We start from the raw sequence: 111,740 nt of genomic DNA on the forward strand, positions 1-111,740 counted from the left end.
CTTGGCGATGAAGAGCGACACGGCCGCGGTGGCCGAGGGGGATCGGATGTCGACCCGCGACCTGCTGCTGACCGCGGCCAGCGAGCTGATGCGCAAGCGCGACACGCTCAACGTGCCGATCAGCGAGATCGCGGCCGAGGCGGGCGTGAACTCGGCCCTGGTGAAGTATTACTTCGGCAACAAGAACGGGCTGATGCTCGCCCTGCTGGAGCGGGACCTGGGCGCCTCGATCACCCAGCTCTCGGCGCTGGTCAACATGGACATGAGCCCGTCCAAGAAGATGCGCTACCATCTCTCGGGCCTGGTGCGCATGTATTTCCGCTGCCCCTACCTGCAGCGGCTGCTGATCAAGACGATGCGCGACGAAAGCGCCGAGATCGCGCGCGACATCGCCGAGAAATACCTGGCCCCGATTTCCCACGCCTACCACGCGATGATCTCCGAGGGCGTGGCGGCCGGCGAATTCAAGCCGATCGACTCGCGTCTGTTCTACTTCATCGCCATCGGCGCGGCGGACCAGATCTTCTCGGCGCGATTCGTGCTCAAGTACGTGCACGGCATCGACGAGATCGACGACGAGCTGCGCCGCGCCTATGTCGACACCACCATCACCCTGATCATGGACGGTCTGCTGGCCAAGTCCTGACCGCCGCGCAACGCAGCGTCCGCCGGGCCCCGCAGGGGCGCCCGAGGGGCTTCCGCGCGCGTCGCTTTGCGCCACGCAAGCCGCTTGTCCGGCCCCTGTTAATTGGTTAGTTAATGGCCGCAAGGTCGATTGAACGCCACCGGGAGGATCGTATGCTCGACGCCATGGACCGCCACGTCTACGAGGAGGAGCACGGCCTGTTCCGCGACGCCGTGCGCAAGGTCTTCGACCGCCACCTCGCGCCGCGCCTCGACGAGTTCGAGCAGACCGGCGTCGTCGACCGCTCGGTCTGGCTCGCCGCGGGAGAGGCCGGGCTGCTGTGCCCCACCGTGCCCGAAGCCTACGGCGGCATGGGCCTCGACTACCGCTACAACGCCGTGGTGGCCGAGGAGCTCGCCTACCTCGGCTCGTCGGCCGGCTTCACCCTGCAGTCCGACATCGTCGCCGACTACCTGGTCGAATACGGCTCGGAAGAGCAGAAGAAGAAGTGGCTGCCGAAGATGGTCTCGGGCGAGGCGATCTCGGCCATCGCGATGACCGAGCCGGGCACCGGCTCCGACCTGCAGGGCGTGAAGACCACCGCCAGGAAGGACGGCAACCACTACGTGGTGAACGGTCAGAAGACCTACATCACCAACGGCCAGAACGCCGACTTCATCGTGGTGGTGGCCAAGACCGATCCCAGCCTCGGCGCCAAGGGCATCAGCCTGATCCTGGTCGAGGCGGACCGCGAGGGCTTCCAGCGGGGCCGCAACCTCGACAAGATCGGCCAGCATTCCGCCGACACCTCGGAGCTGTTCTTCCAGGACGTGCGGGTGCCGATCACCAACTGCCTCGGCGAGGAGGGCAAGGGCTTCGTCTACCTGATGAGCCAGCTTCCCCAGGAGCGTCTGTCGATCGCGCTCGCCGCCCAGGCCGGCGCCCAGCGGGCCTTCGACGAGGCGGTGAAGTTCACCAAGGGCCGCACCGCCTTCAAGCAGCCGATCTTCGATTTCCAGAACACCCGTTTCACGCTGGCGAGCCTGAAGTCCAAGCTCCAGGTCGGCTGGGCGCATGTCGACTGGGCCCTGAAGCGGCATATCGACGGCAAGCTCGACGCCTACGAGGCCTCGGCCGCCAAGCTCTGGCACACCGAGATGCAGTGGGAGATGGTGGACGCCTGCCTCCAGCTCCATGGCGGCGCCGGCTACATGAACGAGTATCCGATCGCCCGCCTGTGGCGCGACGCCCGCGTGCAGCGCATCTACGGCGGCACCTCGGAGATCATGAAAGAACTGGTGTCCCGCTCGATCTGACGGCGGGACCGCCCGGGCGGCCCAGACCCGCCCGGGCGACAGGATTGGGGCGCGAGCGGCCGGGACAGGCCGCGCGCCCGCTCAGGGAGGAGACCACGGAATGATCGACCCCGCCGCGCTGAAGACGATGGGCACGCTCGCCCGGTCGAACGCCAAGCGCCGCCCCGACGTGATGGTCCACGAGTTCGAGGGCCGGATCACCACCTTCGCCCAGTTCGACCGGTTCACCGACCAGGTGGCGAACGGGCTGCAGGCGCTGGGCGCCAAGAACGTCGCCTACTGGGGCAAGAACTCGGACGTCGCCTTCGAGCTGTTCATCGGCACGTGCAAGGCCGGCGGCTTCTTCGGGCCCCTGAACTGGCGCCTCGCGCCGGCCGAGATCGGCCAGATCCTCGAGCGCTTCGTTCCCGACGTGCTCGCCGTCGGCCCCGAGTTCCTCGACGCGGTCGAGCAGATCCGCGGCCAGCTCCCCGAGGGCGTGACCATCATCGCGGCCGAGGGCGGGTCGGAGAAGCACCCCTCCTATTTCGACTGGCGCGACGGCCAGCCGGCGGAGTTCACGGGCGACCTCGGCGAGCCTGACGACGTCTGCCTGGTGCTGTTCACCTCCGGCACCACCGGCCTGCCCAAGGGCGTGATGCTGAGCCACGCGAACCTGCTGGGCCAGCGCACGCTGATGTCCGAAGCCGGCATGAACTACGACACCATGGACGACGACGCGGTCATGCTGGTGTGCATGCCCTTCGCCCATATCGGCGGCATCGGCGTGTGGTGCCTGAGTTTCGCCAACTGCGCCAAGGCGATCATCACGCGGGAGTTCAACCCGCTCGAGGCCCTCGACCTGTTCATCAACCGCGGCGTCTCCCACGCCTTCCTGGTGCCCGCGGCGCTGCAGTTCATCGTGCGCACCCCCCAGGCGCAGGCGGCCGACTTCTCCCACGTCAAGAATATCGCCTACGGCGCGGCGCCGATGCCCGTGCCCCTGCTGGAGGAGTGCCTGACCGTCTTCGGCTGCGACTTCTGCCAGTGCTACGGCATGACCGAGACCACCGGCACGATCAGCCTCCTGCCGCCCGAGGATCACCGCGCCCGGGATCCCAGGCGGCTGAGCTCGGCGGGCAAGGCGCTGCCCGGTTCCAAGATCAAGATCATCGATGCGGACGGCAATGAACTCCCCATCGGCGAGATCGGCGAGATCGCGATCCTGTCGGGCAACAACATGGCCGGCTACTACAACAACCCCGAGGCGACCGCGAAGACCAAGGACGCCGAGGGCTGGGTCCGTTCCGGCGACGCGGGCTACATGGACGCGGACGGCTATCTCTACATCCACGACCGCATCAAGGACATGATCGTCTCGGGCGGCGAGAACGTCTACCCCGCCGAGGTCGAGAGCGCCCTCTACGCCCACCCCGCCATCTCCGAGGCCGCCGTGATCGGCGTGCCCGACGACAAGTGGGGCGAGGCGGTGAAGGCCGTGGTCACGGTGAAGGAGGGCCACACGCTGGACCCCGTCGACGTCATCAACTTCGTGCGCACCCGGCTCGCCCACTTCAAGTGCCCCAAGACGGTCGACGTGATCGAGGCGATGCCCCGCAACGCCTCCGGCAAGCTCCTGAAACGAGAGCTCCGCGCCCCCTACTGGGAAGGCCAGTCGCGGCAGGTGAACTGAGCCGATGCGCGTCGTGGAGGAGAGATCGGTGCCCTTCGACCAGTTCGAGACGGTTTCGTTCCACGACGCCGAGATACGGCGGATGGAGTTCGGCGACCGGGAGGTGCGGATCGTCTTCGAACACACCGGCTTCAAGCCCGCCTCCGAGGGAGGGTTCGCCGAGGGGTTCGAGGGCGCCGAGTTCGACGTCCGCCTGCGGGACGTCCGGTTCTTCGGCGCAGGCCTCTACGGCCCCTTCCCCATCGACCGGCTGACGGTCACCCGCCTCGGCGACGAGACGCCCGAAACGCTGGCCCGCCTGAGGTACGCGGTGACGGACGGCGCCCATGCCGCGCGGTCCTGGGAGGAGGCGCGCCAGGGGATCTGGGGCGACGTCAAGGGCGAGGCGGCGCTGATCGCCGCTTGCCCGGACCACCGGCTGCTGTCCTTCGACGCCCATGTCGGCATGGGCGTCGTGGCCATCGCCGGCGACGGAGAGATCGAGGTCAGGCGGCCCGCCGCCTGACCCGGCCCGCGCAGACGGGCGCATAACGACACGGAGGAGACGCCCCCATGGTGGAGCGCAAGGACTACTCGACGATCTTCACGACCCTGGACGAGGGGATCTTCACGATCCACCTCAACCGTCCGGACAAGCTCAACGCCTTCACCCGCGACATGATGAACGAGATGATCGCGGCCTTCGACGTCTCGGACGCCGACGACCGCGTGCGCGTGGTCATCGTCACCGGCGAGGGGCGCGGCTTCTGCGCCGGCGCGGATCTCGAGCGCGGCAAGGGCGACGGCGCAAAGGTCTTCACCACCGGCGACTTCATCAAGAAGGGCCCGGACGGCAAGAACGACTACTCGGCCGAGGAGCTGCGCGACGGCGGCGGCCGCGTGACCCTGCGCATCTTCGACAGCCTCAAGCCCGTGATCGGCGCGATCAACGGTCCGGCCGTCGGCATCGGCGCCACCATGCAGCTGCCGATGGACGTGCGAATGGTCTCGACCAAGGCCCGCGTCGGCTTCGTCTTCCCCAAGCGCGGCATCGTCCCCGAGGCCTGCTCGTCGTGGTTCCTGCCGCGGGTCGTCGGCATCTCGCGAGCCGTCGAGTGGGTGACGACGGGGCGGATCTTCGACGCCGAGGAGGCGATCGCCACCGGCTTCGCCCGCTCGGTGCACGAGCCTGACGACCTGCTCCCCGCCGCCCGGGCGCTGGCCAGGGAGATGTCGGAGAACACCTCCCCCGTCGCCGTGGCGCTGGCGCGCAACATGATGTGGAAGATGCTGGGCGAGCCGCATCCGATGATGGCCCACCGCGTCGACAGCCGCGGCATCGCCAGCCGCGGGATGTCGGCCGACGTGAAGGAGGGCGTGCAGAGCTTCCTCGAGAAGCGCGCGCCGAACTTCCCGGACAAGGTCTCGACGGACATGCCCGACTACTTCCCGTTCTGGGAAACGCCCGAGTACCGCTGACCCGGCCCGCGCGGGGACCGCGCAATCGAGATGCGGCGCGGGCCCTCGCGGCCCGCGCGCCCTGACCGACCGGAGACTTCCATGTCCGACAAGCTGCTGGTGGAGAAGGACGGCGACGTCGCCGTCATCCGCCTCAACGATCCCAAGACGATGAACGCCATCACCTCGGACCTCGCGACCGAGCTGAAGGAGGCGATCGAGGCCGCCGGCCGGTCCTCGCGCGCGATCCTCCTGGCCTCGGGCGAGCGGGCGTTCTGCTCGGGCGCCAACCTCTCCGGCGGCACCGTGCAGCCGGGCGACCCGAACGCAGACGCGGGCGCCGCGCTGGAGAACCATTTCAACCCGCTGATGATGGCGATCCGCGACAGCGCCGTGCCCATCGTCTCGGCGGTGCGCGGGGCGGCGGCGGGCGTCGGCTCGTCGATCTCGCTGGCGGCCGACATGATCGTGGCCGGCAAGTCGGCCTATTTCATGCTCGCCTTCGCGCGCATCGGCCTGGTGCCCGACGGCGGCGCCACCTGGCTGCTGACCCGCGCCGCGGGCCGCGCGCGGGCCATGGAGATGATGCTGCTCGCCGAGAAGATCCCCGCCCAGCAGGCGATGGACTGGGGCCTGGTGAACCGGGTGGTCGAGGACGACCAGATCGACGCCACCGCCATGGAGCTCGCCCAGCGGCTGGCGAAGGGCCCGCAGCCCTCGCTGCGCCTGATCCGCAGGCAGGCCTGGCTCGCCGCCGACAGCTCCTTCGCCGAGGTGCTGCAGGCCGAGCGCGAGCACCAGCGCGACGCCGGCCGCTCGAAGGACTTCGCCGAGGGCGTCTCGGCGTTCCTCGAGAAGCGCGCCGCCAAGTTCGGCGGCTGACGCCGCCGGGGGAATATTCGGCGGCTGACGCCGCCATGACCGAACGACAAAGACTCAGGAGGACACCATGGCCGAAGCCTATATCTGCGCCGCCGTGCGCACCGCCGGGGGCCGCCGCGGCGGCAAGGTCGCCGACTGGCACCCCGTCGACCTCGCCGCTCATGCGCTGAACGCGGTCGTCGACCGCTCCGGCGTCGACCCCGCCGCCATCGAGGACGTCATCATGGGCTGCGTCGGCATGGTCGGCGAGCAGGGCCTGCACATCGGCCGCAACGCCGTGCTGGCCTCGAAGTTGCCCGAGCACGTGCCCGCCGTCTCCATCGACCGCCAGTGCGGCTCCTCCCAGCAGGCGATCCAGTTCGCCGCGCAGGCGGTCATGTCCGGCACGATGGACCTGGTGATCGCGGCGGGCGTCGAGTCGATGACCCGCGTGCCCATGGGCTCCTCCGGCCGCTTCACCCGCTCGTTCGAGCCGGGCTCGGCCAAGTCGCCGGGCCTCGACAAGAAGTATCCCGACATCGCCTTCACCCAGTTCGCGGGGGCCGAGATGATCGCGCAGAAGCACGGCTTCTCCCGCGAGCAGCTCGATGAGTTCTCCCTCGAGTCCCACCGCCGCGCGAAGGCCGCCATCGAGGCCGGCGCCTTCGACAAGGAGATCGTGCCCCTCGAGATCGAGGGCGGGATGCACACCCAGGACGAGGGCGTGCGCATGGACGCCTCGATGGAGGCGCTGGGCGGGCTGAAGACCCTGGTCGAGGGCGGCGTGATCACCGCCGGCAACGCCTCGCAGATCTGCGACGGCTCGTCGGGCGTGCTGGTCGCCTCGGCCGAGGCGGTCAAGCAGCACGGGCTGACGCCGCTGGCGCGGATCCACAACCTGACCGTGACCGCGGGCGATCCGGTGATCATGCTCGAGGAGCCGCTCTACGCCACCGACCGCGCCCTGAAGCGGGCGGGGATGAAGATCGACGACATCGACCTCTACGAGGTCAACGAGGCCTTCGCGCCGGTTCCCATGGCCTGGCTGAAGCATGTCGGCGCCGACCACGCGAAGCTGAACGTCAACGGCGGCGCCATCGCGCTGGGCCATCCGCTGGGCGCCTCGGGCACCAAGCTGATGGCGACCCTGGTCCACGCGCTGCACGCGCGCGGCAAGAAGTGGGGTCTGCAGACCATGTGCGAAGGCGGCGGCGTCGCCAATGTGACCATCATCGAGGCTGTGTAAGATCATGGATGTCAAAGGACTTTCCGCCGTCGTCACCGGCGGCGCATCGGGCCTGGGCGCCGCGACCGCCCGGCGGCTGGCCGCGGCCGGCGCCAAGGTCGCGCTGTTCGATCTTAACGCCGAGAAGGGCGAGGCGCTGGCCGAGGAGCTGGGCGGCGTCTTCGTCCAGGTCGACGTGACCTCGGACTCGTCGGTCGACGACGGCTTCGCCAAGGCCCGCTCGGCCATCGGGCAGGAGCGGATCCTGATCAACTGCGCCGGCATCGGCAACGCCATCAAGACCGTCGGCCGGGATCGGAAGACGGGTGAAATCAAGAAATTCCCGATCGACGCCTACAAGAAGATCATCGAGGTCAACCAGATCGGCACCTTCCGCTGCATCGTCGGCTCCGCCGCGGGCATGCTGGAGCTGGACAAGCTCGACTGCGGCGACCGCGGCGCGATGGTGATGACGGCCTCGGTGGCCGCCGAGGACGGGCAGATGGGCCAGGTCGCCTACTCCGCCTCCAAGGGCGCGATCGTGGCGATGACCCTGCCGATCGCGCGCGACTTCGCCTCGGAGGGGATCCGGATCAACACGATCCTGCCGGGCATCTTCAACACGCCGCTCCTGCAGGGCGCGCCCGACAACGTGAAGGCGGCGCTCTCGGCCTCGGTCCCCCATCCGCCGCGGCTGGGCGACCCGGACGAGTATGCCAAGCTCGCCATGTGCATGGTCGAGACCGGCTACTTCAACGCCGAGGACGTGCGCCTCGACGGCGCCATCCGCATGGCGCCGCGCTGATGCGACGTCAGGGGTTCCGCGCGCGCTTGACCTGCGCGTAACCTCCCGGGGAGGAGCACGGAAGGGCCGGGGGGGCACGCCCCCGGCCCGACCTGCAAAGGGCGCCCGGCAGAGGCGCGGAGGAGGACGACATGAAGACCCGTTTCACCGAGCTGTTCGGCGTCGAGCATCCCATCGCCCAGGGCGGCATGCAGTGGGTGGGCACGGCCGAGCTGGTCTCCGCCGTGGCCAACGCCGGCGGCCTGGGGTTCCTGACCGCGCTGACCCAGCCGACCCCCGAGGCGCTGGCCAAGGAAATCGCGCGCTGCCGGGAGATGACCGACAAGCCCTTCGGCGTGAACCTGACGATCCTGCCGACCCTGACGCCCCCGCCCTATGCGGAGTATCGCGACGCGATCATCCAGGGCGGCATCAAGGCGGTCGAGACCGCCGGCTACAAGCCCCAGGAGCATGTCGACGCCTTCAAGGCCGCAGGCGTGAAGGTGATCCACAAGTGCACCGCCGTCCGCCATGCGCTGTCCGCCGAGCGCATGGGCGTCGACGCGATCTCCATCGACGGCTTCGAATGCGCCGGCCACCCGGGCGAGGACGACATCCCCGGCCTGATCCTGATCCCGGCCGCGGCCGACAAGATCAAGATCCCGATGATCGCCTCGGGCGGCTTCGGCGACGGCCGCGGCCTGGTCGCGGCGCTCGCGCTGGGCGCCGAGGGCATCAACATGGGCACCCGCTTCTGCGCGACGAAGGAGGCGCCGATCCACGACGCCTTCAAGCAGGCGATGGTCGAGCAGGACGAGCGGTCCACCGACCTGATCTTCCGCAGCTACCGCAACACCGCGCGGGTGGCGAAGAACGAGATCAGCCAGGCCGTGGTCGAGGCCGAGAAGGCCGGCAAGCCCTTCGAGGAGGTCGCCCACCTGGTCAAGGGCGTGCGCGGGCGCGAGGGCCTGACCTCGGGCGACACCAACCACGGCGTGTGGTCGGCGGGCATGATCCAGGGCCTGATCCACGACGTGCCGACGGTCAAGGAGCTGATCGACCGGATCATGTCCGAGGCGCACGAGATCATCGCCTCGCGCCTCGCCCGCTTCGACGCCGGCGCCTCGGCCGTCGCCGCCGAGTAAGCGTGGGTCGACGGCTGTCGACGACGGGGGCCTCAGGGCCCCCGTTTTCGTCCCGGGCGCGCCCTCAGCCGGGCAGGGCGATCCCCTCCTCCTGCGCCTTGATCTGCAGGGCGAGATAGCGCGAGTAGATCCGGCACTGCGCGAGGCTGCCGGCGATGAACCACAGGCCGGGCTCCGGGGTGGGGACGAACATGTTGCGCAGTTCGAGACCGTCTCCGAACCCCCAGACGGGGCCCACGCGCGCGGCCACCGCCTCGCCGAAGAGGCGGGCGACCAGCGCCTCCTGTCCCTTGTAGCCGGTGGCCAGCACCACGAGGTCTAGCGGGAGCCGGCGGCCGTCGGCGAGGATCGCCGCGTCCGCCTCGAAGCCCGCGAGGTCCGAGGCCTGGACCAGCCCGATCTCGCCCTCCGCGATCAGGTCCGAGCAGCCGACGTTGAAATAATAGCCGCCGCCGCGGGCGAGGTACTTGAACTGCCAGCCGGTCCCGTCCTCGCCGAAGTCGAGCCGGAAGCCTTTCGCGCGCAGGCCGTCGAGGAGGGCTGCGTCCATCTCCTGCGCGCGGGCGGTATAGCCGCGGTGGGCGCGCCTGAGCAGCGGGACCGGCATCGAGACCGCGATCAGGTCGCAGATCTCGGTCGAGGGACCGTCGGAATAGAAGGCGTAGGGGAGCTGGGCGCTGGGCTCGATGTTGACGACCGAGGTGGGGCTGCGCTGGACCAGCGTCGCCTGCGCGCCCGAGGACCACAGGTCCTGCGCGATGTCGTGGCCGCTGTTGCCGGTTCCGATCACCAGGGCGCGCCGGCCGGAGAAATCCTCGCCGTCGCGGTAGTCGGAGGAATGCAGGACGCGGCCCCGGAAGCTCCCGAGGCCGGGGATCTCCGGGCGGTTGGGAATGCCGGAGACGCCGGTGGCGAGGATCACGTGGCGGGGGGAAAGGGTCCGTTCCGCGCCGCCCTCGCGGCGCAGGCGGACCTGCCAGGCGCCGGAGGGGGCGCGCTCGGCGCCCAGGAACTCGGTCCCGGTCCAGGCGTTGATCTCCATCGCCTCGGCGTAGGATTCGAGCCAGCCGGCGAGCTTGTCCTTGGCGATGTAGGTCGGCCAGGTGTCGGGAAAGGGCAGGTAGGGCAGGTGGTTGACCTGCACCTGGTTGTGCAGGGTCAGGGCGTGGTAGCGCCTGCGCCAGGTGTCGCCGACCCGGGCGTGCCGGTCGACGACCAGCGTGTCGACGCCGAGCGCCGTGAGGCGCGCGGCGATGGCGAGGCCGGCCTGGCCGGCGCCGACCACGAGGACGGCGGGGTCGCGGTCCTCGAACGCCTGCGCGGCGCGGCGGCGGTCGAGCCAGTTGGGGCCGCGGAAATCGCGCGACTCGGCCTGGCCGGCGGGGCGGCGGGGGCCGAGGCGCTCCTCGTGGCCCTTCAGCTCGTGCAGGGCGGTGAGCAGGGTCCAGGCGCGGGGCGGCTCGCCGGGGGCTGGCGCGACCAGGCGCAGGACGGCGCGGGCGCGGCCCGGGCGGGTCTCGAAGCGCAGGAAGGCCTCGAGGCAGGTCCGGTCGACCCGCTGCACCCGCGCCGGCGGCGGGGCGTCGGGGTCGAGGACGAAGCCGCCTGCGCCCGCGGCGGCGAGGGCGGGGGCGAGGGCCCCGGCGATCGCCTGCGGGCCGCAGAGCGTGCGCAGCCCGGGGCCGAGGGCCGCGGCGTCGCGCCAGAAGCTCTCGGAATGAAACAGGGGGGCGAGCGCGTCGCGGGCGCGCGCCGCCCGTTCGAGGCGGCCCAGCCAGGTCTCGACCAGAGCCGCGGGATCGCCGTCGGGGCCGTCCAGCATGTCGGTTGCGCCTCCCTCGCGCCGGGGGAGCGTACCCGCTGACCGGGGCGGATGGCGAGGGGCGCTTCGGGGGGACGTTTCGGGGGGACGGCGGGTCGGGCGCTCGCGCTGCGCGCGTCGCCCCGCCCGCCGTCCCCCGGGCCGCCCCGGGAGGGGGCGCCCGGGGGCGCGGTGTCAGGAGGCGCGCAGCGTCTGCGCGAGGGCGCGGGCCTCGGCCGCGATGCGGGCCAGGGTCTCGGCCTGGGGCGCGGGGCGGCCGAGCAGGAAGCCCTGGCCGAAGCCGCAGCCCAGCGCGCGCAGGCGCGCGAGCTGGTCCTCGGTCTCGATGCCCTCGGCGGTGGCCTCGACGCCCAGGCCGAGCGCGAGGCCGAGCACCGCGCGCAGGATCTCGTCGCCCTCCCCCCCGTCGCCGGCGCGGGCGATGAAGCCGCGGTCGATCTTGATGCCGTCGAAGCGCAGCCGGGTGATCTGGGCGAGGCTGGAATAGCCCGCCCCGAAGTCGTCGAGCGCCACGCGCACGCCGGCCTCGCGCAGGCCGTCGAGGATCATCGCCCCCATGTCGGGGTTGCGCATCACCGCGGTCTCGGTGACCTCGATCTGCAGGCGGGCGGGGGGCAGCCCCTCTTCGGCGAGCGTGTCGAGGATGCGCCGGGCGAGGCCCGGGTCGCCCAGCTGGGCCGGCGAGATGTTGAACGACAGGCGCAGCCCCTCCGGCCAGCGGGCGGCGTCGGCGCAGGCCTGGCGCAGGAGCTGCTCGGACAGGCGCATGATCTGGCCGGTCTGCTCGGCGAGCGCCACGAATTCGTCCGGCTGCGCGGCGGGGGCGCCGTCGGGGCCGGTCCAGCGGGCCAGCGCCTCGAACCCCGACAGGCGGCCGGAGGCGAGGTCGACGAGCGGCTGGTAGAGGAGCGAGATCGCCGGCCGCGGCGCGGGCCGCCCGTCGGGGGGCCTCGCCTCCTGCGCGGCCGGCTCGTCGAGCTCTTCGGCCAGGGCGCGGCGCAGGCCGGTCTCGAGCTCCGCGCGGCGGGCGAGGGCGTCGCCCATCTTGGGGCGGTAGGCGACCGCGCGGCCGCGCCCGCCGTCCTTGGCGGCGTAGAGGGCGGCGTCGGCCATGCCCAGCGCCTCGGCCAGGCTGCGGGTGTCCTCGGGCAGGCGGGCGACGCCGACCGAGGCGCCGACCCGCACCGCGATGCCGTCGAGGTCGATCGACTCCGACAGCGCCGCGCAGATCCGCTCGCCCAGCGCCAGCGGGTCCGGGGCGACCAGCCGGTCGACGATCACCACGAACTCGTCCCCGCCCAGGCGCGCGATCACCCCGCCGGGGACCGCGCGGCGCAGGCGCGCCGCGCTCTTGCGCAGAAGGGCGTCGCCGCCGGCGTGGCCGACGAGCGTGTTGACCTGCTTGAACCCGTCGAGGTCCAGCGCCAGCACCGCCCCCTGCTCGAGCGCGGGACCCTCGCCGCGCCGTTCGGCCCCCGTGCTCCAGGGCCGGCCGGGGCCGCGTCGGTCGGCGCCCGCGCGCCGCTCCGCCCCCTGGCGGGCGGTCATCTCGTCGATGAAGCGGCGGTTGAAGAGGCCGGTCAGCGGGTCGTGCTGGGCGAGCCAGGCGACCTCCGCCTCCGCCCGCTCCCGCCCGGCTTCGGTCCGGCGGAGCTGCAGGCCGCGGCGGGCCAGCGCCGCGGTGGCGAGCAGCCCCGCCACGGCCAGCGCCAGGATCAGCTCGTCGAGCTCCCAGTCCTCATGGGCGACCATCGTGGCGATGACCTCGTCCATTACGTCCAGAGCGGTGGCCGCGGCGTAGACCGCGGCCCAGCACAGCAGGAACATTCCTTCGGCGCTGCGCGCGAGCGTCAGCGCGCGCCCTGCGAGGCCCATGGCGCATCCTTTCCATCCCATCCCGGGAGACGGGTGATGCGCCGCGGCCCCCTAAGTCCGCGTTAATGCGGCGCGCGCCTCGCGGGCGCCCGTCGCTGCAATCAAACCGACATGAAACCGTGATCGGCGCGACATGCATCGCCGCTAGGCATCCCCCCGGTCCTCCCGCGGCCCCGACCGGGCGCGCGGGCTCCCGACGTGCAAGAGGGATTCGCATGCTCCGCAAGACGCTGCTCGCCGCCGGCGCGCTGGCCGCCTCGGCCGCCTCCGCCCAGGCCCAGACCGAGATCACCTGGTGGCACGCCATGGGCGGCGCCCTGGGCGAGACGGTCAACGAGATCTCGACCCGCTTCAACGACAGCCAGTCCGACTACAGGATCGTGCCGATCTACAAGGGCGGCTACGAAGAGACCCTGACCAACGTCATCGCCGCCTTCCGCGCCGGCGAGCAGCCCAACATCGTGCAGGTGTTCGATGCGGGCTCGGCCACGATCATCGGCGCCAAGGGCGCGGTGCTCCCCGCCGAGGACCTGCTCAACGAGGCCGGCGCCGGCTTCGACGTCACCGACTACATCGACGGCGTGCGCTACATGTACGCCGACGCCTCGGGCAAGATGATCGGCATGCCGTTCAACTCCTCGACGCCGATCCTCTACTACAACGAGGACGCGCTGAAGGCGGCGGGCGTCGAGGCCCCCAAGACCTGGGAGGAGTTCGAGGAGATTGCGCCGAAGCTGGTCGGGGCCGGCTACGTGCCGCTCGCCCAGAGCCACATGCCCTGGATCTTCGTCGAGAACTTCTTCTCGCGCCACAACCTGCCCTTCGCGACGCAGAACAACGGCTACGACTCCGCCCAGGACGTCGAGCTGCTGCTGTCCTCGACCCCTGAGCTGCAGCATCACTTCACCAAGCTCAAGGAGTGGCAGGACGCCGGCTTCTTCGGCTACTACGGCCCCGGCTGGAACGACAACCAGCAGCCGTTCGAGACCGGCGACGTGGCGATGTGGATCGGCTCCTCGGGCTCCTTCGGCGGGCTGCAGCAGTCGATGAAGCATCCCTTCGCCTCGACCTACCTGCCCTACTGGGGCTCGGTCGAGGGCGCCGGCGGGTCGACCTTCATCGGCGGCGCGGCGCTCTTCGCGCTGACCGGCCATGACGCGGCCGAGAACAAGGCCACCGCCGCGTTCTTCGAGTTCCTGACCTCGCCCGAGATCCAGTACATGTGGCACCGCGAGACCGGCTACGTGCCGATCACCACCGCCGCCTACGAGATGGCCAAGGCCGACGGCTATTACGACGAGAAGCCCTCGGCCGAGACCGGCATCCTGCAGCTGCTGCTGCCTTCGGCTGAGTGGACCAAGGGCTACCGCCTGGGCTTCTACCCGCAGGTGCGCGACGTCATCAACCGCGAGACTGGCAAGATCTTCTCCGGCGAGACCTCGGTCGAGGACGCGCTGAAGACGATCGACGAGGAAGGCGACCAGATCCTGGCCCGCTTCGCCAAGACCTCCGGCTGATCCCGGCCCCATCGTGGACGGGGGCGCCCGCGCGGCGTCCCCGTTCCCTTTCCGGCCCCCGCCCCCTGACTGTCCGCGAGCCCCCCATGAAGAAGGCCCTCTTCGGCCCCTCCCTGACGCCTTACCTGCTGCTTGCGCCGCAGATGGCGATCGTCGCGATCTTCTTCCTGTGGCCCTCGGCCGAGGCGGTGCGCTCGTCCTTCCATATCGAGGACCCGTTCTTCGGCACGGCGACCTTCGTGGGGACCGACAACTACGTCGACGCGGTGACCAGCTCGACCTACGGGCGGGCGGCGCGGTTCACGGCGCTGTTCACGGTGGTGGTGTCGGTGGTCTCGCTCGGGATCGCGCTGGCGCTGGCGGTCTCGGCCGACGCGGTGCTGCGGGGGCGGGCGACCTACAAGACCACGCTGATGTGGGTCTACGCCATCGCCCCCCCGGTGGCGGGGCTGATCGGCTCGATGCTCTTCGACCAGCACATCGGGCCGCTGAAGGAATTCGCCGCCCTGTTCGGCTGGGACATGCGGGTGGGCTTCGACTACGCCGACACGGCGATCGCGATGATGACGGTGGCCGCCTGGAAGCAGATCCCGGTCAACTTCATCTTCTTCCTGTCGGGCCTGCAGGGCATCCCCAACGCGCTGAAGGAGGCGGCGTCGATCGACTGCCGCTCGCCGGTCCGGCGCTTCTGGACGGTGGTGTTCCCGCTGCTGGCGCCGACCAGCTTCTTCCTGCTGATCATCAACATCACCTACGCGCTGTTCGAGACCTTCGGCGTGGTCGACGTGATGCTGAAGGGCGAGCCGGGCAACAACCCGGTGACGCTGGTCTACAAGGTCTTCCTCGACGGCTTCCGCGGGCAGGACCTGGGCGGCAGCTCGGCGCAGTCGGTGATCCTGATGGTCGCCGTGTTCCTCCTGACCGTGATCCAGTTCCGCCTGATCGAGCGGCGCGTCCACTACGCCTGAGGCCAGAGCCATGACCGTCTCCTCCGATCCGGCGCTCGCCGCCTCCTGGTCCCGCGCCACGGCCGCCGCGGGGGCCAACCGCCGCCGGCGCAACCTGCAGGTCTATCACCACGCGGTGCTGATCTTCGGGGTGGCGCTGATGATGGCCCCGCTGCTGGTGGCCTTCGCCTCCTCGACCTACGACCCCATCGTGATCCACTCCGAAGGGCTGCAGCTGGGCTATGGGGGCGAATTCGCCTCGACCTACGGCGCGGTGCTCTTCGACCGGGGCGGCTTCACCGGGGACATCACCGGCGTGCGGATGCTGTGGAACTCGGTGATCCTGGGGCTGGGCTTCGCGGTCGGAAAGATCGTGATCTCGATGCTGGCGGCCTACGCCATCGTCTACTTCCGCTTCCCCTTCGGCACGGTCGCCTTCTGGATCATCTTCTCGACCCTGCTGCTGCCGCTGGAGGTGCGCATCCTGCCCTCCTACGAGGTGGTGCAGTCGATGGGGATGCTGAACAGCTGGACCGGCCTGATCCTGCCGCTGATCGCGTCCGCCACCGCCACCTTCTACTTCCGCCAGTTCTTCAAGTCGGTGCCGGACGAGCTGCTGGAGGCCGCGCGCATCGACGGCGCGGGGCCGGTGCGCTTCTTCCTCGACATCCTGGTTCCGCTGTCGAAGACGATGATGGCGGCGATCTTCATCATCATGTTCGTCGTGGGCTGGAACCAGTATCTGTGGCCCGCGCTGATGACCACGGACGAGAGCCTGTTCACCATCGTCCGCGGCATCCGCCAGATCCTGCAGGTGTGGATCGGCGCCAACATCCCCGAGTACAACAAGGCCCTGGCCATGGCGATCCTGGCCATGGTCCCCCCCGCGCTGATCGTGCTGATCTTCCAGCGCGCCTTCGTGAAGGGCCTGGTGGAGACCGAGAAATGATGACCCTGCTCGAAGCCGCCGCCCGCCACGTGGAGGCGCCCGTGCACACCCCCTCCGACCGCGCCCTGACGCTCGAGATCGACGGCGTCGTCAAGCGCTACCCCAACGGGGCGCTGGCGGTGAAGGGCGTCGACATCCAGGTGGGGCAGGGGGAGCTGGTCGTGTTCGTCGGCCCCTCCGGCTGCGGCAAGTCCACCCTCCTGCGCATGGTCGCGGGGCTGGAGGCGGTCTCGGAGGGCGAGATCCGCATCGACGGGCGCCGCATGAACGAGGCCGACCCCGCCGACCGCGACATCGCCATGGTGTTCCAGAACTACGCGCTCTACCCGCACATGACGGTGAGGAAGAACCTCGCCTACGGGCTGCAGAACCGGAAGACCCCGAAGGACGTGATCGCGGCCAAGGTCGCCGAGGCGGCCGCGATGCTGCAGATCGAGGAGTTCCTCGACCGCAAGCCCTCCCAGCTCTCCGGCGGGCAGCGCCAGCGCGTCGCCATGGGCCGGGCCATCGTGCGCGACCCCAAGGTCTTCCTCTTCGACGAGCCGCTCTCGAACCTCGACGCCCGCCTGCGCAACCAGATGCGGCTGGAGATCCGGAAGCTGCAGCGCCGGCTGGGCGTCTCGGCGATCTACGTGACCCACGACCAGGTCGAGGCGATGACGCTCGCCGACCGCATCGTGGTGCTGAACGGCGGGCTGGTGGAGCAGGTGGGGACGCCCTCCGAGGTCTACGCCCGCCCCGCCACCACCTTCGTCGCCTCCTTCATCGGCGCGCCGGCGATGAACCTGCTCGACGCCGTGGTCGACGGCGGGAGGCTGCGCGTTGGGGAGGCCGCGATCCCCGCCCCCGCCGGCGCCCCGCAGGGCCCGGTCAAGGCCGGCCTGCGCGCGGAGAAGGCGCGCCTCGTCCCCGCGGGCCAGGGCCTGCCCTTTGCGCTGGAGGCGGTGGAGGAGCTCGGCGCCACCCGCCTCCTGCACGGTCTCGCCGCAGGCGCGCCGGTGGTGGTCGCCGCCGACGCCGCCCTGCCGCTGCCCGCGGGCCCGCTGTCGCTGACCGCGGATCCCGCCGACCTGCATCTCTTCGACGCCAGGCAGGGGGGTCGCCTGTGAGACTGACCGACGCGCTCGCCGCCCGCCAGGGCGAGGCCGCCCCGACCTATCTCGGTCTGCGCTTCGACGCACGGGGCGACGCGCTGCCCGACCCCGGCAGCACGATCGTCGCCCATGTGCGCGAGCCCGCGGCGAACGCGGCGCTCGCCACCGTGCGCGCGACGATGGAGGCGGCCGGCCTCGCCCGCTTCTGGGCCTGGCTGCCGCCCTCGTCCTTCCACATGACGATGTTCGACATGGTGCTCCACGGGCGGCGCGGCGCCGCCTGGCCGCGGCATCTGCCCCAGGACCTGCCGGGGCGCGAGGCGGACGCCGCCGTCGTCGAGGCGGTGCGCGGCTTCGCGCTCGACACCGACCCGGTGTTCCGGATGACGCCGCGCAGCCTCACCCTCTCGCCCTCGGGCATGGGGGTGACGCTGACCGGCGAGACGCCCGCCGAGGACGCCCGCCTGCGGGCGCTGCGCGACCGGCTGGCGGCGGCGACCGGCCTCGCCGAGCGGCCGGGCCACGCCGACTACCGCTTCCACATCACGCTCGCCTACCTGATCGACTGGCCGGCGCCCGAGGACGCGCGCGAGGCCGACGCGATGCTCTCGGAGGCCGAATCCGCGCTGCTCGCCGCGCTGCCGACCCTCCGCCTCGGCCCGCCGGAGGTCTGCCTCTTCGACGACATGACCGAGTTCCGGCCGCTCTTCACCCTGTCCTGAGGGCAGGGGGCGCGCTGCGGCGCCGCGGGGGGTTCAGGCGCGCGGCCCCGGTCCGCTAGGGTCCCGCCCGGCACCCAGGCAACCGGAGCGCGCATGTCCCGCATCCTCACCGTCACCCTGAATCCCGCGCTCGACCTGACAACGGGGGTCGCGCGGCTGGAGGAAGGCCGCAAGATGCGCTGCGAGCCGCCGCAGATGGATCCCGGCGGCGGCGGCGCCAACGTCTCGCGCGCGATCCGCAAGCTGGGCGGGGCGTCGGAGGCGTTCATCTGCACCGGCGCCCCCCTCGGCACGACCTACCGCGAGCGCTTCGCGGCCGAGGGCCTGGCCGCGATCTGGCACGACTGCGGCGTCCCCACCCGGCAGAGCATCGCCGTCCACGACCGCGCCACCGGCGGCCAGTACCGCTTCGTGTTCCCGGGCGAGCTCTGGGGGGAGCCGGTCTGGCAGGGCGCGCTCGACGCCCTGACCGCGGCCATGCGGCCGGGCGACCTGGTGGTCCTGTCCGGCTCCCAGCCCCCCGGCGTGCCCGAGGACTTTCCCCGCCGGCTCTGCGCCATGGCGGGGCGGGTCGGGGCGAAGGTGATCGTCGACACTTCCGGCCGCCCGCTGGAGGTCGCGGCCCAGCCCAACACCGGCGCCCACGTCCTGCGCATGGACCACTACGAGGGCATGGAGCTGATGGGCTGGACCGAGTTCGGCCCGCGCGAGGCCGAGACGCTGGCGCGCGAGCTCGTCGACCGCGGCGCCGCCGAGATCGCCATCGTGACCCTCGGCGGCGACGGCGCCTGGGCCGCCACGGCCGAGGAGGCCTGGCATTGCGCCCCGCCCGCGGTCGAGGTCCTGTCCTCCACCGGCGCCGGCGACAGTTTCGTCGCGGCGCTTTCCATCGGCCTCTCGGACGGGCGCCCGTTCGTCGAGGCGATCGCCTTCGCCGTCGCCGCGGCCGCAGACGCGGTGACCACGCCGGGCACCGACCTCTGCACGCTCGACGGCACGCTGGAGAAGCTCGCCCGGGTGACGCGGGCGCGGTTCTGACCGCGGCGTCGGAGGGCGGTCCGCCCGCCGGAGCGCGCTAGAAGGCCGCCACGCACTCGCGCAGATAGGCCCAGGCGGCCGAGGCGGCCCCCGGCGCCGCGTGCACCGCGCGCGAGCAGGCGTGGATGGCGCCCGCCTCGACCGAGTAGGGCGCGGGCGCCAGGCGATAGGTCCGCCCGGCGTGGGGATCGTCCAGCAGGTCCACGAAGAACACCCCCTCGCCGACCAGCGCGCCCTCGTTCTCGAAGTCGAGGAACCCGTCGGCCAGCAGCGCCTCGGCGGCCTCCGACACCGGCAGGCGCACCCGGGGCATGCTGTTGGCGGCCCGCGGCTGGCGGAGGGGGAGCGTGTAATGCGCCGCGCCGGCCGCCGTCTCGCGGTAGAAGGGATGCTCGCCGATCGAGCCGTCCTCGCATTCCGGCGTCTCCTGCAGGGCGACGTCGAGGTAGACGAAGCGGCCGACGTTCGCGTCGAGCGCCCGTTCCCAGCGCGACAGCACCGCCTCGCCGGGATCGCAGGGGCTGCCGGTCAGCGAGACCTCTGGCGCCAGCCGGTCGCTGAACGCCGCCTGCGCGAGGCCCAGCGCGGTCGCCATCGCCCCGACCAGCCCCATGAAGGACAGGAACGAGGATACGATCCGACCGATGGCGCTGGGCTGGCGCATTCGCCTCCTCCGACGTCGACCCGGGGCCGGTCTAGCACCGAACCGCCCCGGAAATCGACCGGCGAGCGCCGCCGCGGCCCCTCTGGCGCGGGCGGCGCCGCCGCCCGGATGCGCGAACCGCCGCCGGGGGGACTGGCGGCGGCGTTCGGGCGCGCGGGCGCCTCAGACGGTCTGCGGCTCCTCCAGCGCGTCGGCGATGAACAGCGCCACCTGGTCCTCGCCCCCCAGCGCCTCGGCCGCGAAGGCGGACATCGAGCCGTAGCGCTGCGCGACGGTGTCGAGCGCGGTCTGCAGGTAGTCCGCCTCCACCCGGCGCAGCGCCTCGCGCGCGAGCTCGGGGACGGCGGAGACGGTGGAGTTCGCCGGCGGCGCCCACAGGTCGTTGGTGGCGAGGTAGTCGGCCATCACCGCCTCCTCCGCCGCGCCCAGCGTGCCCAGGATCATCGCGCCGGCGAAGCCGGTGCGGTCCTTGCCCGCGGCGCAGTGCCAGACGATCGGGCGCCCGCCGCTCTCGTGCGCGAGGCGCAGCAGGTCTTGGAAGACATGCGCGCTCTCCTCGACGTAGTAGCGGTAGGTCTCGCGCATCGCCTCGCGCGCGCTCTCGCGGTCGAGCAGGCCCGCCTCGTGCAGCTCGCGCACGCGGTCGCCGGTCTTGGGCTCGATCGGCATCGCCACCCGGCGGTCCTTGATCGCGTCGGGCAGGACGTAGGCGTTCACGGTCGCCTCCTCGCGCCCGCGCAGGTCGACGATGGCGTAGGGGTCCAGCGCCTCCAGCGCCTCCATCCCCGCCGGGCCGAAGGTGCGCGGCGAGGCGCAGCGGTAGAAGCGCCGCTCGCGCACCCGCCGCCCGTCGGGCAGCGCCATCCCGCAGAAGGAGCGGAAGTTCGGGGCGTCAGGGTGCAGAAGCGTGGCCATGCGTGCGATCCTTTGCTCTTGCCTGCCGCGCGGCAGGGAGACTCCTTGTAGGCCGAAACCGGCCCTCGGCGTCCGGCGACCCGGGGTCGCGGCGTCTCTCGCCCGCAGACATCGCCCCGCGGGCCGCCCGGCGCAAGCCCGCGCGTCGTCGCCCCCATCCTGGCGCCCCGCCACGACGCTTTCGCGACGAGGCCCGCGCGACGCCCTCCCCGCTTGCGCGCCGGGGCGGGAGACCCCTAAGGTTCCCATCAGCTTGCACGAGGCGTTGGGAGGAGACCGGCCGGTGAGCGCCGAAGCCGTGATCCTGTGCGCCGCGCCCTACGCCGCCGATCCGGCGTGGCTCGATCCCGCCTGCGAATCCGTTCTGCGCGCGGAGATCGAGGCGGCGCTGCCGGCCTCGGCCCGCGTCGCCTACGCCTCTCCCGCCGCCGGCCCCGGGCTGCTCTTCGCCGAGGCCGCGCTCGCCCGCGGAGCGGAGCTGCACCTCTTCCTGCCCTGCGCGCCCGAGGATTTCGCCCGTTGGCACGTGGCCCCCGCCGGCCCCGCCCACCTCGCCCGCTTCGAGGCGGTGCGCGCCGCGGCCGCGCGGGTGGAGACCTCCGGAGAGGAGCGCCTGGCGGGCGACGAGATCCAGCTGCGCTTCAACAACCAGGTGCTGCAGGGCCTCGCGCGGCTGCATGCCGACAGCCTCGGCGCCGCCGCGCGCCTGCTGGTGTGCTGGAGCCCGATGGCCCCGCCCGAGCCCGGCTCGCCCGCCGACTTCATGGACCAGTGGCCCGAGATCGAGCGCCTGTCGCTGATCGACCTCGACGAGCCGCGGGGCGAGGGGGCGGCCCCCCTCTCGGACATCGCCCCGGGCCTCGGCGCGCTGTCCTTCGGGGCTAGCCCGCTGGTGGTGCGCGCGATCTTCTTCGCCGACCTCGCCACATACTCGACGCTGCGCGACGAGCAGGTGCCGCTGCTGTGGGATTTCCTCGCCGAGGTGCAGGCCCGGATCGAGACGCGCGCGACCGCGCCGATCCTGATCAACACCTGGGGCGACGCGGTGCATGCGGCGGCCGAGACCGCCACCGACCTCGCCGGCTACGCCGCCGAGCTGACCGCGGGGGTGGCGGAGCTCGAGCTCGACCGCTTCGGCCTCGAGGCGCGTCCGCGCTTCCGCGTGGCGCTCCATGCGGGGCCGGTCTACGTCGGCCTGCACCCGCTGACCGGGCGCTCGATGATCTTCGGGCACCACGTGAACCGGGCGGCGCGGATCGAGGGGGTGGCCGCGCCCGGCGAGATCTACGCCTCCCAGCATTTCGTGGCCCTGCTGCGCGCCGAATCCGACGCCCGCCAGCACGAGGCCCGGCTGACCGGCCAGCCCTGGGCGCCGGCCTTCGCGGTGACCTACCTGGGCGAGAAGGACCTGCCCAAGAACTTCGGGCGGGAGACGGTCTACCGCGTCGAGCCGCTGGACGGGAGGGCCTGCGCATGACCGCCCTCTCCCTGACGCTGGTCAACGATCTCGCCGAGGTCGGCCGCCTCGCCGAGGCGGTCGAGGCCTTCTGCGAGGCGAACGAGCTGCCGATGGGCGCGGCCCACGCGCTGGCCCTGTCGCTGGACGAGCTTTTGACCAATACGATCAGCTACGGCTATGAGGACGGCGCGACGGGGCGGATCGAGGTCTCGATCACGCTCGCGGGCGGCGCGGCGACGGCGGTGGTGCGCGACGACGCCCGCCCCTTCGACCCGACCGGGGCGGCGGCGCCCGACCTCGACGCCGCGCTGGACGACCGCGCGGTGGGGGGCCTGGGCATCCACCTGGTGCAGTCGATGATGGACGAGGTCGGCTACGTCCGCCGCGACGGGGTCAACGAGGTGACCCTGGTCAAGCGGCTGGACGGCTGACGAAGGCAAGAGGGGAGAGCGACCGTGGAGATCGAGACGGAGACGCAGGCCGGCGTGGTGGTGCTGCGCCCGAAGGGCCGGGTGGACAGCAACTCCGCGCGCGAGCTGGAGGAGGCGCTGCTGCCCCGCTTCGACGCCCCGGCGCCGGTGCTGGTGGACTTCTCGGCGCTCTCCTACATCTCGTCGGCGGGCCTGCGGGTGCTGCTGCTCGCCGCCCGCCGCTCGAAGGCCACGGGCACGGCGCTGGGCCTGAGCGGGATGAGCGAGCCGGTGGCCGAGGTCTTCGCGATCAGCGGCTTCGCCAAGCTGTTCCGGATCTGGCCCGACGCCGAGGCGGCCCTCGCGGAACTCGCCGCCGGCTGACGCCGCCGCTCGCCCCGCGCGAGCCCCGCGCGGCGCCCGTGGTTTCGGCGCCGCCCTTGGCCCGGAGCCGGCCAAGCCCGCCCGCAGGGCGCCTCCGTCCCGGGGCGCGGGTCCCGGGTCCGGAGGCGCCCTGCGGGCGGGCCTGGGCCCGAGGGCCGGCGGTCCGCCCGGAGGCCCGTCCGTGGGCCTCGCGGCGGGGGCGTCAGGCGCCGAGATATTCCTTGCGCACCGCCGCGCCGACCTGGGTGAGCAGCACGTTGGGGGCGCAGGCCATGGCCTCGGCCACCGGCTCCACCGGGGCGGCGGCGTCGAGCAGGACCGCGCGGGCGCCGGGGCGGGCCGCGGCCTCGGGCAGGTCGGTGACGTCGAGCATCGTGAGGTTCATCGCCACCCCGCCCACCACCGCAACCCTGCGCCCCTGCACATGGGGCCGCCCCGCCTCGGCGTAGACCTGGGGCAGGCCGTCGGCGTAGCCCGCCGCGATCGTGGCGATCCGCGAGGGGCGCGAGAGCTCTCCGGCCCCGCGATAGCCCAGCCGCCGGCCGGCGGGATGCGCGGCGACCGCGATCACCGGCGCCTCGAGCGAATAGCAGGGCCTGAGCCCGGGCTGGCGGACCACCGAGGTCTGGGTTCCGAACAGCGCGCTGCCCACCCGCGCCAGGCCCTGGCGCCACTCCGGCCCCAGGAACAGGCCGGAGGAGGCCGAGAGGCTCAGGACCGCGCGCGGCAGCCCGCAGGCCAGCCGCTCCAGCAGCGCGAGCTGGGCGGCGTTGCCGGGATCGTCGGGCAGGTTGTAGGCGGCCAGATGCGAGACCAGCGCCGCCAGCTCCAGCCCCGCCAGCCGCTCGGGCTCGGCGGCGAGCCGCGCCGCCTCCGCCTCCGACAGGCCCAGCCGGCCGAGCCCGGTGTCGAGCTGCAGCGCCGCCCGCATCGGCCGGCCGGCGGCCGCGGCCCAGCGCGCGCAGGCCTCGACCTCGGCGAGCGACACCAGCGCGGGGATCGCGCCGAGGGCGGCGAAGGCCGCGGGCGTCGCGTCGGCGAGCCCCATCAGGCAGAACGCCTGCGCGCCCGGCGCCACGGCCAGCAGGCGCTGGGCCTCGTCGAGGTCGTTGACCCAGAACGCGGCGCAGCCCGCCTCGGCCAGCGCCCGGGCGACGGGCGCGAGGCCTAGGCCGTAGGCGTCGGCCTTCAGCACCGCCGACAGCCGCCCCGGCGCGCCCAGCCGGCAGGCCTGCGCCCAGTTCGCCCGGATCGCGTCGAGGTCCACCCGCAGCACCGGCGCCGTCGCCGCGCGGGACGCCGCCATGGCGGGCGCGCGGCCGTCCCGCCCGCTCCCCGCGGCTCCCGGCGGCCCCGACGCCCCGGCCGCCGTCCGGTCGTCCGTCGCGGCCCCGCGCGCAGGCGCGGGCTCGGGCGCCCGGACGACGGTCGGCTCGGTCTCCGCCCCGCCGCCCGTGCGGCGCGGCGCCGGCGCGTCGGCGGGTGCGGCCGGTCCGCGCCCGCCCGTGGGCGGGACCGCAGCGGGGGCGCCCGCGGGCGCGGAGGGGCGGGGCGCGGTCATGGGCGGGCGTACCAGAGGTCCCGGCCCCCGTCCGCGCGCCGTCGCCAGCGCAGGCCGAGCCGCCCCTCGGCGAGGGCGGCGTGCTGGGCGGGCGCGTCCTCGGCGGCGAGCCAGAGGCCGGCGGCGGGGTCGGGCGGCGGCGTCTCGGCCGCCTCGACCGCCGGCAGGGCCGAGCGGCGCCACATGAAATAGCGCAGGTGGCCGCCGTATTTCTCGTGCAGGGCGCGCACCGCGAAGCCGCCGGCCATCAGGTTGGTCCAGCTCCGCGGATTGCCCGGCGCGGCGGTGGCGTAGAGATGCGCGATCTCCAGCCGCCGGGCCTCGGCCACGCGCCAGTCGATGAACAGGTCGTGCAGCCCCGCCCCCCATTCCGCCGGCAGCACCCCGGCGCCGGCGAGCTTGGCGAGGCCCTCGCCCGCGGGAATGCCCAGCCAGGGCCGCGCGTCCTCGGACGGGGGCAGATGCACCTGCAGGACGCCGTAGCCGATCAGCGCCTCGCCGCGGAAGGCGCCCAGCAGGCGGCCCTCGCCGGCCAGCAGCCGCTCGAAGAAGCCGCGGTCCTCGGGCTTGACCAGCCGGGGGTCGCCCACCGCGGCCATGGCGGCGAGATGCACGGCGTAGACCCGCTCGAGATCTCCCGGCGCCAGCACCGCGAGGCGCACCTCCCCCGGGGGCGCGGCCGAAGGCCCGCCCGCGGCGGGGTCGCCGGACCTGGTGTCGTCGCCGGGCGCGGTCATCGCGCGGTCTCCCCCAATGCGCGGCCCCCGCCCCGTGGCGCGGCCGCTCCCCAATGCCCCGCACCGCCGGCGCCGCCGGCCCCTCAGCCGGTCAGCACCTCGGCGTAGTTCAACATCTCGATCGGCGGGTAGAGGTCGAGCTTCTCCGCCACCGGCAGGTTGATGATCAGCGAGAAGCGCTTGAGCGTCTCGATCGGGATCGATCCCGGATCCTCGCCGTCGCGCAGCACCCGCGCCGCCTTCGAGGCCGCGAGCTGGCCGACCGAGTAGTAGCGCGAGATCAGCCCCACCAGCGCCCCGCCGCTGCGGATCGCGAGCTCCGCCGCCCCGAAGGTCGGCAGCCGCTGCTCCAGCGCCGCCGGGACCACCCGGTCGTACTGCGTGCCGAGGAAGGTGTCGGGCAGCAGGTAGAGCCAGTTGGCGCCCGCCGACTTGATCTCGGCGATCAGCTCCTCGATCCCGTCGGCGGTGGGGCGGGCGTCGCCGTCGATGCGGAACTGCCGCTCGACCAGCGCGAAGCCCATGCTCTCGCGCAGGGTGCGCAGCTCGTCGACGATGGCGACCGAGTTCTCCTCGGAGGCGGTGTAGAGCACGCCTAGGCTCTCGATCGGGCGGTAGGAGTGCATGGCGCGGAGCTGCGTCTCGGGCGGCACGATGTGCACGGCGCCGGTGACGTTGCGCGCCGGCGTCTCGACGTCGGCCACAAGGCCCGATTTCTCGGGCGCGGAGACGAGGGCGAAGACCACCGGGATGTCGTGGATATGGGCGGCGGGGTCGGGGTCGTCGTGGCGCCCGGCGATGCCGAGCGTCACCGACGTGCCCCAGGTGACCACCAGGTCAGGCTTCTCGGCGCGGATCTCCTCGACGAAGCCGGGCAGCTTGCCGGGGTCGCGGTCGGCGTCGCGCTCGATGAACTCGGCCGCGATGCCGTTGGCGGCGAGGTAGTCGTCGAAGCCGTCCTCGACCTCGGTGCGGCCGCGGTAGGTGACGCGGTAGATGCGGAACGGCCGGGCCTGGGGCAGGGCGGGGCCCGCGGCGCCGGCGGCGATCAGCCCCGCCGCGCCGCCCAGAAAGGCCCGCCGGCCGAGCGGCGGCGCGCGGCCGGCGGCCGGGGCGGTGGTCCTGCGGTCCTGCATCGCTCAGCCCTCCACGCCTTCGACGTCCAGGTCGGCCGGGCGCAGCGCGGCTGCGGCGAGCCCGAAGACGACGGCGCAGGTCATCACCGCGCCGCCCACGATCATCGCCGCATCGGCGAAGCCGTAAAGCCCCAGCAGCGCCCCCGCGACCGGGGGCCCCAGGGCGTTGCCGGTGCGCTCCACCAGCCGGAAGATGCCGTAGACCGAGGCCTCGGTCACCTCTGCGGCATGGCGGCGCCCGTAGTCCCCCACCAGCCCCGAGAGCGCGGCGATCGACAGCGCCTGGCCCAGCCCCAGGCCCAGCAGCATCAGCGCGATGCGCGCCGGATCGTCCGCGCCTCCGGCCGAGAGGGCGAAGGCCGAGGCGCCGGCGAGCAGCCCGCCGACCGCCACGAAGCCCGCCCGCGCCCGCCAGCGGTCGGCGAGCCGGGCGCAGGCCGGGACCAGCAGCACCATCACGATGGGGTAGATCATCAGCATCCGCCCGGTGGCGGCCTGGGTGGCGCCCAGCGCCTCCATCTGCAGGGGGACGAGGAAGAAGCAGAAGGCGACCAGGATGATCTTGGCCGGCATCGCGCACAGGAAGAACAGCGCGGCGAGCGAGGGCGAGGCGATCACCCGCCCGAATTCCCGCCAGCGGATCGCGGGGCCGGCGGCGCGCACCGGGCCCGCGTCGGGCATCACCAGCCAGGCGAGCAGCAGCGACAGCCCGGCGAAGAGCCCGGCGACGAGGAACGTGCCCTCGACCCCCACCCGGTCGGTGAGGATGCCGCCGATGGGCGGGCCGCAGACCCCCGCCACCAGAATCGCCGAGATGAACACGGCCATGCCGGAGGAGCGCTGCGCGGGCTCGGTCGAATCGATCACGTAGCCCTGGGCGCCCACGAAGACCATCGCGAAGCCGAAGCCGGTCAGCGCGCGCAGGGCCGCGAAGGGCACGAGCCCGTCGGCGAAGGCCGAGGCCGCGTAGCCCACCAGCCCGATCGCCCCGCCGAGGGCCAGCGCCCGGCGCCGGCCCAGCCGCTCGGTCACCCCGCCCAGCAGGGGCTGGCAGGCGGCGACCACGGCGAGGAAGGCCATCATCGGCAGGGCCGCGACGAAGGCGGGGTCGAGGCCCGCCAGCGCGCCCTCGCCCTGGGCCGCCTGCGCCAGCGCGCGGACATGGCCGGGCAGGAACGGGCGGGTCAGCTCCTCGGCCAGCATGAAGACGAAGAGGGGCGCGCGCACCGCCATCACCCGGCCGGCGCCCGCGGTTCCCAGCATCTGGCCCAGGCCGAAGCGGTCCTGCAGCATCTCCAGCGCCTGGCGTGCGGCGCGGTCGCCGCTCTCCATCGCGCGGTCGCGGATCTGGGCGTAGGCGGCGTGGACCTTCTCGATCCGGCCGTCGAGGGCGCGGGCCAGCGCCCCGAACTCGCCCCGCGCCTCCACCGGCTGGTGGCTGCGCAGGTCCCCGCGCTGGATGTTGTGCAGCCGCCGCTCGACGCCTTCGATGGCGGCGTAGAGCCCGTCGCCGAGGCCCACGTAGATCAGCTCCAGCGCCACCACCGCGGTGACGAACATGACGATGGCGAGGTCGATCCACAGGTTCGCCACCACGTCGCGGGCGAAGGCGGGATCGAGCCCGACCGAGATCGCGAGCGGCGGCGCGCCCTCCGCCCGCGGCACGGCGCGCGAGACGACGCCCGAGGTCTGCGTGCGCTCCCCGTCCGGGGCGTAGACGATCTGGATCGGCGCGCCGTCGGGACCCTCGAGCGCGATCCAGGCGACGTCGTCGTTCTCGGCCACCAGCCGCGCGAAATGCGCGTCGAGCCCGTGCAGCCGGTCGGGCGGGATGCCGAGCGCCAGCGCCTTGCCGATCAGGGCGGCGGAACTGTCGGCGAGCGTGGCGGCCTTGCGCTCGATCTCGGGGCCCAGCACGGCGTCGGCGCGGCGGACCGTCTCGAAGGAGATCGACAGCAGCGCCGCCAGCAGCGCGGCGAGCAGGGCGGCGGAGAGGCGGACGCGGAGGCTTCTCATCGGGGCGTCCTCACCGGCGGGCCGAGGGCCGGAAGCCGGCCATCTCGTTCTCGGCCTGGGCGATCATGTCGGCGTGCTCGGCGGCCGAGGCGCGCCGGGCGCGGGCGCGCAGGCGGCTGAGCAGGGCCAGCGCCAGCAGGCAGCCGGCCGCGACCGCGGCGAGGCCGGCGGGAACCGCGCCCAGCAGCACGTCGCGGCGCAGGCCCGCGACGGTCGCGTCCATCGTGGCGCCGTCGAGGCGCACCAGAACCTCGCCGACCGGGGCGCCGAGCGCGCCGATCACGGGCTCGGACTGGCGGAAGGCGGGGTCCTCGCCGGCGGGGGTCTCCAGCGCGCCGATCCGGGCGGGAGCGGAGGAGAACAGGATGCGCCCCTCGGGGCCGGCGACGTCGATGGTCAGGATCAGCGGGTCGGTGGCGGCCTGGCGGGCGAGGAGCTCGCCCAGCGTGCGCTGCTCGGCGAGGCGGATGCCGAAGCCCTGGGCGGCGGAGGCGTCGGCGGCGATGTCGCCGGCGATCATCGCGGCGCGGGAGCGGACGAGGTCGAGGTAGGCGGTGCGCACGCCGGAGAAGTTGAGATAGGCCGCGAGCGCCATGGCGAAGCCGATGATGGCGGCGAAGACGGGAAGGGTGCGGGCTGCGAGCCGAATCATCCGTGAACCGCCGGGAGGTCGGAGTTGCGAAAGGCGCCTGAAGGGCTTGTGAAAACTACCACGCCCCAATCGCAGCGCACAGGCCCGCCCGCCGCGGCTCCGGGACGCCTGCGCCTCTTCCGACGCCCCGCGGCGCCGCCGGCCGACGCGGGCGCCGCGTCGACGGCGTCCCCGGCCGCGCCGTCCCGCCCGCGGCGCGGCCCGGCGCGGCGCCCGGCCGCCGCCGCCGCCCGGGGCCGGCCGGGCGGGGACGCCCCGCGCTGGGCGACGGCGGCCGGAGGCGCGATGCGGGCGTGACCGCCCGCGCGCCGCGGCCGGCGTGGCGCGGGCGGGAGCCGAGCGCCCGCGGCGCGGCTGCGGGCGCGTCGCCGCTCCGGGCCTCCGGCCGGGCGCCCCGGCGCCGCGGCCCGCGCTCCGCCCGCCGTCCGGCGCCGGGCGCGTCGCCTGTCGCGCGCTTCGCCCCGGGCGGCGCTCGCCCCCCGCGCCGTCGCCGGGGCGCGCCGCGGGCGAGGCGCCGGCCCCGGGCGCGCGGGTCGACGCGGCGCCTGCGCCGGCGCCGCCCGCGCGGCATTGGCGGGTGACAGGCCCCGGGCCGCGGGCTAGCGTGGCCCGGTTCCCGCCCGCCCCGCCCTGCGTCCCCCGCCGCCCGAGACCCTCCCGCCGATGGCCCCCAGTTCGCGGATCCTCCTGGCCCTCGCGGGCGTCACGGCCGCGTCGCTCGCCCTCGTCGCCGCGCTGGTCTTCGGCGGGCTGGACCGGCTCGGCCTGCGCTCGGCCGAGGCGAACATGGACTTCCTGCTCTCCCAGCTGCGCGGCTCCATCGAGGCCAACGTCGGCCTCGGCCTGGCGCTGCCCGACGTCCGCGTGGCCCAGGCGCTGGTCGAGCAGGCCAAGGCCGCCGACGACCGGGTGCTGGCGGTCGAGGTGTTCTCGCCCGCCGGCGTCTCGCTGTTCAACACCGACCGCGGCGCCGTCGGCGAGGAGATCCCCGAAGCCTGGCGGCGCGCGCTCGCCTACCGTTCCGTCGGCGACCGCTGGCGGGTGGAGGAACTGGGCGCCATCGTCGTCGGCGAGGCGATGCGCAACGACTTCGACGAGCCGGTGGGCTACGTCGCCGTCACCATCTCGGACGCCGCCCGCGCGAGCCATGCCGACGGGCTCGCCGCGGTGCTGGCCGCCCGCGCCGCCTGGCTCGCGCCGCTGGCGCTGGTCCTGGCGCTGGGGGTGGCGGGATGGGTGCTCGACCGCTCCACCCGCGACCTCAGGCGCCTGGCCGCCGAGCTTTCGGCCGCGCCGCCCGCCGGGGCGGCCCCCTCGCCCGCCCCCGCCCCCGCCCCCGCCCCCGCCGCGACCACGCCCGGCGCCCGCGTGCGCGCCGCCGCCGACCGAGCCGTCGCCGAGCACGAGCGGGCGGCGGCCGACGTCCTCGCCGCGGACGAGGCATGAGCGCCCAGATGCCCCGCGCGCGCCCCGCCCCGCGCCGGCCCGCCCCGCGCCGGCCTGCCCTGCGCGGGCGGCGCCCGTGCAGTCCCTCCCTCGGCCGGGCCGCTTCGCGCCGGCCCTCTCCGCGCCGGGCCGCCCTGTGAGCGCCCCCGCGCTCCTCTCGGGCCGCGAGGCCCGCGCCCGGGTCTGGACGCCCGCGCTGCTGGTGGCGCTGGCGCTGACCCTCGCGGTGGGGCTGGCGGGCCAGCTGATGCTGCGCGCAGGGCTCGGCTACAGCGTGCCGGCGCTGGCTGAGTCGACCCGCGCCGGCGCCGCGGCGGTGGGCCATGCCGTCGCCGGGCAGTTCGCCCGCGCCCGGGCCCTGGGCATCCCGCTCGAGCGCCTGCCCGACGCCGAGGCCTATCTCGCGCGCATCGCCGCCGAGGCGCCGCAGGTGCGCGCCCTCGCCCTGATCGACGCGCAGGGCCGCACCCTCGCCGCCACCGCGCCCGACATCGAGGGCGAGGCGATCCCGATCCGGGGCGCCGAGCCGCCCGCGACGCTGGTGGTGGCCGCCGCCTCGCCGCTCTTCGACGACGCCATGCTGCGGCTGCGCGTGGCGCTGTGGCTGGCGGCGCTGCTGGCCGGCGCGGCGGGGGGCGCGATCACCGCGGGCTTCCTCGGCCTCGCCCAGGAGCCCGCCCGCCGCCGCCTGCGCCGCGCCGTCGAGCGCGCCGCCGAGGGCGATTTCGCCGAGACCCCGCCCCCCGGCGCCCGCGGCCGCTTCGCCGCCGCGGCCGAGGCGCTCGCACGCCAGGTCGAGCGGGTGCAGGCCGCCCGCACCGCGCTGCTGGAGGCCGCGGCCACGATCCGCGCCATCGACTTCGACGGCAGCCTCGGCCGGCGCATCGACCCGGTGCTGGCCCGCGTGCAGGCCCGCTGGACCCTGCCGGAGCGCGAGGACGACGACCTCGGCGATCTCGTCCGCCCGCCCGCCGCGGGCGCCGCCTCCGCCGCGCCGGCGCCTGCGGGCGCGGCGGGCGCGGACGCGGCGGCCTGGCGGCTGGCGGCGGCGCTGGCGATCTGGGCGGGCGCGGCGCCGCTGGTCGCGAACTTCGCCGTCGACCGGGGGGCGTTGTGGGCAACGCCGGCCTGGCAGCCGGTGGTTCCGCTGCTGGTGGAGCTCGCGGCGCTGGCGCTGGGCGCGCTGGTCGGGCGCGGCGCCCCGGGGCGGTCGGCGACGCTGCGGGCGCTGGCCCTGGCGCTGGCGGGGGCCTGCCTCGCCGCGACCTACTGGTGCCGGACGTGGGAGCTGTTCGTCGCCCTGCGGCTCGGCGCAGGCCTCGGCGCGGGCTTCGCCGGGGCGGCGCTGGCGGGCGCTTTCGCGCCCGCCGCCTCGCCCCGCGCGCTGCGCGCGCTGCTGGTCTTCGCGGCCCTCGTCGCCGGACCGCTGATCGGCGGGCTGGCGGGCGAGGCCGTCGGCCGCCGCGCCGCCTTCCTCGCGCTGGGGGTGCTGGCGCTGCTGGCCGCGCCGCTGCTTGCCGCGGCCGGCCCCGGGGCGCGGGCGGGGCCGCGCGCCGGGACCCGGGCGGGCGCCGCGCCGTCCGCGGCCGCCCGGGCGGCGGCGCGGGGGCTCTCGGCCGCGCCGGCGCTGCTCGCGGCCTGCGCCGCCGCGCCGGCGGCGGCCGCGGAGCTGACCTGGCTGCCGCTGGGGCCCGGCTACGACGATTATCTCGCGGGCGGCGGGCTCGCGGCGGGCCTGGGCCTCGCCGCGCTGCTCGCGCCCCGGATGCCGCCGGCGGGCGTGGCGCTGGCCCTGGGCCTCGCCGCCGCCGCGCGCTTCGCGGCCGAGGACTGGGGCCCGGCGCTCGGCGGTCCGCCGCCCGCCCTCGCGCCGCTGCCGGCCTGCCTGCTGCTGGGGCTGGCGCTGGGCGCCGCGGCGCCGGCGCGGGGCGGGCGTGGCGCGCTGCTGGCGCTGGCCGGCGGCGCGGCGGCCGGCCTGCTCGCCGAGGGCCTCGCCCGCCAGCTCTCCGCCCCGCCGGGGGCGGCGACGGCCGCCTTCGCCGCCGCCGCGCTCGTCGCAGCCCTGGCGATGCGCCCGGCCGACCGCGGGAGGGGCTGAGCCATGCTCCTCTCCACCCGCATCGCCATCATCGTCTCCCTCGCCTTCGTCTTCGCCTTCGGCTCGCTCCTCGCCATCGGCCTGCAGCGCGAGGCGCTGGCGGTGCGCCCCCACACCGACGTCGCCATCGCCGGCGAGGCCGCGCTGTGGCGCAAGATCGTCGAGCTCGAGACCCTGCGCCTCGCCGAGCTGCGCGAGGAGATCGCCGCCGAGCCCGCGGTGGTCGAGGCCGCCGGGGCCGGCGACCTCTCCCGCCTGCGCAGGCTGGGGGCGGTGCTGCTCCAGTCCCGGCTGATGGCCGAGGAGGTCTCGGACGTGCAGCTCCTCGACGCGCAGGGGCGGGTGATCTACGCCTCCGCCGCCTCGGCCGAGCCGCCGCCGCTGCTCGACGTGGCGACGGTTGGCGCGGTGCTCGACGGGCCCTCCATCGGCGGCGTGCGGCAGGTGGCGCCGGGGGCGTTCCGGGTGGTCTCTGCGGCGCGCTTCGGGGCCTGGGCGGGGGCGCCCACGGTGATCGCGGTGGGGGTGAACGCCGCCCGCCCGCTGGAGGCCTTCGCCGAGGCGATGCAGTCGGAGGCCTATCTGCTCTCCACCCGCGGCCGGCTGGTCGAGGGCACCGCGCCGCGCCTGTGGCGCGAGCTGGCGATCGAGCTGCCCCAGCGGGTGGGCGTGGTGCGCCAGGCGCCGCTGGACGAGCGGCTGTTCTCGGTGACCGCGATCCCCATCGCCGACATCTCCGCGGGCTCGGCGGGGCTGCTGGTGGCGGTGCAGGACGCGACGCCCAGCCTGAAGGCGCTGCAGCGGCTGACCGCGGCGACCATGGCGGTGATGATCGCGGTGGCGCTGGCGACGGTGGGGGGGCTGTGGCTCTACCTTCGGGTCAGCTTCGCGCCCCTGCAGCGCGCGGTCGGCACCCTCGGCGCGCTGGCCCGCGGGGACATGTCCGCCCGCCTGCCGCCCGGGGGCGACGACGAGATCGGGCAGATCGCCTCCGCCGTCGCCCGCCTGCGCCGCAGCCTGCGCGCGCTCGACGACGCGCGCCGCCAGCGCGAGCTGCAGCGCCGCCGGCAGGAGCGCTTCGTGCGCCGCCAGATGGAGGCCCTGGCCGAGACGCTGGAGCCCGGCGCGCGCGAGGAGGTGCTGGCCGACCTCCGCCGCATCGTCGCGGCCACCCGCGGCGCGGGCGAGGCCGGCTCCGACGCCCCCGCGCCGGCCGCCGCCGAGGCGCCCGCGGCCGAGGCCGCCCCCGGCGACACCGTCGCCCGCCTGATCCGCGAGGACGACCAGCTCGGCCCCATCGCCGCCGTGCTCCAGCAGATGTCGGGCCGGGTGGTCGACCAGCACCGGCGCCTGTCCGAGCTCGTCGCCCGCCTGCGCGAGGCGCTGGTGCGCGAGACGCGGCTCGCCTCCCTCCAGCAGGAGCTCGCCATCGCGCGGGAGCTTCAGCACTCGGTGCTGCCCGCGGACATGGCGGACCGGCCGGGCTATGCGGTGAAGGGGGTGATGGAGTCGGCCCAGGAGGTCGGCGGCGACTTCTACGACTTCTTCGAGCGGCCCGACGGGCGGCTGGTGTTCGTGATCGCCGACGTCTCGGGCAAGGGGGTGCCGGCGGCGTTCTTCATGGCGATCTCGCGCACGCTGCTGAAGGCCATCGCCCTGTTCGAGCCGGATCCCGCGCAATGCATCCGCCAGCTCAACGACCTGCTGGCGGTGGACAACGACCGGATGATGTTCGTGACCCTGCTGTTCGGCATCTTCGACCCCGCCGCCGGCCGGGCCGAGATCGTCAACGCCGGCCACCTGCCCCCCGTCCGCCTCGGCCGCGAGGGCGCGGCGCTGGTGCCCTCGACCGGGGACATGGCGGTGGCGGTGGCCGAGGGGCTGGAGTTCACCACCCTGGCGATCGACCTCGAGCCGGGGGAGAGCCTCGTGCTCTACACCGACGGCGTCACCGAAGCCTTCGACGCGGCGGGCGACCAGTTCGGCGAGCAGCGGATGGTCGACCGCCTCGCCCCCCTCGGCGGCGCCGGGCCGGAGACGGTGGCGGCGGCGATGCTGGAGACGGTGAAGGCCTTCGAGCAGGGGGTGGAGCAGTCGGACGACATCACCCTGCTGATCGTGCGGCGGGCGGGCTAGGCGGGCGGTCTACAGGCGCCCTGCGGGCGGGCTTGGCAGGGGCGCGCCTGCCGCGGGGCCTGCGAGGGGTTGGGGAGGGGGGAGCCTCCGGCGGGCTCCTGACTCACCCAAGAACAAGACGCCCGCGCCCGTCCTCCGGATCCGTCCATCGCGGCCGATGCCTGAGCGACTCGCCCGCCCCGGTCAAGGACAAGCCGCCTTCGGCGGTCGCTTCGCGATCCTTGACCGGGGCGGGCGAGTCGCTCTTGCGGCATCCGCGATGGACGGCTCCGGAGAACAGGCGCTCCCGGGGAGCCTGTGGCACGGGGCGCCGCTGGGCGGGCCGGGGCGCGGGCCGGCAGGAGTGGGGGGCGATGCGGCGGGCGCGGGCGCGCGCCGGGGTCAGGAGGCGGAGGGGTCGAAGGGCTTGTCGCGCTCGCGCACCAGGCCCGCGACGGAGGCGCCGTCGCGGCGGAAACGGGAGAGGTAGGCGCTGCTGGAGCCGGAGGTGAAGGCGAGCGCCTGGATCTCGGTCCCCGCGCGCAGGCCGGCGCGGATCCCCATTGCCTCCATCTGGCGGTGCACGGCGCGCTTGTTGAACTGCTGCACGTCGGGGGGGACCAGGGCCACGCGCTCGGCGAAGGCCAGCGTGGCGTCTTCGAGCGCGTCGAGCGGGAAGGCGCGGGTGGCGTAGCCGTCGGAGACCGCTTCCAGGCCGGTGATCGAGTCGCCGGTCAGATACATCTCCATCGCCCGGCGCATGCCGTGCAGCCAGGGGTGGAACTGCATGTCGGGCGGGGACATCAGGCGGGTCGGCGGGTAGCCGATGGCCGCGTCCTCGGCGACGTAGACCACGTCGCAGGCGGCCGCGAGCTCGGACCCGCCGGCGAGGCAGTGGCCATGCACCTGGGCGATCACCGGCTTGGCCAGGTCCCAGACGCGGAACCAGCCCTCGACCACGTGCCGCGCCCAGTCGTTGCCGCCGCGGGCGGTGTGGTAGGGTCGCCCCTCCTCGTTGTTCGCCGAGAGGTCGTAGCCGGCCGAGAAGCTGGGGCCGGCGCCGCGGATCACGGTGACGTGGATCTCGGGGTCGAGGTCGGCTTTCTCCAGTTCCTCGAAGATCCGGCCGCGCAGCTCGTTCGAGAGCGCGTTGCGCTTCTCGGGGCGGTTCAGGGTCAGGCGGCGCACCCTGGGGCGGGGCGTGTCGACCAGCAGGACGTCGGGGCCGGTGAGGGGCATCGTGGGGCCTTTCGCGATGGGGGCGCCGACCGGCGCAGGGCCGGAGAGGAGCGGGCGTCGGCAGAGGCCCCGGGTCGAGCCCGGGGCGCCCCGTGGGGCGGGCGTCGCGCCCTTGCGGCGGGGCTACTTCGCTTTCGCCTCGCGGCGGATGATCTCGGCGCCCTTGGGGTCGACCAGCATGCCGTGGACGATCTCGTTATGGGCGTGGCCCATCTGGTGGAGGCTCATCGCGGCCGCCTGCACGGTCTGGAAGCCCTGCGCGTCCTGGGCCTGGTTCATCGCCTGCTTCGCCAGCCGCAGGCCGAAGGCGGGGCGCTGGGCGATGCGCTCGGCCAGCGCCAGGGTCTCGGCCGCCAGGTCCGCTCGGGGGACGACGCGATTGACGAAGCCCATGCGCTCGGCCTCCGTCGCGGAGAACGGCGCCCCGGTGAACAGCAGCTCCTTGGCCTTGCGAATTCCAAAATCCCATGGGTGGGAGAACCACTCCACGCCGTTGACGCCGAAGGCGACGGTGGGGTCGGAGAACTGGGCGTCTTCGGAGGCCACCACCAGGTCGCAGACCGCCACCAGCATCAGGCCGCCGGCGATGGCCTTGCCCTGCACCTGGGCGATGGTGGGTTTCGGAAGATCCCGCCAGCGGCGGCAGAAGCCGAGGTAGATTTCTTCTTCACGCGCTTGCCGACCCGACACGCCGGGTTCCTCCGCCGCCGCGCCGCCCCAGGAGGTGACGGGGGTGAAGCGGGTCATGTCGCGGGCGCCGCTGAGGTCGTGGCCCGAGGAGAAATGCGGGTCGTCGCCGGCGAGGATGATGACCTTCACGGCCGGATCATGGGCGGCCCGGTCGAAGGCCGCGTCCAGCTCGTAGAGCAGGTCCTCGTTCTGGGCGTTGCGCATCTCGGGGCGGGCGAGGGTGATCCGGGCGACGCCCGTCGCGGGGGTCTCGTAGCGGATCGTCTCGTAGCTGGGGGCGGTCATGGGGGGCTCCTCCGGGCGCGCGTCGGCGCGGGCCGCCGGAGCGGCCCGCGCGATTGGCTCTGGAAAGGGCCTCAGCCCGCGGCCATGCCGGTGGTCGAGGCCGCCGAGGCGGGGGCCTGCGCGCCCGCCGCGATCAGCCGGCGCAGGTGCCATTCGCCGTCGCCGAACTGGGCCTCGAGGACCGAGAGGCGCTTGTAGAAGTGGCTCGCGCTCAGCTCGTCGGTCATGCCCATGCCGCCGTGGAGCTGCACCGCCTGGCCGCCGATGAAGCGCGAGGCGCGGGCGCATTGCACCTTGGCGCGGGCGACCGCCAGGGCGGCGCCGGGGCGGGCCTCGTCGACCGCCGTGAGGGCGGCGTGCACGGCGGCGCGGGTCTCCTCGCACAGGATGTTCATGTCGACGAGCCGGTGCTGGATCACCTGGAACTCCGACAGCGCGCGGCCGAACTGCTTGCGCTGCTTGAGGTAGTCCAGCGTGGTGGCGGCGGCGGCATGCATGGCGCCCACGGCCTCGGCGCAGGCGGCCAGCGTGCCGCGGTCGAGGAGCGCGTCGATGGCGGCCAGCCGGTCCTCCTCGCCGCCCAGAAGGGCGTCCGCCCCCAGGGACACGCCCGAGAAGGTGGCCGCGGCGCCCTTGCGCCCGTCCATGGCCGGGGAAACGTTCAGCGAGACGCCCTCGGCCTTGCCCGGGACGAGGAACAGGCCGACGGGGCCCGACGCGTCGCCGATCCGGGCCGAGACCACCAGCAGGTCGGCGGCGTGCGCCCCGATGGCGAAGGTCTTGGCGCCGTCGAGCTTGAAGCCGTCGCCGGAGCGGGCGGCGATGGCCTCGACATGGTCGCGCGCGAAGCCGGAGGCGGGCTCGGCGTGCAGGAGGGCCATCAGGCACGCGCCCTCGGCGACCTTGCCGAGGATTTCCTGCTGGGCCGGCGTGCCCAGCTGGGCGACCGCGCCGGCGCCGAGCACCAGGGTGGGGAGCAGGGGCTCCATAGCCAGGTGCTTGCCGGCCGTCGCCAGAAGGATCGAGAGCTCCGTCAGGCCGCCGTCGGAGCCGCCGGCGGCCTCGGGCAGGGCGAGGCCGAGCCAGCCCATCTCGGCGTAGGTCTTCCATTCCTCGCGGCCGAAGCCGTCCTCGGTGTCGCGCGAGAGTTTCTTGGAGTGCTCGGGGCCGTAGCGGTCGGCGAACCAGGCCTCGGCGGACTCGGACAGGAGCTGGCGCTCCTCGGTGGAGAATGCGGTCATGGTCCCCTCCCTCAGAGCCCCAGGGCGCCCTTGGCGATGATGTTGCGCTGGATCTCGGAGCTGCCCCCGTAGATCGTGGCGGCGCGGCGGTGCAGGTGCTCGGCGAGGATGCCGGCCATCTCGGCGGGGCCCATCAGCTCGCCGTTCCAGCCGGCCATAAGCGCGTCGGCCTGGTAGGCGAGGCCGTGGCGGGCGAGCGCGTCGGTCATCGCCTGCAGGATCGCCTGCTGAAGCTCCGAGCCGCGGATCTTCAGCGCCGCCGCGCCGATCAGCGAGGGCTGGTCGGCGGCGGACTGGTGGGCGGCGTGCTGGTCGGCGACCAGCGCCTCGAGGGTGGCGAACTGCACTTCCAGCTCCGCCACGCGGCGCTGGAATTCGGGGGACTCGGAGAGGGGCTTGCCCCCCTCCATGGTCTTCGCCAGCACGCCCTTGAGCTGGTCGAGGTAGCGGACCATCGAGCCGAGCTCGGCCACGCCCACGCGCTCGTTCGCCAGCAGGAACTTGGCGTAATCCCAGCCCTTGTTCTCTTCCCCGATCAGGTTCTCGGCGGGGACGCGGACGTCGTCGAAGAAGACCTCGTTGACGTGGTGGCCCATGTCGAGGGTGATGATCGGGCGCACGGTGATGCCCGGGGACTTCATGTCGATCAGCAGGAAGGAGATGCCCTTCTGCGGCTTCGCCTCGGGGTCGGTGCGCACCAGGCAGAAGCACCAGTCGGCCCAGTGGGCGAGCGTCGTCCAGATCTTCTGGCCGGTGACGCGGTAATGCGCGCCGTCGTCGTCCACGCCCTTCACCGCGCGGGTGCGCAGGGACGCCAGATCCGAGCCCGAGCCGGGCTCGGAATACCCCTGGCACCACCAGGTGGTGTTCTTGAGGATGCCGGGGAGGTGCTGCGCCTTCTGCTCCGGGGTTCCGAAGGTGTAGATGACGGGGCCGACCATGGTGACGCCGAAGGGGACCAGCCAGGGGGCGCCGGCGCGGCCGGTCTCCTCGCGGAAGATGGCGGCTTCCTCGGCGGACCAGCCCTGGCCGCCGGCCTCCCTGGGCCAGTTGCCGCCGAGCCAGCCCTTCTCGCCGAGCGCCTGGAGCCAGCCGTCGTATTCCTCTTTCGTGAGGTGCTGGCCGAGGTCGAGCTTCTTGCGCAGTTCGGGCCCGATCCGGGCGGCGCAGAAATCGCGAACCTCCTGCCGGAAGGACTCCAGCGAGGGGTCGCGGGCGAGGGCGTTGATGAACATGAGCCTCCTCCCGTGGGGCTGTCCCGCCGCGGCCCGGCTTCTGCGTCCGGAGGGGCGGGGCGGCGCGCGCGGGGGATTCGCCCGCGGCGGCCTAGTTGACTAGCCAACCGGTTAAATCGGGACGAGGCCGCAGGCAAGGTTTCCCTCATGCGCACGGCGGGCGCCAAGGCCGCAGAGGAGCGGCCTACAGGCGCCCTGCGGGCGGGCTTGGCTGGGGCGGCGTATGTGGGGAGGGTCGGAGGGAAGGGCTGGCGGGGGAGCCTCCGGCGGGCTCGGGAACTCACCAGGGAACAAGCCCCGCGCCTGTTCCCCGGCGCCGCCCATCGCTTCTGGCCTGCCTGAGCGACCTAGCCCCCACGGGTCAAGGACAAGCCGCGCGGAGCGCGGTCGCTGCGCGATCCTTGACCCGCGGGGGCTAGGTCGCTCCGTTGGCCGCCAGCGACGGACGGCTCCGGGGAACAGGCGCTCGACGAGGGATGTTCGGGGCGGGGCGCCCGGGGGCGGGCGTCAGAGGCCGAGCCGGTCCATGAGCTTGTATTTCTGCACCGTCGCCCAGATGCCCAGGCCCCGGAAGGCGTGGAAGGGGATCGGGCGCAGCGGGGTGACGGGCGCGTCGAGCGCCTCGGGCGGGCGGCCGGCGGCCCAGTCGCCGAGGACGCGGCCGAGCGCCACCGTGATGGCCACGCCGCGGCCGTTGAAGCCGCCGGAGCTGAGCACGTTGGGGGCCAGAAGGTGCAGATGGGGAAAATGGTCGACCGTCATCGCCACCGAGCCGCCCCAGGCGTGGGTCCACTCGAAATCCGCGAGGTCGGGGATCATCCGGCAGGCGATGCGGCGCAGGTCCTCGTGGTCGCCGGGCACGCGGGCGTCGTTGAAGCCGCTGCGCCCGCCGATCACGAAGCGGCCCTCGGGGGACATCCGGAAATAGGTGGTCAGGCGCTGGGTGTCGGAGCCGTGGTGGCCCCGCGGCATCAGCGTGCGGCGCAGGTTCTCGGGCAGGATCTCGGTCGCGACCTGCACCGAGCGCACCGGGACCACCGAGCGGCGAAGGCGGTCGTGCACGCCGTCGCCGTAGCCGTTGAGGCAGACCAGCGCCTTCTTCGCCGTGACGGCGCCGGCGGCGGTGCGGACCGTGACGCGCTCGGCGCCGGGCTCGATGGCGGTGGCGCGGCTGCGGGCGTGGATGCGCACGCCGCGGGCCTCGGCGGCCTCGGCGAGGCCCAGCGCCAGCTTCAGGGGCTGCACCGTGCCGCCGGTCTCGTGCACCGCGCCGCCGACGTAGTGGTCGAAGCCGAGCAGGGAGGCGATCTCGTCGCGGTCGAGCGCGCGGACGGGGCGGCCCAGCGCCTGCCACTGGCGGGCGCGCTCGCGCAGCGGGGGCAGGCCTGCGACGTTGACCGCGGTCTGGACGAAGCCGCCGCGCCGGGGGTCGCAGTCGATGCCGAGCCGCGCGACCAGGTCGAAGAGGTAGTCGGCGTCGTCCATGGCGAGGCGGATGAAGCGGCCGCCCAGGTCCTCGCCGAAGCGGGCGAGGACCGTCTCGGGGTCCTCCTTCAGGCCGGGGTTCACCTGGCCGCCGTTGCGGCCCGAGGCGCCCCAGCCGGGGGTCATGGCCTCCAGGACGACGACCGAAAGGCCCCGCTCGGCCGCGTGCAGGGCGGCGGAGAGGCCGGAGAAGCCTCCGCCGATCACCACCAGGTCCGCCTCGGCCTCGCCCGTGAGGGCGGGGCGGTCGGGCGGCGGAGGGGCCGTGGCGGTCCACAGCGAGTTGGCGATGACGGGGCTTTCGTCGTGGATCATCGGGGGAGCCTTCAGGCGAAGCGGGCGGGGGAGAGGGCGGCGACGACCTCCGGGGCGAGCTCCGGCGCGGCGCCGGTCGCCAGCGCTCCCGCCAGCGCCGAGAGGGCGGGCGAGGTCTGGATGCCGTGGCCGCCCTGGCCGGCGAGCCAGAAGAAGCCGGGGGTCTCGGGGGCGAAGCCGACGACCGGGACCTCGTCCGGGGCGAAGCTGCGCAGGCCGGCCCAGGACCGCTCCACGCGCGTGACCTCGTAGTCCATGGCCTGCGAGAAGCGGTCCAGGCCCTCGGCCAGCACCATGTCGTCGGGCCAGGCGTCCATGGGCGCCACGGGGTCCTCGTCGGCGGGGGAGACCATCAGGGCGCCGGACTGGGGCTTGGCGTACCAGTCGAAGGCGACCGGGTCGATCAGGGGCCAGCGGGAAGACTCCATGCCGGGGGGCAGGGGGAGGATCGCGGCGGAGCGGCGTTTTGGAACGATGCCGAGGGGCCTGGCGCCGGCCATCTCGGCGACCGGATCGGCCCAGGCGCCGGCGGCGTCGACCAGGACGGGCGCCTCGAAGGCGCCGGCGGGGGTCTCGACGCGCCAGGCGTCGCCGCGGCGCTCGATCCTCCCGGCGCGGGCGTTCACGACGATGCGGCCGCCGTCGCGGCGGAGCATCTTCGCAAAACCCTGGAACAGGCGGTCGACGTCGATGTCGGCGGCCTGGGGTTCGTAGCTGGCGGCGGCGATGCGGCCCTTCTTGAGGAGGGGGAACAGCGCCTCGGCCTGGGCGCCCGTCAGGCGCTCCATGCCCTTGGCCTCGGCGAAGGAGGCTTCGAGCGCGGGCAGGTCCGCCTCGGTGGCGATGGTCAGCACGCCTCGCGGGGAGAGGAGGGCGCCCTCGATCGCGCCGCCGGAAAAACCCTCGGGGTCCATGAAGGCGGGGTGGGCGGCGTCGGAGACGGCGCGCAGCACCGGGCCGCCGTAGTTGCGGATGTAGATCGCGGCCGAGCGGCCGGTGGTGTGGTAGGCGGGGGTCGGCTCCGCCTCCAGCACGGCGACGGAGGCGCCGCGGGCGGCGGCCATGGCGCCCGCCCCGACGCCGGCGATGCCGGCGCCGATCACCAGGATGTCGGAGGTCTCGGTCATAAGGTCCTTTCAGGCCGGCAGGCCCGCCTCGGCGGCGAAGCGGGTCAGGGCCGTGGTCAGTTTCTCGATGATCTCGTCGACATGGGCCTCGGTCGAGATCATCGGCGGGCAGACCAGGATGTGGTCGCCCTCGGTTCCCCGCGAGCGGCGGGAATAGACGATCAGCCCCTCGGCATAGGCGAGATCCACCAGCCGCTCGTAGGCGTCGAGGTTTTTGGGCAGCGGCGCCCGGGTCTCGCGGTCCGAGACCATCTCGAAGGCCAGCAGCAGGCCCAGGCCGCGCACGTCCCCGATGAAGGGGAAGCGTTGGGCGAGGGCCTGGAGGCGGGCCTTCAGGACCTCGCCGATGCGGGAGGCGTTGGCCAGCAGGCCGTCCTGCTCGATGACCTCCAGCACCGCCACGCCCGCGGCGCAGGCGAGCGGGTTGCCGGCGTAGGTATGCCCATGCGGGAAGCCGCCCGAGGCGAGCACCGGCTGCACGATGCGGTCATGGGCGGTCACCGCGCCCAGCGGCGCGTAGCCCGCGCCGTAGCCCTTGGAGACGGCGATCAGGTCAGGGGCCGCGTTCCAGTTGTCGCCGCCCCAGAACCTGCCCGTGCGCCCGCCCCCGGACATCACCTCGTCGTGGATCAGCAGGACGCCGTGGCGGGTGCAGATCTCGCGCACCGCCTCCATGTAGCCCGCCGGCGGGACCAGGGCGCCGGTGGAGGCGCCGCCCACCGGCTCCTGGATGAAGGCGAGCACGGTTTCGGGGCCTTCCTCGAGGATCTTCGCCTCCAGCATCGCGGCGTAATGGGCGCCGGTGGCGGGGTCGTCCATCGGCAGGCCGTCGAGCCAGGCGCGCGGCGCGGGGACCTTGGGCATCGGGCGCATCATCGCCTCGAAGGGCTCGGTCAGGGGGCGGTAGCCGGAGAGGGCGAGCGCGCCGAGGGTGGAGCCGTGGTAGGAGGGCGTGCGCGAGATCACCTTCCAGCGCGAGCGCTGCTCGGTCGCCCAGGCCCATTGCCGGGCGAGCTTGATCGCGCCCTCCACGGCCTCGGAGCCGCCGGAGACGAAGAACACCTTCTCGAAGCCCTCGGGCGCCAGGGCGCAGGTCATGTCGGCGAGGCGCTCGGCGGCCTCGGTCTCGAAATGCAGGCGGTAGCCGAAGGTGCCCTGCTCCATCTGCCGGCGCATGGCGTCCAGCACCCGCGGGTCCGAATGGCCGATGTTGGAGACCATCGCCCCCGAGGAACCGTCGAGATAGCGGCGTCCCTGCTGGTCCCAGACGTAGACGCCCTCGGCCTTCGCCATGCGCGGGCGGCGCACGCGGCTCTGGAAGAACAGGCGGGAGGGGGGGAGAGGGGCGGCGTCGGTCATGGGAAGGTCACCGGAGGGCGCAAGGGAGGCGCCAGTCGTCCACGCCGGGGGGCGGCGCGTCAACGGCGACGCCTCGGCGCAGGGCGATGAGGGCGGAACGTGGAGGACCGGACTGCAGGCGCCCTGCGGGCGGGCTTGGCTGGGGGGCGCCTGGGGGGAGGTCTTTCGGGAGGGTCGGAAGGCGGGAGCCTCCGGCGGGCTCCTGACTCACCCAAGAACAAGCCCCGCGCCTGTCCTCCGGAGCCGTCCATCGCGTCTGATGCCTGAGCGACTCGGCGGGGGGGGGCAAGGACAAGCCGCGCAAGCGCGGTCGCTGCGCGATCCTTGACCACCCCCGCCGAGTCGCTCTGATCGGCATCCGCGATGGACGGCTCCGGAGAACAGGCGCTCTGCAAGGAGGCCCCGGCGTTGCGCCGGGGCGCCCGGATGGGGGAGGGCGCGCTTGGGGGGAGCAGAGTTGACAGCTGTCAACTCTGCAACCGGCGGCGCGGAGGCGCCGGGCGGGGAGCGCGGGGGCGCTCCCCGGCGAGGGTCAGGGCTTCGCGGGGATGGTCAGGGCGGCCTGCGAGGCGGGGCGGGCGAGGCAGCGGGCGAGCCAGGCGCCGACATGGGGGAAGTCGTCGAGGGACAGGCGCTCGGACGCCTCGTAGAAGCCGCCCAGCGTGCGCACCCAGGGCCAGGCCGCCATGTCGGCGATCGTGTAGGCCTCGCCCATGATGAAGTCGCGCGACGCGAGCCGGGCGTCGAGCACCGCCAGCAGGCGGCGGCTCTCGTCGGCGTAGCGGGTCTCGGGGTAGGGGTCCGAGACCTTGTCGGCGGCGAACTTGAAGAAATGGCCGAACTGGCCGAACATCGGCCCGACGCCGCCCATCTGGAACATCAGCCACTGCAGCGTCTCGTAGCGCGCGGCGGGCGCGGAGGGCAGGAATTTCCCCGTCTTCTCAGCCAGGTAGACCAGGATCGCGCCCGACTCCCACAGCGCCAGCGGGCCCCCGGGGCCGTCGGGGTCCAGGATCGCGGGGATCTTGTTGTTGGGGTTCAGGGACAGGAACTCGGGCGACATCTGGTCGTTCGATCCGAAGTCGACCAGGTGGGCCTCGTAGGGCAGGCCGGTCTCCTCGAGCATCGCGCCCACCTTGATGCCGTTGGGCGTGGGTAGCGAGTAGAGCTGCAGGACCGTCGGGTCGGCGGCGGGCCACTTGCGGGTGATCGGGAAGGCGGAGAGGTCGGCCATCGGGGCGCCTTTCGCTGGGATCGGGGGGCGGGGCCGCGGCGGCGGCCCGCAGGGGAGGGGCGGCGCGGGCCGCCCTGCCTCACCTGTGCCGGCGGGCGCGAAACGCAATCCCGGCGGCGGAAACGGTTTGTGCGCGCCCGCGCCGAGGCGTAGGCAGGAACGAGACGGGCGGCAAGCAGGGGAGCCTATTCATGCTGAAGGAATTCAAGGCGTTCGCCGTGAAGGGCAACGTGGTGGACATGGGCGTGGGCATCGTCATCGGCGCCGCCTTCACCACCATCGTCAAGAGCTTCGTGGACGACATCGTCAACCCGATCCTGGGGCTGTTCACCGGGGGGATCGACTTCTCGGGCCTCTACGTGAACCTCTCGGGCCAGGAGGTCGCCTCGGCGGTCGAGGCCAAGGAGCAGGGGCTGGCGGTGATCACCTACGGCGTCTTCATCAACGCCTGCATCAGCTTCCTGATCGTGGCGTGGGTGCTGTTCTTCGTGGTCCGCGCCGTGAACCGGCTGAAGCGCGAGCTGGAGCCGCCGACCGAGGACGCCACCCCCCCGGGCGAGCCCGAGCCGCCGGCGGACGTGAAGCTGCTGTCCGAGATCCGCGACCTGCTCAGGGACCGCCCGGTCTCGGGCTGAAGCACTTCGGGCCGTCGTCGCGCAGGCGACCTGCAGGCGGGCAGGGGCGCGCCGCGAGCGGCGCGCCCGAGGATGTCCGGGCGCGCGCCCGAAGGCCCCGCGTCAGACCCGCGAGGCGATGGCCGCGTGCAGGGCCAGCACGTGGCGGGCCTGGCGCAGGTGGGGGATGTCGATCATCTTGCCGTCGAGCCCCACCGTGCCGACGCCGGGATTGGCCTCGAACGCCTCCACCACGCGGCGGGCATGGGCGACCGAGGCCTCGGACGGCGCGAAGGCGCGGTTGATCGGCGCCACCTGCGCGGGGTGGATGGCGAGGCGGCCCAGGAAGCCCTCGGTCGCGGCCTCCTCGGAGGCGGCCAGCAGGCCGGCCTCGTCGCGGAAGTCGGCGTGGAGCGTGTCGATCGGCGCCACCCCCGCCGCCTTCGCCGCCAGCAGCAGGTTCGAGCGCGCCATCCGGTAGGTCAGCGCCCAGCGTCCGTCCGGCGCGCGGTTGGTCGAGGCGCCGAGCGCGGCCGACAGGTCCTCGGCCCCCCAGGTGAGGGCGATGACGCGGGGCAGCTTCACCTCGGTGAAGGTGATCAGGCGCAGGGCGGCCTCGGGCGTCTCGGTCATCACCGGGATGATCCGGGTGGCGCCGATCTCGAGCCCGTTCGCCGCCTCGAACGCATCCAGCCAGCGGCCGAGGTGCACCAGGTCGGCCGCGTCGCGGGCCTTGGGCAGCATGATCCCGTCCGGCGCCGCGGGCATCACCGCGGCGAGGTCCTGCAGGGCGCCCTCGTCGAGCGCGTTGACGCGCACGTAGAGGAGCGGCGCGCGCGAGCCCCGGGGCCGCGCGTCGAGATGGGCGCGGGTCAGGGCGCGGCCCTCGGCCTTGCGCTCGGGGGCGACCGAGTCCTCGAGGTCCAGGATCAGCGCGTCGGCGCCGGTGGCGTCGGCCTTGCCGAGCTTCTTCTCGCTGTCGCCGGGGATGAACAGCCAGCTGCGCGGGGTCATCTCCACGGGCTCAGGCCTCCATCTTCGCCGCGGGGCGCTTGAGCTGCAGGCCGGAGCGCTTGCAGATGCCCACCAGCTCGCCCTTCTGGTTGTAGGCGCGGTGCTCGAAGGTGACGATGCCCTGCGTGGGGCGGGATTTCGATTCCCGCAGCTCCAGCACCTCGGTCTCCACGCGGATGGTGTCGCCGTGGAACAGGGGCTTGGGGAAGCGCACGTCGTCCCAGCCGAGGTTGGCGACCGCCGTCCCCAGCGTGGTGTCGTTGACCGAGATCCCCACCATCAGGCTGAGCGTGAAGCAGGAGTTGACGATCCGCTGGCCGAACTCGGTCTGGGTCCGGCAGTACTCCTCGTCGAGGTGCAGCAGCGCCGGGTTGTGGGTCATCGTCGTGAACAGGACGTTGTCCGTCTCGGTGATCGTGCGGCGGATCGGGTGGTCGAAGACCTGGCCCACCTTGAGCTCGTCGAACCAGACGCCGGGCATGGCGCTCTCCTCCTTGTCGGTTATTCGGGTGCGGGCAGGTCGATCTCCAGTTCCAGCAGCAGGAACGAGAACGATTTTCCGTGGGCGTCGAGGTTCAGGGAGGCGTTGACGCCGCCCTCCAGCCCTCGCTCGATGACGTAGTTCAGGACGTGCAGGTGCGGGATCTCGTAGCGGCGGACGGGGCCGCGGAACAGGCGCGGGAATTCTTTCGTCAGCCGCTCGGGCGGGACCTGGGCGCGGACGGCTTCGAAGACGGCGGCGTCGTCGCAGAAGAGCGCGATGGAGGAGACGTCCCCCTTGTCCCCGGCGCGGGCCGAGGCGACCTCGTGCAGCCGGACCTTCATGCCGTGATCATCCGAACGGTCGGCCGCGCCAGGTCCCGGGGCAGCAGGGCGGATCGGGTGGTCACCGCCGGCGTCACCCGGCCGCGGGCGCCGCCGCCGCCGGCGGGGCCGGAGAGCCAGGCGCCCTCCACCTCCCGCGGCAGCGCCTCGGCGAGGTCGCGCTCGTGGGTGCGCAGCGCCATGCGCAGGCGCACCTCCGAGGGCTCGTAGGGCGGGGGCGCGTCGGGGTCGCGGGCGGAGCCGTGCAGCGAGGCGAGGCCTATGAAGTCGGTGCGGATCGGGCCCTGGTGGCCGTGGACCTCGCGCATCCGGGTCTCGATCACCTCGCCCGCCAGCTTCGCGCGGGCCAGGGCGTTGGGGCCGGCGTAGGAGATTTCTCCCTCGGACAGGAACCCGCCGTCGAAGCCGATGGTGACTTTCAGCGTCTCGGGGCGGGTCCGGCCGGAGCCGCCGGAGACGGAAACCCGGTCCTTCGAGGGCTCCTCGAGCCGCACCTGGGAAAAATCGGCGGTCACGTCGGGGGTCAGGTAGGCGGCGGGGTCGTGCACCTCGTAGAGCATCTGCTCGAGCACCGTGCCGCGGCTGACCAGCCCGCCGGTTCCGTCAAGCTTGCCGATCGTGGCGGAGCCGTCCTCGGCGACCTCGGCGAAGGGGAAGCCGAGGAAGGCGAGGCCCGGCACGTCCTTGCGCCCGGGATCGGCGTAGTAGCCGCCCGTGACCTGGGTCGAGCACTCCAGCAGGTGCCCCACCAGCGTCCCGGCCCCCAGCCGCGCCCAGTCGTCCGGCGCCCAGCCGAAGGCGTGCGCCAGCGGCCCCACGGCGAGCGAGGGGTCGGCGCAGCGGCCGGTGATCACCACCTCGGCGCCCTCCTCCAGCGCCTGGCGGATCGGCTCGTGGCCCAGGTAGGCGTTGGCGCCGGTCATGCGCAGGGGGACGTCGCCGAGGCGGCCCTCGCCGTCCATCAGCTCCAGGTCCGGGGTCATGTGGGCTGCGACGTCGTCGCCCTCGACCACCGCCACCTTGAGGCCCTGGAGGCCCAGCGCGCGGGCCACCTCGGCCACCGCCTCGCCGGCGGCGGCGGGATTGGCGGAGCCCATGTTGGAGATCACCCGCGTGCCCGCCTCGCGGCAGGGGCGCAGCACCGCCTCCATCCGCTTGCGCAGCCAGGGGTCGTAGCCGGCCCGAGGGTCGGCGGCGCGCAGGGCGTGGGCGTTGGCGAGCGTGCGCTCGGCCAGGCATTCGAAGAACAGGAAGTCGAGCGCGCCGCGCTCCGCCAGGTCGCGGGCCGGGTCGATGCGGTCGTTGGAGAAGCCGGCGCCGCAGCCGATGCGCACGCGACGTCCGCCGGAGCGCGCCGGCGGCTGGATCGGATCGGCCATGTCTCCTCCCTGGCTCGTTCCCCCGATCGCTGCCACGGACGCCGGGCCGCTGCAAGGAAAACGCCCGGGCGCGCGGCTTTCGAGACCTCGGTACGGCATGTCGCGCCGTCCCTGACGCGCGCGTCTTCCCCTCCGCCCGCCGATGACATACCCTCGGGAATGTCACGCGCCTCGCAACCGGCGCGGAAGGGAGGAGACCCATGTTCGATCTGGAAGATTTCCGGGCCGAAACGCGCGCCTGGCTGGAGGAGAACTGCCCCGCCTCGATGCGCGAGCCCGTGCGCAGCGAGAAAGACATCTGCTGGGGCGGCCGCAACGCCGAGTTCAAGAACGACGACCAGCGCCTGTGGTTGGAGCGGATGGCCGAGAAGGGCTGGACCGCCCCCACCTGGCCCGAGCAGTACGGCGGCGGCGGCCTGAGCCCCGAGCAGGCCAAGGTCCTGCGCGAGGAGATGGCCCGCATCAACGCCCGCGAGCCGCTGAAGAGCTTCGGCATCTCGATGGTCGGGCCCGCGATCATCAAGTGGGGCTCCGAGGAGCTGAAGCAGCAGCACCTGCCCAAGATCTGCCGCGGCGAGATCCGCTGGTGCCAGGGCTATTCGGAGCCGGGCGCGGGCTCGGACCTCGCCGCTTTGCAGACCAAGGCCGAGGACAAGGGCGATCACTATCTGATCAACGGCCAGAAGATCTGGACCTCGTATGCCCACAAGGCCGACTGGATCTTCTGCCTGGTGCGCACCTCGTGGGAGGGCAAGAAGCAGGAGGGGATCACCCTGATCCTCTTCGACATGGAGACGCCGGGCGTCGAGGCGCGGCCGATCCGCCTGATCTCCGGCGCCTCGGTGTTCTGCGAGACCTTCTTCACCGACGTGAAGGCCGACAAGACCCAAGTGGTGGGCGAGGTCAACAAGGGCTGGACCTACGCCAAGTACATCCTGACCCATGAGCGCGAGATGGTCTCGGCCATCGGCGGCGACGCCTCGGCCGTGGACGCGCTGGGGGTGCAGTCGCTGGATGCGGTGGGGGCGGACGAGCAGGGCCGGCTCGACGACCCGGTCCTGCGCGCCGACATCGCGAGATGGGAGATCGACCAGCTCGGCTTCCGCCTGACGCTCGAGCGCGCCAAGGACGAGGCCAAGGCCGGCGAGGGCGTGGGTCACTACTCGGCCCTGCTGAAATACGCGGGCACCGAGCTCAACAAGCGCCGGCTGGAGCTGAAGGTGGCCGCCGAGGGCATGGGCGGCCTCGCCTGGGAGGGCCAGGCCTGGAAGGGCGGGGCGCTCGCGAAGGAGTGGCTGCGCTCCAAGGCCAACTCGATCGAGGGCGGCACCTCCGAGGTCCAGCTCGGGATCATCGCGAAGAACGTTCTGGGGATGAAGTGATGGCGACGCTGGTTCTCGACGACGAACAGAAGATGCTGCGCGAGGCGGCGATGCGCTTCATGGCCGAGAAGGCCCCGGTCGCGCAGCTCCGCGCCCTGCGGGACGGCGAGGGCGACGCCTTCGACGCCCCCACCTGGGCCGCGATGGCCGAGATGGGCTTTCCGGGGGCCCTGATCCCTGAGGAACACGGCGGCGCCGGCTTCGGCCATGTCGCCATGGGCCAGATCATGGAGGCGGGCGGGCGCACGCTGGCCGCCTCGCCGCTGTTCGCCACCGGCGTGGCGGGCGCCTCCGCCGTGATGCTGGCGGGCTCCGACGCCCAGAAGGCCGAGCTGCTGCCGAAGATCGCCGCCGGGGAGCTGCTCTGCGCGCTGGCGGTGGACGAGAGCGTGCGCCACACCGGCAAGGCCCCGGCCACGACCGCCGCGCCCTCGGGCGACGGCTTCGCGATCACCGGCGCCAAGTCGAACGTGGCCGACGGCTCCATCGCCGGGCTGATCGTGGTCTCGGCCGCGACGCCCGACGGCGCGACCGGCCTGTTCCTGGTCGAGGCCGGCGCCTCGGGGCTGGAGGTCGAGCCGGTGGAGATGGCCGACAGCCGCGCCACCGCGATCCTGCGCTTCGAGGCCACGCCCGCCCGGGCGCTGGGCGAGGTCGGGCAGGGGGCCGAGGCGCTGGCCCGGCTGCTGGACATCTGCAACGCCCATCTCGCGGCCGAGCTGATCGGCGTCGCCGGCAAGGCCTTCGAGGACACGCTCGCCTACGTGCAGGAGCGCAGGCAGTTCGGCGTCACCATCGCCTCCTTCCAGGCGATCCAGCACCGGGCCGCCCACCTGTTCGGGGAGATCGAGCAGGCGCGCTCGCTGGTGCTGGCGGCCCTGTCCGGGCTGGACGAGGGGGTCGAGGGCCTGCCGCGGCTGGTCTCGGCCGCCAAGGCCAAGGCGGCGGCGGTGGCGGACCTGGCGACCAACGAGGGCGTGCAGCTCCACGGCGGCGTGGGCATGACCGACGCCTTCGACATCGGCCTGTTCATGAAGCGCGCCCGGCCGGCGGCCCAGCTGTTCGGCGACGAGCGATTCCACGCGAATCGATTCGCCTCCCTCAGCGGCTACTGATCCGGCCCCACCGCGCCCTCCGGGGCGCCGAAGACGCCCCGCGCCCCGCACGCTCCGCGTGCGGGGCGTTTTGTTTTCGGCGACTTGACGCAGGGGTCACGGGATATTTTCCGCGAAATTACGCACTCTGCGCAATTTGCGCAAAAAGATCTTGAAACCGCGCAAATTGCGTGGAAAAAGGTTTTCGTTCGCTGGGGTCAGCGGAAAACAGCCGCGCGGCGGCGAGAGAGCGGAGGACTGGAACATGGTTCGGATCGGCATCGGGAGCATCGTGGCGACCTGCACGACCCTGGCCGCCCAGGCGGCCTGGTCCTTCGAGGCGAAGTGGGTCAAGGTTGGCGGGGGAGCGCCCAACCTCATGGAAAACTGGGACGTTTCTCCTGGAATGACCATGTTCTTCGCCGCGGTGATCGGAGTGGGCACAGCCTCGATCTGCGCATCGCTCTTCGCCGGCCGCTGACGGCTGAGCGCCGCCGCGGTCCGGGGGTCGGATCGCGGCGGCGCTTGTAAACTCCATGATTTCAGGTAGCATTGCGCAACAGACCACTTCGCGACAGGGCGCGGCCTGCAGGGGATGCGGGTCGCGCCGCATTTGGGGACACGCGGACATGCCGCACCGAGCCTTGAAGGACAGCTCCTTCGACCGGCTGAAGGAAGACCGCACGATCACCGCCGCGGAGGCCACGCGCAATTTCGGGCGCCTGCAGGAAGAGGTGGCCGGCGGACCGATCACCCTGACCCACCACGGCCGCGCCCGGATGATCCTGCTCTCGCCCGAGCAGTACGAGGCGCTGGGCGGCGAGGGCGCGGCCGCCGACCCGCCGCGGGTCGACGGCATCTCCTTCGTGCTCGACGAGATGGAGGAGGGCTTCATCGCCCTCGACCAGGACGACCGCTTCGCCGCGGTCAACCGCGTGGCCGAGTTCTACTTCGGCCGCGCGCGCGAGGATCTGCTGGGCCGCGCCTGGCACGAGGCGCTGCCCAACGTCGGGCGCAGCGGCATGGTCGAGATCATCGAGGGCGTGCGCGCCCAGGGCCGGCCGCGCCGGCTGTCGTGGGATTCGGTGATCCGCGACGGCCGCCGGCTGGAGATGAACATCTTCCCGATCCCCAACGCCCGCGGCTGGATCGGCGTGGTGTTCACCAACATCGGCGAGGTCGAGCAGCTCTCGCGCGAGGCCGCGGTGGCCCAGGGCGTGATCGACATGCTGCTCGCCGCCCTTCCCGGCGCCGCGCTGGCGGTGGTCGACACGGCCGGGCTGGTGATGGACTGGCGCGGCGCCGCCTCCGACCTGCTGGGCTGGAGCCCGGGCGAGATCGTCGGCCAACCGATGGAACGCCTGGCCCCCGAGGACGGCGCCGAGCAGGGCCGCCTGTGGGTCCACATCGCCGAGGCGCGCCGCAAGGGCGTCGCCCATTGCACCGGCCCGCGGCTGGCGCGCGACGGCTCGGTGGTCGAGGTCGACTGCACCACCACCTGGCTGCCCGAGCCCGACGTCTTCGTCTGCGTGATGCGCCGGGCGCAATGAACCGCGTCCCCGCCGCGCCGGCCCGGGCCCCGACGCCGTGAGCGCCGAGATCCACGCGATCCCGGGCCCCGGCCCCGGCGTCCTGTTCATCGGCCCCGCGCCCTCGGGGGGGCGGGGGCTGGCGAGCGAGCTGCGCGCGATGCGCGAGGAGGGCGTGGACCTGCTGGTCTCGATGCTGCCGGCGGAGGAGGCGCTGCGCCTCGGCCTGCAGGACGAGGCGGCGGCCTGCGCGGCCGCCGGGATCGCCTTCCGCAGCTTCCCGATCCGCGACTTCGGCCTGCCGGGGCCGGCGCTGTTCGCAGCCCTCGTCGACGAGCTCGCGGCCGAGATCGCCGCCGGCCGCGGCGTCGCGGTTCACTGCCGGGCGGGCATCGGCCGCTCGGGCATGGCGGCGGCCTGCGTGGCGGCGCGGTTCCTGGGCTCGGCCGAGGCGGCGGTCGCCGCCGTGTCCCGCGCCCGGGGGCTCGAGATCCCCGACACCCCGGCCCAGCGCGTCTTCATCGACGAGGTCGTGGCGCTGGACCGGGGATGAGGCGCGCGGCCCCGGCTCAGTCGGCCTGCGTCGCGCCTTCGGCGAGCTCGATCTTCAGCGTCTGCGCGCCCTTCCACAGGGTCATCGGCCCCAGCTCCTTGAGCTTGTCCAGTCCGCTGACGATGGTCGCGAACGGGTTGCCCGCCAGAGGCCCGGCCTTGGAGGCGAAGCTGCAGGGCCCGTAGGCGAGCAGGATCTCGGTCTCCGAAACCTTGCCCTTGCCGCCCGGGAACAGCAGGAACTGGCCCGGCGCTGGATGGCAGGTCGCGTCCTCGTAGGGCACCCCGAAGTCGAGGTCGCCCAGCGGCGCCCACACCGCCTCCCCCGACCAGCGCACGTGGATCGCCTGGCCGTCGAAGGGCAGCGCCTCGCGGATCTTCGCGCAGGTCAGCGGGCACTGCGCCTCGTTCAGGACGCCCAGGAAGCGGAACGGTCCGGCGGTGATGGCGAGGGTGGTCATGGGGGCTCCTCCGAGCGGCAGGACGACGACGGCCGGGCGCGAGGAGCGCGTGGCCGATCAAGGCTTTGTCCTGTGCGGGCGGAGGGGTCAAGCGGGGGGGAGCCGCGGGGATCGGGGGCGGGGAGGGGGCGGGACGCTCCCGACTCGCCGAAGAACAGGCGCTTCGCGGCGGCCGCCCGGGGGGCGCCAGGGCGCCCGGGTTACGGGCGGTGAAGCGTGGGGAGGGGGCGGGTCACCGTTCGGCGGCCGGCGCGGTAGACGGCGACGGGCGGGGCGAGCTCGGCGACCGCGGCCTCGGGCGTGGGGGCGTCCAGGATCACCACGTCGGCGGCCATGCCGGGGGCGAGGCCGTAGTCGGCGAGGTTCATCAGCGCCGCCGGCTGGTCGGTGACCAGCGACAGGCAGGTGCGGAACGCCTCGGCCGAGCCGAGCTGGGCGGCGTTGGCGTAGAGGTTCGCCATGCGCAGCAACGAGCCGTCGCCGAAGGGCGTGAACGGGTTCAGCACGTTGTTGGTCGCCAGCGAGCAGCGGCAGCCCTGCGCGTGGAAGGCGTGCGCAGGGGCGACGCCCCGGGGCGTCAGGCGGTCGTGCTCGCGGCCCATCAGGAACAGGTCGGTCGAGGGCAGCACCGTCAGCGCCACGCCCGCGTCGGCCATGCGCCGCGCCCAGGCCAGCGCCTCGGCCGGCGGCAGGGCGGAGAGGGCGGAGACGTGGCCGACGGCGACGCGGCCGCCCCAGCGGCGGGCCTCGGTGACCCGGCAGATCTCGCCCAGGTCCATGCGCGCGGGGTCGAGGTGGAAGTCGAGGTGGAAGTCGACGTCGAGGTCGAACTCGGCGGCCAGGTCGAAGATCCGGGCGATCTGGGCGTGGGGGTCGGCGTCGGTGTAGGGGCAGCCGCCGATCACCTCGGCCCCCGTCGCGCAGGCCTCGACCAGCAGCGGGTCCGTGCCGGGATCGTTGGTCAGCCCCTCCTGGGGGAACACGCAGATCTGCAGGTCGATCGCCCAGGCGTACTCGTGCTTCAGCGCCTTGACCGCGTGGAAGCCGCGCAGGCCGATGCGGGGGTCCGCCTCGACATGGGTGCGCATCCGGGTCGTGCCCTGGGCGATGCATTTCTCCAGCGTGCGGGCGCCGCGGGCGAAGACGTCCTCCTCGGTCCAGCCGGACTTGGCGGCCGACACGGCGGCGATGGCCGAGGGCAGGTCGGGCGCGCCGCCCACCCGGTCGAGCAGGCAGGACTTGTCGAGATGCACGTGGCTCTCGACGAAGCCGGGCAGGGCGAGGCGCCCGCCGAAGGATTCGGAGGGCGCCTCGGTCTCGATCTCGGGGGCGATCGCGGCGATGCGGCCGGCGCGCACGGCGACGTCGACCACCCGCTCCGGCGCGTCGGGCAGGCGCAGGCCGCGCAGGACGAGGTCGGGGGTCATGCGGCCGCGCGCCTCCGCATCATTCCTCGGGCGCCTCGCCGTCCCAGACCTTCTTGGCCACCTTGCGGAACTCGGCCGCGGGCAGGCGCGGCTTGTCGCCGGCGGCGGCCTTCACCGCGGCGCGGTCGGCCTCGAACACCGCGCGCAGGCGGTAGCGCCCGTCGAGCATCACCAGCGCCATCGCGTCCCATTCGGCCTTGTCGGGGCCGAGCCGCAGGGGGCCCTTCACGTCGCCCTTGGCGCCGCGCACCTGCAGCTTCAGCCGCCGGCCCGAGGCGTCGGTCGCGTCATGGCCGGCGTTGCGCCTGGCCAGCGTGAGGCCCAGCGCGCGGACGGCCTCGAGGGCGCCGATGCTCTCGGCCGCGCCCAGCGGACGGCCGGTGGTCCGGCGGAAGGCGAGCGCGGCGAGCCGCGCCTGCTTCAACGCCGCCGCCAGCGCCGGCCGGGCCCCGCCGGCCCCGCCCTTGCCGCCCTGACCGCCCTTGCGGCCCTTCGGCCCGCCCGCCTTCGCGCCGCGGCCCTTGCCGCGTCCCTTCCCGGCCGGGGCGTCGCCGCCCTTGTTCTCTCCGAGCGCCATCCGTTACATCGCCTTCCTGTAGAGTTCCGCGAGCGAGCCCGCGTCGACCGGGACCGGGTTCCCTCCGCAGGAGGGATCCTCGGCCGCCTCGGCCGCCAGCGTCTCGATGTCGGGGTTCTCGACGCCCAGCGCAACCAGCGTCGGCGGCACGCCCAGCCGGTCGCGGAAGTCGACGAGCGCCTCCATGAAGCCGTCGAAGCCGCCGGGGATGCCGAGGTAGGCGGCCAGCGCCTCGATCCGGGCCTCCACGGCAGGGCGGTTGAACGCCAGCACCACCGGCAGGAACACCGCGTTGGTCATGCCGTGGTGGGTGTTGAAATGCGCCCCGATCGGGTGGCTCAGCGAATGCACCGCGCCCAGCCCCTTCTGGAAGGCCGTGGCGCCCATGGCGGCCGCGCTCATCATGTGGGCGCGGGCCTCGAGGTTCCGGGGCTCCGCGACGGCGGTCGCCAGGTTCTCCCACACCAGCCGCAGGCCCTCGAGCGCGATGCCCTGGCTCATCGGGTGGTAGTGGGGGGAGCAGTAGGCCTCGAGGCAATGGGCGAAGGCGTCCATGCCGGTGCCGACCGTGATCGCGCGCGGCATGCCGACGGTCAGCTCCGGGTCGCAGATCACCACCGAGGGCAGCAGCCGGGGGTGGAAGATGATCTTCTTGACGTGGGTCTTCGAGTTGGTCAGCACGCCCGCGCGCCCGACCTCCGAGCCGGTGCCGGCGGTGGTGGGGATCGCCACGATGGGGGCGATGGCCGCCGCGTCGGCGCGGGTCCACCAGTCGCCGATGTCCTCGAGGTCCCAGACCGGGATCGCCTGGCGGGCCATCAGCGCGATCAGCTTGCCGAGGTCGAGGCCCGAGCCGCCGCCGAAGGCGATCACCCCGTCGTGGCCGCCCTCGTTGAAGGCGTCGATGCCGGCCTCGAGGTTCTCCTCGTTCGGGTTGGGGTCGACGTCTGAGAAGAGCGCGCGGCCGAGGCCGGCGGCCTCCATCAGGTCGAGCGCCTGGGTGGTGATCGGCAGGGGCGCGAGGCCCCGGTCGGTGACCAGCAGCGGCTTCGAGATGCCGGCGGCGGCGCAGGCCTCGGCCAGTTCGGTGATCCGCCCCGCGCCGAAGCGGATGGCGGTGGGGTAGCTCCAGTTCGCTCTCGGCGCGGCCATGGTCAGCCTTTCTTCAGATGGTAGGATTTCGGCCGGGTCAGGTTGTGGAAGCCGATCTGGGACAGCGCGCCGCCGCGCCCGGTGTCCTTGCAGCCCGTCCAGCACAGCGCCGGGTCGAGGTAGTCGCAGCGGTTCATGAACACCGTCCCCGTCTCGATCCCCGCCCCGATCTGGGCGGCGGCGTCGGCGTCTTTCGTCCACAGCGAGGCGGTCAGCCCGTAGGGGCTGTCGTTCATCAGCCGCAGCGCCTCGGCGTCGTGGCGCACAGGCATGACGCCCACGACCGGGCCGAAGCTCTCCTCGCGCATCACCGACATCGAGTGGTCGACGTTCACCAGGATCTGCGGGGCGAGATAGGCCGCCCCGTCGTCGGGGAAGCCCTTGGGGTTGATCAGCGGCCGGGCGCCGGCGGCGATGGCCTCGGCCGTCTGCTCGCGCACCACTTTCGCGAAGCGCACGTTGGCCATGGGGCCGAGCGTGGTCCCCGTCTCCAGCGGGTTGCCGAGCACGTAGTCGTTGACGATCTCGACCGCCTTCTCGACGAAGGCGTCGAAGAGCTTCTCGTGGACGTAGATCCGCTCGATCCCGCAGCAGCACTGGCCGGAGTTGAACATGGCGCCGTCGATCAGCCCCTCGGCCGCGGCCTCGACGTCGGCGTCGGCGCGCACGTAGCCGGGGTCCTTGCCGCCCAGCTCCAGCCCCATCGGCGTGAAGGTGCCGGCCGCGGCGCGCTCGATGGCGCGCCCGCCTGCGACCGAGCCGGTGAAGTTCACGAAGTCGAAGGCGCGCTCGGACAGCAGCCGTTCGGTGGTGGCGTGGTCGAGGAAGATGTTCTGGAAGAGCTGCGACGGGATCCCGGCCGACACGAACGCCCGCACCATCCGCTCGCCCGCCAGCAGGGTCTGGGTGGCATGCTTCAGCACCACCGCGTTGCCCGCGATCAGAGCGGGGGCGACGGTGTTGATGGCGGTCAGGTAGGGGTAGTTCCAGGGCGCGATCACGAAGACCACGCCGTGGGGCTCGCGCAGGATGCGGCGCTCGAAGGCGGCGGAGTTCTCGGCCACGATCGGCGCCAGCGCCTCGCCCGCCAGCTTCGCCATGCCGCCGGCGCGCTCCTTCACGCCGCCCATCTCGCCGCCGTAGCGGACCGGGCGGCCCATCATGCGGGCGAGTTCCGGGATCATCTCGTCGGACATGGCGTCGAGGGCGGCGACCCCGGCCTCGACCAGCGCGATGCGCTCGATCAGGGGGCGGGCGGCCCAGTCGGCCTGGGCGGCGCGGGCATGGGCGATCGCCTCGAAGGCCGCCTCGTGGGAGGCGACGGGACGCTCGGCGAAGACCGAGCCGTCGATGGGCGACACGCACGTGAGAACCTGGGTCATCGACCTCCCCTCGATGGACGCCCGCGGCGACGGGCGGGGGAACCCTGACGCGGCGGGCGGGATGATTGCAAGGCGATCCTGCCTTGCGTGCGGTGCATGGCGCCGCCTCCGGGCGCCGCGGCCGTCGCAGCCCCCGCCGACGGCGGGGGGGCGCCCGACGGTCGCCGCCGGCGCCGCGACGCCGGCCGCCCGCGAGGTCCGGCAGGGTCCGCTCCCCCCCGCCGACCGCGAGGTCCGGCGGGATCCGCCTCCCCGGCCCGCCGCTCGCGCCGGCCGCCTCCGGCGCCTCCGCCCGCCCCGCCGCGGCGGGCCGACCGCGGGCCCCGGGCGCGCGCGTCGCGCCGCGGCTCCCTCCGCCCGCCGCAGAGGCGCCCTGCCGGCTTACGCGCGCTCGAAGCCGCGCTTGAGCTCCCAGTCGGTGACGCGGCGGTCCATTTCCATCTGCTCGATGTGGGCGGCGTGCAGGTAGTGCTCGACCACCTCGTCCCCGAAAGCGCCGCGCAGGAAGGCCGAGCCGCGCGCCAGCTCCATCGCCTCGCGCAGGGTGGCGGGGATCTCGGGGATCGTCTCGGTCTGGTAGGCGTCGCCGCGGTGCTCGGGGGGCAGCTCCATGCCCTTGTCGATGCCGTCGAGCCCCGCCGCGATCATCGCCGCGATCGCCATGTAGGGGTTGAGGTCGGCGCCGCCGATCCGGCACTCGGCGCGCACGGCCTTCGTGCCCTCGCCCACCACCCGGAAGCCCGCGGTGCGGTTGTCCATCGACCAGCAGATCTTGGTCGGCGCGAAGGTGCCGGCCACGAAGCGCTTGTAGCTGTTGATGTAGGGCGCGAGGAACAGCGTCATCTCGGCCGCATGCGCGAGCTGGCCCGCCAGGAACGCGCGCATCAGGTCCGACATCCCGTAGGGTTTTTCCGGATCGTAGAACAGCGGCTCCCCGTCCGGCCCTGCGAGGGACATGTGGACATGGGAGGAGTTGCCGGCGTGGTCGTAGCTCCATTTCGCCATGAAGCTCACCGACTTGCCCTTGGCCCAGGCGATCTCCTTGATCCCGTTCTTCAGGATCACGTGCCGGTCGGCCATGGTCAGCGCCTCGGCGTAGCGGACGTTGATCTCCTCCTGGCCCGCGTCCGCCTCGCCCTTCGAGTTCTCGATGGGGATGTCGGCCGCGTTCATCTGGGTGCGGATCGCGCGCATCACATCCTCCTCCTTGGTGGTCTGGAAGATGTGGTAGTCCTCGTTGTAGGCGCTGATCGTGGTCATCCCGAGGTGCCGCTTGGCCTGCGCCTCCTCGTAGCTTTCCCGAAACAGGAAGAACTCCAGCTCGGTCGCCGCGTTCGCCGTCCAGCCCCGGTGCGCCAGCCGCTCCACCTGCGCGCGCAGCACGTTGCGCGGCGCGTGCAGGACGGCGTGGTGGTGGTGGTCGAGCAGGTCGCAGACCACCAGCGCCGTCCCCTCCAGCCACGGGATCCGCCGCAGCGTCGAGAGGTCCGGCTTCATGATGTAGTCGCCATACCCCTTCTCCCAGGAGGTCGCGGCGTAGCCCTGCACCGTCTCCATCTCCATGTCGGTCGCCTGGAGGTAGTTGCAGGAGTGGGTCTCCTCGACCGCGCCCTCCAGGAAGAACTCGGCCTGGAAGCGCTTGCCCATCAGGCGGCCCTGCATGTCCGGCTGCACCGCCAGGACGGTGTCGATCTCGCCGGTCTCGACGGCGGCGCGCAGCTCTTCCAGGGTCAGTTTACCGGGCATGGGTCGCCTCTTCAGGGTCGTTCGGGATGCGGGAAGGGGGCCGCGGAACGGCCCCCCTCGTCAATAGGCGCCGGAAGCGTCAGCCGAGGCCGTAGGGCGGGCCCGCCTTCTCGATCACCTCGTTGTACTCGCGCAGGATCGACACGACGCGCGAGGCCCGGTCCGAGATCTGGCTCTTCTCGTCCCAGAAGGTCTTGGCGGCCTCGGTGACCTGCTTCCACTCCTCGGCGGGGATCTCGGTCAGCTCCAGCTTCTCGCCCGAGGCGCGCAGCTTCGCCTCGCCGCCCCAGTACCACTGGGTGCGGTAGAAGTGGCCCATGTCGATGCACGACATCACCAGCTGCTGCAGCTCCGGCGTCAGCTGGCCCCAGCTGTCGGGGTTCACGTAGAACGAGCCGATCCAGGCCCCGCAGATGTTGTTGAGCAGGAAGTAGTCGGTCACGTCCGCCCAGCCGACCGTATAGTCCTCGGTGATCCCGGACCAGGCCATGCCGTCGAGCTCGCCGGTCTGCACCGCGACCTCGGCGTCCTCGTAGGGGATCGAGACCGGCACCACGCCGAACTGGGCCAGGAACTCGCCCGCCGTGGGGAAGGTGTAGAGCTTCAGCCCCGAGAGGTCGGCCAGCGAGGTGATCTTCTTCTTGGTGTTGAAGTGGCACGGGTCCTGGCCGGCGGCGGACAGCCACTTCACGCCGACTTCGTCGTAGGCCTCGGTCCAGATCTCGGCGAGCCCGTACTGCTTGAACAGCACCGGCACGTCCATGATCTGCTTGGTGGCCATCGGGAAATAGCCGCCGAAGACGGAGATATCCACCGGCGCCGCCATCGAGTCGTCGTCCGAGTGGACCCCGTCGATCACTCCGTTCTGCAGCGCGCGGAACAGCTCGCCCGTGGGCACGATCTGGTCGGCGTAGAACAGCTCGATCTCCAGCGCGCCGCCGGCAGCGGCGTTGATCGCGTCGATGATCGGCTTGGTCACATGCTCGCCCAGCGCCGCGCCGGCGTAGGTCTGGAAGCGCCACTTGATCGGGCTCTGCGCCTTGACGATCGAGGGCGCGGCCAGCGCGCCGACGCCCGCGAGGCCCGCGCCCTTCAGGAACTGTCTTCTCTGGTTCATCGGTCTCACCTCTCTGCTGGTTGCTGCGCCCGTTGGCCGGGCGCGTTCTGCTTCGACCTCAGTTGCCGTAGACCAGCCCCGGCAGCCACAGCGCGATCTGGGGGAAGACCATCACCAGGACCAGGGCCAGGATCATCACCCCCACGAAGGGCACGATCGAGCGGTAGATGTCGTGGATGTCGATCCCCGGCGGCGCCATGGCCCGCATCAGGAACAGGTTGTAGCCGAAGGGCGGGGTCATGTAGGCGACCTGGCAGGTGATGGTGTAGAGCACCCCATACCACACCAGGTCGAAGCCCAGCGACGCCACCAGCGGCACGAACAGCGGCGCCACGATCACCAGCATCGCGGTGTCGTCGAGGAACGTGCCCATGATCAGGTAGGTCAGCTGCATCAGGATCAGGATCTCCCACGGACCCAGCCCCAGCTTCTCGGTGAAGAGGGACTCCAGCGCCCGCACCGCGCCCAGCCCGTCGAAGACGGCGCCGAAGCACAGCGCGGCGAGGATGATCCACATGAACATGCAGGAGATGCCGAGCGTCTTGCGCACGGTCGCCTCCAGCACGCGGAAGCTCAGCCGGCGCTTGACCAGGGCGGCCAGCGTCGCGGCCACCGCGCCGACGGCCGAGGACTCGACCAGGCTCGTGTAGCCCATCACGAACAGCCCGGTCATCGAGAAGAAGATCAAGAGCGGCCAGATCCCGGCGCGAAGCGAGCGCAGCTTGTCCGCCCGGGTGATCTTCGCCCGCTCCTCCGCCGGCATCGCCGGGGCCAGCTCCGGCTGCAGCCGGCAGCGGATGACGATGTAGGCGATGAACATGCCCGCCATCATCAGCCCCGGGATCGCCCCCGCCAGCCACAGCTGCCCCACCGGCGCCCGCGCGATCATGCCGTAGAGCACCAGCACCACCGAGGGCGGCACCAGGATCCCCAGCGAGGACCCCGCCTGGATCACCCCCGTCACCATGATCTTGTCGTAGCCGCGCCTGAGCAGCTCGGGCATGGCGATGGTCGCCCCGATGGCCATGCCGGCGACCGACAGCCCGTTCATCGCCGAGATCGCCACCATCAGCCCGATGGTGCCCACGGCAAGTCCGCCGCGAAGGCCGCCCGACCAGACATGGAACATCTCGTAGAGGTCGTCGGCGATGCCGCTCTCCGACATCATGTAGCCCATGTAGATGAAGAGCGGCAGCGTCAGCAGCGGATACCACCGCATCAGCTTCATGGCCGACGAGAAGGCGAGCTCGAACCCGCCGCCCCCCCACAGCAGCACCGCCGAGGCCACGGCCACCGCCCCGATGGCCGCGAACACCCGCTGGCCGGTGAACAGCATCACCATCATCGAGGCGAACATGGTCAGCGCGATGGCTTCATAGCTCATGCCGGGCCCTCGCCGAGATGGTCGCGGACCGGATCGAGGCCGGAGGGCAGGGGCGTTCCGCGAGCCTCGGCGATATTGCGGATGAACTGGGCGACGGCCTGCAGCAGCATCAGCGCGATCGCCACGCACATCACCACCTTGATCGGCCACATGTAGGGCCGCCACAGGGAGCGCGCCCGCTCCCCGAACTCAATGGAATAGGCGGTGGAGCTGATCCCGCCCGCCAGCAGGAAGCCCAGGTAGAAGACCAGGAACAGGACCGTGACCGCGTCCACCGTCGCCCGCGTCCGCGGCGACCAGCGCCCGTAGGCGAGGTCCATGCGCACATGGTCCCCGGTCTGCATCGAGTAGGGGCCGCCCAGCAGGTAATAGGCGACCATCAGGAACTGCGCCGCCTCCAGCGTCCAGATCGAGGGGGTGAAGGCGGCCTTCGAGATCGCCGACCAGAACAGGACCCCGATCAGGGCGAAGATCCCCCACATCGCGGCCCGGCCGACGGCGCGGTTGATCCTGTCGATCCAGCGCACGTAGGCGCGGGCGAATGGCGGCATGATCTCCCCTCGGCGTCGGCCCCCCGGCGTCAGGTGGGCGCATCGGGCGTGGTGCGGCGCACAAGCCTCGACTATGGGAGCGGCCTTTTCATTGGTCCACCCTCAATTTCCGGGCGCGTCGGCGTCGCGGGCGTCCCCGCTCCGCCGTCCGCCGGCGCGGCCCGTCGCGCTTGCATCGGGCGGCCGGCTTTGTTCATATGCCTTAACGGAAGGACCCGGCGTCGACCGGGCGGCGGGGCGTGAGAAGGGGCGTGAGATGCGCGGACTGGCGATGGCGGCGATCCTGGCGACAAGCGCGGCGACGGCGGCCGAGGCGACGACGCTGGACTTCGTGGCGAGCTACGGCCTGGATGCGGCGCTGTCGGCGGGCGGCTCCAACTTCCATCCGCAGGGGCTGGGCTACGACGAGGCGACGGGCGAGCTGCTGTTCGCCCAGCAGGGCGTCGGCACGATCCACGCGACCGACCTGACCGGCGCGATCCAGAGCGCGCGGTCCACCGGATATTCCCACACCACCTCGGTCGCCGCGGACGGCACGCGCTATTTCTTCAGCGACTACACCGCCAACTCCAGCGGCCTCGACGTGCTGGCGATGGACAAAGCCGCCGGGTCGCCCGCCGGCTTCTCGAGCGAGACGGCGGCCTTCGGCGGCTATCCCATCGACGTGCGCGACGGCACGCTCTACCGGACCGAGAGCAGCGGCGGCTACTCCTGGGGCGCGCTGACCCAGATCCGCATCTCGTCGCTCGCCACGCCGGACGTGATCGACCGGGTGGTGACCCTGGACACGAGCCTGGGGCTCGGCGACATCGCCATCGATCTCGACCACAACGCGGTCTGGGCGCTGGACTACGCCGGCAGCGCCTCGATCCGGCGGTTCGACCTGACGACGGGCCTGCAGCTCGCGGCCTTCGACCTGGGCCTCGACGGGCTGGACGCCGGGCTGACCTATGCCGACGGCCGGCTCTATCACTACGACTGGATCGGCGGCTCGGGCAGCACGCTCAGCGTCTACGGCATCGCCGCGACGGCGGTTCCGCTGCCCGCCTCCGGCCTCCTGCTGGCGGCGGGGCTGGGCGTGGCGGGCTGGGTGCGGCGCCGGGGCTGAACGCAGGACCCGCGCCGCTGCGACGCGACGCGGCCCGGGTCTCGGCCCGGGCCGGTCTTCGTCGCGATGCGGGCCGGCGCCCGGCTCAGGCGCCCCCGGTCTGCCGCGCGCGCAGCTCGGCGCGCATCTCGGCCACCTCGGCGCGCAGGGCGCGCAGCTCGGCCAGGGTCTCGGCCGCGGCGCCGTGGGGGTGGGGGGAGGCCGCGTTCTCGGCCGCCGCCTCGTCCTCGGCTTCGTGGTGGGTCTGCATGGCGTCGACCATGATGCCCACGAACAGGTTCAGCACCGCAAACGAGGTGATCAGGATGAAGGGCACGAAGAACGCCCAGGCGTAGGGGAACGCCTCCATCACCGGGCGCACGATGCCCATCGACCAGCTCTCCAGCGTCATCACCTGGAACAGCGTGTAGGCGCTCTCGCCCATGGTCTGGAACCATTCGGGAAAGACGCCGCCGAAGAGCTTCGTGGCCATCACCGCGAAGACGTAGAAGATCAGGCTCATCAGCAGCACGACCGAGCCCATGCCCGGGATCGCGCGCAGCAGGCCCGTGACCACCCGGCGCATCGAGGGCACGGCCGAGACCAGGCGCAGCACCCGCAGGATGCGGAAGGCGCGCAGGATCGACAGCGGCCCGGCGGCAGGGATCAGCGCGACGCCGACCACCACCAGGTCGAAGATCCGCCAGGGATCGCGGAAGAAGGCCAGGCGCCGCACGTAGAAGCGCAGCGCCAGCTCCAGCACGAACACCGCTAGGATCGCCCGGTCGATCGCCACCAGCGCGGGTCCGACGGCCGCCATGGCGGTGGGCGAGGTCTCCAGCCCCAGGATCAGGGCGTTGACCACGATCAGCACGATGATCATGCGCTCGAAGGCGGGGGCCTCGACGAGGGCGCGCAGGCGGTCTCGCAGGGGGGCGGGCGCGGCGGACATGGCGGTCTCCGGGTCGGGTGGCGGCGGCGGCGGACGGGCGTTCCCGATCTAGGGAAGGAAGGCGTCCTTATCCATGTGTCCTCGCGGTCGCAGTTTTGGTTCGATCCAAAGCGAAGCCCCGCGCCGGGGCCGGCGCGGGGCGGGGCGGGGTCGCGGGGAGGGGGCGGGCTCAGGCGGCGGCGCGCGGCCTCGCCCGGCTGCCGGTGGCCCGGGCCACGATCAAGGGCAGGATCGCCAGCGCGACGCCCACGCCGTTCAGCGCCCAGCGGTCGAGGCCGAGCTCGCCGTCCCCGGGCATGGCGAGCGCGAGGCCCGCGAAGAACAGCATCGTGCGCAGCGCCATCCCCTTGAGGTCGGAGCCGAGGTCGCCAAGCAGGCTGACATGCCCCTGCAGGGCCGAGGCGATGAAGATCACCCCGGTCAGCGCGGTTGTGAGCGTCAGCGCCACCTCCCAGGCCGGCGCCTCGCCGACCAGGGCGGGGTTCAGCACGAAGAAGAACGGCGCGAGGTAGATCACGCCCCCCAGCTTCATCGCCTCGAACCCGGTGCGCATCGGCCCGGCGCCCGCCATGGTGGCGGCGGCGAAGGCCCCCAGCGCCACCGGCGGCGTGATGTAGGAGACCATGCCCCAGTAGAGGATGAACAGGTGGACGGCGAGCTCGTTGAGCCCCGCCTGCACCAGCGCCGGCGCCAGCACCACGGCGAGGAAGATGTAGCAGGCCGTCACCGTCATCCCCATGCCGAAGATGAAGGCCGTGACCGCGCCCATCGCCAGCAGGGCCAGCGTCGAGTCGCCGGCCATGAACACCAGCTCGTTGACCAGCGTGCCCGCGAGGCCGGTGGCCGAGAACGCGCCCACGATCAGCCCCACGCCCAGCAGCACCGCCGTCAGCTCGGCCAGCGCCCGGCCGATCCCCACGATCAGGTCGCCGAAGCTCTTGATCGTGAAGCGCTGGCGCTTGAGCAGCTGGTTGATCACCAGCAGCAGGGCGATGGCGTAGAACGGGGCCAGCGTCTCCTGCCGCAGGGCGACCATGAAGAAGATCAGGACCGCGAAGACGGCGATGAAGGGCCAGCCCTCGGCGAAGGTGGCGCGGAGCGTCGGCGCCTCGCCGGGCTCGAGGCCCTTGAGCCCCCGGCGCGCGGCATAGGCGTCGATCTGCATGAACAGGCCGAAATAGAACAGCAGCGACGGGATCGCCGCGGCCAGCGCGATGTCCACGTAAGGCCGCGACAGGAACGAGGCCATGACGAAGGCCGTGGCGCCCATGACGGGGGGCATCAGCACGCCCCCGGTGGAGGCGCAGGCCTCGGTCGCCGCGGCGTAGCGGGCCGAGAAGCCGGTGCGCTTCATCGCCGGGATCGACACCGCCCCCGTGGTCAGCACGTTCGAGATCACCGAGCCGGACATCGAGCCCATGAAGCCACTCGCGAAGATCGCGACCTTGGCCGCGCCGCCGCGGAAGCCCCCGACCAGCGCCAGCGCCAGGTCGTTGAAGAACCGCCCGCCGCCGGTCTGCTGGAGCACCGCGCCGAACACGATGAAGCCGATCACCAGGCTGCCGAAGGCCTTCATCGGGATGCCGAAGGAGCTTTCGGAGGAGATCATGTGGTAGGGCGCCAGCGCCATGAACGGCGAGGCGAAGCCCGACAGCGGGTCGGGCATGATGTCGGCGACCGTGGGATAGAGCGAGAAGGCCGCCACGATCAGGAACAGGACCAGCCCGCCCGCGCGCCGCGTCCCCTCCAGGATCAGGACGTAGAGCACGATCGAGACCCAGGCCGCCTCCTCGGGGGCGGCGTATTCCCAGCCCTGCTCGAGGCTCTGGTCCGCGGTCCAGGCGAAATAGCCCCCCGCAAGCGCGGCCAGCACGGCGGGGATCCAGTCCAGCAGGCCCGGCCCCTTCTCGCGCGAGACCGGGAAGACCAGGAAGGTCATCATCAGGAAGATGGCGCCGAGGATGTAGAGGTAGCGGCCCTCGATCAGCACGATCCCGAAGGCCTGCCAGTTGAACAGCTGGTGCGCCGCGAGCGCGACGGACGCCACCGTGCCGGCGATCACGATCGCACGGGCCAGCGGGGGCAGGGGGGCGGGGGCGGCTCCTTCGAGCTCGCGGCGGTCGGCCTCGTCCATGGGTCTCCGTCCGGGTTCGCGCCCCCGCGGGGGCGCCCTGTCATCGGCGTTGGGGGAGGCGCCGCGCGGGACCGGCCCGCGCGGCGCAGGATCGCTCGGGCGCTCAGAAGACCGGCTTGAAGCCGGCGTCGGCCAGGGCCTTGCGACGGGCCTCGCTCCAGGCCGCGTCCCAGTCGGCGGGCGCCTGCGCCTTCAGCTCGGCCCAGGCGTCCATCAGCACCTTCTGGCGCTCGATCATCCGTTCGTTGTTGGCCTGGGCGGCCTCGGTCCAGGCGCCGACCTCCTCGTAGTAGCGGATCGCGCCCTCGTGGTAGGGGACCACCCACTCCAGCGACTGCTGCTCCAGCGCCCAGCCGTCGATGCCCGGGGCCTTGCCCTGGTAGGCGGGGAAGGTCTCGTACATCGCCTTGGTGAAGTTGTAGACGAGGTCCGCGTCCGTCTCCTCCATCGCGATCATCGCGGGGTAGGGGTAGCCGGCGGTGGGGATGCCGCCCTCGGTGGTCTCGGCCACCGCGCCCTCGGTCGCGGTCATGGTGCGCATGTAGGGGGCCACGTCCTTCATCCGCGCCACGCCCTCGGCGTTCGCGGGATCGACGCGGGGCCAGTGCAGGCCCTCGGGCGAGGCCTCGACCTGGTACATGCCCCCGGCGGTCATCGAGGCGAAGGCCGCGTCCGTCGTGCCGTTGATCATGCCGGTCAGGCTGTCGGCGTAGCCGCCGAACTCCACCTTCTCGACGTCGTCCCAGGTCAGGCCGGCGTAGGCGAGGTAGCTCTCGGTGTTCACGTTCAGCGCCGGCGAGCCCTTGATCCAGGCCACCCGCTTGCCGCGCAGGTCCTCATAGGTCTCGATGCCCGAGGTCTTGGTGACCGCGATCGCCTGGCCGAGCTTGCCGGCGAAGTTGGTCATCAGCATCCGGACCGGCTGCGGACCCCAGTCCTCGCCCGCGAAGTCGAAGACGCCTTCCTGCATCATGTAGTGCCCGACCCCGAAGGCCGAGAACGGAACCCGCCCCTGGCGGAGCGGCGCGGCGCGGGCGATGTCGTTCTTGCCGGGCAGGACGCGCAGGCTGACGCCGGCCTCGTCCTTGAAGGCGCCGCCGATGGCGATCATCTGGTTGAAGCCCGTCGAGCCCGTGTCATAGGCGGTCAGCGCCACGGTCGAGGGCAGGTCGAACTCGGCCGACGCCGGGCCTGCGAAGGGCAGCGTCAGCGCCAGGGCGCCGACGAGCGACAGGGCGGTTTTCCGGAACGGAACGGTGGGGGGCAAGACAGGTCTCCTCCTGTGGTTTCTGATTGTCGGCCGACGCCCGCGCGCCGCGCCTCGTCGGGACGAGGGGGCGGCGAACGGGGAGCGGCGGCGGGACGCGCGCGGATCGCGGGCGCCCCGGTCTTCGGCGGGTCCGGCGTCGGGCCGGGCCTTCGACGGGAAAACGGGCGACGGCGCGGACGGGCGGAGGGGCCTCTCCCCCCGCCCGCCGCGCCGCGCGCGGTCAGAAGACGACCGGCAGGCCCGCGTCCTTCAGCGCCTTGCGGCGCGCCTCGCCCCAGGCGGCTTCCCAGTCGGCGGGCTTCTCGGCCTCGAGCGCGGCCCAGGCGTCCTGCAGGACCTTCTGGCGCGCGATCAGGCCGTCGTTATGGGCCTGCGCGGCCTCGGTCCAGACGCCGGCCTCCTTGTAGTAGCGGATGGCGCCGTCGTGGTAGGGGACCACCCACTCGAAGTTCTGGTACTCCAGCGCCCAGCCGTCGATGCCCGGCGCCTTGCCCGAGTAGGCGTCGAACAGCTCGAACATCGCCTTGGTCTGGTTGTAGACCAGCTCCTCGTCCTGGTCGGCGTAGGCGATCAGCACGGGGTAGGGATAGGCGGCCGAGGGGATGCCCCCCTCGGTGGTCTGGGCGACGGCGCCCTTGGTGGCCACGACCGGCTGGAAGTAGGGCGCGATCGCCAGCATCCGCGCGAGCCCTTCCTTGTTCTCCGGATCGATGTGCGGCCACATCAGCCCGCGGGGCGAGGTCTCCATCTGGAAGGCCGAGCCGGAGGTCATGATCGCGTAGGCCGCGTCCACGTCGCCGTTGACCATGCCGTTCCAGCTGTCGCCGTAGCCGCCGAACTCGACCACCTCGACGTCGTCCCAGGTCAGGCCGCCGTAGGCGAGGTAGGCCTCCATGTTCACGTTCAGCGCGGGCGCGCCCTTCACGTAGGCGACGCGCTTGCCCTTCAGGTCGGCGTAGGTCTCGACGCCCGCGTCGGCGGCCACGCCCACGGCCAGCGCCGCCTCGCCGGAGTTGTTCATCGACACCAGGCGCACCGACTGCGGGCCCCAGCGGTCGGTCCCGAACTCGAACACGCCCTCCTGGAGCATGTAGATGCCCACGCCCATCGCCGAGAACGGCGCCCGGCCCTGGCGGACCGGCTCCATGCGGGCGATGTCGTTCTTGCCGGGCAGCACGCGCAGGTTGGTGCCGGTGGCGTCCTGCATGGCCGCGCCGATGGCCACCGCCTGGGAATAGCCCGAGGAGCCGGTGTCGTAGGCGGTCCAGACGAGCTGGTCGGGCAGCTCGAGGTCGGCGGCGTGCAGGGGGGCGGCCAGCGCAGCGGCCGCGGCGCCCGCGGCGCAGAGCGCGCGAAGATGCTTCATGATTTCCTCCCGGTGGTCGATCCGGCCGCGTTGATCCGGCCTTGGTCGGTTGCTTTTGCGGCGTCAGACTTTCGAGAAACCTGCCGGCAGTCAAGGTGACGGGCGCGGCGCCCGGCGCGGAAACCGGACCCCGGGGCGCCGGATGGGCCGGAAAGCGTGAATCGGGCCTCACGCCCCGGGCGACGTTGCGGCGCCGCAATCCTGAGCGCGATGATCGGGATTGACGAATCCGACTGTTTCGCTCAGAAAATTGGGAGACGCCGACGGAGAGGGGATCGGCCCCGTCGAATCGGCGTCTGACGCGACTTGGAGCGGAGCGGACGCATGCTGCGGACCCTTCTCAGGCGGACCTTCTCGGCGGCGGGCCTTCCCCGACCGACGGCCGAGCGATCCGACGCCTGGACGGCGCTGCTGACCGGCGACCTCGCCCCGCTCGACATCAGTGTTGAACGCTGGCTCGACCGGCTTGAGGAGGCGAGATGAGCTATCTCCGACCGATTTCCGAACCTGGCTCCCCCGCCGCCGAGGCGCAGACCGCCGAGGCCCGCGCCCTTGTGCCGGGCGCCGAGCGCGCCCGCCGCGAGGCGGAGCTCAAATCGCCCCCGATGCACGACGCCCGCGCCCTGACCGGCGGCGGCTCCGAGGCGCGCATCGTCCTCGACGGCTCGGTCTACACCCTGCGGGTGACCCGGCTGAAGAAGCTGATCCTGACGAAATGATCCGCCGGCGCGGCGGGGCCCCCGGGGCCCGCGCCGCGCCCGGAGACCGATCCGAAAAGGGGCGCCGCGCGCCCCTTTTCGCGTTCCCCGCGCCGCGGAGCCGGTGCGGTCAGCGGAACGGGGCGGGCCGGGTCAGCGCCTGGGCCAGCGACATCGGCGGCGTCGGACGCTCGTCGAGGTCGAGGCCCGAGCGCAGGTCGACGATGTGCCCGCGCATGATCTCGGCCGCGGCCTCCCCGTCATGGGCCTCCAGCGCCTCGACGAGGGCGGAGTGGGCGTGGCTCTCGCAGGTCGCATCCGCCCGCCGCCAGTAGAGCGCGATGATCAGCGACGAGCGCGCCACCAGCGCGCGCACCATCCCCGCCAGCACCTGCTGGTCGGCGATGTCGCAGATCCGGACGTGAAAATCCCCCGACAGCGCCAGCGCGCGGCCCTTGTCGTCGGCCGCCACGGTGACGTGCTCGTGCGCGAGATGGGCGCGCAGGGCGGCGCAGTGCTCGGGCGTGGCGACCTCGGCGGCGAGCCGCGCGATGCGCGGCTCGATCAGGGCGCGGGCCTCGAAGACCTCGTTGGCCTCGCGCCGCGTGGGGCGGGCGACGAAGGCGCCGCGGTTGCGCTCGATCGTGGCGAGGCCGGAATGGGCCAGCGCGTGCAGCGCCTGCCGGGCCACGGTGCGCGAGGCGCCGAAGAGCTCGCCGACCTCGTCCTCCGACAGTTTCGCGCCGGGGGAGATGCGATGCTCCAGGATCGCCGAATGCAGGCGCGCGCAGATGTCGAGCGCGCGGCCGGGAGGCAGGGAGAACAGGCGCGCGGCCTCCTCGCCGAAGGCGGGGCCGGGGGCGGCGCCTCCGTCCTCCGCCGCGGCGGCCTCCTCGAGGCCGGGGCTGCTGTCGCCGAGGGTCATCGCCGCTCCTGCAAGCTGTCTCGCCTGATGGTTAGCGCAACCGGGACGGGGAAGCAAAGCCGGGTGATCGGATACGATTCCATGTTCAACGGATACGAACAACCCTGACATCGTGTTCGATATGCCCATGGATGCGGCGCCCCCCTGCACAGGCGCCCGCGCCTTCGGCAGATGGACGCCGATCCCGCCTTGCAGCAGGCTGCGGCGCCGCGCGATCCCGCCGTGGGACGCGCAGGCTTGCCTGTCGCTGCGGCGCGCGCGGGGCCGGGCGGCGAAACTGGCACGCGGCTTGCTGCGTCGTCGGGGTCGCGGACGGGCGACGCGCGGCATGGGAAGGGACGGGCAGGGCATGGTCGACGACAAGACGCTGGAGCTGGTCTCGGTCACCAAGCGCTACGGCACGGCGCTGGCGGTCGAGAGCATCGACCTCAAGATCGCCTCGGGCGCCTACTGCTGCCTGCTCGGCCCCTCGGGCTGCGGCAAGTCCACCACGCTGCGGATGATCGCCGGGCACGAGAGCGTCACCGAGGGCGACATCCTGCTGGGCAACCACCGCATCCACCACCTGCCGCCCGCCAAGCGCGGCACCTCGATGATGTTCCAGAGCTACGCGCTGTTCCCGCACCTGTCGATCGTCGAGAACGTGGCCTTCAGCCTGAAGATGAAGGGGACCGCGAAGGAGGAGCGCGAGCGCAAGGCGCGCGAGATGCTCGACCTCGTGGACATGGGCCAGTTCGGCGAGCGGCTGCCGAGCCAGCTCTCGGGCGGCCAGCAGCAGCGCGTGGCGCTGGCGCGCTCCCTGATCACCCGCCCGCAGGCGCTGCTTCTGGACGAGCCGCTCTCGGCGCTCGACCCGTTCCTGCGCATCCGCATGAGGGGCGAGCTGAAGAAGATCCAGCGCGAGCTGGGGCTGACCTTCGTGCATGTCACCCACTCCCAGGACGAGGCGCTGGCGCTGGCCGACCTGGTGGTGGTGATGAACGCCGGCCGCATCGAGCAGGCCGCGCCGGCGCGCGAGGTGTTCGACGCCCCGCGCACCGAGTTCGTGGCCCGCTTCATCGGCGGGCACAACGTGATCAAGGACGGGCCGGCGAGCCTTGCGGTGCGCGCCGACCGCATCCGGGTCGCGCGCCCCGGCGCGGGCGTCGAGGGCCTTTCGGCGGTGATCCGCGACGTCGAATACCTGGGCGCCTCGGTCTCGGTCTGCGCCGCAACGGGGGCGGCGGGCGAGATCACCGCGGTGATCCCCGACCACGCCTATTACGTCGATCCGGTCCAGGTGGGGGACGCGGTGACGCTGGCCTGGCAGCCGGAGGACGCGCACCGCCTCGCGGCGTGAGCCGCCGCGCGCGCAAGAGGCGCGCGCCGCAGTCATCCGGGGCGGTCCGCCTGGCCGTCCTGCAACAGGGAGAAGGGAACAGGGCATGACCGAGATGAAGAAAGTCACGACGAAGAACGGCGGCTGGAGCCGGCGCGCGGTGCTCAAGGGCGGCGCGGCCGCGGTGGGCGCGGCGGCGGGGTCGGGCGTGCTGGGCGCGCCGATGATCTGGGCGCAGGAGATCAAGGACGTGACGCTGCGCCAGTTCGGCACGGGCGTCTCGAACCTCAACGAGGTGGCGCAGAAGGTGAAGGAGGACCTGGGCTTCACGCTGGAGATGACGGCGCTGGATTCCGACAGCGTCACCCAGCGCGCGGCGACGCAGCCCAACAGCTTCGACATCGCCGACATCGAGTACTGGATCTGCAAGAAGGTCTGGGGCGCGGGCAACCTGCAGGCGATGGACACCTCGAAAATCGCCAACTACGACAAGATCGTGGGCATCTTCAAATCGGGCAAGCTGACGCCTGAGAGCGTCATCGCCCAGGGCACCGCGCCGCATACGGTGGGCTTCACCGAAGGTCCGGGCTCGAAGACCTTCGCCGATACCGAGACCGGCTGGATGACGCTGATCCCCACGATCTACAACGCCGACACGCTGGGCATCCGCCCCGACCTGATCGGGCGGCCGATCAACAACTGGCATGAGCTGCTGAACCCCGAGTTCCAGGGCAAGGCCTCGATCCTCGACATCTCCTCGATCGGGATCATGGACATGGCCATGGTCTGCGAGTCGATGGGCGAGATCCAGTACGGCGACAAGGGCAACATGACGACGGAGGAGATCGACAAGACCATCGCGATCTTCACCGACGCCAAGAAGCGCGGCCAGTTCCGCGCCTTCTGGAAGAGCTTCGACGAGAGCGTGAACTTCATGGCCTCGGGCGAGGTGGTGATCCAGTCGATGTGGTCGCCCGCGATCACCGCGGTGAAGTCGAAGGGCATCCCCTGCGTCTACCAGCCGCTGGAAGAGGGCTACCGGAGCTGGGGCGGCGGTCTGGGCCTGTCGGCGGCGCTGTCGGGGATCGAGCTCGAAGCGGCCTACGAGTACATCAACTGGTATCTCTCGGGCTGGGTCGGCGGCTTCCTGATGCGCCAGGGCTACTACTCGGCGGTGCCCGAGACCTCCAAGGAGTTCATGACCGAGAACGAGTGGGGCTACTGGTTCGAGGGCAAGGAGGCCGTGGAGCCGATCGCCAACCCGTTCGGCGACGTGATGGCCCAGGCCGGCGAAGTCCGCGACGGCGGCTCGTTCTACGAGCGCATGGGCTCGGTCGCCTGCTGGAACGCGGTGATGGACGAGAACAAGTACCTCGTGCGCAAGTGGAACGAGTTCATCGCCGCCTGACGGCGCGGTCGGCGGGACGGCTCTGTTTCGCGCCTGCGGCGCGAAAGGCGCCCGCCCGCCGACCCCCTCGCACGCATCCGGCCTCCGCCTGCGCGGCGGGGGCCGGGGTCCGCAACGCCCGACATGCAGGGACGCCGAGATGACCGACATGCCGCTCGACGCCGCGCCGCCGGCGGAGACGTCCCAGGCCTCAGAGGTGCGCACGCTGCCCGGCTGGCTGGCCTCCTGGCTGCTGGTGAGCCCGCTGGCCCTGGTGCTGGCGGTGTTCCTGCTGATCCCCATCGCGGTGATCGTCACCGTCAGCTTCTGGGGCTACAACGAGTGGGACTTCTTCCCCGACTTCACCTTCGAGAACTACGAGTATCTGCTGTCCTCGTCGGTGACCTGGGCGACCTATCTCAACACGCTGAAATACGTGGCGCTGTCGTGGCTGTTCACCGCTTCGATCGGCTTCACGGCGGCCTATTTCCTGGCCTTCCACATCCGCTCGACCGTGTGGCAGGTGGCGCTGTTCCTGGTCTGCACGATCCCGTTCTGGACCTCGAACATCATCCGCATGATCTCCTGGGTGCCGTTCCTGGGGCGCAACGGGCTGGCGAACCAGTTCCTGCAGGGCATTGGCGTGATCGACGAACCGCTGGAGTTCCTGCTGTTCTCGGACTTCGCGGTCGTGCTGGCCTTCGTGCACCTCTACACGCTGTTCATGGTGGTGCCGATCTTCAATTCGATGATGCGCATCGACCGGAGCCTGATCGAGGCGGCGCGGGACCAGGGGGCGAGCGGGTTCCAGATCCTCACCAACGTGATCCTGCCGCTGTCGAAGCCGGGGCTGATGATCGGCTCGATCTTCGTGGTGACGCTGGTGATGGGGGATTTCATCACCGTGCGGTTCATGAGCGGGTCTCAGTCGGCCTCGGTGGGGCGGATCATCCAGAACGAGATCGCGCTCCTGCAGTATCCGGCCGCCGCGGCCTCGGCGGTGGTGCTGCTGATCACGGTGCTGATCATGATCGCCGTGATGCTGCGGCTGGTCGACATCCGCAAGGAGCTCTGAGCCATGTCCGAGAAACGCGGCGCGGCCTTCTACGTCCTCGCGATCTTCTTCGCCCTGTTCGTGGCCTTTCTCTACGGGCCGATCGTGACCATCGGGATCCTGAGCTTCCAGGGGCCCTCGGGGGGGCTGACCTTTCCGATGAACGGGGTCTCGACCCACTGGTTCTTCGACCTGTTCGAGCAGCAGGCGGTGGGGGACTTCTGGGGGTCCTTCTCGCGCAGCTTCATGCTGGGGCTGATGGTGATGGCGGTGACCGTGGTGGTCTCGGTGATGGCGGGGCTGGCGTTCCGGCGGCGCTTCGTCGGCGCGACCTGGCTGTTCTACCTCGCCGTGACCTCGCTGATCATCCCCTCGATCCTGGTCTCGCTGGGGGTGGGGCTGATGTTCGACATCGCAGGCATCACGCCGAACTGGTTCAGCTCGGCCTTCGGGGCGCAGCTGACCTGGACGCTGCCCTTCGGCCTGCTGATCATGTTCGCGGTGTTCAACCGCTTCGACAAGAGCTACGAGGAGGCCGCCCGCGACCTGGGCGCCACGCCCTGGCAGACGGTGCGCCACGTGGTGCTGCCGATCATCGGGCCCTCGCTGATCGGCGTCGCGCTGTTCGGCTTCACGCTGAGCTACGACGAATTCGCGCGCACGCTGATGACCGCGGGGTCGAGGAACACGCTGCCGCTGGAGATCTTCGGCATGACCACCAACGTGACCACGCCGGTGCTCTATGCGCTGGGGACGCTGACCACGGTGTTCAGCTTCCTGATCATCTGCGCGGCGCTGGGCGCGGTGGCGCTGACCCGGCGGCGCAAGGCGCGCGGGCCCTCGGACGCCGGCAAGGGGATGGTGTGAGGGCGATGCGCCTGCTGATCGTGAACCCGAACTCCACCGCCTCGATGACGCGGTCGATCGGGGCGGCCGCGCGGGCCGTGGCCGGGCCGGGGACGGAGATCGCGGCGGTGAACCCCGCGGGCTCTCCCCCCGCCATCCAGGGCGCGGCGGACGGGGAGGCGGCGCTGCCGCACCTGCTGGCGCTGCACGCGGCCGAGACGGCGCGGCTCTCCCCCACGGCGGCGATCGTGGCCTGTTTCGACGACACCGGGGTGTGGGAGCTGAAGGCGAGCGCCCCCCATCCGGTGATCGGCATCGGCGAGGCGGGGATGATGGCGGCGGCCCTGCGCGGGCGACGGTTCTCGGTGGTCACGACCCTCGAGGTCTCGGTGCCGGTGATCGCGGAGAACGCGGTCCGCTACGGGTTCGGGGAACGCTGCACGAAGGTCCGCGCCTCGGGCGTGCCGGTGCTGGCGCTGGAGGAGGACCCCGAGGCCTCGGCCCGCGCGGTGCGCGAGGAGGTGCTGCGCGCGGCGGCCGAGGACGGGATCGAGGCGGTGGTGCTGGGCTGCGCGGGCATGGCTCATCTCGCCGACGGCATGGCCCGCGACGCGGGCTTGCCGGTGATCGACGGGGTGGCCGCGGCGGTGCGCCTCGCCGAGGCGCTGCACGGGCTTCCGGGGATGCGCGCCGCCTGAGCGGGGGCCGGCGGGGCGGCTCTGTCGCGGGCTGCGCCCGCGAGGCGCCCGCCCGCCGACCCCGTCGCCGGCCCGATCGCCGGCCGCCTGCGCGCCGGCGATCGCCTTCGATCCGATGCAGGTTGCGCTTGACAGGCGGGGCGGGGGCGGGGCCTCTCGGGTCCATGCCGAGCTCGCTCTACGTCCCGCCCCCCGGCCTGACCATCCGCCCCGCGACCCGCGAGGAGTTCGCGACCGCCGTCGACTGGGCGGCGGCGGAGGGGTGGAACCCGGGCCTCGACGACCTCGACGCCTTCTTCGCCGCCGACCCGCGGGGCTTCTGGATGGCCTGGAAGGACGGAGCGCCGGTCTCCTGCATCTCGGTGGTGCGGGTCTCGGCCGACTTCGGCTTCCTGGGCTTCTACATCGCGCGGCCCGAGGCGCGCGGCGCCGGACTGGGCCTCGCGATCTGGGAGGCCGGGATGCACTATCTCGGCGAACGGACGGTGGGCCTCGACGGGGTGCCGGCCCAGCAGGAGAACTACCGCAAGTCGGGCTTCGAATGGGTGGGGCGCAACGTGCGCTTCACCGGGACGCCCGCGGCGCTGCCCCCGGCGCCCGCGGGGATCGAGATCCGCGCGGCCGAGCCGGGCGACCTGCCGGCGATCCTGGCGCTGGACCGGGCCTGCTACGGCGCTCCGCGCGACCGGTTCGCGGCGGGCTGGATCCTGCCCGCGCCGGGCGTGCGCCGCCGCTCGCTCGTCGCGATCCGCGACGGGGGGCTGGCGGGCGTGGGCACGATCCGCGACTGCCGCGCGGGCTTCAAGATCGGCCCGCTCTTCGCCCCCGACCCGGAGGCGGCGCGCGGGCTCTTCGCCGCGCTCTGCGCGCTGGCGCCGCCCGGCGCCGCGGTCAGCCTCGACGTGCCGGAGGCCAACGCCCCCGCCGTCGCCATGGCCGAGGCCGCGGGCCTGGTCCCCGCCTTCGAGACCGCGCGCATGTACCGGGGCGAGGCGCCGGACCTGCCCGTCGGCTGGACCTGGGGCGTGACCACCTTCGAACTCGGCTGAGGCGGTCCGATTACCTCGCGGGTCATCGACGCGGCCCCCCTCGCGGCCCTAGCCTCCGGTCCCTGCAGCCGGAGGCCGATCCCATGACCGCATCCCCCCAACCCAGCGTCGGCGACCACCTTCGCGCCTGGCGCAGGCGGCGGCGGATGAGCCAGCTCGCCTGCGCGCTGGAGGCCGAGATCTCCCAGCGCCACCTGTCCTTCGTCGAGTCCGGACGCGCGCGGCCCAGCCGCGAGATGCTGCTGCGCCTGGCCGACTGCCTCGAGGCGCCGCTGCGCGAGCGCAACGCGATCCTGCTCGCCGGCGGCTTCGCCCCGGTCTACCCGGAGCGCCCGCTGGACGCGCCCGAGATGGCCGCGGCCCGCGCGGCGGTGGAGCGGATCCTGAAGGGGCACGAGCCGTTCCCCGCGCTCGCCGTCGACCGGCGCTGGACGATCCTCGCGGCCAACGCGGGCGTCGCGGCGATGCTGGCGCTGGTCGAGGACGCCTCGCTGCTGGAGGGGCCGGTGAACGCCCTGCGCGTCACCCTGCACCCCGGCGGCCTCGCGCCCCGCATCGCCAACCTGGCCGAATGGCGCGCCCATGTGCTGGAGCGGCTGCGCGGCCAGGCGGCGCTGGCGCCGGACCCCGAGCTCGACGCGCTGGTCGAGGAACTGGCGGCCTACCCCGCCCCCCGCCCCGCGCCGCGCCCGCATCCGGACCCGCTGGGCGGCGTCGCCGTGCCGCTGAAGCTGGTGATGGGGGGGCGGGAGCTGTCGTTCCTCTCCACCACCACCGTCTTCGGAACGGCGGCGGAGGTGACGCTGTCGGAACTGGCGCTGGAGTGCTTCTTTCCCGCCGACGAGGCGACGGCGCAGGCGTTGCGCGGGGCCTGACGGCCGCCGGCCCCGCGAGGCCGGCGGCCGGAGGTCTCAGGCCGGCTGCGGGGCGCGGGCGGCGGCGCGGCCCTCGGCCCAGGCGAAGGCGGCGACGAGGGCGGCCTGCGCCAGCACGAAGGCGGCGCCGAGCGCGGAGGGCGAGGTCAGGGCCAGGACCCCGAGGCTCGCCGCCGCCCAGGCCCAGTTGCCGATGACGATCAGCGCCACCAGAGGGCGGGCGGGCCGGCGCATCGCCAGCGCCATCAGCCCCGCGCAGGGGAACAGGGCCAGGCCCGCGCCCAGCAGCAGCGCCGGCGGCAGGCCGAACAGGGCGCCCAGCGGGCCCGCGCCCAGGCTCAGCGCCAGCCCGCAGACCAGGCAGGTCAGCGCGTCGAGCCGCAGCAGCGCGCGCAGGGAAAGGCTCTCGGTCATCTCTCGTCTCCTTCTTGGATCGGGACGGGAGGAGCCTCGCGCAGGCGCGGAGTCGGGTCGATTACGTGGCAGGTCGTCGTCGCGCGGCCGGCGCAGGGCCCGGCGCCGGCCGCCTCAGAACAGGAAGTCGCCGGCGTCGAGCGCCGAGGCCTCCACCCCCTCGAGCAGCAGGCGCGCGTCGCCGTCGCGGATCAGGGCGCCGTCGGGCCGCTCGCGCAGGCGCAGGCCGGCGAAGCCGTCGGCGCCGGAGAGGACCTCGATCCGGTCCTCGCCGGGCGTGAAGTCGGCGACCGCGTCGCGCCGGCCCTCGGCCTCGTCCAGAACGAAGAGGTCGGCGCCTCCGCCCCCGAGCAGCCGGTCCCGGCCGTCGCCCCCGCGCAGCCGGTCGTCGCCTCCGCCGCCCGCGAGCCGGTCGCGTCCCGCCTCGCCGTCGAGCGCGTCGTCCCCGCGCCCGCCCGCCAGCCGGTCGGCGCCCGCGCCCCCCGCGAGCCGGTCGCGCCCCAGGCCGCCCCCCAGGAGGTCCGCGCCGGGCCCGCCGCGCAGGTCGTCGGCGCCCGCGCCGCCCTGCAGCCGGTCGCCGCCGCCCAGCCCCGCCAGCAGGTCGTCCCCGCCGCCGCCCCTGAGCCGGTCCGCGCCCCCGTCGCCGGCCCGCAGGTCGTCGCCCGGTCCGCCCGGATCCGGAGACGGGCCGTAGAGCGCCGCCGCCCGGATCGCGTCGCGCAGCGTGAGGTCGAGCGCCGCCCCCGCGAAGGCGTTCATCAGCGAGCCGGCGCGCGGGTCGTGGCCCAGCCCGAGCGCGTGGCCGATCTCGTGCGCCAGGATCGCGTAGGCGTTCACCTCCTGCGATCCGAGCGGGTCGTGGGCGGGGTCGAGGTTCCAGCGCTCGGCCGCATCGAGGCGGACCGCGGCGCGCAGCTGCTCGCCGCCCCGGCGGCTGGAGAGGGTCTCGGCCAGCGTGCCGCCGGGCCCGTCGAGCGCGCTCCACCCGATCTCGATCAGCGCCGCGTCGTCCCCGGCGAAGGCGAAGCGGACGTCGGCGACGGCCGCCCAGGCGGCGAAGGCGCGGGCGGCCAGCGCCTGCAGGCCGGGGTCGGTCAGGGGGGCTGCGAAGTCGTTGAAGCCGTTGGGCGCGGCGAAGGACCAGGTCACGGTCCCGCCGGGCGTGCCGTGGGGCAGGCCGCTCCACTTGCTGGCATGGACGTCGATGCGGGGCATCGGCTCTCCTGCTCGGCCGGCGGGCCGGGTTGCAATCGGCGGGCGGGCGGGCTTCTCTCGACCGCGTCGCGCCCCGAGCGTTAGCGGGCCCGGGGGCGCGCTTCAAGAACAGGCCGGCGGGGAGGATGCGGGATGACCGAAACGCGGACGATCGTGATCACGGGGGCGGGCTCGGGGATCGGGCGGGCGACGGCGCGGCGGTTCCTGGCCGCCGGCTGGAAGGTCGCGCTGGCGGGCCGCAGGCGGGAGGCGCTGGAGGAGACGGCGGGCGGGGCGCCGGGCGCGCTCTGCGTGGCGACCGACGTGACCGATCCCGCGCAGGTCGCCGCGCTGTTCGACGCGGCCGAGGCCGCCTTCGGGCGCATCGACGTGCTGTTCAACAACGCCGGCATCTTCACCAGGTCGGCCACCATCGACGAGACGCCGCTCGACGACTGGTTCCGGTCGCTGAACGTGAACCTGACGGGCTCGGTGCTCTGCGCGCGGGAGGCCTTCGCGCGGATGCGCCGGCAGGATCCCAAGGGCGGGCGGATCATCAACAACGGCTCGATCTCGGCCCAGTCGCCGCGGCCGGGGTCGTTCCCCTATTCGACCACCAAGCACGCGATGACGGGGCTGACCAAGGCGCTGTCGCTCGACGGGCGGCCCTTCGACATCGCCTGCTGCCAGATCGACATCGGCAACGCCGCCTCCGAGATGACCGAGGCGATGGGCAAGGGCGTGCCGCAGGCCGACGGCTCGGTGCGACCCGAGCCGCTGATGGACGTGGAGCACGTGGCGGACTCGGTCCTGCACATGGCCTCGCTGCCGCTGAGCGCGAACATGCAGTGGCTGACGATCATGGCGACGAAGATGCCGCTGATCGGGCGGGGCTGAGGGGGCTCAGCCGTTCCCGTAGTTCAGGGCGCGGATCATCTCGTGGGTGTCGGCCATCTGGCGGGGCGTCAGCAGGGCCGGGCCGCCGATCTGCAGGGCGAGGTGGTGCTGGCGGGCCAGCGCCTCGAGCTCGACGGCGATCGCCATCGCCTTCTCCAGCGTCGGCCCGCAGGCGAGCAGGCCGTGGTTGGCGAGCAGGCAGGCGTTGCGCCCGGCGAGCGCGGCGAGCGCCGCGTCGCTCAGCGCCTGGGTGCCGAAGGTCGCGTAGTCCGCGCAGCGCACGTCGTCGCCGCCGAAGAGCGCGACCATGTAGTGCGAGGCGGGGATGCCCCGCCGGGTCATCGCCAGCGCCGTGGCGTAGGGGGCGTGGGCGTGGACGACCGCGTTGAACTCCGGCCGCGCGCGAAGGATGTCGCGGTGGAAGCGCCACTCGGAGGAGGGCGCCCTGGGGCCCTCCGCGTCCTCCCGCCCGCCCGAGAGGGGCATGCGGGCGATCATCTCCGGGCTCATCGTCGCGTAGGGGATGCCCGAGGGGGTGATCAGCATCGCCTCCCCCTGGCGGACCGAGAGGTTGCCCGAGGTGCCCTGGTTGAAGCCGGTGGCGTTCATCGCCAGGCAATGGTCGATGATCGACCGGCGCAGGGCCGTGTCCTCGGCCGGGGTCGGGGCCTTCGGGGCGGCCTTCGTCGCCTTGGTCTTGGCGGGCTTGGCGGTCTTGTCGGCGGGCATGGGCAGGGGTCTCCGCTGGGGCGGCGCGAAGATGGACGGGGGGCGGGCGGCTGTCCAGACGGGCGCGGTCCGGGGGCGCCCTGGCGCCCGCTGCGCGGACGCCTCGCCCGCCCGCCGGACCTGCCGCGGGAGCGGAGCCGGGCCGGCGCGCCTGGGCCGCGCGCTCGGGGCCGCGGGCCGCGCGCTCAGGCGGCGAGCGTCTGGGCGGCCATCCAGGCGTCGAGCGCCTTGATCTCCTCCGCGCTGAAGCGCAGGCCGAGGCGGGAGCGGCGGAACAGCACGTCCTCGGCGGTGCGGGCCCATTCGTGCGTCATCAGGAAGCGCACCTCGGCCTCGGTCAGGTCCCAGCCGAAGCGGGCGCCGAGGTCGGTGTCCTGCGTCGCGTCGCCGAGGAGCTTGCGGGCCTCGGTCCCGTACATGCGCGCGAGGCGGGTGGCCCAGCGCGCGGTCAGGAAGGGATGGGCGGCGCGCAGCTCGGCGACCAGCGCCGGGACGCCGTCCCAGGGCATGTCGCCGCCGGGCATCGGCGCGTCATGGGTCCAGGGGCCGGTCATCTGCGGGAAGCTGGGCTTCAGCTTCTCCAGCGCCGCCTCGGCGAGCTTGCGGAAGGTGGTGATCTTGCCGCCGAAGACGTTGAGCAGCGGCGCGCCGCCTTCGTCCTCGAGCTGCAGGACGTAGTCGCGGGTGGCCTGGGTCGCCGACTTGGCGCCATCGTCGTAGAGCGGGCGCACGCCCGAGTAGGTCCAGACCACGTCGTCCTTCTCGATCGGCCTCGCGAGATACTGGGAGGCGACCTCGCGCAGGTAGTCGGCCTCCTCGTCGGTGCAGACGGCTTCCGAGGGGTCGCCCTGGTGGTCGCGGTCGGTGGTGCCGATCAGGGTGAAGTCGTCCTCGTAGGGGATCGCGAAGACGATGCGCCCGTCCGAGGTCTGGAAGATGTAGGCGCGGTCGTGGTCGAAGAGCTTCTTCGTCACGATATGCGAGCCGCGCACCAGGCGGATGTGGGCGGGCGCGTTGCGGCCGAGGCGATGGCGCAGGACCTCGTCGACCCAGGGGCCGGCGGCGTTGACCACGGCACGCGCGCGGATCTCGCGGATCGCGCCGTCGGGGCCTTCGAGGCGCAGGCGCCAGGCCTTGTCCTCGCGCACGCCGCCGACGAGGCGGGTGCGGGTCTCGATCACAGCGCCGCGGGCGGCGGCGTCGCGGGCGTTGAGCACCACCAGGCGGCTGTCCATCACCCAGCCGTCGGAATACTCGAACCCCTTGGTGAACTCGGGCTTCAGGGGCTTGCCGACTTCGGCCTTGCGCAGGTCGAGGGTCTTCGTGGCGGGCAGGATCTTCCGGCCGCCCAGGTGGTCGTAGATGAAGAGGCCGATGCGCAGCAGCCAGGCCGGGCGCAGCCCTGGGTGGTGGGGCAGCACGAAGCGCAGGGGCCAGGAGATGTGGGGCATGGCGCGGATCAGCGTCTCGCGCTCGATCAGCGCCTTCCGCACCAGGCCGAACTCGTAGAACTCAAGGTAGCGCAGGCCGCCGTGGAAGAGTTTCGTCGAGGCCGAGGAGGTGGCTTGGGCGAGGTCGCCCGCCTCGCACAGGTGCACGCTCAGGCCGCGGCCGGCGGCGTCGCGGGCGATGCCGGCGCCGTTGACGCCGCCGCCCACGACGGCGAGGTCGTAGGTCGGGATCGCGTCCGGGGCGTGGGCGGTGTCGGCGTCGGTCAAGGCGGTCTCCTCGCTGGCGGGGCGGCCGTGCGCTGCAGCCAAGCACGGATGTAGGGCGGGGTAAACCGCAGACACGGGCGGACTAGCGCCGCAGGCGGTCGGCGGGACGGCTCTGTCGCGGGCTGCGCCCGCGAGGCGCCCGCCCGCCGACCCCGTCGCCGGCGCTCCCCGGGGGGGCGGGGTCGAACGGCGTGGCGTAGGGCACGGCGCGGGCGAAGGCCTGGGCGAAGTCGAGGCCGCGCAGCGCCATCAGGATCGCCCGGATCGGGCCGGCGTGGCACAGCAGCAGCGCCCCCGGCGGCGCCTCGGCCAGCGCCTGCGCCGTGCGCGCGGCGAGAGCCTGGAAGCTCTCCCCGCCGGGCGGGGCGCGGCGGACCGGATCCTCGGCCCAGGGGTCGCTCTCGGCGCGGGGGATCTCGGACCAGCGCCGGCCCTCCCAGGCGCCGAAGTCGAGCTCCTGCAGGCGCGGATCCTCGATCACCCCGGCGCCCAGGGCCCTGGCCAGGCGGCGGGCGGGCTTGAGGCAGCGCGGCGCGGGGCTCGTCACCACCGCCGCGGCGGCAAGGCCGGGGGAGAGCGCGTCGATCCGCGCCTCCCACCCCGGCGCGAGGCCCGGGTCGTGGCGGCCGTAGCACAGGCCCGGGGCCGCGGCGGTGCGGGGGTGGCGCATGACCAGGAGCGACATGCGCCTCAGCCGGGCAGGAGGGCGGCGAGGACCAGCAGGGCCGCGATCTCGCCCGCCTGCTCCATCGCCCCGAGGCCGTCGCCGGTGTAGCCGCCCAGCCGCCGCAGCAGCCGCGCCAGCACCGCCGTCGCCGCGAGATAGGCCGCGGCCAGCGCCGCCAGCCCGGCCCAGCCCGCGGCCGCGCCGCAGACCAGCGCGGCGAGGAGGACCGAGGCCGGGAACGCCCCGCCCGGCATTCCCCCCGCGACGGAGGCGGCCGCGCCCTCGGCCCGCGCATAGCCTGCGAAGCGGATTGCGGGGATCATCGCCGCGCGGCCGGCGGCATGGGCGGCGACGAGGGCGGCGAGGCCCTCCATCGGGGCGAAGGCGGCCAGCGCGCCGGCGCGCGCGAGCAGGCCGAGGCCGATCCCGGCGGCGCCGTAGGCCCCGATGCGGCTGTCGCGCATGATCTCCAGCGCCCGCTCGCGGGTGAAGCCGCCCCCGAGCCCGTCGAGCGTGTCCGAGAGCCCGTCCTCGTGCAGCGCCCCGGTCAGCGCCATGCCCGCGGCCAGGGCGAGCGCCGCGGCGGCCAGCGGCGGCAGCGCCAGGGCGGCGGCGGCGAAGACCAGGCCCGCGCCCAGCCCCACGAGCGCCCCCGCCACGGGAAACCAGCGCGCCGCCCGGGCCAGCCGGTCGGGCCCGTGCCCGGCGGCGGCCGACGGGATCGGCAGGCGGGTGAGGAACTGCAGCGCGTAGCACAGCAGCGAGGCCTCCTCCCCCAGCCGGCCGAGCGCGCCCGCCCGCGGCGGCGCGGCGTTCTGGGGATCGGGATCCTGGGGATCGGACATGGGGCCTCCGGCGTCTCGGCCCCCTCTCTACCAGCCGTCGCGGCCCGCGCCAGCCCCGGCGCGGAGCGCAGGGCCGGCGTGGGGCCCGCGGGGGCGGCCCGACGGCGAGGTCGCCCTGCGCCCGGACGCGGACCTCGCCTGCCGCGACGGGGTCGGCGGGCGGGCGTCCCGTCCCGCGCAGCGGGGCGGCAGCGCCCGTCGACCCCGCGCCGCCGGCCTCCCGCGCCGGCCGGCGCGTCGCGGCTCGGCGCCGTCTGGCGCGCGCCGCCCGGCTCGCCTAGTCTCCCCTCCGACCCGACGCCCGGCGCGAGGAGCCCGCCATGCCCTTCTACGACCCGAAGATGCGCGAGCTGCAGGACCGCTACGAAGGCCGCGCCGTGCCCGACCGGCTGGAGCAGGTCCGCCGCCACGACGTCTTCACCGAGGCCGATCTCGCGATGATCGCCCAGGCCCCGTTCTTCTTCCTCGCCACCTATTCCGAGACCTCGGTCGACTGCTCCTTCAAGGGCGGCGCGCCGGGCTTCGTGCGCGCGACCGGGCCGAACACGCTGGAATTCCCCGACTACGACGGCAACCGCATGTACCGAAGCCTCGGCAACATCGCCGCCACCGGCCGCTGCGGGCTGCTGTTCATCCGCCTCGACGGCGCGCGCTTCGACGGCTCGGCCGCCCGCATGCGGATCTCGGGCCGCGCCGAGGTCGACGACAGTCCCGAGGCGATCGAGGGCCTGCCCGGCGCCCGCCGCCTGGTGCGCGTGACCGCCGAGCACATCTTCCCCAACTGCCCCCGCTACATCCCCGACATGGGCGCGGCCGAGCCCTCGCCCCACGCGCCCCGCCCCGGCCACACGCCCCCGGAGGCGGCGTGGAAGTCGGCCGAGTGGATGCGCGACCTCTTCGAGGACGAGGGCTGAGGCCGCCGATGCCCCCGCCGCCCCGCGACCCGGACGAGGCCCATCCGCCGCCCGAGGGGCCGGGCGGCGCCCGGCTGCGCACCGGCTTCACCACCGGCGCCTGCGCGACCGCCGCGGCCAAGGCCGCCTGGCGGGCGCTGCTGGGCGGGGGCTGGGAAGATCCGGTGACCATCGTCCTGCCCCGCGGCCAGACCCCCCGCTTCGCGCTGGAGACCCGCGCCCTCGCCCCCGACCACGCCCACGCGGCCGTGCGCAAGGACGCGGGCGACGATCCCGACGTCACCCACCTGGCCCTGATCGAGGCGCGGGTGCGCCGCGGCGCACCCGGTTCGGGCGTGACCTTCCGCGCCGGGCACGGCGTCGGCACGGTCACCCGCCCCGGCCTGCCGATCCCCCCCGGCGAGCCCGCCATCAACCCGGTCCCCCGCAAGATGATCGAGGAGGCGATCGCCGAGGTCTCCGCCGAACTCGCCCAGGCCCCCGACGCCGAGGTCGAGATCTCGATCCCCGGCGGCGAGGCGCTGGCGGCGAAGACCTGGAACCCGCGGCTGGGGATCGTGGGCGGGCTCTCGGTGCTGGGCACCACCGGGATCGTGCGGCCCTATTCCTGCGCGGCCTGGATCGCCTCGATCCACCGGGGCGTGGACGTCGCGAGGGCGGCGGGGCTCGCGCATGTGATGGGCGCGACCGGCGCCTCCTCCGAGGCCGCCGGGCGGGCGCGCTTCGGGCTGCCGGAGCACGCCTGCCTCGACATGGGGGATTTCGCGGGGGGGCTGCTCAAGTATCTCGCCCGCCATCCGGTGGCGCGGCTGACGCTGGCGGGGGGCGCGGCCAAGCTCGCCAAGCTGGGGCAGGGGGCGATGGACCTGCACTCCTCCCGCTCCCAGGTGGATTTCGCCGCGCTCGCGGCGCTGGCCGGCGCGGCGGGGGTGGCGGGGGCGGAGCGGATCGCCGCCGCCAACACCGTGCTTCAGGCGCTGCAGGAGGCCGGCCCGCAGGCGCCGGCGCTGGCGCAGGCCATCGGCCGCTCCGCCGCCGCCGCCGCGCGCCGGGCGCTGGGCGAGGCGCCGGTGGCGGTGGACGTGCTGGTCTGCGACCGCGCCGGCGGCGTGCTGGCCTTCGTGGAGGCGCAGGAATGATCTCGCCCGGCGCGGCCCCGTCCCGCCCGGGGCCGGCGTCCCGCCGTCCGGGCGCACGCCCCGCCCGCCCACCCGCGCGCGCCCGGACGGCGGGACGCCTCGGGCAGCCCCCGAAGATCGACCGTGGCCGCTGAGCCGCCGCGGCTGCTGGTGCTGGCCGGCACCGCCGAGGCGCGCGCCGTGCTCGAAGCGCTGGCCCCCGCCGTCGCCGAGAGTCGGCTGCGGGTCCTCGCCTCGCTCGCCGGCGCCACCCGCGCGCCCCGGCCGCTGCCGGTCGAGACCCGCCGCGGCGGCTTCGGGGGCGCCGAGGGGCTGGCGGCCTTCCTGCGCGCCCGGCGCATCGACGCCGTGCTCGACGCCACCCATCCCTTCGCCGCCCGGATCAGCGCCAACGCCGCCGCCGCCTGCGCCGCGGTCGGGGCGGCGCGCGCCCAGCTCCTGCGGCCGGGGTGGGACGGGCCGGCCCGCCGCTTCCCCGACCTCGCCTCGGCGCTCGCCGCCGCCCCCCCCGGCGCCCGGGTGCTGGCGGCGACCGGGCGCGCCTCCGCCCCGGCGCTGCAGGGGCGGGGCGACCTGGAGATCCTGCTCAGGGTGGCCGAGAGCGGCCCCCCGATCCCGGGCGTCGAGACCCTCGTCTCCCGCCCGCCCCACGCGCCCGAGGCCGACCGCGCGCTGATGCGCGGGCGCGCGATCAGCCACCTGCTCGCGCGCGACTCGGGCGGCGCCGACGGCGCCAAGCTCCACGTCGCCCGCGAGCTGGGAATCGAGATCCTGCTGGCCGAGCGTCCCCCGGCCGAGCCGGGCGCGGTCCTGCCGGGGGCGCCCGAGGCGCTGGACTGGGTGCTGGAAACGCTGGTCCTCGGCCGCTAGCCGCGGCGCGCGGGGCCGCGATGGGGTCGGCGGGCGGGCGCCTCGCGGGCGCAGCCCGCGACAGAGCCGTCCCGCCGGCGCCGGCCTTACTCGCCCTCGCCGAAGCGGCCGGCGACCAGCGCCTCCAGCGCATCCATCAGCTGCTCGGCCTCGGGCCCCGAGGTCTCGACCTCGATCTCCTCGCCCTGGGCGGCGGCGAGCATCATCAGCCCCATGATCGAATCGCCCGAGACCTCCATCCCGTCGCGCCGCACGAAGGCGCGGGCGTCGTGGGATTCGACCACGTTCACGAACTGGGCCGACGCGCGCGCGTGCAGACCCTTGCGGTTGACGATCGCCAACCGCCGCGCCGTCGCGGCGGTCACCGTCTCAGGCCCGCATCTTGCGCCGCGCGGCGAGGATCCCGCCCGCGCTGTCGAGATACTTGCGCGCCGCCTCCAGCGCGTGGTCCACCGCCTCCTCCAGCGGCATCCCCCGGCATTTCGCCAGCTTCACCAGCAGCGGCAGGTTGGCGCCGTAGACCACCTCGGCCCGCGGCCGCGACAGCGCCCCCATGGCGAGGTTCGACGGGCTGCCCCCGAACATGTCGGTGATCAGCACCACCCCGTCGCCGCAGTCGACCTCCTCGGCCGCCGCGTCCACCTCGGCCTGGCGGGCGCGCAGGTCGTCCTGCGGCCAGATGCCGATCGCCCGCGCCCGTTCCATGGGGCCGACCACGTGCTCGGCCGCCGCCAGCAGCTCCGCCGCCAGGCCCCCGTGGGCCACGATCACCACGCCGATCATGCCGCGCACCCCTGCGCGGCCGTCTTGCTCTTCATGCCGTCCTCCCGAGCGCCGCGGCTCCTGCCGCGGCTTTCCCCTTGCGTTCCCCGCCGCCGCCGATGGCGGAGGCGGGCCCCTGCGCGTGTGATTCCCTTCGCGGCCGCCGCCGCCCGATCCGTTCCACGCGTCGCGCCGCCCCCGGCGCCCGCGCCCCCAAGACCCCCTTCCCTCATGCCGCGGCCCGGTCCAGTTCGCGGTGGCGCACCGTCGCGGGCCAGCCGGCCTCGGCCAGGCGCGCCGCCAGGTCCTCGGCCACCGCCACCGAGCGATGACGCCCGCCGGAGCACCCCAGGGCCATACAGTAATAGGCCTTACCTTCGCGTCTATAGGCCGGCAGCAGCAGCAGGGTCAGCTCGGTCACCCGCTCGACGAAGGCGGCGTAGAGCGGGTCGCGGCGCACATGCTCGGCCACCGCCGGATCGCGCCCGGTCAGCGGCCGCAGCTCCTTCTGCCAGTGGGGATTGGCGAGGAACCGGCAGTCGATCACCGTGTCCGCCTCGCGCGGGGCGCCGCGCTTGAAGCTGAACGACTGGATCGACAGCGACAGGCTCCGCCGCGCCCCCGGCGTCGCCAGATGCGCCAGACGCGCCTTGAGGTCGTGGGGCGAGAGGTCGGTGGTGTCCAGCACCAGGTCCGCCTTCTCGCGCACCGGCCACAGCAGGTCCCGCTCGCGCGCGAGCCCCGCCTCGGGGCTGTCGTCGGGGGCGAGCGGATGGCGGCGGCGGGTGGTCTTGAAGCGATCCAGCAGCGCCGTGTCGGCGCAGTCGAGGAAGATCAGCACCGGCGCGAGGTCGCCGCGCGCCCGCAGCGCGTCGAGCCGCGCCAGCAGGGCCGGGGCCGAGAAGCCGCGGGTCCGCACGTCCAGCCCCAGCGCCACCGGGCGGGGGTCCTGCGGCTCGGACCCGCCCTCGGGGAACAGGCGCTCGATGAAGCTCAGGGGCAGGTTGTCGATCGCCTCGTAGCCCATGTCCTCCAGCACGCGGATGGCGGTGGAGTTCCCGGCCCCGCTCATCCCCGTCACCAGGGCGAGGGGGATGGGGGCCGCGCAGGGCTCGCCCGCGCCGGAGGCGTCGGGGCGGGAGCGGGGATCGGAGCTGTCAGCCAGGGTCATGCCTAGGGCCGTGTCGCGTCCTTGAAACTCGGGTCTGCGGCGCCCGCGGGGGCGCCTGCCTGAAAGCGGCGCCCTCGCGGACGCCAAGCGGTCGACGCCGCCCGGAGGGGCGAGGCCGGGTGCGGCGCCGGAGCCGGCCGCCGCGGGTTCGCTGCGCCGCAAGCATGCGCCGCGGCACGCGCGGGGGCAAGGGCGTGCCGCAGTGCGGCGCCGAAAATCGCGCATCGCGGCGCCGGCGTCCCGCAGGGCGGTCCCCGGCGCCTCCGGCCCGGCCCCCCGCAGCCGGCGCGCGGACTTCTCATGCCCTGTCGCATGGCGCAGGAGATAGGGCGCCCGGCGCCGCAGCCGCAGGCCGGTCAAGCGAAGGTGACGGGCGGTGATGGGGGCGGACCGGGGGGCAGGGCGCGGCGCCCTGCGCGCCCCTTCGCTGCAGGCGAGGCGCGGGCCGCCGCGTCGAGCGCGCCGCGGGTCAGGGCGCGTGGCGGCGCCCGCCGGCGAGCAGCAGGGCGAAGAGCGCGGGCGCCGAGGGCTGCAGGATCAGCGGCAGGTCGACGCCCAGCAGGCGCAGGCGGCGCAGGGGCGGCAGGCGCTCGGGTTCGGGCCGCGAGAGGTCGACGGCCGCGACCACCCGCGCCTCGGCCAGCGGGTGCAGGGGGATCAGCCCCACGCCGCGCGCCTCGATCAGGCCCGCGATGGCGGCGGGGGCGGAGGCGGCGAGGCCCGCGGGTCCCGCGCGCAGATGGCAGCGGTCGTCGGCGACCAGCCGCGCCCCGCGCGAGATCAGCTCCAGCGCCAGCGAGGATTTCCCGGCGCCCGAAGGGCCCAGGATCAGCGCCGCCGCGAAGCCGGCCGCCGCCTCGCCGCCCTCCGCCTCCGGGGTCAGCGCCACGCAGGAGGCATGCAGCGTCGCGATCCCCTGCGCATCGGGGCGGGCCGCGGCGGCCGCGGCCGCGGCGGGGGAGAGGGGCAGGTCGGCGGGCGCCGCCCCGTCGGGGGCGCGAGGAGGCAGGCGGCTCATCCCGGGCGGCGGCGGGCGCCCCGGCGCGCGGGGGAGCGGGGCCGCCCGGCCGCGGCCTTCGCCGCGGCGGCGGCGCCTGCGGGGCCCGGCCCCCGGCTCACCCCGGAAGCTCCACCACGAAGCGGGCGCCGCGGCGGTCGTGGCCGGCGGGGCGGATGTTCTCGGCCGAGATCCGGCCGTTGTGCGCCTCGACGATCTGGCGCGAGATCGCGAGGCCCAGGCCCGAGTGGTTGCCGTAGGCCTCGGTGTCGGGGCGCTCGGAATAGAAGCGCTCGAACACCGACTCGAGGTTGTCGTCGGGGATGCCGGGGCCCTCGTCCTCGACCGTCACCCGGATCCGGCCGTCGCCGCCGCGGGCGGCCGCGACGCGGATCTCGGAGCCCTCGGGCGAGAAGCTCAGCGCGTTCTCGATCAGGTTGACGAAGACCTGGGCCAGCCGGCCCTCGATGCCGCGCATGCGGATGCTCTCGTCCACCGCCTCGTCGCGGATGCGCACCGCGCGCTCCTGCGCCTTGGGCTGGGTGAACTCGACGATGGTGGTCAGCAGGTTGGAGAGCTCGAAGGGCTCGCGCTCCTCGCGCACCAGCTCGGCGTCGAGGCGCGAGGCGTTGGAGATGTCGGTGACCAGCCGGTCCAGCCGCGCCACGTCGTGGTTCATCACCTTCATCAGCCGCAGCTTGTCGGCCTCGGTGCGCGCATAGCCCAGCGTCTCGACGGCGGAGCGCAGGGAGCTGAGCGGGTTCTTGATCTCGTGCGCCACGTCGGCGGCGAAGCTCTCGGTCGCCTCCAGGCGCTGGTAGAGCGTGTCGGTCATCCGCTTCAGCGCGCCCGAAAGGTGGCCGATCTCGTCGCCGCGGGCGGACATGTCGGGCATCTCCACCCGGCGCTTGCCGCGCTCGCCCTGCTCGGCGGCCAGCGCCGCCTGGGCCAGGCGCTCGATCGGGCGGCCGATGGCCTTGGCCAGCAGCACCGAGAGCACCATCGACACCGCCAGCGCCACCAGGAACACCTGCAGGATCGAGATCCGCTCCGAGCGCACGATGGCGTCGATGTCGCCGCCCTCGGTCGAGAGCACCAGCGCGCCATGGACCTTGCGCAGGGTCTGGATGGGGACCGAAACCGAGACGATCAGCTCGCCGCGGGCGTTGACGCGCTCGCCGCGCGCGACGGCGCCGCCCAGCGCGGCGTAGACCTCCTGCATGCGCGCGACGCCGCCCAGGATCTCGGTCGCCACCGGCTCGCGCGCGTCGCCCAGCGCCACGTCGCGCAGGAAGCGGCCGGCGCGCTCGATCCAGGCCATCGGCCCGTCGGGGTCGTCGAAGCGCGAGGCGGGCAGGGTCTCGGTCTGGACGCCGCCGGTGTGACCGGCGGCGAGGTGGGTGTCCACCATCAGCCGCGCGCCGCGGTCGAAGATCTGGGCGCGCACGCGGGCGGGCTCGATCACGCGCGAGAGCACGACCTGCGCCTTGGGCGGGTCGATGCCGAGCGAGCCGTCGTCGCGCCCGGCGGATTCGGCCAGCGTGATGGCGATGATCGCGCCCTGCGTCTCCAGCGCCTGGGTGCGCAGCTCGATCAGCTTGCCGCGGAAGTCGTTCAGCGCCAGCACGCCCGCCACCAGCAGGCCGAGGCCGATGAGGTTGAACGAGACGATGCGCCGGGTCAGGCGCGAGGGCGTGCGCGGCGGGGCCTGGTCGTCGTCCTCGCCGTCGGGATTGCGGCGCAGGCGCGCCTTGCGGCGGGCCTCGCGCAGCTCCGCCGCCTTGGCGGCGCGCCGTTCGGCGCGGCCGGGCTTGGCGCTCGCATGGCGCGACGAGGCCGGCGCCTCCGCGCGGGGCGCGGCGTCCTCGGGCTCCTCCTCCGGCGCGGCGGCGGAGGGAGAGGCGGCCGCCCCGCGCCCGCCGTCGGCGCTCTGCTGCGTCCCCGGATCCTCGCCGGCGCGGCGTCCTGCGGACGACGTCCTGTCGGCCCCCTCGGCGACGTCCCTCATGCCCGCCTCAGACCTCCTTGTATCGGTAGCCCACGCCGTAGAGCGTCTCGATCGAGGCGAAGCTGTCGTCGACCTGGCGGAACTTCTTGCGGATGCGCTTGATGTGGCTGTCGATGGTGCGGTCGTCGACATAGACCTGGTCGTCGTAGGCGGCGTCCATCAGCTGGTCGCGGCTCTTCACGAAGCCCGGGCGCTGGGCGAGGGCCTGCAGGATCAGGAACTCGGTCACCGTCAGGGTCACCGGCTCGTCGTTCCACAGGCAGGAGTGGCGCAGCGGGTCCAGCGAGAGCTTGCCGCGGGTGATGGCGCGGTCGGCCTCGGCGCGCTCGGCGTCGCCCTGGGCGGCGGCCTCGCGGCGGCGCAGCACGGCGCGCACCCGCTCGACCAGCAGGCGCTGGGAGAAGGGCTTGCGCACGTAGTCGTCCGCGCCCATGCGCAGGCCCAGAACCTCGTCGATCTCCTCGTCCTTGGAGGTGAGGAAGATCACCGGCAGGTCCGACTGCTGGCGCAGGCGGCGCAGAAGCTCCATCCCGTCCATGCGCGGCATCTTGATGTCGAGCACGGCGAGATCGGGCGGCTGCGAGGTCAGCGCGGCCAGGGCAGCGGCGCCGTCGGTGTAGCACCGCACTTCATACCCCTCGGCCTCCATGGCCATGGAAACCGAGGTGAGGATGTTGCGGTCGTCGTCCACGAGCGCGATGTTCGTCATGCTAGCTCCGTCGCTTCGTTCCGCCTGCCCCCCTGGGCGGCGGTCGGCGCCGGCGCGCGGGGCGGTCTCCCGCCCTGCGGCGCCGAGCGCGCCCGGTCCAGACATGGACCTCTCATATCATTTCTCAACGTATCGGGTGCGAAAGCGGCCCCATTGAGGCCGAACTGCGCCATTTCGCCCAGCGCCGGGGCGCTGTTGAAGTGTTGTCGATATGTTATACCCCGCGCATCTTGGAAGGCGGATCGGAATCGTGACGCGCCCAGGCGAGGGGTCAGGCTGTGTGGGGCCGCCCCGACAGGAACGAGACCGGATCACGGCTGGTCGGGGGAGGCTGCGTCTGCACGCGCCCCCGGGCCGATCGGCCGGCAGAGGAAGCGATCGAAGGAGCCCATGAGCATGGAGCGAGGCGTGTTCAACCCCGCGCGGAGCCTTGAGACCCAGGGGGTAAAGGGTCTGAAGGCCGCCCATTACAACCTGCTTGAGCCCGCGCTCATGCAGGAGGCGGTGCAGCGCGGCGAGGGCGAGATCGGGCAGGGCGGGGCGCTCCTCGTCTCGACCGGCAAGCACACCGGCCGTTCGCCGCAGGACAAGTTCGTCGTGCGCGAGGCCTCGGTGGAAGACACCGTCTGGTGGGAAAACAACAGGCCCATGGACCCCGCCGGGTTCGAGGCGCTGAAGGCCGACATGTTCGCCCACCTCGAGGGGCGCGAGCTGTTCGTGCAGGACCTGTTCGGCGGCGCCGACCCCGAGCACCGGCTGAACGTGCGCGTGGCGACCGAGCTCGCCTGGCACAACCTGTTCATCCGTCACCTGCTGCGCCGCCCGGCGCAGGCCGAGCTCGAGACCTTCGATCCCGAGTTCACCATCATCAACGTGCCCTCCTTCAAGGCGGATCCGGCGAAGCACGGCTGCCGTTCGGAGACGGTCATCGCGATCTCCTTCGAGCAGAAGATGATCCTGATCGGCGGCACCTCCTACGCCGGCGAGAACAAGAAGTCGGTGTTCACGCTGCTCAACTACATCCTGCCCGGCAAGGGCGTGATGGCGATGCACTGCTCGGCCAACCACGCCATCGGCGACCCCGAGGACGCGGCGGTGTTCTTCGGCCTGTCGGGCACCGGCAAGACCACGCTCTCGGCCGACCCCTCTCGGATCCTGATCGGCGACGACGAGCACGGCTGGACCGACACGGGCATCTTCAACTTCGAGGGCGGCTGCTACGCCAAGACCATCGACCTCTCGGCCGAGGCGGAGCCCGAGATCTTCGCGACCACCGCGATGTTCTCGACCGTGATCGAGAACATGGTCTACGACCCCTACACCAAGGCGCTGGACTTCCACGACGACAGCCTGACGCCGAACATGCGCGCGGCCTATCCGCTGGACTACATCTCCAACGCCTCGGAGACGGGTCTGGGCGGCGCGCCGAAGAACGTGGTGATGCTGACCTGCGACGCCTTCGGCGTGCTGCCGCCGATCGCGCGGCTGACGCCGGCGCAGGCGATGTATCACTTCCTGTCGGGCTTCACCTCGAAGGTGGCGGGCACCGAGAAGGGCGTGACCGAGCCGCAGCCGACGTTCTCGACCTGCTTCGGCGCCCCCTTCATGCCGCGCAGGCCCGAGGTCTACGGCGCCCTGCTGCGCGACAAGATCGCCCAGTTCGGCGCGACCTGCTGGCTGGTCAACACCGGCTGGACCGGCGGCGCCCACGGCACCGGCAAGCGGATGCCGATCAAGGCCACCCGCGCGCTGCTGACCGGGGCGCTCGACGGCTCGCTGAACGGCGCCGAGTTCCGCAAGGACCCGTACTTCGGCTTCGAGGTGCCCGTGGCGGTGCACGGCGTCGACGGCGCCCTGCTGAACCCGCGCGACACCTGGGCCGACAAGGCCGCCTACGACGCGCAGGCCGAGAAGCTGGTGAAGATGTTCGCCGACAACTTCGCCCAGTACGACCCGTTCGTGGGCGACGAGGTCCGCGCGGCCGCCCCGGGCAAGGTCGCCTGATCCGAGCCTTCGCCATCGGCGACATCACGACCGGCGGTCCGCGAGAGCGGGCCGCCGGTTCGCTTTCGGGGCGCCTGCTGGCGAGCGGTCTACAGGCGCCCTGCGGGCGGGCCTGGCTGGGGCGCGAGGCTCGGCGCGGAGCGCGGGATGGGCCGGCGGGGGAGCCTCCGGCGGGCTCCCGACTCACCCAAGAACAGGCCCCGCGCCTGTCCTCCGGATCCGTCTCTCGCTTGCGATGCCTGAGCGACTCGCCCCCTCCGGTCAAGGACAAGCCCCGCTCCGCGGGGTCGCTGCGCGATCCCTGACCGGAGGGGGCGAGTCGCTCCGGTCGGCATCCGCGAGAGACGGCTCCGGAGAACAGGCGCTTTGCGGCGGCCTCGGGCGTCGCGCCGGGGCGCGCGGGTCAGGCGGAGGTCACGACGCGCAGGGTCAGGTTGATGCGGCCGCCCTCGGGCAGCAGGGTCGAGCCGCCGAAGCGGATCCGGTCGACGCCGTGATAGGCGAGCCGGGCGGGGCCGCCGAGGATCGCCACGTCCCCGCTCTCGAGCGGGGTCGAGCGGGTGGGGGCGCGGCGCTCGAGTCCGCCGACCCGGAAGGTCGCCGGGTCGCCCAGCGAGATCGAGAGGACCGGGGCGGCGAACTCGCCCTCGTCCTCGTCGCGGTGCAGACCCATGCGGGCGCCCTCGCCGTAGAAGTTCACCAGGCAGGAATCGGGGTCGCGCGGCCAGCCCGAGAGCGCGCGCCACACCGACAGGACCGAGTCGGGGATCGGCGGCCAGGGGCCGCCGGCCGGGTGGCGGTCGGCGTAGCGGTAGCGGCCGCGCTCGATCACCCAGCCCAGGCGCCCGGCCGCCGTCATGCGCACCGTCATCGGCTTGCCCCAGGCGGTGGTGTAGCGCTGGAAGGGCGCGGCGCGGGCGATGGCGCGCACGTCCTCGACCATCGCCTCCTGCGCGGGGCGGTCGAGCCAGGCCTTGTGCAGGGCCACGCCGTTGAGATCGAGGGGAGGGGTCATGGCGCGCAGGATCACGGGATTCGCCCCGGGACGCCAGACCGCGCGGATCAGCGCCGCGCCGCCCTCAGCGCGCCGAGGCAGACCAGGGCGGCCGAGGCGCTCCACGCCCAGGCGATCGCCATCACCGGGCCGATGGGACGGTAGAGCATCGCGTCCACCCGGTGCAGCGAGATCACCTCGGTTCCCACCACCGCCAGCGTCGCCGCCGCGCCCAGCAGCGCCAGGCGGGCGCCGGCGCCGCGCAGGCGGCGGGCGAGCAGCGCCAGCCCCACCACGACCCCCAGCGCCAGCAGCCCCAGCAGGATCGGCTGCACCTCGCGCCGGGCGCCGTAGTCGCCGGCCGCCTTCGCCGCCTGCACCATCCCGCGGCGCAGGTCCATGCGCAGGTCCAGCGCCATGTCGACCGACAGGAGCGCGTAGAGCCCCGCCATCCCGCCCCAGAACCCGGCCGCGACGCTTGACCGGCGCGCGGCCTGCGCGCACAGGAGGGCGGTGACGACAAAGGCCGCGAGGCCGACGATCTGGGTCGCGTTCATGGCGCAAAGCCTTGGCCCCCTGCGATCCGCCTGTAAAGCCAGCCTCGAGGCGCCCGCGCGTGATCTCGCCGAGCCCCCTGATCTTCGCGGCCGCCGCCGCGGCCGTCTTCGCGCTCGCGCCCCTGCGGATCGCGATCCTGGCGGTCTATCTCGGCGGGCTGATGCTGCTGCCCATCGCCGAATACGGCCAGCCCTTCCCCGAGCGCTTCCCCTGGTGGATCGTCGGTCCGGCCCTGCCCTCGGAGGGGCTGGTGGCCAAGACCTGGATCGCGGCCCTGGCCGCGCTGGCCGGGGCTGCGATCCGCGATCCGCGGGCGCTGGCGGGCTTCCGGCCCGGCCTCGCGGACCTGCCGATGGCCGCCTGGTGCCTGTGGCCGCTGGCCGCGGGGCTCTGGATCGGGGGGGCGAGCCCGGGGCCGGTCGTCGCCTCGCTGCTGGTCACGGGCTGCTGGGGGGCGCCCTGGCTGCTGGGGCGGGTCTGGTTCGCGACGCCGGCAGACCGGGCGCTGCTGGTGCAGGGGCTGGCGCTGAGCGCGCTGGTCTGCCTGCCCGTCGCCGTGGCCGAGGGGCTGCAGGGCCCGTTCCTGCATGACCTGATCTACGGGCCCCACCCGTTCCGCTTCGACGGCGACGAGCGCTACCTGGGCTTCCGGCCGATCGGCTTCTTCCTGCACGGCAACCTCTACGGCATCTGGGCCGCCGCGGCGGCGGTGGCGGCGGCGTGGAGCGCGGCGGCGCTGCGCGGCGCCTGGCGGGGGGCGCTGGCGGCGCTGGCGCTGGGGATCGCGCTGGCCTCGCAGTCGGTGGGCGCGCTGCTGCTGATGGCGGCGGCGCTGGCGCTGCTGGCCGCCTGGGGGCGGCGCTGGGTCCTGCCGCTGCTGGGGATCGGGGTGGGCGTGGCGGCGCTGCTGCTGGCGCTGCACCTCTCGGGCGCGGCGCCGGTGCAGCGGATCGCCCGCAACACCGCGCTGGGCCAGGCGGTGCTGGACGCCTTCCGCTCGGTCGGGCGCGCCTCGTTCCTGTGGCGGATCTCGCAGGACCTCAAGGCCATGGCGGTGTTCGAGGGCGATCCGCTGGTCGGCGTCTCGGCCTGGGACTGGTGGAGGGCGGCAGGCACGCGGCCCTGGGGGCTGGTGATGCTGATGGCGGGGCAGTACGGGCTGATCGCCGTGGCGCTGGTCTTCGGAGGCCTGGGCGCGGCGGCGGGCGCGGCCCTGGTCCGGCTGCGCCGCGCCCGCGCCTGGCGCCCCGAGGCGGCGGCCCTGCCGCTCGCGGCCATCGTGCTGATGGGCCTGGGCGACGCGGTCCTCAACGCCTTCTTCCTGTTCCCCGCCGTGCTCGCCGCCGGCGCCGTCGCGGCCGGCGCCCGGACCCCGGTCGCGACCCCCGCCGCGGCCCCCTCCGCGACCCCCGCCGCGACCCCTGCCGCGGGGGACTGAGCGGGCGCGCGCCGCGGGGCTGCGGCAGGGCGCCGCTTCGGCCCGCGAACAGCGTGGTTTCCCCCTCCCCCCTCGCTTGCAGGCCCCGGTTCAGGCCCCTATATCCCGCACGAACGTCGCGCTCCGCTTTTCGTGATCCCCCGGCGGGATCGGGGAGGGAGGGGCGCAGGGATCGAGGGCGGGGGCCGCTTCCGGACCCGACCCTCTCACATCGCCGAACGAAAGGACGTCGCAATGTCGAAAGTCATTGGCATCGACCTCGGGACCACGAACTCCTGCGTCGCCATCATGGATGGCCAGACCGCGAAGGTGATCGAGAACTCCGAGGGCGCGCGCACCACCCCCTCGATGGTGGGCTTCACCGAGGACGAGCGCCTCGTCGGCCAGCCGGCCAAGCGCCAGGCGGTCACCAACCCCGAGAACACCCTCTTCGCCGTCAAGCGCCTGATCGGCCGCCGCTATTCCGACCCCACCGTCGAGAAAGACAAGGGGATGGTCCCCTACAAGATCGTCGAGGGGAAGAACGGCGACGCCTGGGTCGAGGCCCGCGGCGAGAAATATTCGCCCTCGCAGGTCAGCGCCTACATCCTTCAGAAGATGAAGGAGACCGCCGAGTCCTACCTGGGCGAGAAGGTCGAGAAGGCGGTGATCACCGTTCCCGCCTACTTCAACGACAGCCAGCGCCAGGCCACCAAGGACGCCGGCAAGATCGCCGGTCTGGAAGTGCTGCGCATCATCAACGAGCCGACGGCGGCCGCGCTCGCCTACGGGCTCGACAAGAAAGAGGGCAAGACCATCGCGGTCTATGACCTCGGCGGCGGCACCTTCGACATCTCGATCCTCGAGATCGACGACGGCCTGTTCGAGGTGAAGTCGACCAACGGCGACACCTTCCTGGGCGGCGAAGACTTCGACATGCGCATCGTCGAATACCTCGCCGAGGAGTTCAAGAAGCAGTCCGGCGTCGACCTGACCAAGGACCGCCTCGCCCTGCAGCGCCTCAAGGAGGCCGCGGAGAAGGCGAAGATCGAGCTCTCCTCCTCGTCCCAGACCGAGATCAACCAGCCCTTCATCTCGATGGACCCCGAGACGCGCCAGCCCCTGCACCTGGTGCTGAAGCTGAGCCGCGCGAAGCTGGAATCCATCGTGGGCGACCTGATCGCGCGCACGCTGAAGCCCTGCGAGGCGGCCCTGAAGGACGCCGGCATCTCCAAGTCCGAGATCGACGAGGTGGTCCTCGTCGGCGGCATGACCCGCATGCCCAAGGTCTACGAGGAGGTGACGAAGTTCTTCGGGAAGGAGCCCCACAAGGGCGTGAACCCCGACGAGGTCGTGGCCATGGGCGCCGCGATCCAGGCGGGCGTGCTCCAGGGCGACGTGAAGGACGTGGTCCTGCTGGACGTGACGCCCCTCAGCCTCGGCATCGAGACCCTGGGCGGCGTGTTCACCCGGCTGATCGACCGCAACACCACGATCCCGACCAAGAAGTCCCAGACCTTCTCCACGGCTGACGACAACCAGACCGCGGTGACCATCCGGGTCTTCCAGGGCGAGCGGGAGATGGCGGCCGACAACAAGCTGCTGGGCCAGTTCAACCTCGAGGAAATCCCGCCGGCGCCCCGCGGCATGCCGCAGATCGAGGTCAGCTTCGACATCGACGCCAACGGCATCGTGTCGGTCGGCGCCAAGGACAAGGCGACCGGCAAGGAGCAGAAGATCACGATCCAGGCCTCCGGCGGTCTCTCGGACGACGACATCGAGAAGATGGTCAAGGACGCCGAGGAGAACGCCGACGCCGACAAGAAGCGTCGCGAGCTGGTCGAGGCCCGCAACCAGGCCGAGAGCATGATCCACGGCGCCGAGAAGTCGCTGGCCGAGCATGGCGACAAGGTCGACGAGGCCACCCGCGGCGCGATCCAGACCGCCATCGACGAGCTGAAGACCGCCGCCGAGGGCGACGATCTGGAGGCGATCAAGGCCAAGACCCAGGCCCTGACCGAGGCGTCGATGAAGCTGGGCGAGGCGATCTACAAGGCGTCCTCGGACGCCGAGCAGGCCGCCGCCCAGGAGGCCGCGGCCCGCGACGCGGCCCGCGACGGCGACGACGTGGTGGACGCCGAGTTCACCGAGGAGAAGAAGGACGACGATCGGAAGGCCGGCTGAGGCCTCCGGTCCGACGCCCGGATCGCGGCCCCGCCCCCATGGGGCGGGGCCGTTGCGTGATGAAAGGACGCGCCGCTTGACCCGCGGCCCGTCCCGGAAGACCCTCGCCCCCGACGCCTCCCGGACGCCTGCGCGATGCAGACCCGGCGCGGGCGCGGCGGACGGATCGCCACGCGGACCGCGACGGACCGGCTAGACGGGAGAGACCCAAGGAATGTCCAAACGGGATTTCTACGAGGTGCTGGGCCTGTCCAAGGGCGCCTCCGAGGAAGAGATCAAGAAGGCCTATCGCAAGAAGGCCAAGGAATATCACCCTGACCGCAATCCGGACGACGCCTCGGCCGAGGGGAAGTTCAAGGAGGTCAACGAGGCCTACGACCACCTCAAGGATCCGCAGAAGAAAGCCGCCTACGACCAGTTCGGTCACGCGGCTTTCGACGGCTCCGCGGGCATGGGCGGCGGCTTCCGTCCGGGCGGCGGCCCGGGGCAGGGCGACTTCGGCTCGGCCTTCTCGGACGTGTTCGAGGACCTGTTCGGCGACTTCATGGGCGGCCAGCGCGGCGGCGCGCGCCGTCGCGGCGGCGCCGCGCGCGGCTCGGACCTGCGCTACAACCTGCGCGTGACGCTCGAGGACGCCTTCAAGGGCAAGACCGAGACGATCCAGGTCCCCGGCTCCGTCCAGTGCGAGGCCTGCTCGGGCACCGGCGCCGAGGGCGGCGCCCAGCCCGCCGCCTGCCCGACCTGCTCGGGCCTGGGCAAGGTGCGCGCCCAGCAGGGCTTTTTCACCATCGAACGGACCTGCCCGACCTGCGCGGGCCGCGGCTCGGTCGTGAAGAACCCGTGCAAGGTCTGCAACGGCGCGACGCGGGTGCAGAAGGACCGCCGGCTGAACGTCAACATCCCCGCGGGGGTGGAGACCGGCACCCGCATCCGGCTCGCCGGAGAGGGCGAGGCGGGCGTGATGGGCGGCCCCTCGGGCGACCTCTACATCTTCATCGAGGTCGCCCCGCATCCGATCTTCGAGCGCGAGGGCCCCGACCTGCACTGCCGGATCCCGGTGCCGATGACCACCGCCGCGCTGGGCGGGGAGATCGAGGCGCCGCTGATCGACGGCGGCCGCAGCCGGGTGAAGGTCCCCTCGGGCGTGCAGTCGGGCAAGCAGCTGCGCCTGCGCGAGAAGGGCATGCCGACCCTGCGCGGCGGACGGCGCGGCGACCTCTACCTCGAGCTCGCGGTCGAGACGCCGGTGAACCTGACCGCGAAGCAGAAGGAGCTGCTCAAGGAGTTCGAGGCCGCGGGCAAGGACAACTCGCCCGGCACCACGGATTTCTTCTCCAAGGTGAAGTCCTTCTGGGACGGGATGACCGGCTGAGGCGACGGAGCCCGCAGCCCCGCGCGTGACAGGAAGGCCCCCGCATCGCGGGGGCCTTTCTTGTATCGTGGCGCCATGGAATCGGCCCGATCCGGCCATGCGCCGGCGCCGCCCGCTCCGCTACCTGCGGAGCCGAGCAGACAACTGGAGGAGCCTCCATGAGCCCCCGATCCCTTCCCCCCCGTTCCGCCCCCTCGCGCCGCGCCGACCGCCGGGCCTCGTCCTCGGGCGTCGCGACGCCCTCCGCCCTCTCGGTGATCGTGGTGGGCGCGCTGCTGGTCTCGGGCGTCGCGATGTCCCTGCCCGCCTTCGCCCAGCCGCAGGGCGGCAAGGCCGAGCTGCGCCGAGAGGCGCGCGAGGAGTGGCTCGAGGAAGCCGAGGCCGCGGGCGACCGCCTGCAGAAGGCGATCAAGGCCGCCGGCCGCGAGGCCGAGACGCTCGACGCCCGCATCTCGAAAGCGCAGGAGGCCGACGAGGCGCTGGGCGCGAAGCTGCAGCTTGCCCAGGCCGCCGGCTCCCAGCCCGCCCCCCGCCCGGCGCCCGAGCGCCCCGCGCGCGAGGGGCGCCCCGCCGCCGAGGCCCCCCAGTGCCGCGGCCGCCTGGTGGTCGAGGGCGAGGGGATCGAGACCGCGACCCCCGACGTGCTGCGCGTGAGCTTCGGCGCCGACGCCCGCGCCGAGGGGCCGGGCGAGGCGCTCGCCCAGGCGTCCGAGGCGGTGAAGGCGCTGCTCGACGCGGTGCTGGCGGCCGGCGTGGCGAAGGAGGACGTCTCGACCACGCAGGTGAACCTGAACCCGGTCTACGACCGCTCCGAGCGCAACGCGGCGCCGGAGATCGTGGCCTGGGAGGCGGGGTCGAGCCTGGCGGTGACGCTGAAGGACGTCTCGAAGTTCGGCGCGCTGGCGACGGCGGCGACCGAGGCGGGGGCGACCAGCATCTCGGGCGTCAGCTTCGCGGTGTCGGACGAGAAGGACCGGCTGGAGGCCGCCCGCCAGGCCGCGGTGAAGGCCGCGCTGGCCCGGGCGGAGCTGCTGGCCGGGGCCGCGGACGCCCGCGTCGGCGCGATCCTGGAGCTGAGCGAGACCGGGATCTCGATGCCCGGCCCGCGGCCGATGTTCGCCCGCGCGGCGGTGGCCGAATCCGCCATGGCCGACATGCCCATCGCCGAGGGCGCGCAGGAGCTGCGCGCCACGGTGACCGCGACGGTCGAGCTCTGCCAGTGAGCCCACAGGCCCCCGCCGCGCCCGCGGCCGGGGCCTGAGCGCCCCGGCGTCGGGCGCCGGGGCGGTGCGGGTCCCCCGACCTGCGCCTTCCCGGCGCCCGGCGCGCCCGGCCCCCGCCGCCGCCCCCGGCCACGAGCCCCGCCCACCCGCCCCGCCGTGGCCGGGGGCGGCGGCTGCCGGGGCGCCCGGTCTCCCGGCGCCCGGCCCGCGCCAAGCGCGGCCCCTGCGCGCGGGTGAGCGGGCGGGGCGCGCAGGGGCCGCGCGGGCTTGCCCTCGGCGCAACGCCGGCCGGTCCGCGGGCGTCCCGAGACCTGACTTCGGCGCGAGGATCGGACCCGGCGGCCCTTCGCGAGGCGCCCCGGGCTCGACCCGGGGCCTCCGTCCCGCCGCCGCCGCCGCGGTCGCATCGTCGTGGATCGGGACGGCCGGCGTTCAGCCCGGCGTGTCGGGATGCCGGCGCGGCGCCAGGATCCGCTCGGCGACGTTCGCGGCGCCCTCGGCCAGGCCCTCGCCGTCGAAGTTTCCGCGCACCAGCGAAGTCCAGGCCAACGCCCGGAGGAAGGTCTCGACCCGCCCGGGTTCCGGCGGCCGGGGGGCGGACCAGAATGTCGCCAGCGGCTGCGGGTCGACCAGCCCCTCGCGGTCGAAGATCGCCCGGCCCAGCGTCTTCACCGGAACCCCCCGGCGCAGGGCCGAGAGGCCGACGGTCGAGTTCACCGTCGCCAGCCCCGCCGCCCGCCCGAGCATCGCGCCCAGGTCGCCGCCGTCGATCACCTCGACCCGGTCCTCCGCGCCATGGCGGGCCGCCGTCGCGCGCAGCAGGCGCCGCCAGGGGGTCAGGCCGTTGTCGACCGGGTGCTCCTTGACCAGCAGGCGCGCCTCGGGCGGGGCGTGCAGGGCGAAGCTGCGCACCACCGCCTTCGCCGTCTCGCGCAGGTCGGGGTCGGGGCCGTGGGCGCGGATCTGGAAGTCGGTGCGCAGCTGCAGCGGGAACAGGAACAGCGGCGCCTCGCCCTGCCGCCACGCCTCCCACACCCGCGCCGCATGGGCCCGGTCGCGCCGGGCGCGGAGCATCTTCCACAGGAAGCCGCCGTATTCGGCCAGCGGGTGCCAGGTCTGGTGGCGCCGATAGCCCGGATGCGTGGCCCAGGAGAGCGCCAGGTTCGCCAGGTTCCAGGCGACGTCCATCGCCGCATAGGACGCGAAGGAGGAGCGGTAGAGGCGCGTCTCCTGCGGGACCTCGCCGCGCGCGGCCAGCGCCTCCAGCGCCGGCCAGTCGGCGGGGAAGGGCGCGCCGGCGCCGCCGCCGTCGGGCTCCACCGTCAGCCAGTCCGGGCGCACGTAGCCCAGCTCGACATGGTGCACCCGCACCCCCATCGCCTTCGCCCGGTCCACGGCGGGGCGATGCAGGGGGCGGTTGTCGCCCAACAGCACCAGGTCGGTGACGCCCTCGGCCGCCATGAACGCCTCGACGAATGCGGGCCAGTCCGCGAAGGGGCCGCGATAGGACCGCCCCCCGCCGCGCCGCCAGAACAGCGCGTCGCCGGGGGAGAGATGCAGGCGCAGCACCCGGGCGCCGCGCGCCTCGAGCGCGTCGCCCAGATGGGAGAAGAACGTCGACGACGGCCCCTGCAGGAGCAGCGCGCAGCGCTCGGCCATCGCTCTTGTCCTCCGTCCTCGCGTCCCCGGCTTCCGGCCCCGTCCTGCCCGCCCGGGCGGGCGGGCGCAAGCCATGCCTGCTGCAGGCCCGGGCAGGTCGGGCCGGGGCCCATGCAGGGGCGGGGCGGCATTGACTTGGCCCCCGCCCCGGCCTAGCCCCTCCCGGCGGCGCCGGCCGGACCCGGCGCGCGCGCGTGACGGGCGGATGGGAGCGCCAGCATGGCCGCAGTCGAAGCGGGCGGAGCGGACGGCCGCAGCACCCGGGCGCGCCGCGTCCTGTTCCTGCAGGGCCCGCCGACGGTGTTCTGGCGCGAGCTCGCCGGCGCCTTCGAGGCGCAGGGCCACGAGACGCGCCGCGTGAACCTCTCCACCGCCGACTGGCTGACCTGGCGCAGGCCGGGCGCGGACAGCTATCGCGGGACCTTCTCGGGCTGGCGGCGCTGGCTGGGGCGGTATCTGGACGCGCAGGGCGTCACCGACGTCCTCTACTACGCCGACCGCCTCCCCTATCACGTCGTCGCCGCCGAGGAGGCCGAGCGCCGCGGCATCCCCTGCCACGCGGTCGAGTTCGGCTACCTGCGCCCCGACTGGCTGACGCTGGAGCGGCGGGGGATGGGCGCCTTCTCCCACTTCCCCAACGACCCGCAGACGATCCGCCGCCTCGCCGCCGCGATCGAGGAGAAGCCGGAGCTCGGCACGCGCTACGCCCACTCCTTCATCCGCGAGGCGACGGACGAGCTGCTGTTCAACCTCGTCAACGCGCTGTTCTGCTGGCCCTGGCCGTTCTTCGACATGGACAAGCGCTATCACCCGCTGACCGACTACCCCAGCTGGATCCCCCGCCTGATGCGCGGCGACCGGCTGAAGCGGGAGGCGGAGGCGGTGGTGGCGACCTGCGTCTCGGGCGCCTGGCCCTACCACCTCTTCGCGCTGCAGATCGAGGCGGACTACCAGCTGCGCGACAACTCCCCCTACGACACGCTCGCCCAGCCGATCGCGGAGGTCATCGCCTCCTTCGCGCGCCACGCCCCGCCGGAGCAGCGGCTGGTGTTCAAGCTGCACCCGCTGGACAACGGGCTGGAGAACTGGCCGGGCCTGGTGCGCCGCCGGGCCGAGGCCGAGGGCGTGGCCGACCGGGTGATCGCCATCGACGGGGGCGACCTCGACGCGCTGCTTCGCCATGCGGACGGGGCGCTGTCGGTGAACTCGACCGTGGGGCTGCATGCGATCCGGGCGGGGACGCCGACGCTGGCGCTGGGGCCGGCGGTCTACGACGTGGCGGGGCTGACCCACCAGGGCCCGCTGGCCAGCTTCTGGACGGCGCCCGAGCCGGTGGACGCGGGGCTCGCCGCCGACCTGATGAAGGTGCTGGCGGACACGATCCAGGTGAAGGGCTCGTTCTACAACAAGGCGGGTCGGGCGCTGGCGGCGCAGGAGATCGTGCGCCGCGTCGCGGCCGGCGAGGTCAACGAGCCCGGCGCCTTCGTGCCCACACCCCCCCGCCTGCCGGTGCGCCGCCGCGACGCCGACGTGGCCTTCGCCGCCGCGCAGGGCTGATCCCGCCTGCCGTCCGGCGCCCCGCCGCTGGCGGCAGACGCCCCGCTTCCTTTTCCGCGCATCGCCCGCCGCCACGCCCGCGGCCCCGGCACGCGCCCCGCCCGCCCACCCGCGCGCGCCGGGGCCGCGGGCGCGGCGGCGGGCAGGGCGGTTCGCGCCGGCTTGCGCAGGAGGGCGCCGCGCAAGCCGCCGCCCCCGCCCGCAGGCGGGTGGGTGGGCGGGGCCTGCGGGCGGGGGCGGCGGCGGAGGCTGGACGGGGCGCGCGCCGGAAAGGCGAAGGGGGCCGCGCAGGGCCCCCTTCCCGGGATCCGGCGTCGGCGCCCGGATCAGTTGAGCTGGTTCAGCAGCCGCAGGGTCTGCGTGGTGGGCGAGAGCGCGTCGTCGACCACGCTCAGCACCTTGCCCGCCTGCGCGAGATCGGCGTTGGCGGTGTAGACGATGTCCCCGTCCTCCATCGCGAAGCGCCGCGCGAGGAAGAACGAGCCCGGGTCCGACAGGTCCAGCCCGTAGACGATGGGCGTGGCCGAGGCCCCGGCTTCCGGCGCCGCCGAAGGCCCGGCCAGGGCCACGGCCACCTCCGGGTCCTCGTAGCGGAACACGAAGACCGAGCTCGGGTCGGCCCGGCGGTCGTCGAGGCCCCCGGCCTCGGCGATGGCCTGGTCGAGCGTCACCACCTCGGTCGAGAAGGCGATGCGCCGCGCGCGCCCGTTGGCGCCCAGCGAGGTGAAGCTCTGCCCGATGTCGAGCGCCGCGATCACGTCGCCCGAGCGCACGCGCACGTTCTGCGCCGGCTCGCGCAGGATCCGCGCCAGATGCGCCTCGGCCTGCACGTCGCCGCGGGTCAGGCGGATCAGCGTGCGGTGGGCGGGGGTCTTCGAGCCGCCCGAGGCCGCCAGAACGTCCAGCACCCGCTCGCCCACGCCGTTGAGCTGCACGCGGCCGGCGTTGCCGATCGCATCCCCCAGCACCGTCACCGAGGAGACCGGCGACTGCTGGATGGTGACGATCACCTGCGGCTCGATCGCCTTGCCCGCCAGCGCCGAGACGATGGCCGAGGCGACCTGGTCGGGCGTGCGCCCGTTGGCAGAGATCCGCCCCGCGTAGGGCACCGTGATCCGCCCGTCCGGGCCGATGCGCTGGTCGGGCAGGGCGGCGCCCCGGCTCTCGGAGTTCTGGGTCGAGAACAGGCCGCCCTCGACCGCCTCCCAGATGGTGATGCCGACGACGTCGCCCACGCGCAGCACCTGCGCGTCGGCCGCGCCGCGCCCGGCGAGATCGGCGGGGGGCTCGGCGCGGCTGCGCTCCAGCACCTCGACCGCCTCGGGGGTCAGGATCGCGTAGGCGTAGGGGAACACCGTGGTCTCGGGCGAGGCCGCCGCCTGGCGCACCGCGTCGCCCGTGGGGCCCGAGGCCGGCGCATAGGCGCAGCCCGCAAGGGCCGCGGCCAGCAGTCCGACGGCCAGGGCGCGCGCCCGCGCCCCGTTCCCGCCGCGCAGCCCGTGCCCGCCGCGCAGCCCAAGCCGCGCCGCCGACGCGCCGACGGCGCGTCCCGCTTCCGATCCGCGCATGACGCCAGGTCTCCCGTTCCGCTCGTCCCTCGGCGCGCGCCTGTTCCGACCGGCGCGCTCGCCTTTCAGCCTGTGTGCCCCGCGCCGGGCCCGCAGGCAAGGGCGCTGAACGCGCGCCGGCCGCGCGGCGCCCCCGGCCGGGTCCCCCCGGCCACGCAGCCGCGGCGCGCGCGGCGGACCGGGCGCGCGGCGCGAAGGGCGGCGGAGGGGCAGGGGGCGCGGGCTCAGTCGGGCCGGCGGCGGCGCACGATCAGGCCCAGCACGGTCAGGCCCGCGCCCATCAGCCCCAGCGCGGCGGGCAGCGGGATCGCCGTCGCCTCCACCGGCTCGGACACCACCATGGCGGCGACGGAAGAGGCGGGGGCGGAGCCGGAAGCGGGGTCGGGGCCGACGGCGCAGCCCGGCGTCTCGAGGCAGGGCCAGGCCATCAGGCTCTCCTCGGTCTCGGCGGCGCCGGGGGCGGCCTCGTGCGAGGCGGCGCGGCGCTCCGACAGATCCTGCTGGGCCAGGTCCTGCTGGGCGGCGAGAACCGCCCCCGCGCCCAGCGCGAGGGGCAGGCAGGCGAACAGCACGATCGGGCGGGCGCGTCGGGTCGACACTGTCGGGCTCCTTCGGGACGAGTCGCGTTCCGGCGGCACCATGCACCGCGAACCGTGATGGAAGCGTGACGGCGCCTGCGTTGCGGCGCAATATAATCCGCTGCGGTGCGGCATGAGAGCGCGACCCTGCGGCGCCCGCGCAACGACGCGGCGTCAGGGGCGGCGGACGCGGGATGCCGGGGCGGGCGCAGGCGGCCGGCGCCGGGCGGGCCCGCGGGTCGCAGGGCGCGGGCTTCGGGCCGCCTCGCCAAGTCCGGCGCGGATATGCTAACCGGAACGCCGACGACGTCGCCCGCGACGTGCGCAGCCCCGTCCGCCGGCCCGTCCGGCCGGGGCGGACCGCCCGGACCTGCCGCAGGAACCATGGCCACGACGAACGCCTCCGCCGCCGACTCTCCGCTGCGCGTCCACCGGCGCGTGGTGATCGCGCTGCTGCGCCGCGAGATGTCCACCAAGTACGGCCGCTCGATGGGCGGCTATTTCTGGGCCGTGGCCGAACCCTGCGGCATGATCTTCATCATGTCCTTCGCCTGGTCCTTCATGTCGCGCAGCCCCGACCTGGGGCAGAGCTTCGTGGTCTTCTTCGGCTCCGGCTTCCTGAGCTTCAACTTCTACCGCAACACCGCCGCGGGCCTGTTCACGGTGGTGCGCAACAACTCCAGCCTGCTGAAGTATCCCAACGTCAACATCTGGGACGCGATCGTCGCGCGCACGCTGCTGCAGACGCTGACCAACTGCATGGTGATGGTGCTGATCCTCGGCATCGCGGGGACCTTCACCGGCGAGACGCTGTCGCTCGACTTCCCGCGCATCGCCGGCGCGCTCTCGGTCGCGACGCTGCTGGGGGTGGGGATGGGCACGCTGAACGCGGTGCTGTTCCACATCGTCCCGACCTGGGAGCGGATCTTCAAGATCATCAACCGGCCGCTGTTCATCATCTCCGGCGTGCTCTACACGCCCGAGAGCCGGCTGGTCCCGGGTCCGGCCATGGACTTCCTGGCGCTGAACCCGCTGGTGCACGTGATCTCGGCCTTCCGGGAGGGGATCTATCCCGTCTATCACGCGCGCCTGAACCATCTGGAGTATCCGCTGGCCGTGGGGCTGGTGATGCTGTTCTTCGGCCTGCTGCTGCTGCGCCGCTACGACGAGAGGCTGCTGGAGCGGTGATCCAGCTCGAGAACGTCTCCAAGTCCTTCCCGATCAAGGGGGGCGTCAAGACCGTGCTGCACGAGCTCAGCATGACCATCCCGCGCGGGCGCTCGCTGGCGCTGCTGGGGCGCAACGGGGCGGGCAAGTCGACGCTGCTGTCGATGATCGCGGGGGCGCTGAAGCCCGACACCGGCCGGATCATCCGCGACTGCAAGGTCTCGTTCCCGCTGGGCTTCTCGGGCTCGTTCCACAGGGACATGACCGGGCGGCAGAACCTGCGCTTCGTCGCCCGCATCTACGGCGTCGACGTCGAGGAGCTGACCGACTACGTGCTCGATTTCTCCGAGCTGGGGCCGTATCTGGACCAGCCGGTGGGGGTCTATTCCTCGGGCATGAAGGCGCGGCTGGCCTTCGGCGTCTCGATGGGGATCAAGTTCGACACCTACCTGGTGGACGAGCTGACCGCCGTCGGCGACCAGTCCTTCAAGGTCAAGAGCCGCGCGGTCTTCCAGGAGAAGCTGGCGAATTCCGACGTGATCATGGTCTCCCACTCGATGAAGCAGCTGCGCCAGTATTGCGACTGCGGGATCGTGCTGGAGAACGGGCGCGTCGAAGTCTATGACGACCTCGAGGACGCGATCTCGCGTCACATGAAGAACATGGAGCTGGGCAGCGTCGCCGGCGCGGACGTCGACGACCGCCGCCAGCGCCGGCGCCGGGACCAGGCGCGCGTCAAGGCGCGCATGAAGAAGCGCCGCGGCGCGCGGCGAGGATTGATCTGACATGGACCAGAACGACCGGCGGCCCGGCGACGAGCCCGCGCCGAACCTGACCAGCGACCCGCTCGAGACCGAGGGCGGCGCCGAGACGCCGGAGGCCGAGGGCCCCGCGCGCCGGCGCCGCAACCAGGAGAAGCGGGCCCGCAGGCTCGCCCGCAAGGCCGCGCGCGGCGAAGCGGGCGGCGGCGGCGGCCGCGGCGCCCGCGGCGGCCGCCGCGGCGGGCAGGCCGACGACCCGCTCGACGACGACTTCGACGAGGAATACGCGGCCGCGGCCGCCGCCGCCGCGCCGGCGGGCGCCGGCGCTTCCGCCGGGGCGCTGACCACCGCCGCCGACGCGCGCGCCGCGCGCCGCACGGCCCGCCGGGAGCGGCGGGCGGGCGCCTCCGCCGCCGCCTCCGCCGCGACCGAGAGCCCCGAGCCCCGGGGCGCCTCGATCATCGTCGACGTGCAGTCCGAGGAGATCGCGCGCCGCGCCCGCCGCCGCCGGATCTGGTCGCGCATCTGGCTGTGGGCGAGCTTCATCGTCATGGTCGCCGCGCCCTCGGGGCTGGCGGGGTGGTATCTCAACGTCGTCGCCGCCGACCAGTACGCCAGCCAGGTCAGCTTCGCGGTGCGCAGCCTCGAGGGGGGCATCCCCTCGCCGCTGACCGAGATCTTCGGCGGCTCGGCCGACTCCACCGCCGGCGACAGCGAGATGCTGTTCGAATACCTCCAGTCGCAGCCGCTGGTGGAGCGGGTGCAGAGCGACGTCGACCTGGTCGAGATCTACAACCGCCCCGAAGGGGACTGGCTGTTCTCGATGGGGACCGACCGCACCATCGAGGAGATGGTGGAATACTGGAACCGCGCGGTCACCGTCAGCTACGACACCGGCGCCGGCATCATCTACGTCGAGGCCCGCGCCTTCCGCGCCCAGGACGCCCAGGACGTCGCCGCCTCGGTGCTGGAGGCGAGCTACGACCT

102 protein-coding genes (1 of these 102 running past the window's edge) are annotated in these 111,740 nt (G+C 73.5%); 50 read left to right on the forward strand and 52 right to left on the reverse strand.

Translation table 11 applies throughout. The features are described from left to right. The first annotated feature begins 7 nt into the window (after positions 1-7). The 9 genes from BM064_RS02285 (at position 8) to BM064_RS02325 (ending at position 9,065) form a co-directional block, all read left to right on the forward strand. Positions 8-646, forward strand: coding sequence for a TetR family transcriptional regulator (locus BM064_RS02285; RefSeq protein ID WP_218160922.1), 639 nt, complete (start codon positions 8-10; stop codon positions 644-646). Between the two features lie 152 nt (positions 647-798). Continuing rightward, a complete protein-coding gene (locus tag BM064_RS02290) occupies positions 799-1,941 on the forward strand; it encodes an acyl-CoA dehydrogenase family protein (RefSeq protein ID WP_092857395.1) in 1,143 nt (380 codons plus the stop codon). A gap of 100 nt (positions 1,942-2,041) precedes the next feature. Further along, a complete protein-coding gene (locus tag BM064_RS02295) occupies positions 2,042-3,613 on the forward strand; it encodes a long-chain-fatty-acid--CoA ligase (RefSeq protein ID WP_092857397.1) in 1,572 nt (523 codons plus the stop codon). 28 nt (positions 3,614-3,641) lie between these two features. Then, the gene (locus tag BM064_RS02300; protein ID WP_143103239.1) at positions 3,642-4,118 is read left to right on the forward strand and encodes a hypothetical protein; all 477 of its coding nucleotides are present in this window, start codon (positions 3,642-3,644) and stop codon (positions 4,116-4,118) included. Between the two features lie 47 nt (positions 4,119-4,165). Further along, entirely contained in the window at positions 4,166-5,071 is a 906-nt protein-coding gene (locus tag BM064_RS02305; protein ID WP_092857401.1) for a crotonase/enoyl-CoA hydratase family protein, read from the forward strand. Between the two features lie 81 nt (positions 5,072-5,152). After that, complete coding sequence (locus BM064_RS02310) at positions 5,153-5,932, forward strand: enoyl-CoA hydratase-related protein (RefSeq protein WP_092857403.1); 780 nt, start codon at positions 5,153-5,155, stop codon at positions 5,930-5,932. A gap of 67 nt (positions 5,933-5,999) precedes the next feature. Then, entirely contained in the window at positions 6,000-7,157 is a 1,158-nt protein-coding gene (locus BM064_RS02315) for an acetyl-CoA C-acetyltransferase (protein WP_092857405.1), read from the forward strand. A gap of 4 nt (positions 7,158-7,161) precedes the next feature. Next, positions 7,162-7,941: an SDR family NAD(P)-dependent oxidoreductase gene (locus tag BM064_RS02320; RefSeq protein ID WP_092857407.1), complete on the forward strand. Its 780-nt coding sequence runs from the start codon at positions 7,162-7,164 to the stop codon at positions 7,939-7,941. A gap of 131 nt (positions 7,942-8,072) precedes the next feature. Continuing rightward, positions 8,073-9,065 (forward strand): NAD(P)H-dependent flavin oxidoreductase, encoded by a 993-nt coding sequence (locus tag BM064_RS02325; RefSeq protein WP_092857409.1) that lies wholly within the window; start codon positions 8,073-8,075, stop codon positions 9,063-9,065. A gap of 64 nt (positions 9,066-9,129) precedes the next feature. Here BM064_RS02325 and BM064_RS02330 read toward each other — a convergent pair whose 3' ends face one another. Both BM064_RS02330 and BM064_RS02335 read right to left on the reverse strand, forming a co-directional pair. Then, positions 9,130-10,887 carry a flavin-containing monooxygenase gene (locus BM064_RS02330; protein ID WP_092857411.1) on the reverse strand — a complete coding sequence of 586 codons (1,758 nt, stop codon included), beginning with the start codon at positions 10,885-10,887 and terminating at the stop codon, positions 9,130-9,132. Positions 10,888-11,061: 174 nt separating this feature from the next. After that, entirely contained in the window at positions 11,062-12,762 is a 1,701-nt protein-coding gene (locus BM064_RS02335; RefSeq protein WP_177236118.1) for a putative bifunctional diguanylate cyclase/phosphodiesterase, read from the reverse strand. A gap of 215 nt (positions 12,763-12,977) precedes the next feature. Here BM064_RS02335 and BM064_RS02340 point away from each other — a divergent pair, with 215 nt between their 5' ends. The 6 genes from BM064_RS02340 to BM064_RS02365 all read left to right on the forward strand — a co-directional run bounded on the left by BM064_RS02340 (position 12,978) and on the right by BM064_RS02365 (position 19,029). Beyond that, the gene (locus tag BM064_RS02340) at positions 12,978-14,279 is read left to right on the forward strand and encodes an extracellular solute-binding protein (protein WP_092857415.1); all 1,302 of its coding nucleotides are present in this window, start codon (positions 12,978-12,980) and stop codon (positions 14,277-14,279) included. An 86-nt stretch (positions 14,280-14,365) separates the two neighbouring features. Next, positions 14,366-15,247: an ABC transporter permease subunit gene (locus BM064_RS02345; RefSeq protein ID WP_092857417.1), complete on the forward strand. Its 882-nt coding sequence runs from the start codon at positions 14,366-14,368 to the stop codon at positions 15,245-15,247. A 10-nt stretch (positions 15,248-15,257) separates the two neighbouring features. Continuing rightward, a complete protein-coding gene (gene ugpE / locus BM064_RS02350; protein ID WP_092857419.1) occupies positions 15,258-16,175 on the forward strand; it encodes a sn-glycerol-3-phosphate ABC transporter permease UgpE in 918 nt (305 codons plus the stop codon). Next, the gene (gene ugpC, locus BM064_RS02355; protein ID WP_092857685.1) at positions 16,175-17,284 is read left to right on the forward strand and encodes a sn-glycerol-3-phosphate ABC transporter ATP-binding protein UgpC; all 1,110 of its coding nucleotides are present in this window, start codon (positions 16,175-16,177) and stop codon (positions 17,282-17,284) included. The genes ugpE and ugpC overlap by 1 nt, the downstream gene beginning before the upstream one ends. Then, a complete protein-coding gene (locus tag BM064_RS02360; RefSeq protein ID WP_092857421.1) occupies positions 17,281-17,991 on the forward strand; it encodes a DUF1868 domain-containing protein in 711 nt (236 codons plus the stop codon). The genes ugpC and BM064_RS02360 overlap by 4 nt, the downstream gene beginning before the upstream one ends. Positions 17,992-18,084: 93 nt before the next feature. Continuing rightward, positions 18,085-19,029, forward strand: a complete 945-nt coding sequence (locus BM064_RS02365) for a 1-phosphofructokinase family hexose kinase (protein ID WP_092857423.1) — start codon at positions 18,085-18,087, stop codon at positions 19,027-19,029. Positions 19,030-19,066: 37 nt separating this feature from the next. On the opposite strand, the gene BM064_RS02370 is transcribed toward BM064_RS02365, so the two are convergent. Continuing rightward, positions 19,067-19,693, reverse strand: coding sequence for a hypothetical protein (locus BM064_RS02370; RefSeq protein WP_092857425.1), 627 nt, complete (start codon positions 19,691-19,693; stop codon positions 19,067-19,069). A gap of 162 nt (positions 19,694-19,855) precedes the next feature. Continuing rightward, complete coding sequence (locus BM064_RS02375; RefSeq protein ID WP_092857427.1) at positions 19,856-20,608, reverse strand: tyrosine-protein phosphatase; 753 nt, start codon at positions 20,606-20,608, stop codon at positions 19,856-19,858. Positions 20,609-20,891: 283 nt separating this feature from the next. On the opposite strand from BM064_RS02375, the gene BM064_RS02380 reads away from it, so the two are divergent. From BM064_RS02380 to BM064_RS02390, 3 genes are read left to right on the forward strand one after another with little or no spacing between them, the layout of a single operon-like run. Next, positions 20,892-22,085 carry an adenylate/guanylate cyclase domain-containing protein gene (locus BM064_RS02380; protein WP_092857429.1) on the forward strand — a complete coding sequence of 398 codons (1,194 nt, stop codon included), beginning with the start codon at positions 20,892-20,894 and terminating at the stop codon, positions 22,083-22,085. After that, positions 22,082-22,498: an ATP-binding protein gene (locus BM064_RS02385; protein ID WP_092857431.1), complete on the forward strand. Its 417-nt coding sequence runs from the start codon at positions 22,082-22,084 to the stop codon at positions 22,496-22,498. Before BM064_RS02380 ends, BM064_RS02385 begins: the two co-directional genes overlap by 4 nt. 24 nt (positions 22,499-22,522) lie before the next feature. Further along, complete coding sequence (locus tag BM064_RS02390; RefSeq protein ID WP_092857433.1) at positions 22,523-22,861, forward strand: STAS domain-containing protein; 339 nt, start codon at positions 22,523-22,525, stop codon at positions 22,859-22,861. A gap of 202 nt (positions 22,862-23,063) precedes the next feature. Here BM064_RS02390 and BM064_RS27320 read toward each other — a convergent pair whose 3' ends face one another. The 5 genes from BM064_RS27320 to BM064_RS02410 all read right to left on the reverse strand — a co-directional run bounded on the left by BM064_RS27320 (position 23,064) and on the right by BM064_RS02410 (position 28,963). Continuing rightward, positions 23,064-24,167, reverse strand: a complete 1,104-nt coding sequence (locus BM064_RS27320; protein ID WP_177236119.1) for an alanine racemase — start codon at positions 24,165-24,167, stop codon at positions 23,064-23,066. 251 nt (positions 24,168-24,418) lie between these two features. Next, positions 24,419-25,159 carry a hypothetical protein gene (locus BM064_RS27325; RefSeq protein WP_177236120.1) on the reverse strand — a complete coding sequence of 247 codons (741 nt, stop codon included), beginning with the start codon at positions 25,157-25,159 and terminating at the stop codon, positions 24,419-24,421. An 83-nt stretch (positions 25,160-25,242) separates the two neighbouring features. Beyond that, on the reverse strand, positions 25,243-26,295 hold the full coding sequence (locus tag BM064_RS02400; RefSeq protein WP_092857437.1) for an ABC transporter substrate-binding protein: 1,053 nt from the start codon (positions 26,293-26,295) through the stop codon (positions 25,243-25,245). Positions 26,296-26,298: 3 nt separating this feature from the next. Beyond that, complete coding sequence (locus BM064_RS02405; protein ID WP_092857439.1) at positions 26,299-28,311, reverse strand: MFS transporter; 2,013 nt, start codon at positions 28,309-28,311, stop codon at positions 26,299-26,301. A gap of 10 nt (positions 28,312-28,321) precedes the next feature. Further along, positions 28,322-28,963 carry a hypothetical protein gene (locus BM064_RS02410; protein ID WP_092857441.1) on the reverse strand — a complete coding sequence of 214 codons (642 nt, stop codon included), beginning with the start codon at positions 28,961-28,963 and terminating at the stop codon, positions 28,322-28,324. A 663-nt stretch (positions 28,964-29,626) separates the two neighbouring features. Between BM064_RS02410 and BM064_RS02415 the strand changes: the two genes are divergently transcribed. The 3 genes from BM064_RS02415 (at position 29,627) to BM064_RS02425 (ending at position 34,643) form a co-directional block, all read left to right on the forward strand. Next, the gene (locus BM064_RS02415; protein ID WP_092857443.1) at positions 29,627-30,409 is read left to right on the forward strand and encodes a hypothetical protein; all 783 of its coding nucleotides are present in this window, start codon (positions 29,627-29,629) and stop codon (positions 30,407-30,409) included. Between the two features lie 136 nt (positions 30,410-30,545). After that, on the forward strand, positions 30,546-32,507 hold the full coding sequence (locus tag BM064_RS02420) for a PDC sensor domain-containing protein (RefSeq protein WP_143103241.1): 1,962 nt from the start codon (positions 30,546-30,548) through the stop codon (positions 32,505-32,507). Between the two features lie 3 nt (positions 32,508-32,510). Continuing rightward, positions 32,511-34,643, forward strand: a complete 2,133-nt coding sequence (locus BM064_RS02425) for a SpoIIE family protein phosphatase (protein WP_092857447.1) — start codon at positions 32,511-32,513, stop codon at positions 34,641-34,643. Between the two features lie 381 nt (positions 34,644-35,024). On the opposite strand, the gene BM064_RS02430 is transcribed toward BM064_RS02425, so the two are convergent. The 8 genes from BM064_RS02430 to BM064_RS02465 all read right to left on the reverse strand — a co-directional run bounded on the left by BM064_RS02430 (position 35,025) and on the right by BM064_RS02465 (position 44,832). Continuing rightward, positions 35,025-35,861 carry an enoyl-CoA hydratase-related protein gene (locus BM064_RS02430; protein ID WP_092857449.1) on the reverse strand — a complete coding sequence of 279 codons (837 nt, stop codon included), beginning with the start codon at positions 35,859-35,861 and terminating at the stop codon, positions 35,025-35,027. 123 nt (positions 35,862-35,984) lie between these two features. Next, positions 35,985-36,836, reverse strand: coding sequence for an enoyl-CoA hydratase (locus BM064_RS02435; RefSeq protein ID WP_092857451.1), 852 nt, complete (start codon positions 36,834-36,836; stop codon positions 35,985-35,987). Positions 36,837-36,907: 71 nt separating this feature from the next. Continuing rightward, positions 36,908-38,077 (reverse strand): acyl-CoA dehydrogenase family protein, encoded by a 1,170-nt coding sequence (locus BM064_RS02440; RefSeq protein ID WP_092857453.1) that lies wholly within the window; start codon positions 38,075-38,077, stop codon positions 36,908-36,910. 11 nt (positions 38,078-38,088) lie between these two features. Further along, positions 38,089-39,312 carry an acyl-CoA dehydrogenase family protein gene (locus tag BM064_RS02445; RefSeq protein WP_092857455.1) on the reverse strand — a complete coding sequence of 408 codons (1,224 nt, stop codon included), beginning with the start codon at positions 39,310-39,312 and terminating at the stop codon, positions 38,089-38,091. Between the two features lie 507 nt (positions 39,313-39,819). Further along, complete coding sequence (locus BM064_RS02450; protein ID WP_092857457.1) at positions 39,820-41,112, reverse strand: NAD(P)/FAD-dependent oxidoreductase; 1,293 nt, start codon at positions 41,110-41,112, stop codon at positions 39,820-39,822. 11 nt (positions 41,113-41,123) lie between these two features. Then, positions 41,124-42,239 (reverse strand): NAD(P)/FAD-dependent oxidoreductase, encoded by a 1,116-nt coding sequence (locus BM064_RS02455; RefSeq protein WP_092857459.1) that lies wholly within the window; start codon positions 42,237-42,239, stop codon positions 41,124-41,126. 9 nt (positions 42,240-42,248) lie between these two features. Further along, a complete protein-coding gene (locus tag BM064_RS02460) occupies positions 42,249-43,598 on the reverse strand; it encodes an aminotransferase family protein (RefSeq protein ID WP_092857461.1) in 1,350 nt (449 codons plus the stop codon). 532 nt (positions 43,599-44,130) lie between these two features. After that, complete coding sequence (locus tag BM064_RS02465) at positions 44,131-44,832, reverse strand: glutathione binding-like protein (RefSeq protein ID WP_092857463.1); 702 nt, start codon at positions 44,830-44,832, stop codon at positions 44,131-44,133. A gap of 191 nt (positions 44,833-45,023) precedes the next feature. Here BM064_RS02465 and mscL point away from each other — a divergent pair, with 191 nt between their 5' ends. Continuing rightward, complete coding sequence (gene mscL, locus BM064_RS02470) at positions 45,024-45,467, forward strand: large conductance mechanosensitive channel protein MscL (RefSeq protein WP_092857465.1); 444 nt, start codon at positions 45,024-45,026, stop codon at positions 45,465-45,467. 102 nt (positions 45,468-45,569) lie between these two features. Here mscL and BM064_RS02475 read toward each other — a convergent pair whose 3' ends face one another. The 4 genes from BM064_RS02475 to BM064_RS02490 are packed head-to-tail and all read right to left on the reverse strand — an operon-like array spanning position 45,570 to position 48,664. After that, on the reverse strand, positions 45,570-46,460 hold the full coding sequence (locus tag BM064_RS02475) for an HpcH/HpaI aldolase/citrate lyase family protein (RefSeq protein ID WP_092857687.1): 891 nt from the start codon (positions 46,458-46,460) through the stop codon (positions 45,570-45,572). Between the two features lie 10 nt (positions 46,461-46,470). Next, a complete protein-coding gene (locus BM064_RS02480) occupies positions 46,471-46,941 on the reverse strand; it encodes a MaoC family dehydratase (RefSeq protein ID WP_092857467.1) in 471 nt (156 codons plus the stop codon). Positions 46,942-46,961: 20 nt separating this feature from the next. Further along, the gene (locus tag BM064_RS02485) at positions 46,962-47,285 is read right to left on the reverse strand and encodes an AtuA-related protein (RefSeq protein WP_092857469.1); all 324 of its coding nucleotides are present in this window, start codon (positions 47,283-47,285) and stop codon (positions 46,962-46,964) included. Then, positions 47,282-48,664 (reverse strand): acyclic terpene utilization AtuA family protein, encoded by a 1,383-nt coding sequence (locus tag BM064_RS02490; protein WP_092857471.1) that lies wholly within the window; start codon positions 48,662-48,664, stop codon positions 47,282-47,284. The genes BM064_RS02485 and BM064_RS02490 overlap by 4 nt, the downstream gene beginning before the upstream one ends. Positions 48,665-48,864: 200 nt before the next feature. On the opposite strand from BM064_RS02490, the gene BM064_RS02495 reads away from it, so the two are divergent. The 5 genes from BM064_RS02495 (at position 48,865) to BM064_RS02515 (ending at position 53,222) form a co-directional block, all read left to right on the forward strand. After that, positions 48,865-50,046: an acyl-CoA dehydrogenase family protein gene (locus BM064_RS02495; protein WP_092857473.1), complete on the forward strand. Its 1,182-nt coding sequence runs from the start codon at positions 48,865-48,867 to the stop codon at positions 50,044-50,046. After that, positions 50,046-51,161, forward strand: coding sequence for an acyl-CoA dehydrogenase family protein (locus tag BM064_RS02500; protein ID WP_092857475.1), 1,116 nt, complete (start codon positions 50,046-50,048; stop codon positions 51,159-51,161). The genes BM064_RS02495 and BM064_RS02500 overlap by 1 nt, the downstream gene beginning before the upstream one ends. Positions 51,162-51,405: 244 nt before the next feature. Beyond that, positions 51,406-51,621, forward strand: a complete 216-nt coding sequence (locus tag BM064_RS02505) for a hypothetical protein (protein ID WP_092857477.1) — start codon at positions 51,406-51,408, stop codon at positions 51,619-51,621. 148 nt (positions 51,622-51,769) lie between these two features. Then, entirely contained in the window at positions 51,770-52,690 is a 921-nt protein-coding gene (locus BM064_RS02510; protein WP_177236121.1) for a PAS domain-containing protein, read from the forward strand. 37 nt (positions 52,691-52,727) lie between these two features. Then, complete coding sequence (locus BM064_RS02515) at positions 52,728-53,222, forward strand: protein-tyrosine phosphatase family protein (protein WP_092857481.1); 495 nt, start codon at positions 52,728-52,730, stop codon at positions 53,220-53,222. 16 nt (positions 53,223-53,238) lie between these two features. Here the strand turns inward: BM064_RS02515 and BM064_RS02520 are convergent, their stop codons facing one another. From BM064_RS02520 to BM064_RS02560, 9 genes are all read right to left on the reverse strand, one after another. Continuing rightward, entirely contained in the window at positions 53,239-53,682 is a 444-nt protein-coding gene (locus BM064_RS02520) for a DUF3830 family protein (RefSeq protein ID WP_092857482.1), read from the reverse strand. 200 nt (positions 53,683-53,882) lie between these two features. Continuing rightward, positions 53,883-55,109: an amidohydrolase family protein gene (locus BM064_RS02525; RefSeq protein WP_092857484.1), complete on the reverse strand. Its 1,227-nt coding sequence runs from the start codon at positions 55,107-55,109 to the stop codon at positions 53,883-53,885. 19 nt (positions 55,110-55,128) lie between these two features. Next, positions 55,129-55,686, reverse strand: coding sequence for a hypothetical protein (locus BM064_RS02530; RefSeq protein ID WP_092857486.1), 558 nt, complete (start codon positions 55,684-55,686; stop codon positions 55,129-55,131). Positions 55,687-55,689: 3 nt separating this feature from the next. Then, on the reverse strand, positions 55,690-56,838 hold the full coding sequence (locus BM064_RS02535; RefSeq protein WP_092857488.1) for an iron-containing alcohol dehydrogenase: 1,149 nt from the start codon (positions 56,836-56,838) through the stop codon (positions 55,690-55,692). Positions 56,839-56,840: 2 nt separating this feature from the next. Then, positions 56,841-58,220 carry an aldehyde dehydrogenase family protein gene (locus BM064_RS02540; RefSeq protein WP_092857490.1) on the reverse strand — a complete coding sequence of 460 codons (1,380 nt, stop codon included), beginning with the start codon at positions 58,218-58,220 and terminating at the stop codon, positions 56,841-56,843. 381 nt (positions 58,221-58,601) lie between these two features. Continuing rightward, positions 58,602-59,966, reverse strand: a complete 1,365-nt coding sequence (locus tag BM064_RS02545) for a glutamine synthetase family protein (protein WP_092857492.1) — start codon at positions 59,964-59,966, stop codon at positions 58,602-58,604. A 79-nt stretch (positions 59,967-60,045) separates the two neighbouring features. Next, positions 60,046-61,083 carry a TRAP transporter substrate-binding protein gene (locus BM064_RS02550; protein WP_092857494.1) on the reverse strand — a complete coding sequence of 346 codons (1,038 nt, stop codon included), beginning with the start codon at positions 61,081-61,083 and terminating at the stop codon, positions 60,046-60,048. A gap of 58 nt (positions 61,084-61,141) precedes the next feature. Next, the gene (locus tag BM064_RS02555; RefSeq protein ID WP_092857496.1) at positions 61,142-62,467 is read right to left on the reverse strand and encodes a TRAP transporter large permease; all 1,326 of its coding nucleotides are present in this window, start codon (positions 62,465-62,467) and stop codon (positions 61,142-61,144) included. After that, complete coding sequence (locus BM064_RS02560) at positions 62,464-63,018, reverse strand: TRAP transporter small permease subunit (RefSeq protein ID WP_092857498.1); 555 nt, start codon at positions 63,016-63,018, stop codon at positions 62,464-62,466. Before BM064_RS02560 ends, BM064_RS02555 begins: the two co-directional genes overlap by 4 nt. 256 nt (positions 63,019-63,274) lie before the next feature. On the opposite strand from BM064_RS02560, the gene BM064_RS02565 reads away from it, so the two are divergent. After that, the gene (locus tag BM064_RS02565; RefSeq protein WP_092857500.1) at positions 63,275-64,126 is read left to right on the forward strand and encodes a VPLPA-CTERM sorting domain-containing protein; all 852 of its coding nucleotides are present in this window, start codon (positions 63,275-63,277) and stop codon (positions 64,124-64,126) included. Between the two features lie 85 nt (positions 64,127-64,211). Here the strand turns inward: BM064_RS02565 and BM064_RS02570 are convergent, their stop codons facing one another. The 4 genes from BM064_RS02570 to BM064_RS02585 form a co-directional block, all read right to left on the reverse strand. After that, positions 64,212-65,057 (reverse strand): ion transporter, encoded by an 846-nt coding sequence (locus BM064_RS02570; RefSeq protein WP_092857502.1) that lies wholly within the window; start codon positions 65,055-65,057, stop codon positions 64,212-64,214. A gap of 169 nt (positions 65,058-65,226) precedes the next feature. Beyond that, complete coding sequence (locus BM064_RS02575) at positions 65,227-67,191, reverse strand: TRAP transporter permease (protein ID WP_092857504.1); 1,965 nt, start codon at positions 67,189-67,191, stop codon at positions 65,227-65,229. A gap of 103 nt (positions 67,192-67,294) precedes the next feature. Further along, positions 67,295-68,458 carry a TAXI family TRAP transporter solute-binding subunit gene (locus BM064_RS02580; protein ID WP_245779020.1) on the reverse strand — a complete coding sequence of 388 codons (1,164 nt, stop codon included), beginning with the start codon at positions 68,456-68,458 and terminating at the stop codon, positions 67,295-67,297. A 223-nt stretch (positions 68,459-68,681) separates the two neighbouring features. Beyond that, a complete protein-coding gene (locus tag BM064_RS02585; protein ID WP_092857506.1) occupies positions 68,682-69,827 on the reverse strand; it encodes a TAXI family TRAP transporter solute-binding subunit in 1,146 nt (381 codons plus the stop codon). A 324-nt stretch (positions 69,828-70,151) separates the two neighbouring features. Here BM064_RS02585 and BM064_RS27330 point away from each other — a divergent pair, with 324 nt between their 5' ends. Next, complete coding sequence (locus BM064_RS27330; RefSeq protein ID WP_177236122.1) at positions 70,152-70,310, forward strand: hypothetical protein; 159 nt, start codon at positions 70,152-70,154, stop codon at positions 70,308-70,310. Between the two features lie 122 nt (positions 70,311-70,432). Further along, entirely contained in the window at positions 70,433-70,546 is a 114-nt protein-coding gene (gene hemP, locus BM064_RS02590; RefSeq protein ID WP_092857691.1) for a hemin uptake protein HemP, read from the forward strand. Between the two features lie 109 nt (positions 70,547-70,655). On the opposite strand, the gene BM064_RS02595 is transcribed toward hemP, so the two are convergent. Beyond that, the gene (locus BM064_RS02595) at positions 70,656-71,450 is read right to left on the reverse strand and encodes a GntR family transcriptional regulator (protein ID WP_092857508.1); all 795 of its coding nucleotides are present in this window, start codon (positions 71,448-71,450) and stop codon (positions 70,656-70,658) included. Between the two features lie 349 nt (positions 71,451-71,799). Here BM064_RS02595 and BM064_RS02600 point away from each other — a divergent pair, with 349 nt between their 5' ends. The 7 genes from BM064_RS02600 to BM064_RS02630 all read left to right on the forward strand — a co-directional run bounded on the left by BM064_RS02600 (position 71,800) and on the right by BM064_RS02630 (position 78,677). Next, on the forward strand, positions 71,800-72,789 hold the full coding sequence (locus BM064_RS02600) for an ABC transporter ATP-binding protein (RefSeq protein WP_092857510.1): 990 nt from the start codon (positions 71,800-71,802) through the stop codon (positions 72,787-72,789). 94 nt (positions 72,790-72,883) lie between these two features. Beyond that, the gene (locus BM064_RS02605) at positions 72,884-74,176 is read left to right on the forward strand and encodes an ABC transporter substrate-binding protein (RefSeq protein ID WP_218160938.1); all 1,293 of its coding nucleotides are present in this window, start codon (positions 72,884-72,886) and stop codon (positions 74,174-74,176) included. A 139-nt stretch (positions 74,177-74,315) separates the two neighbouring features. Continuing rightward, a complete protein-coding gene (locus tag BM064_RS02610; RefSeq protein WP_245779021.1) occupies positions 74,316-75,230 on the forward strand; it encodes an ABC transporter permease in 915 nt (304 codons plus the stop codon). Positions 75,231-75,233: 3 nt separating this feature from the next. Continuing rightward, positions 75,234-76,076 carry an ABC transporter permease gene (locus BM064_RS02615; RefSeq protein WP_092857514.1) on the forward strand — a complete coding sequence of 281 codons (843 nt, stop codon included), beginning with the start codon at positions 75,234-75,236 and terminating at the stop codon, positions 76,074-76,076. Positions 76,077-76,081: 5 nt separating this feature from the next. After that, the gene (locus tag BM064_RS02620; protein ID WP_092857516.1) at positions 76,082-76,753 is read left to right on the forward strand and encodes an aspartate/glutamate racemase family protein; all 672 of its coding nucleotides are present in this window, start codon (positions 76,082-76,084) and stop codon (positions 76,751-76,753) included. Positions 76,754-76,917: 164 nt separating this feature from the next. Then, a complete protein-coding gene (locus BM064_RS02625) occupies positions 76,918-77,802 on the forward strand; it encodes a GNAT family N-acetyltransferase (protein ID WP_092857518.1) in 885 nt (294 codons plus the stop codon). An 83-nt stretch (positions 77,803-77,885) separates the two neighbouring features. Further along, positions 77,886-78,677: a helix-turn-helix domain-containing protein gene (locus tag BM064_RS02630; RefSeq protein ID WP_092857520.1), complete on the forward strand. Its 792-nt coding sequence runs from the start codon at positions 77,886-77,888 to the stop codon at positions 78,675-78,677. 36 nt (positions 78,678-78,713) lie between these two features. Here the strand turns inward: BM064_RS02630 and BM064_RS02635 are convergent, their stop codons facing one another. Next, a complete protein-coding gene (locus tag BM064_RS02635; RefSeq protein WP_092857522.1) occupies positions 78,714-79,091 on the reverse strand; it encodes a hypothetical protein in 378 nt (125 codons plus the stop codon). Positions 79,092-79,205: 114 nt separating this feature from the next. Beyond that, positions 79,206-80,306 carry a matrixin family metalloprotease gene (locus BM064_RS02640; protein WP_092857524.1) on the reverse strand — a complete coding sequence of 367 codons (1,101 nt, stop codon included), beginning with the start codon at positions 80,304-80,306 and terminating at the stop codon, positions 79,206-79,208. A gap of 132 nt (positions 80,307-80,438) precedes the next feature. On the opposite strand from BM064_RS02640, the gene BM064_RS02645 reads away from it, so the two are divergent. Further along, the gene (locus tag BM064_RS02645) at positions 80,439-81,182 is read left to right on the forward strand and encodes an SDR family oxidoreductase (RefSeq protein ID WP_092857526.1); all 744 of its coding nucleotides are present in this window, start codon (positions 80,439-80,441) and stop codon (positions 81,180-81,182) included. A gap of 6 nt (positions 81,183-81,188) precedes the next feature. On the opposite strand, the gene BM064_RS02650 is transcribed toward BM064_RS02645, so the two are convergent. From BM064_RS02650 to BM064_RS02665, 4 genes are all read right to left on the reverse strand, one after another. Beyond that, entirely contained in the window at positions 81,189-81,911 is a 723-nt protein-coding gene (locus tag BM064_RS02650; RefSeq protein WP_092857528.1) for a class II aldolase/adducin family protein, read from the reverse strand. A gap of 185 nt (positions 81,912-82,096) precedes the next feature. Continuing rightward, complete coding sequence (glpD, locus tag BM064_RS02655) at positions 82,097-83,629, reverse strand: glycerol-3-phosphate dehydrogenase (RefSeq protein WP_092857530.1); 1,533 nt, start codon at positions 83,627-83,629, stop codon at positions 82,097-82,099. Between the two features lie 82 nt (positions 83,630-83,711). Then, positions 83,712-84,314, reverse strand: a complete 603-nt coding sequence (locus tag BM064_RS02660) for a histidine phosphatase family protein (protein ID WP_092857532.1) — start codon at positions 84,312-84,314, stop codon at positions 83,712-83,714. Positions 84,315-84,319: 5 nt separating this feature from the next. Then, a complete protein-coding gene (locus tag BM064_RS02665) occupies positions 84,320-85,141 on the reverse strand; it encodes an adenosylcobinamide-GDP ribazoletransferase (RefSeq protein WP_092857534.1) in 822 nt (273 codons plus the stop codon). A gap of 320 nt (positions 85,142-85,461) precedes the next feature. Between BM064_RS02665 and BM064_RS02670 the strand changes: the two genes are divergently transcribed. The 3 genes from BM064_RS02670 (at position 85,462) to BM064_RS02680 (ending at position 88,064) form a co-directional block, all read left to right on the forward strand. Next, positions 85,462-86,055, forward strand: a complete 594-nt coding sequence (locus BM064_RS02670; protein WP_092857536.1) for a pyridoxamine 5'-phosphate oxidase family protein — start codon at positions 85,462-85,464, stop codon at positions 86,053-86,055. 8 nt (positions 86,056-86,063) lie between these two features. Continuing rightward, positions 86,064-87,194: a cobalt-precorrin-5B (C(1))-methyltransferase gene (locus BM064_RS02675; RefSeq protein ID WP_092857538.1), complete on the forward strand. Its 1,131-nt coding sequence runs from the start codon at positions 86,064-86,066 to the stop codon at positions 87,192-87,194. Between the two features lie 123 nt (positions 87,195-87,317). After that, positions 87,318-88,064: a precorrin-6A/cobalt-precorrin-6A reductase gene (locus BM064_RS02680; protein ID WP_092857540.1), complete on the forward strand. Its 747-nt coding sequence runs from the start codon at positions 87,318-87,320 to the stop codon at positions 88,062-88,064. An 86-nt stretch (positions 88,065-88,150) separates the two neighbouring features. Here BM064_RS02680 and BM064_RS02685 read toward each other — a convergent pair whose 3' ends face one another. From BM064_RS02685 to BM064_RS02710, 6 genes are all read right to left on the reverse strand, one after another. Continuing rightward, a complete protein-coding gene (locus BM064_RS02685) occupies positions 88,151-88,429 on the reverse strand; it encodes an HPr family phosphocarrier protein (RefSeq protein WP_092857542.1) in 279 nt (92 codons plus the stop codon). Between the two features lie 4 nt (positions 88,430-88,433). Further along, positions 88,434-88,847, reverse strand: a complete 414-nt coding sequence (locus BM064_RS02690; RefSeq protein WP_092857695.1) for a PTS sugar transporter subunit IIA — start codon at positions 88,845-88,847, stop codon at positions 88,434-88,436. A gap of 208 nt (positions 88,848-89,055) precedes the next feature. Further along, complete coding sequence (rapZ, locus tag BM064_RS02695) at positions 89,056-89,997, reverse strand: RNase adapter RapZ (protein ID WP_092857544.1); 942 nt, start codon at positions 89,995-89,997, stop codon at positions 89,056-89,058. Between the two features lie 469 nt (positions 89,998-90,466). Beyond that, a complete protein-coding gene (locus BM064_RS02700; RefSeq protein ID WP_092857546.1) occupies positions 90,467-91,015 on the reverse strand; it encodes an HPr kinase/phosphorylase in 549 nt (182 codons plus the stop codon). 97 nt (positions 91,016-91,112) lie between these two features. Continuing rightward, positions 91,113-93,002 (reverse strand): sensor histidine kinase, encoded by a 1,890-nt coding sequence (locus BM064_RS02705; RefSeq protein ID WP_092857548.1) that lies wholly within the window; start codon positions 93,000-93,002, stop codon positions 91,113-91,115. 7 nt (positions 93,003-93,009) lie between these two features. After that, positions 93,010-93,711: a response regulator transcription factor gene (locus BM064_RS02710; protein ID WP_092857550.1), complete on the reverse strand. Its 702-nt coding sequence runs from the start codon at positions 93,709-93,711 to the stop codon at positions 93,010-93,012. A 396-nt stretch (positions 93,712-94,107) separates the two neighbouring features. Here BM064_RS02710 and BM064_RS02715 point away from each other — a divergent pair, with 396 nt between their 5' ends. Further along, positions 94,108-95,715 carry a phosphoenolpyruvate carboxykinase gene (locus BM064_RS02715; RefSeq protein ID WP_092857552.1) on the forward strand — a complete coding sequence of 536 codons (1,608 nt, stop codon included), beginning with the start codon at positions 94,108-94,110 and terminating at the stop codon, positions 95,713-95,715. Positions 95,716-96,118: 403 nt separating this feature from the next. Here BM064_RS02715 and BM064_RS02720 read toward each other — a convergent pair whose 3' ends face one another. Both BM064_RS02720 and BM064_RS02725 read right to left on the reverse strand, forming a co-directional pair. After that, entirely contained in the window at positions 96,119-96,730 is a 612-nt protein-coding gene (locus BM064_RS02720; protein WP_092857697.1) for an alpha-ketoglutarate-dependent dioxygenase AlkB family protein, read from the reverse strand. A 47-nt stretch (positions 96,731-96,777) separates the two neighbouring features. Further along, positions 96,778-97,266 carry a hypothetical protein gene (locus BM064_RS02725; RefSeq protein WP_092857554.1) on the reverse strand — a complete coding sequence of 163 codons (489 nt, stop codon included), beginning with the start codon at positions 97,264-97,266 and terminating at the stop codon, positions 96,778-96,780. A 59-nt stretch (positions 97,267-97,325) separates the two neighbouring features. Between BM064_RS02725 and BM064_RS27335 the strand changes: the two genes are divergently transcribed. The 4 genes from BM064_RS27335 (at position 97,326) to BM064_RS02745 (ending at position 103,463) form a co-directional block, all read left to right on the forward strand. Next, positions 97,326-98,705 (forward strand): hypothetical protein, encoded by a 1,380-nt coding sequence (locus BM064_RS27335; RefSeq protein WP_092857556.1) that lies wholly within the window; start codon positions 97,326-97,328, stop codon positions 98,703-98,705. Positions 98,706-98,939: 234 nt separating this feature from the next. Continuing rightward, positions 98,940-100,868, forward strand: a complete 1,929-nt coding sequence (dnaK, locus tag BM064_RS02735; RefSeq protein WP_092857558.1) for a molecular chaperone DnaK — start codon at positions 98,940-98,942, stop codon at positions 100,866-100,868. Positions 100,869-101,082: 214 nt separating this feature from the next. Further along, positions 101,083-102,240 carry a molecular chaperone DnaJ gene (dnaJ, locus tag BM064_RS02740; RefSeq protein ID WP_092857560.1) on the forward strand — a complete coding sequence of 386 codons (1,158 nt, stop codon included), beginning with the start codon at positions 101,083-101,085 and terminating at the stop codon, positions 102,238-102,240. 158 nt (positions 102,241-102,398) lie between these two features. Then, positions 102,399-103,463: an SIMPL domain-containing protein gene (locus BM064_RS02745; RefSeq protein WP_092857562.1), complete on the forward strand. Its 1,065-nt coding sequence runs from the start codon at positions 102,399-102,401 to the stop codon at positions 103,461-103,463. Positions 103,464-103,895: 432 nt separating this feature from the next. On the opposite strand, the gene BM064_RS02750 is transcribed toward BM064_RS02745, so the two are convergent. Beyond that, positions 103,896-105,122, reverse strand: a complete 1,227-nt coding sequence (locus tag BM064_RS02750; protein ID WP_177236123.1) for a capsular biosynthesis protein — start codon at positions 105,120-105,122, stop codon at positions 103,896-103,898. A gap of 219 nt (positions 105,123-105,341) precedes the next feature. Between BM064_RS02750 and BM064_RS02755 the strand changes: the two genes are divergently transcribed. Further along, a complete protein-coding gene (locus tag BM064_RS02755; protein ID WP_092857566.1) occupies positions 105,342-106,679 on the forward strand; it encodes a capsule biosynthesis protein in 1,338 nt (445 codons plus the stop codon). Between the two features lie 326 nt (positions 106,680-107,005). Here the strand turns inward: BM064_RS02755 and BM064_RS02760 are convergent, their stop codons facing one another. Together BM064_RS02760 and BM064_RS02765 are read right to left on the reverse strand one after the other, a co-directional pair. After that, complete coding sequence (locus BM064_RS02760; protein WP_092857568.1) at positions 107,006-108,247, reverse strand: polysaccharide biosynthesis/export family protein; 1,242 nt, start codon at positions 108,245-108,247, stop codon at positions 107,006-107,008. A gap of 224 nt (positions 108,248-108,471) precedes the next feature. Further along, positions 108,472-108,846: a hypothetical protein gene (locus tag BM064_RS02765; protein ID WP_092857570.1), complete on the reverse strand. Its 375-nt coding sequence runs from the start codon at positions 108,844-108,846 to the stop codon at positions 108,472-108,474. 363 nt (positions 108,847-109,209) lie between these two features. Between BM064_RS02765 and BM064_RS02770 the strand changes: the two genes are divergently transcribed. The 3 genes in view from BM064_RS02770 to BM064_RS02780 are tightly spaced (at most 1 nt apart) and all read left to right on the forward strand, a layout consistent with a single transcriptional unit that may run on beyond the window. After that, on the forward strand, positions 109,210-110,013 hold the full coding sequence (locus BM064_RS02770) for an ABC transporter permease (RefSeq protein WP_177236124.1): 804 nt from the start codon (positions 109,210-109,212) through the stop codon (positions 110,011-110,013). Beyond that, positions 110,010-110,777, forward strand: coding sequence for an ABC transporter ATP-binding protein (locus tag BM064_RS02775; RefSeq protein ID WP_218160923.1), 768 nt, complete (start codon positions 110,010-110,012; stop codon positions 110,775-110,777). The genes BM064_RS02770 and BM064_RS02775 overlap by 4 nt, the downstream gene beginning before the upstream one ends. A 1-nt stretch (position 110,778) precedes the next feature. Beyond that, a protein-coding gene (locus tag BM064_RS02780; RefSeq protein ID WP_092857574.1) for a KpsE/RkpR family capsule polysaccharide export protein crosses the window boundary here: on the forward strand, positions 110,779-111,740 show its 5' portion. It continues 643 nt past the right edge of the window; only the first 962 of its 1,605 coding nucleotides appear in the window; the start codon lies at positions 110,779-110,781; its stop codon lies beyond the right edge, outside the window.

Origin of the sequence: Albimonas pacifica (assembly GCF_900113695.1) — a bacterium.
Classification (GTDB): domain Bacteria; phylum Pseudomonadota; class Alphaproteobacteria; order Rhodobacterales; family Rhodobacteraceae; genus Albimonas; species Albimonas pacifica.

Excerpts from the sequence above, each read along its gene's own strand:
- BM064_RS02285 (WP_218160922.1), top strand. The coding sequence starts at position 8 with ATGAAGAGCGACACGGCCGCGGTGGCCGAGGGGGATCGGATGTCGACC.
- BM064_RS02290 (WP_092857395.1), top strand. The coding sequence starts at position 799 with ATGCTCGACGCCATGGACCGCCACGTCTACGAGGAGGAGCACGGCCTG.
- BM064_RS02295 (WP_092857397.1), top strand. The coding sequence starts at position 2,042 with ATGATCGACCCCGCCGCGCTGAAGACGATGGGCACGCTCGCCCGGTCG.
- BM064_RS02305 (WP_092857401.1), top strand. The coding sequence starts at position 4,166 with ATGGTGGAGCGCAAGGACTACTCGACGATCTTCACGACCCTGGACGAG.
- BM064_RS02310 (WP_092857403.1), top strand. The coding sequence starts at position 5,153 with ATGTCCGACAAGCTGCTGGTGGAGAAGGACGGCGACGTCGCCGTCATC.
- BM064_RS02315 (WP_092857405.1), top strand. The coding sequence starts at position 6,000 with ATGGCCGAAGCCTATATCTGCGCCGCCGTGCGCACCGCCGGGGGCCGC.
- BM064_RS02320 (WP_092857407.1), top strand. The coding sequence starts at position 7,162 with ATGGATGTCAAAGGACTTTCCGCCGTCGTCACCGGCGGCGCATCGGGC.
- BM064_RS02325 (WP_092857409.1), top strand. The coding sequence starts at position 8,073 with ATGAAGACCCGTTTCACCGAGCTGTTCGGCGTCGAGCATCCCATCGCC.
- BM064_RS02330 (WP_092857411.1), bottom strand. The coding sequence starts at position 10,887 with ATGCTGGACGGCCCCGACGGCGATCCCGCGGCTCTGGTCGAGACCTGG.
- BM064_RS02335 (WP_177236118.1), bottom strand. The coding sequence starts at position 12,762 with ATGGGCCTCGCAGGGCGCGCGCTGACGCTCGCGCGCAGCGCCGAAGGA.
- BM064_RS02340 (WP_092857415.1), top strand. The coding sequence starts at position 12,978 with ATGCTCCGCAAGACGCTGCTCGCCGCCGGCGCGCTGGCCGCCTCGGCC.
- BM064_RS02345 (WP_092857417.1), top strand. The coding sequence starts at position 14,366 with ATGAAGAAGGCCCTCTTCGGCCCCTCCCTGACGCCTTACCTGCTGCTT.
- ugpE (WP_092857419.1), top strand. The coding sequence starts at position 15,258 with ATGACCGTCTCCTCCGATCCGGCGCTCGCCGCCTCCTGGTCCCGCGCC.
- ugpC (WP_092857685.1), top strand. The coding sequence starts at position 16,175 with ATGACCCTGCTCGAAGCCGCCGCCCGCCACGTGGAGGCGCCCGTGCAC.
- BM064_RS02365 (WP_092857423.1), top strand. The coding sequence starts at position 18,085 with ATGTCCCGCATCCTCACCGTCACCCTGAATCCCGCGCTCGACCTGACA.
- BM064_RS02370 (WP_092857425.1), bottom strand. The coding sequence starts at position 19,693 with ATGCGCCAGCCCAGCGCCATCGGTCGGATCGTATCCTCGTTCCTGTCC.
- BM064_RS02375 (WP_092857427.1), bottom strand. The coding sequence starts at position 20,608 with ATGGCCACGCTTCTGCACCCTGACGCCCCGAACTTCCGCTCCTTCTGC.
- BM064_RS02385 (WP_092857431.1), top strand. The coding sequence starts at position 22,082 with ATGACCGCCCTCTCCCTGACGCTGGTCAACGATCTCGCCGAGGTCGGC.
- BM064_RS27320 (WP_177236119.1), bottom strand. The coding sequence starts at position 24,167 with ATGGCGGCGTCCCGCGCGGCGACGGCGCCGGTGCTGCGGGTGGACCTC.
- BM064_RS27325 (WP_177236120.1), bottom strand. The coding sequence starts at position 25,159 with ATGACCGCGCCCGGCGACGACACCAGGTCCGGCGACCCCGCCGCGGGC.
- BM064_RS02400 (WP_092857437.1), bottom strand. The coding sequence starts at position 26,295 with ATGCAGGACCGCAGGACCACCGCCCCGGCCGCCGGCCGCGCGCCGCCG.
- BM064_RS02405 (WP_092857439.1), bottom strand. The coding sequence starts at position 28,311 with ATGAGAAGCCTCCGCGTCCGCCTCTCCGCCGCCCTGCTCGCCGCGCTG.
- BM064_RS02410 (WP_092857441.1), bottom strand. The coding sequence starts at position 28,963 with ATGATTCGGCTCGCAGCCCGCACCCTTCCCGTCTTCGCCGCCATCATC.
- BM064_RS02415 (WP_092857443.1), top strand. The coding sequence starts at position 29,627 with ATGGCCCCCAGTTCGCGGATCCTCCTGGCCCTCGCGGGCGTCACGGCC.
- BM064_RS02425 (WP_092857447.1), top strand. The coding sequence starts at position 32,511 with ATGCTCCTCTCCACCCGCATCGCCATCATCGTCTCCCTCGCCTTCGTC.
- BM064_RS02430 (WP_092857449.1), bottom strand. The coding sequence starts at position 35,861 with ATGCCCCTCACCGGCCCCGACGTCCTGCTGGTCGACACGCCCCGCCCC.
- BM064_RS02435 (WP_092857451.1), bottom strand. The coding sequence starts at position 36,836 with ATGACCGCCCCCAGCTACGAGACGATCCGCTACGAGACCCCCGCGACG.
- BM064_RS02440 (WP_092857453.1), bottom strand. The coding sequence starts at position 38,077 with ATGACCGCATTCTCCACCGAGGAGCGCCAGCTCCTGTCCGAGTCCGCC.
- BM064_RS02445 (WP_092857455.1), bottom strand. The coding sequence starts at position 39,312 with ATGTTCATCAACGCCCTCGCCCGCGACCCCTCGCTGGAGTCCTTCCGG.
- BM064_RS02450 (WP_092857457.1), bottom strand. The coding sequence starts at position 41,112 with ATGATCCACGACGAAAGCCCCGTCATCGCCAACTCGCTGTGGACCGCC.
- BM064_RS02455 (WP_092857459.1), bottom strand. The coding sequence starts at position 42,239 with ATGACCGAGACCTCCGACATCCTGGTGATCGGCGCCGGCATCGCCGGC.
- BM064_RS02460 (WP_092857461.1), bottom strand. The coding sequence starts at position 43,598 with ATGACCGACGCCGCCCCTCTCCCCCCCTCCCGCCTGTTCTTCCAGAGC.
- BM064_RS02465 (WP_092857463.1), bottom strand. The coding sequence starts at position 44,832 with ATGGCCGACCTCTCCGCCTTCCCGATCACCCGCAAGTGGCCCGCCGCC.
- mscL (WP_092857465.1), top strand. The coding sequence starts at position 45,024 with ATGCTGAAGGAATTCAAGGCGTTCGCCGTGAAGGGCAACGTGGTGGAC.
- BM064_RS02475 (WP_092857687.1), bottom strand. The coding sequence starts at position 46,460 with ATGACCCCGCGCAGCTGGCTGTTCATCCCCGGCGACAGCGAGAAGAAG.
- BM064_RS02480 (WP_092857467.1), bottom strand. The coding sequence starts at position 46,941 with ATGCCCGGCGTCTGGTTCGACGAGCTCAAGGTGGGCCAGGTCTTCGAC.
- BM064_RS02485 (WP_092857469.1), bottom strand. The coding sequence starts at position 47,285 with ATGAAGGTCCGGCTGCACGAGGTCGCCTCGGCCCGCGCCGGGGACAAG.
- BM064_RS02490 (WP_092857471.1), bottom strand. The coding sequence starts at position 48,664 with ATGGCCGATCCGATCCAGCCGCCGGCGCGCTCCGGCGGACGTCGCGTG.
- BM064_RS02495 (WP_092857473.1), top strand. The coding sequence starts at position 48,865 with ATGTTCGATCTGGAAGATTTCCGGGCCGAAACGCGCGCCTGGCTGGAG.
- BM064_RS02500 (WP_092857475.1), top strand. The coding sequence starts at position 50,046 with ATGGCGACGCTGGTTCTCGACGACGAACAGAAGATGCTGCGCGAGGCG.
- BM064_RS02505 (WP_092857477.1), top strand. The coding sequence starts at position 51,406 with ATGGTTCGGATCGGCATCGGGAGCATCGTGGCGACCTGCACGACCCTG.
- BM064_RS02510 (WP_177236121.1), top strand. The coding sequence starts at position 51,770 with ATGCCGCACCGAGCCTTGAAGGACAGCTCCTTCGACCGGCTGAAGGAA.
- BM064_RS02520 (WP_092857482.1), bottom strand. The coding sequence starts at position 53,682 with ATGACCACCCTCGCCATCACCGCCGGACCGTTCCGCTTCCTGGGCGTC.
- BM064_RS02525 (WP_092857484.1), bottom strand. The coding sequence starts at position 55,109 with ATGACCCCCGACCTCGTCCTGCGCGGCCTGCGCCTGCCCGACGCGCCG.
- BM064_RS02530 (WP_092857486.1), bottom strand. The coding sequence starts at position 55,686 with ATGGCGCTCGGAGAGAACAAGGGCGGCGACGCCCCGGCCGGGAAGGGA.
- BM064_RS02535 (WP_092857488.1), bottom strand. The coding sequence starts at position 56,838 with ATGGCCGCGCCGAGAGCGAACTGGAGCTACCCCACCGCCATCCGCTTC.
- BM064_RS02540 (WP_092857490.1), bottom strand. The coding sequence starts at position 58,220 with ATGACCCAGGTTCTCACGTGCGTGTCGCCCATCGACGGCTCGGTCTTC.
- BM064_RS02545 (WP_092857492.1), bottom strand. The coding sequence starts at position 59,966 with ATGCCCGGTAAACTGACCCTGGAAGAGCTGCGCGCCGCCGTCGAGACC.
- BM064_RS02550 (WP_092857494.1), bottom strand. The coding sequence starts at position 61,083 with ATGAACCAGAGAAGACAGTTCCTGAAGGGCGCGGGCCTCGCGGGCGTC.
- BM064_RS02555 (WP_092857496.1), bottom strand. The coding sequence starts at position 62,467 with ATGAGCTATGAAGCCATCGCGCTGACCATGTTCGCCTCGATGATGGTG.
- BM064_RS02560 (WP_092857498.1), bottom strand. The coding sequence starts at position 63,018 with ATGCCGCCATTCGCCCGCGCCTACGTGCGCTGGATCGACAGGATCAAC.
- BM064_RS02565 (WP_092857500.1), top strand. The coding sequence starts at position 63,275 with ATGCGCGGACTGGCGATGGCGGCGATCCTGGCGACAAGCGCGGCGACG.
- BM064_RS02570 (WP_092857502.1), bottom strand. The coding sequence starts at position 65,057 with ATGTCCGCCGCGCCCGCCCCCCTGCGAGACCGCCTGCGCGCCCTCGTC.
- BM064_RS02575 (WP_092857504.1), bottom strand. The coding sequence starts at position 67,191 with ATGGACGAGGCCGACCGCCGCGAGCTCGAAGGAGCCGCCCCCGCCCCC.
- BM064_RS02585 (WP_092857506.1), bottom strand. The coding sequence starts at position 69,827 with ATGAAGCATCTTCGCGCGCTCTGCGCCGCGGGCGCCGCGGCCGCTGCG.
- BM064_RS27330 (WP_177236122.1), top strand. The coding sequence starts at position 70,152 with ATGCTGCGGACCCTTCTCAGGCGGACCTTCTCGGCGGCGGGCCTTCCC.
- hemP (WP_092857691.1), top strand. The coding sequence starts at position 70,433 with ATGCACGACGCCCGCGCCCTGACCGGCGGCGGCTCCGAGGCGCGCATC.
- BM064_RS02595 (WP_092857508.1), bottom strand. The coding sequence starts at position 71,450 with ATGACCCTCGGCGACAGCAGCCCCGGCCTCGAGGAGGCCGCCGCGGCG.
- BM064_RS02600 (WP_092857510.1), top strand. The coding sequence starts at position 71,800 with ATGGTCGACGACAAGACGCTGGAGCTGGTCTCGGTCACCAAGCGCTAC.
- BM064_RS02605 (WP_218160938.1), top strand. The coding sequence starts at position 72,884 with ATGAAGAAAGTCACGACGAAGAACGGCGGCTGGAGCCGGCGCGCGGTG.
- BM064_RS02610 (WP_245779021.1), top strand. The coding sequence starts at position 74,316 with ATGACCGACATGCCGCTCGACGCCGCGCCGCCGGCGGAGACGTCCCAG.
- BM064_RS02615 (WP_092857514.1), top strand. The coding sequence starts at position 75,234 with ATGTCCGAGAAACGCGGCGCGGCCTTCTACGTCCTCGCGATCTTCTTC.
- BM064_RS02620 (WP_092857516.1), top strand. The coding sequence starts at position 76,082 with ATGCGCCTGCTGATCGTGAACCCGAACTCCACCGCCTCGATGACGCGG.
- BM064_RS02625 (WP_092857518.1), top strand. The coding sequence starts at position 76,918 with ATGCCGAGCTCGCTCTACGTCCCGCCCCCCGGCCTGACCATCCGCCCC.
- BM064_RS02630 (WP_092857520.1), top strand. The coding sequence starts at position 77,886 with ATGACCGCATCCCCCCAACCCAGCGTCGGCGACCACCTTCGCGCCTGG.
- BM064_RS02635 (WP_092857522.1), bottom strand. The coding sequence starts at position 79,091 with ATGACCGAGAGCCTTTCCCTGCGCGCGCTGCTGCGGCTCGACGCGCTG.
- BM064_RS02640 (WP_092857524.1), bottom strand. The coding sequence starts at position 80,306 with ATGCCCCGCATCGACGTCCATGCCAGCAAGTGGAGCGGCCTGCCCCAC.
- BM064_RS02645 (WP_092857526.1), top strand. The coding sequence starts at position 80,439 with ATGACCGAAACGCGGACGATCGTGATCACGGGGGCGGGCTCGGGGATC.
- BM064_RS02650 (WP_092857528.1), bottom strand. The coding sequence starts at position 81,911 with ATGCCCGCCGACAAGACCGCCAAGCCCGCCAAGACCAAGGCGACGAAG.
- BM064_RS02660 (WP_092857532.1), bottom strand. The coding sequence starts at position 84,314 with ATGTCGCTCCTGGTCATGCGCCACCCCCGCACCGCCGCGGCCCCGGGC.
- BM064_RS02665 (WP_092857534.1), bottom strand. The coding sequence starts at position 85,141 with ATGTCCGATCCCCAGGATCCCGATCCCCAGAACGCCGCGCCGCCGCGG.
- BM064_RS02670 (WP_092857536.1), top strand. The coding sequence starts at position 85,462 with ATGCCCTTCTACGACCCGAAGATGCGCGAGCTGCAGGACCGCTACGAA.
- BM064_RS02675 (WP_092857538.1), top strand. The coding sequence starts at position 86,064 with ATGCCCCCGCCGCCCCGCGACCCGGACGAGGCCCATCCGCCGCCCGAG.
- BM064_RS02690 (WP_092857695.1), bottom strand. The coding sequence starts at position 88,847 with ATGATCGGCGTGGTGATCGTGGCCCACGGGGGCCTGGCGGCGGAGCTG.
- rapZ (WP_092857544.1), bottom strand. The coding sequence starts at position 89,997 with ATGACCCTGGCTGACAGCTCCGATCCCCGCTCCCGCCCCGACGCCTCC.
- BM064_RS02700 (WP_092857546.1), bottom strand. The coding sequence starts at position 91,015 with ATGAGCCGCCTGCCTCCTCGCGCCCCCGACGGGGCGGCGCCCGCCGAC.
- BM064_RS02705 (WP_092857548.1), bottom strand. The coding sequence starts at position 93,002 with ATGAGGGACGTCGCCGAGGGGGCCGACAGGACGTCGTCCGCAGGACGC.
- BM064_RS02710 (WP_092857550.1), bottom strand. The coding sequence starts at position 93,711 with ATGACGAACATCGCGCTCGTGGACGACGACCGCAACATCCTCACCTCG.
- BM064_RS02715 (WP_092857552.1), top strand. The coding sequence starts at position 94,108 with ATGGAGCGAGGCGTGTTCAACCCCGCGCGGAGCCTTGAGACCCAGGGG.
- BM064_RS02720 (WP_092857697.1), bottom strand. The coding sequence starts at position 96,730 with ATGACCCCTCCCCTCGATCTCAACGGCGTGGCCCTGCACAAGGCCTGG.
- BM064_RS02725 (WP_092857554.1), bottom strand. The coding sequence starts at position 97,266 with ATGAACGCGACCCAGATCGTCGGCCTCGCGGCCTTTGTCGTCACCGCC.
- dnaK (WP_092857558.1), top strand. The coding sequence starts at position 98,940 with ATGTCGAAAGTCATTGGCATCGACCTCGGGACCACGAACTCCTGCGTC.
- dnaJ (WP_092857560.1), top strand. The coding sequence starts at position 101,083 with ATGTCCAAACGGGATTTCTACGAGGTGCTGGGCCTGTCCAAGGGCGCC.
- BM064_RS02745 (WP_092857562.1), top strand. The coding sequence starts at position 102,399 with ATGAGCCCCCGATCCCTTCCCCCCCGTTCCGCCCCCTCGCGCCGCGCC.
- BM064_RS02750 (WP_177236123.1), bottom strand. The coding sequence starts at position 105,122 with ATGGCCGAGCGCTGCGCGCTGCTCCTGCAGGGGCCGTCGTCGACGTTC.
- BM064_RS02755 (WP_092857566.1), top strand. The coding sequence starts at position 105,342 with ATGGCCGCAGTCGAAGCGGGCGGAGCGGACGGCCGCAGCACCCGGGCG.
- BM064_RS02760 (WP_092857568.1), bottom strand. The coding sequence starts at position 108,247 with ATGCGCGGATCGGAAGCGGGACGCGCCGTCGGCGCGTCGGCGGCGCGG.
- BM064_RS02770 (WP_177236124.1), top strand. The coding sequence starts at position 109,210 with ATGGCCACGACGAACGCCTCCGCCGCCGACTCTCCGCTGCGCGTCCAC.